Source organism: Ruegeria sp. HKCCD8929, assembly GCF_013031405.1.
Lineage (GTDB): Bacteria > Pseudomonadota > Alphaproteobacteria > Rhodobacterales > Rhodobacteraceae > Ruegeria.
Genome location: NZ_WPZY01000003.1, coordinates 109,728 through 224,366 on the forward strand (window position 1 = coordinate 109,728; position 114,639 = coordinate 224,366).

The 114,639-nt window shown below is 63.6% G+C and carries 103 protein-coding genes (2 of these 103 running past the window's edge); 54 read left to right on the top strand and 49 right to left on the bottom strand.

What is annotated here, in order from left to right; all coding sequences use genetic code 11:
- The 7 genes from GOX53_RS05545 to GOX53_RS05575 all read right to left on the bottom strand — a co-directional run.
- A protein-coding gene (locus tag GOX53_RS05545) for an amidase (protein WP_171174243.1) crosses the window boundary here: on the bottom strand, positions 1–400 show its start. The gene continues 998 nt to the left of window position 1, outside the view; the window shows 400 of its 1,398 coding nt (coding positions 1–400); the start codon lies at positions 398–400; its stop codon lies off the left edge, out of view.
- A gap of 121 nt (positions 401–521) precedes the next feature.
- The gene (locus GOX53_RS05550) at positions 522–1,208 is read right to left on the bottom strand and encodes a M50 family metallopeptidase (RefSeq protein ID WP_171174244.1); all 687 of its coding nucleotides are present in this window, start codon (positions 1,206–1,208) and stop codon (positions 522–524) included.
- Between the two features lie 120 nt (positions 1,209–1,328).
- Positions 1,329–2,030: a HEAT repeat domain-containing protein gene (locus GOX53_RS05555; RefSeq protein ID WP_171174245.1), complete on the bottom strand. Its 702-nt coding sequence runs from the start codon at positions 2,028–2,030 to the stop codon at positions 1,329–1,331.
- Between the two features lie 141 nt (positions 2,031–2,171).
- Positions 2,172–3,299: a peptide chain release factor 2 gene (prfB, locus tag GOX53_RS05560; protein ID WP_171174246.1), complete on the bottom strand. Its 1,128-nt coding sequence runs from the start codon at positions 3,297–3,299 to the stop codon at positions 2,172–2,174.
- Between the two features lie 68 nt (positions 3,300–3,367).
- On the bottom strand, positions 3,368–5,857 hold the full coding sequence (locus tag GOX53_RS05565; protein WP_171174247.1) for a PBP1A family penicillin-binding protein: 2,490 nt from the start codon (positions 5,855–5,857) through the stop codon (positions 3,368–3,370).
- Between the two features lie 190 nt (positions 5,858–6,047).
- Positions 6,048–7,268, bottom strand: coding sequence for an N-acetylmuramoyl-L-alanine amidase (locus tag GOX53_RS05570; RefSeq protein WP_171174248.1), 1,221 nt, complete (start codon positions 7,266–7,268; stop codon positions 6,048–6,050).
- Positions 7,269–7,340: 72 nt separating this feature from the next.
- A complete protein-coding gene (locus GOX53_RS05575; RefSeq protein ID WP_171174249.1) occupies positions 7,341–8,486 on the bottom strand; it encodes a pyridoxal phosphate-dependent aminotransferase in 1,146 nt (381 codons plus the stop codon).
- On the opposite strand from GOX53_RS05575, the gene GOX53_RS05580 reads away from it, so the two are divergent.
- The 3 genes from GOX53_RS05580 to GOX53_RS05590 all read left to right on the top strand — a co-directional run bounded on the left by GOX53_RS05580 (position 8,485) and on the right by GOX53_RS05590 (position 11,925).
- Complete coding sequence (locus GOX53_RS05580) at positions 8,485–9,861, top strand: M48 family metalloprotease (protein WP_171174250.1); 1,377 nt, start codon at positions 8,485–8,487, stop codon at positions 9,859–9,861. The genes GOX53_RS05575 and GOX53_RS05580 overlap by 2 nt on opposite strands.
- Positions 9,858–10,616: a DsbA family protein gene (locus tag GOX53_RS05585; protein WP_171174251.1), complete on the top strand. Its 759-nt coding sequence runs from the start codon at positions 9,858–9,860 to the stop codon at positions 10,614–10,616. The genes GOX53_RS05580 and GOX53_RS05585 overlap by 4 nt, the downstream gene beginning before the upstream one ends.
- A gap of 301 nt (positions 10,617–10,917) precedes the next feature.
- On the top strand, positions 10,918–11,925 hold the full coding sequence (locus tag GOX53_RS05590; RefSeq protein WP_171174253.1) for a D-cysteine desulfhydrase family protein: 1,008 nt from the start codon (positions 10,918–10,920) through the stop codon (positions 11,923–11,925).
- A gap of 21 nt (positions 11,926–11,946) precedes the next feature.
- Here the strand turns inward: GOX53_RS05590 and GOX53_RS05595 are convergent, their stop codons facing one another.
- Both GOX53_RS05595 and GOX53_RS05600 read right to left on the bottom strand, forming a co-directional pair.
- Entirely contained in the window at positions 11,947–13,269 is a 1,323-nt protein-coding gene (locus GOX53_RS05595; RefSeq protein ID WP_171174255.1) for an aspartate aminotransferase family protein, read from the bottom strand.
- Positions 13,266–14,120 carry a 3-keto-5-aminohexanoate cleavage protein gene (locus GOX53_RS05600; RefSeq protein WP_371810255.1) on the bottom strand — a complete coding sequence of 285 codons (855 nt, stop codon included), beginning with the start codon at positions 14,118–14,120 and terminating at the stop codon, positions 13,266–13,268. The genes GOX53_RS05595 and GOX53_RS05600 overlap by 4 nt, the downstream gene beginning before the upstream one ends.
- Before the next feature lie 16 nt (positions 14,121–14,136).
- Here GOX53_RS05600 and GOX53_RS05605 point away from each other — a divergent pair, with 16 nt between their 5' ends.
- Positions 14,137–15,039, top strand: a complete 903-nt coding sequence (locus GOX53_RS05605) for a MurR/RpiR family transcriptional regulator (RefSeq protein ID WP_171174256.1) — start codon at positions 14,137–14,139, stop codon at positions 15,037–15,039.
- A 49-nt stretch (positions 15,040–15,088) separates the two neighbouring features.
- Here the strand turns inward: GOX53_RS05605 and GOX53_RS05610 are convergent, their stop codons facing one another.
- The 10 genes from GOX53_RS05610 to GOX53_RS05655 form a co-directional block, all read right to left on the bottom strand.
- Entirely contained in the window at positions 15,089–15,880 is a 792-nt protein-coding gene (locus GOX53_RS05610) for a xanthine dehydrogenase family protein subunit M (RefSeq protein WP_171174257.1), read from the bottom strand.
- A 109-nt stretch (positions 15,881–15,989) separates the two neighbouring features.
- Positions 15,990–18,353 carry a xanthine dehydrogenase family protein molybdopterin-binding subunit gene (locus tag GOX53_RS05615; protein ID WP_171174258.1) on the bottom strand — a complete coding sequence of 788 codons (2,364 nt, stop codon included), beginning with the start codon at positions 18,351–18,353 and terminating at the stop codon, positions 15,990–15,992.
- 87 nt (positions 18,354–18,440) lie between these two features.
- A complete protein-coding gene (locus tag GOX53_RS05620; RefSeq protein ID WP_171174259.1) occupies positions 18,441–18,926 on the bottom strand; it encodes a (2Fe-2S)-binding protein in 486 nt (161 codons plus the stop codon).
- A gap of 153 nt (positions 18,927–19,079) precedes the next feature.
- Positions 19,080–20,081 (bottom strand): molybdopterin-binding protein, encoded by a 1,002-nt coding sequence (locus GOX53_RS05625; RefSeq protein ID WP_171174260.1) that lies wholly within the window; start codon positions 20,079–20,081, stop codon positions 19,080–19,082.
- A complete protein-coding gene (locus GOX53_RS05630) occupies positions 20,078–21,046 on the bottom strand; it encodes an XdhC family protein (protein ID WP_171174261.1) in 969 nt (322 codons plus the stop codon). Before GOX53_RS05630 ends, GOX53_RS05625 begins: the two co-directional genes overlap by 4 nt.
- Positions 21,047–21,184: 138 nt before the next feature.
- Positions 21,185–21,775: a DUF6691 family protein gene (locus tag GOX53_RS05635; RefSeq protein ID WP_171174263.1), complete on the bottom strand. Its 591-nt coding sequence runs from the start codon at positions 21,773–21,775 to the stop codon at positions 21,185–21,187.
- Between the two features lie 3 nt (positions 21,776–21,778).
- Positions 21,779–22,330 carry a YeeE/YedE thiosulfate transporter family protein gene (locus tag GOX53_RS05640; RefSeq protein WP_171174265.1) on the bottom strand — a complete coding sequence of 184 codons (552 nt, stop codon included), beginning with the start codon at positions 22,328–22,330 and terminating at the stop codon, positions 21,779–21,781.
- 124 nt (positions 22,331–22,454) lie between these two features.
- A complete protein-coding gene (locus tag GOX53_RS05645) occupies positions 22,455–22,739 on the bottom strand; it encodes a hypothetical protein (RefSeq protein ID WP_171174267.1) in 285 nt (94 codons plus the stop codon).
- Positions 22,740–22,868: 129 nt separating this feature from the next.
- Positions 22,869–24,125, bottom strand: coding sequence for a VWA domain-containing protein (locus GOX53_RS05650; protein WP_171174269.1), 1,257 nt, complete (start codon positions 24,123–24,125; stop codon positions 22,869–22,871).
- 57 nt (positions 24,126–24,182) lie between these two features.
- Positions 24,183–25,091: a MoxR family ATPase gene (locus GOX53_RS05655; protein ID WP_171174271.1), complete on the bottom strand. Its 909-nt coding sequence runs from the start codon at positions 25,089–25,091 to the stop codon at positions 24,183–24,185.
- A gap of 337 nt (positions 25,092–25,428) precedes the next feature.
- Here GOX53_RS05655 and GOX53_RS05660 point away from each other — a divergent pair, with 337 nt between their 5' ends.
- The 4 genes from GOX53_RS05660 (at position 25,429) to GOX53_RS05675 (ending at position 29,949) form a co-directional block, all read left to right on the top strand.
- Positions 25,429–26,403 (top strand): phosphoadenosine phosphosulfate reductase, encoded by a 975-nt coding sequence (locus tag GOX53_RS05660; protein ID WP_171174273.1) that lies wholly within the window; start codon positions 25,429–25,431, stop codon positions 26,401–26,403.
- Positions 26,404–26,471: 68 nt separating this feature from the next.
- Positions 26,472–27,509: a dihydroorotase gene (gene pyrC / locus GOX53_RS05665; RefSeq protein WP_171174275.1), complete on the top strand. Its 1,038-nt coding sequence runs from the start codon at positions 26,472–26,474 to the stop codon at positions 27,507–27,509.
- Positions 27,510–27,579: 70 nt separating this feature from the next.
- On the top strand, positions 27,580–28,257 hold the full coding sequence (locus GOX53_RS05670; RefSeq protein ID WP_171174276.1) for an orotate phosphoribosyltransferase: 678 nt from the start codon (positions 27,580–27,582) through the stop codon (positions 28,255–28,257).
- A 201-nt stretch (positions 28,258–28,458) separates the two neighbouring features.
- Positions 28,459–29,949 carry a replicative DNA helicase gene (locus GOX53_RS05675; protein WP_171174278.1) on the top strand — a complete coding sequence of 497 codons (1,491 nt, stop codon included), beginning with the start codon at positions 28,459–28,461 and terminating at the stop codon, positions 29,947–29,949.
- A 17-nt stretch (positions 29,950–29,966) separates the two neighbouring features.
- Here the strand turns inward: GOX53_RS05675 and ppk2 are convergent, their stop codons facing one another.
- On the bottom strand, positions 29,967–30,758 hold the full coding sequence (ppk2, locus tag GOX53_RS05680) for a polyphosphate kinase 2 (protein ID WP_171174280.1): 792 nt from the start codon (positions 30,756–30,758) through the stop codon (positions 29,967–29,969).
- Positions 30,759–31,141: 383 nt separating this feature from the next.
- Here ppk2 and GOX53_RS05685 point away from each other — a divergent pair, with 383 nt between their 5' ends.
- From GOX53_RS05685 to GOX53_RS05740, 12 genes are all read left to right on the top strand, one after another.
- Positions 31,142–32,080, top strand: a complete 939-nt coding sequence (locus GOX53_RS05685; protein ID WP_171174283.1) for an isopenicillin N synthase family oxygenase — start codon at positions 31,142–31,144, stop codon at positions 32,078–32,080.
- A 47-nt stretch (positions 32,081–32,127) separates the two neighbouring features.
- Entirely contained in the window at positions 32,128–33,162 is a 1,035-nt protein-coding gene (gene alr / locus GOX53_RS05690) for an alanine racemase (RefSeq protein ID WP_171174285.1), read from the top strand.
- Positions 33,159–33,941 (top strand): ABC transporter permease, encoded by a 783-nt coding sequence (locus GOX53_RS05695; RefSeq protein ID WP_171174287.1) that lies wholly within the window; start codon positions 33,159–33,161, stop codon positions 33,939–33,941. The genes alr and GOX53_RS05695 overlap by 4 nt, the downstream gene beginning before the upstream one ends.
- Positions 33,938–34,684: an ABC transporter ATP-binding protein gene (locus GOX53_RS05700; protein WP_171174289.1), complete on the top strand. Its 747-nt coding sequence runs from the start codon at positions 33,938–33,940 to the stop codon at positions 34,682–34,684. The genes GOX53_RS05695 and GOX53_RS05700 overlap by 4 nt, the downstream gene beginning before the upstream one ends.
- A complete protein-coding gene (locus GOX53_RS05705; protein ID WP_171174290.1) occupies positions 34,681–35,043 on the top strand; it encodes a hypothetical protein in 363 nt (120 codons plus the stop codon). The genes GOX53_RS05700 and GOX53_RS05705 overlap by 4 nt, the downstream gene beginning before the upstream one ends.
- Positions 35,044–35,185: 142 nt before the next feature.
- Positions 35,186–35,635, top strand: a complete 450-nt coding sequence (locus GOX53_RS05710; protein ID WP_171174291.1) for a paraquat-inducible protein A — start codon at positions 35,186–35,188, stop codon at positions 35,633–35,635.
- A 142-nt stretch (positions 35,636–35,777) separates the two neighbouring features.
- Positions 35,778–36,560, top strand: a complete 783-nt coding sequence (locus tag GOX53_RS05715) for a DNA repair protein (RefSeq protein WP_171174292.1) — start codon at positions 35,778–35,780, stop codon at positions 36,558–36,560.
- Between the two features lie 131 nt (positions 36,561–36,691).
- On the top strand, positions 36,692–38,056 hold the full coding sequence (radA, locus tag GOX53_RS05720) for a DNA repair protein RadA (RefSeq protein ID WP_171174834.1): 1,365 nt from the start codon (positions 36,692–36,694) through the stop codon (positions 38,054–38,056).
- A gap of 42 nt (positions 38,057–38,098) precedes the next feature.
- Positions 38,099–38,653 carry a CvpA family protein gene (locus GOX53_RS05725; RefSeq protein WP_171174294.1) on the top strand — a complete coding sequence of 185 codons (555 nt, stop codon included), beginning with the start codon at positions 38,099–38,101 and terminating at the stop codon, positions 38,651–38,653.
- 198 nt (positions 38,654–38,851) lie between these two features.
- Complete coding sequence (gene purF / locus GOX53_RS05730; protein ID WP_371810264.1) at positions 38,852–40,312, top strand: amidophosphoribosyltransferase; 1,461 nt, start codon at positions 38,852–38,854, stop codon at positions 40,310–40,312.
- A 182-nt stretch (positions 40,313–40,494) separates the two neighbouring features.
- The gene (locus GOX53_RS05735; protein ID WP_171174298.1) at positions 40,495–40,743 is read left to right on the top strand and encodes a hypothetical protein; all 249 of its coding nucleotides are present in this window, start codon (positions 40,495–40,497) and stop codon (positions 40,741–40,743) included.
- Positions 40,744–40,785: 42 nt separating this feature from the next.
- A complete protein-coding gene (locus tag GOX53_RS05740; RefSeq protein ID WP_171174299.1) occupies positions 40,786–41,430 on the top strand; it encodes an SDR family oxidoreductase in 645 nt (214 codons plus the stop codon).
- Between the two features lie 83 nt (positions 41,431–41,513).
- Here GOX53_RS05740 and GOX53_RS05745 read toward each other — a convergent pair whose 3' ends face one another.
- The 4 genes from GOX53_RS05745 to GOX53_RS05760 form a co-directional block, all read right to left on the bottom strand.
- Positions 41,514–42,356: an ATP-binding protein gene (locus GOX53_RS05745; RefSeq protein ID WP_171174301.1), complete on the bottom strand. Its 843-nt coding sequence runs from the start codon at positions 42,354–42,356 to the stop codon at positions 41,514–41,516.
- Positions 42,357–42,474: 118 nt separating this feature from the next.
- The gene (locus GOX53_RS05750; RefSeq protein ID WP_171174303.1) at positions 42,475–43,401 is read right to left on the bottom strand and encodes a twin-arginine translocase subunit TatC; all 927 of its coding nucleotides are present in this window, start codon (positions 43,399–43,401) and stop codon (positions 42,475–42,477) included.
- Positions 43,398–43,856 (bottom strand): Sec-independent protein translocase protein TatB, encoded by a 459-nt coding sequence (gene tatB / locus GOX53_RS05755; RefSeq protein ID WP_171174305.1) that lies wholly within the window; start codon positions 43,854–43,856, stop codon positions 43,398–43,400. The genes GOX53_RS05750 and tatB overlap by 4 nt, the downstream gene beginning before the upstream one ends.
- Before the next feature lie 6 nt (positions 43,857–43,862).
- Complete coding sequence (locus tag GOX53_RS05760) at positions 43,863–44,078, bottom strand: twin-arginine translocase TatA/TatE family subunit (RefSeq protein WP_171174307.1); 216 nt, start codon at positions 44,076–44,078, stop codon at positions 43,863–43,865.
- Between the two features lie 228 nt (positions 44,079–44,306).
- Here GOX53_RS05760 and GOX53_RS05765 point away from each other — a divergent pair, with 228 nt between their 5' ends.
- Positions 44,307–44,612, top strand: a complete 306-nt coding sequence (locus GOX53_RS05765) for a hypothetical protein (protein ID WP_171174309.1) — start codon at positions 44,307–44,309, stop codon at positions 44,610–44,612.
- A 43-nt stretch (positions 44,613–44,655) separates the two neighbouring features.
- Positions 44,656–45,321, top strand: a complete 666-nt coding sequence (locus GOX53_RS05770) for a YafY family protein (RefSeq protein ID WP_171174311.1) — start codon at positions 44,656–44,658, stop codon at positions 45,319–45,321.
- 68 nt (positions 45,322–45,389) lie between these two features.
- Here GOX53_RS05770 and GOX53_RS05775 read toward each other — a convergent pair whose 3' ends face one another.
- The 7 genes from GOX53_RS05775 to GOX53_RS05805 form a co-directional block, all read right to left on the bottom strand.
- Positions 45,390–46,550 carry a LysM peptidoglycan-binding domain-containing protein gene (locus GOX53_RS05775; RefSeq protein WP_171174313.1) on the bottom strand — a complete coding sequence of 387 codons (1,161 nt, stop codon included), beginning with the start codon at positions 46,548–46,550 and terminating at the stop codon, positions 45,390–45,392.
- A gap of 62 nt (positions 46,551–46,612) precedes the next feature.
- Positions 46,613–47,263 carry a protein-L-isoaspartate(D-aspartate) O-methyltransferase gene (locus GOX53_RS05780; protein WP_171174315.1) on the bottom strand — a complete coding sequence of 217 codons (651 nt, stop codon included), beginning with the start codon at positions 47,261–47,263 and terminating at the stop codon, positions 46,613–46,615.
- Positions 47,260–48,042: a 5'/3'-nucleotidase SurE gene (gene surE / locus GOX53_RS05785; protein ID WP_171174317.1), complete on the bottom strand. Its 783-nt coding sequence runs from the start codon at positions 48,040–48,042 to the stop codon at positions 47,260–47,262. Before surE ends, GOX53_RS05780 begins: the two co-directional genes overlap by 4 nt.
- Before the next feature lie 163 nt (positions 48,043–48,205).
- Positions 48,206–49,249, bottom strand: coding sequence for an ABC transporter ATP-binding protein (locus GOX53_RS05790; RefSeq protein ID WP_254446487.1), 1,044 nt, complete (start codon positions 49,247–49,249; stop codon positions 48,206–48,208).
- A 149-nt stretch (positions 49,250–49,398) separates the two neighbouring features.
- Positions 49,399–50,511, bottom strand: coding sequence for a hypothetical protein (locus tag GOX53_RS05795; protein WP_171174321.1), 1,113 nt, complete (start codon positions 50,509–50,511; stop codon positions 49,399–49,401).
- A 2-nt stretch (positions 50,512–50,513) separates the two neighbouring features.
- Positions 50,514–51,293 (bottom strand): SDR family oxidoreductase, encoded by a 780-nt coding sequence (locus GOX53_RS05800; protein WP_171174322.1) that lies wholly within the window; start codon positions 51,291–51,293, stop codon positions 50,514–50,516.
- A gap of 95 nt (positions 51,294–51,388) precedes the next feature.
- On the bottom strand, positions 51,389–51,751 hold the full coding sequence (locus tag GOX53_RS05805; protein WP_171174324.1) for a nuclear transport factor 2 family protein: 363 nt from the start codon (positions 51,749–51,751) through the stop codon (positions 51,389–51,391).
- Positions 51,752–51,859: 108 nt separating this feature from the next.
- On the opposite strand from GOX53_RS05805, the gene GOX53_RS05810 reads away from it, so the two are divergent.
- The 5 genes from GOX53_RS05810 to GOX53_RS05830 all read left to right on the top strand — a co-directional run bounded on the left by GOX53_RS05810 (position 51,860) and on the right by GOX53_RS05830 (position 57,607).
- Complete coding sequence (locus tag GOX53_RS05810; RefSeq protein ID WP_171174327.1) at positions 51,860–53,467, top strand: peptide chain release factor 3; 1,608 nt, start codon at positions 51,860–51,862, stop codon at positions 53,465–53,467.
- Positions 53,468–53,516: 49 nt separating this feature from the next.
- The gene (locus GOX53_RS05815) at positions 53,517–54,272 is read left to right on the top strand and encodes a hypothetical protein (RefSeq protein WP_171174329.1); all 756 of its coding nucleotides are present in this window, start codon (positions 53,517–53,519) and stop codon (positions 54,270–54,272) included.
- A gap of 109 nt (positions 54,273–54,381) precedes the next feature.
- Positions 54,382–55,140, top strand: coding sequence for a hypothetical protein (locus GOX53_RS05820; protein WP_171174331.1), 759 nt, complete (start codon positions 54,382–54,384; stop codon positions 55,138–55,140).
- The gene (locus tag GOX53_RS05825; protein ID WP_171174333.1) at positions 55,133–56,083 is read left to right on the top strand and encodes a glycosyltransferase family 2 protein; all 951 of its coding nucleotides are present in this window, start codon (positions 55,133–55,135) and stop codon (positions 56,081–56,083) included. The genes GOX53_RS05820 and GOX53_RS05825 overlap by 8 nt, the downstream gene beginning before the upstream one ends.
- A gap of 171 nt (positions 56,084–56,254) precedes the next feature.
- Positions 56,255–57,607 carry a DEAD/DEAH box helicase gene (locus tag GOX53_RS05830; protein ID WP_171174335.1) on the top strand — a complete coding sequence of 451 codons (1,353 nt, stop codon included), beginning with the start codon at positions 56,255–56,257 and terminating at the stop codon, positions 57,605–57,607.
- 112 nt (positions 57,608–57,719) lie between these two features.
- Here GOX53_RS05830 and GOX53_RS05835 read toward each other — a convergent pair whose 3' ends face one another.
- The 3 genes from GOX53_RS05835 to GOX53_RS05845 are packed head-to-tail and all read right to left on the bottom strand — an operon-like array spanning position 57,720 to position 59,745.
- The gene (locus GOX53_RS05835; protein ID WP_171174337.1) at positions 57,720–58,622 is read right to left on the bottom strand and encodes an EamA family transporter; all 903 of its coding nucleotides are present in this window, start codon (positions 58,620–58,622) and stop codon (positions 57,720–57,722) included.
- 21 nt (positions 58,623–58,643) lie between these two features.
- Entirely contained in the window at positions 58,644–59,549 is a 906-nt protein-coding gene (locus GOX53_RS05840; protein WP_171174338.1) for a fatty acid desaturase, read from the bottom strand.
- Positions 59,542–59,745: a DUF2061 domain-containing protein gene (locus tag GOX53_RS05845; RefSeq protein ID WP_171174340.1), complete on the bottom strand. Its 204-nt coding sequence runs from the start codon at positions 59,743–59,745 to the stop codon at positions 59,542–59,544. Before GOX53_RS05845 ends, GOX53_RS05840 begins: the two co-directional genes overlap by 8 nt.
- 109 nt (positions 59,746–59,854) lie before the next feature.
- On the opposite strand from GOX53_RS05845, the gene GOX53_RS05850 reads away from it, so the two are divergent.
- Both GOX53_RS05850 and GOX53_RS05855 read left to right on the top strand, forming a co-directional pair.
- Positions 59,855–60,748: a helix-turn-helix domain-containing protein gene (locus GOX53_RS05850; protein WP_171174342.1), complete on the top strand. Its 894-nt coding sequence runs from the start codon at positions 59,855–59,857 to the stop codon at positions 60,746–60,748.
- 110 nt (positions 60,749–60,858) lie between these two features.
- Complete coding sequence (locus tag GOX53_RS05855; RefSeq protein ID WP_171174344.1) at positions 60,859–61,041, top strand: hypothetical protein; 183 nt, start codon at positions 60,859–60,861, stop codon at positions 61,039–61,041.
- Positions 61,042–61,120: 79 nt separating this feature from the next.
- Here GOX53_RS05855 and GOX53_RS05860 read toward each other — a convergent pair whose 3' ends face one another.
- The 3 genes from GOX53_RS05860 to GOX53_RS05870 form a co-directional block, all read right to left on the bottom strand.
- On the bottom strand, positions 61,121–61,879 hold the full coding sequence (locus GOX53_RS05860; protein WP_171174346.1) for an SDR family oxidoreductase: 759 nt from the start codon (positions 61,877–61,879) through the stop codon (positions 61,121–61,123).
- The gene (locus GOX53_RS05865) at positions 61,876–63,342 is read right to left on the bottom strand and encodes a carnitine 3-dehydrogenase (protein WP_171174836.1); all 1,467 of its coding nucleotides are present in this window, start codon (positions 63,340–63,342) and stop codon (positions 61,876–61,878) included. The genes GOX53_RS05860 and GOX53_RS05865 overlap by 4 nt, the downstream gene beginning before the upstream one ends.
- Before the next feature lie 87 nt (positions 63,343–63,429).
- The gene (locus tag GOX53_RS05870) at positions 63,430–64,347 is read right to left on the bottom strand and encodes a 3-keto-5-aminohexanoate cleavage protein (RefSeq protein ID WP_171174348.1); all 918 of its coding nucleotides are present in this window, start codon (positions 64,345–64,347) and stop codon (positions 63,430–63,432) included.
- Positions 64,348–64,480: 133 nt separating this feature from the next.
- On the opposite strand from GOX53_RS05870, the gene GOX53_RS05875 reads away from it, so the two are divergent.
- Positions 64,481–65,458 (top strand): GlxA family transcriptional regulator, encoded by a 978-nt coding sequence (locus GOX53_RS05875; RefSeq protein ID WP_171174350.1) that lies wholly within the window; start codon positions 64,481–64,483, stop codon positions 65,456–65,458.
- A 74-nt stretch (positions 65,459–65,532) separates the two neighbouring features.
- Here GOX53_RS05875 and GOX53_RS05880 read toward each other — a convergent pair whose 3' ends face one another.
- Entirely contained in the window at positions 65,533–66,579 is a 1,047-nt protein-coding gene (locus GOX53_RS05880; RefSeq protein WP_171174352.1) for an aldo/keto reductase, read from the bottom strand.
- Positions 66,580–66,699: 120 nt separating this feature from the next.
- Here GOX53_RS05880 and GOX53_RS05885 point away from each other — a divergent pair, with 120 nt between their 5' ends.
- The gene (locus GOX53_RS05885) at positions 66,700–67,098 is read left to right on the top strand and encodes a rhodanese-like domain-containing protein (protein WP_171174354.1); all 399 of its coding nucleotides are present in this window, start codon (positions 66,700–66,702) and stop codon (positions 67,096–67,098) included.
- Between the two features lie 76 nt (positions 67,099–67,174).
- Here GOX53_RS05885 and GOX53_RS30270 read toward each other — a convergent pair whose 3' ends face one another.
- Positions 67,175–68,065, bottom strand: coding sequence for an adenylate/guanylate cyclase domain-containing protein (locus tag GOX53_RS30270; protein ID WP_171174356.1), 891 nt, complete (start codon positions 68,063–68,065; stop codon positions 67,175–67,177).
- A 236-nt stretch (positions 68,066–68,301) separates the two neighbouring features.
- On the opposite strand from GOX53_RS30270, the gene GOX53_RS05895 reads away from it, so the two are divergent.
- The 4 genes from GOX53_RS05895 to GOX53_RS05910 all read left to right on the top strand — a co-directional run bounded on the left by GOX53_RS05895 (position 68,302) and on the right by GOX53_RS05910 (position 72,140).
- A complete protein-coding gene (locus tag GOX53_RS05895; RefSeq protein WP_171174358.1) occupies positions 68,302–68,922 on the top strand; it encodes an ImuA family protein in 621 nt (206 codons plus the stop codon).
- A 70-nt stretch (positions 68,923–68,992) separates the two neighbouring features.
- The gene (locus GOX53_RS05900) at positions 68,993–70,207 is read left to right on the top strand and encodes a CynX/NimT family MFS transporter (protein ID WP_171174360.1); all 1,215 of its coding nucleotides are present in this window, start codon (positions 68,993–68,995) and stop codon (positions 70,205–70,207) included.
- Positions 70,204–70,830 carry a YceI family protein gene (locus tag GOX53_RS05905; RefSeq protein WP_171174362.1) on the top strand — a complete coding sequence of 209 codons (627 nt, stop codon included), beginning with the start codon at positions 70,204–70,206 and terminating at the stop codon, positions 70,828–70,830. Before GOX53_RS05900 ends, GOX53_RS05905 begins: the two co-directional genes overlap by 4 nt.
- An 86-nt stretch (positions 70,831–70,916) precedes the next feature.
- Positions 70,917–72,140 (top strand): MFS transporter, encoded by a 1,224-nt coding sequence (locus GOX53_RS05910; RefSeq protein ID WP_171174364.1) that lies wholly within the window; start codon positions 70,917–70,919, stop codon positions 72,138–72,140.
- A gap of 135 nt (positions 72,141–72,275) precedes the next feature.
- Here GOX53_RS05910 and GOX53_RS05915 read toward each other — a convergent pair whose 3' ends face one another.
- Positions 72,276–73,946 (bottom strand): flotillin family protein, encoded by a 1,671-nt coding sequence (locus GOX53_RS05915; protein WP_171174366.1) that lies wholly within the window; start codon positions 73,944–73,946, stop codon positions 72,276–72,278.
- A gap of 30 nt (positions 73,947–73,976) precedes the next feature.
- Positions 73,977–74,699, bottom strand: coding sequence for an OB-fold-containig protein (locus GOX53_RS05920; protein ID WP_171174368.1), 723 nt, complete (start codon positions 74,697–74,699; stop codon positions 73,977–73,979).
- A gap of 256 nt (positions 74,700–74,955) precedes the next feature.
- On the opposite strand from GOX53_RS05920, the gene metG reads away from it, so the two are divergent.
- The 3 genes from metG to GOX53_RS05935 all read left to right on the top strand — a co-directional run bounded on the left by metG (position 74,956) and on the right by GOX53_RS05935 (position 81,319).
- Complete coding sequence (metG, locus tag GOX53_RS05925; RefSeq protein ID WP_171174370.1) at positions 74,956–76,674, top strand: methionine--tRNA ligase; 1,719 nt, start codon at positions 74,956–74,958, stop codon at positions 76,672–76,674.
- Positions 76,675–76,993: 319 nt separating this feature from the next.
- The gene (locus GOX53_RS05930) at positions 76,994–78,163 is read left to right on the top strand and encodes an efflux RND transporter periplasmic adaptor subunit (protein WP_171174372.1); all 1,170 of its coding nucleotides are present in this window, start codon (positions 76,994–76,996) and stop codon (positions 78,161–78,163) included.
- 3 nt (positions 78,164–78,166) lie between these two features.
- Complete coding sequence (locus GOX53_RS05935) at positions 78,167–81,319, top strand: efflux RND transporter permease subunit (protein ID WP_171174374.1); 3,153 nt, start codon at positions 78,167–78,169, stop codon at positions 81,317–81,319.
- A gap of 60 nt (positions 81,320–81,379) precedes the next feature.
- Here the strand turns inward: GOX53_RS05935 and GOX53_RS05940 are convergent, their stop codons facing one another.
- The 3 genes from GOX53_RS05940 to glpD are packed head-to-tail and all read right to left on the bottom strand — an operon-like array spanning position 81,380 to position 85,666.
- Positions 81,380–82,528, bottom strand: a complete 1,149-nt coding sequence (locus tag GOX53_RS05940) for an iron-containing alcohol dehydrogenase (protein ID WP_171174375.1) — start codon at positions 82,526–82,528, stop codon at positions 81,380–81,382.
- Positions 82,528–84,015, bottom strand: coding sequence for a glycerol kinase GlpK (gene glpK / locus GOX53_RS05945; RefSeq protein WP_171174377.1), 1,488 nt, complete (start codon positions 84,013–84,015; stop codon positions 82,528–82,530). Before glpK ends, GOX53_RS05940 begins: the two co-directional genes overlap by 1 nt.
- Positions 84,016–84,031: 16 nt before the next feature.
- Positions 84,032–85,666: a glycerol-3-phosphate dehydrogenase gene (gene glpD, locus GOX53_RS05950; RefSeq protein ID WP_171174379.1), complete on the bottom strand. Its 1,635-nt coding sequence runs from the start codon at positions 85,664–85,666 to the stop codon at positions 84,032–84,034.
- Positions 85,667–85,946: 280 nt separating this feature from the next.
- On the opposite strand from glpD, the gene GOX53_RS05955 reads away from it, so the two are divergent.
- On the top strand, positions 85,947–86,705 hold the full coding sequence (locus GOX53_RS05955) for a DeoR/GlpR family DNA-binding transcription regulator (RefSeq protein WP_171174381.1): 759 nt from the start codon (positions 85,947–85,949) through the stop codon (positions 86,703–86,705).
- Between the two features lie 23 nt (positions 86,706–86,728).
- On the opposite strand, the gene GOX53_RS05960 is transcribed toward GOX53_RS05955, so the two are convergent.
- On the bottom strand, positions 86,729–87,157 hold the full coding sequence (locus tag GOX53_RS05960; RefSeq protein ID WP_171174383.1) for an Lrp/AsnC family transcriptional regulator: 429 nt from the start codon (positions 87,155–87,157) through the stop codon (positions 86,729–86,731).
- 86 nt (positions 87,158–87,243) lie between these two features.
- Between GOX53_RS05960 and rocF the strand changes: the two genes are divergently transcribed.
- Genes rocF through GOX53_RS05975 form a run of 3 tightly spaced genes read left to right on the top strand, consistent with a single transcriptional unit; the run spans position 87,244 to position 90,134 of the window.
- On the top strand, positions 87,244–88,164 hold the full coding sequence (gene rocF / locus GOX53_RS05965) for an arginase (protein WP_171174838.1): 921 nt from the start codon (positions 87,244–87,246) through the stop codon (positions 88,162–88,164).
- Positions 88,164–89,084, top strand: a complete 921-nt coding sequence (gene ctlX, locus GOX53_RS05970; protein WP_171174385.1) for a citrulline utilization hydrolase CtlX — start codon at positions 88,164–88,166, stop codon at positions 89,082–89,084. The genes rocF and ctlX overlap by 1 nt, the downstream gene beginning before the upstream one ends.
- Positions 89,085–89,090: 6 nt before the next feature.
- Entirely contained in the window at positions 89,091–90,134 is a 1,044-nt protein-coding gene (locus tag GOX53_RS05975; RefSeq protein ID WP_171174386.1) for an ornithine cyclodeaminase, read from the top strand.
- 187 nt (positions 90,135–90,321) lie between these two features.
- Here the strand turns inward: GOX53_RS05975 and GOX53_RS05980 are convergent, their stop codons facing one another.
- Complete coding sequence (locus tag GOX53_RS05980) at positions 90,322–91,560, bottom strand: S9 family peptidase (protein WP_171174388.1); 1,239 nt, start codon at positions 91,558–91,560, stop codon at positions 90,322–90,324.
- A 277-nt stretch (positions 91,561–91,837) separates the two neighbouring features.
- Here GOX53_RS05980 and GOX53_RS05985 point away from each other — a divergent pair, with 277 nt between their 5' ends.
- Genes GOX53_RS05985 through GOX53_RS06000 form a run of 4 tightly spaced genes read left to right on the top strand, consistent with a single transcriptional unit; the run spans position 91,838 to position 101,841 of the window.
- Positions 91,838–93,469 carry a S8 family serine peptidase gene (locus tag GOX53_RS05985; protein WP_171174390.1) on the top strand — a complete coding sequence of 544 codons (1,632 nt, stop codon included), beginning with the start codon at positions 91,838–91,840 and terminating at the stop codon, positions 93,467–93,469.
- A 4-nt stretch (positions 93,470–93,473) separates the two neighbouring features.
- Complete coding sequence (locus tag GOX53_RS05990) at positions 93,474–95,324, top strand: trypsin-like peptidase domain-containing protein (protein ID WP_171174392.1); 1,851 nt, start codon at positions 93,474–93,476, stop codon at positions 95,322–95,324.
- Positions 95,314–99,840 (top strand): ATP-binding protein, encoded by a 4,527-nt coding sequence (locus tag GOX53_RS05995; protein ID WP_171174394.1) that lies wholly within the window; start codon positions 95,314–95,316, stop codon positions 99,838–99,840. The genes GOX53_RS05990 and GOX53_RS05995 overlap by 11 nt, the downstream gene beginning before the upstream one ends.
- Before the next feature lie 30 nt (positions 99,841–99,870).
- Positions 99,871–101,841 (top strand): DNA/RNA non-specific endonuclease, encoded by a 1,971-nt coding sequence (locus tag GOX53_RS06000; RefSeq protein ID WP_171174396.1) that lies wholly within the window; start codon positions 99,871–99,873, stop codon positions 101,839–101,841.
- 27 nt (positions 101,842–101,868) lie between these two features.
- On the opposite strand, the gene GOX53_RS06005 is transcribed toward GOX53_RS06000, so the two are convergent.
- From GOX53_RS06005 to GOX53_RS06015, 3 genes are all read right to left on the bottom strand, one after another.
- Positions 101,869–103,272, bottom strand: coding sequence for a TRAP transporter large permease (locus GOX53_RS06005; RefSeq protein WP_171174398.1), 1,404 nt, complete (start codon positions 103,270–103,272; stop codon positions 101,869–101,871).
- Between the two features lie 3 nt (positions 103,273–103,275).
- Positions 103,276–103,905 (bottom strand): TRAP transporter small permease subunit, encoded by a 630-nt coding sequence (locus GOX53_RS06010; protein ID WP_171174400.1) that lies wholly within the window; start codon positions 103,903–103,905, stop codon positions 103,276–103,278.
- A gap of 71 nt (positions 103,906–103,976) precedes the next feature.
- Positions 103,977–104,993 (bottom strand): C4-dicarboxylate TRAP transporter substrate-binding protein, encoded by a 1,017-nt coding sequence (locus GOX53_RS06015; RefSeq protein WP_171174402.1) that lies wholly within the window; start codon positions 104,991–104,993, stop codon positions 103,977–103,979.
- A gap of 473 nt (positions 104,994–105,466) precedes the next feature.
- Here GOX53_RS06015 and acs point away from each other — a divergent pair, with 473 nt between their 5' ends.
- The 8 genes from acs to GOX53_RS06055 all read left to right on the top strand — a co-directional run.
- Positions 105,467–107,431 (top strand): acetate--CoA ligase, encoded by a 1,965-nt coding sequence (acs, locus tag GOX53_RS06020; RefSeq protein ID WP_171174404.1) that lies wholly within the window; start codon positions 105,467–105,469, stop codon positions 107,429–107,431.
- A gap of 7 nt (positions 107,432–107,438) precedes the next feature.
- Positions 107,439–108,122 carry an adenylate kinase gene (locus GOX53_RS06025; protein ID WP_171174406.1) on the top strand — a complete coding sequence of 228 codons (684 nt, stop codon included), beginning with the start codon at positions 107,439–107,441 and terminating at the stop codon, positions 108,120–108,122.
- Positions 108,123–108,299: 177 nt separating this feature from the next.
- Positions 108,300–108,584 carry a DUF4212 domain-containing protein gene (locus GOX53_RS06030; protein WP_171174840.1) on the top strand — a complete coding sequence of 95 codons (285 nt, stop codon included), beginning with the start codon at positions 108,300–108,302 and terminating at the stop codon, positions 108,582–108,584.
- A gap of 6 nt (positions 108,585–108,590) precedes the next feature.
- Positions 108,591–110,366 carry a sodium:solute symporter family protein gene (locus GOX53_RS06035; protein WP_171174408.1) on the top strand — a complete coding sequence of 592 codons (1,776 nt, stop codon included), beginning with the start codon at positions 108,591–108,593 and terminating at the stop codon, positions 110,364–110,366.
- A gap of 114 nt (positions 110,367–110,480) precedes the next feature.
- Positions 110,481–112,304, top strand: a complete 1,824-nt coding sequence (locus tag GOX53_RS06040) for a DUF294 nucleotidyltransferase-like domain-containing protein (protein ID WP_171174410.1) — start codon at positions 110,481–110,483, stop codon at positions 112,302–112,304.
- 95 nt (positions 112,305–112,399) lie between these two features.
- Positions 112,400–112,921, top strand: a complete 522-nt coding sequence (locus GOX53_RS06045; RefSeq protein WP_171174411.1) for a hypothetical protein — start codon at positions 112,400–112,402, stop codon at positions 112,919–112,921.
- A complete protein-coding gene (locus GOX53_RS06050; RefSeq protein WP_171174413.1) occupies positions 112,921–114,333 on the top strand; it encodes an exonuclease domain-containing protein in 1,413 nt (470 codons plus the stop codon). Before GOX53_RS06045 ends, GOX53_RS06050 begins: the two co-directional genes overlap by 1 nt.
- A 155-nt stretch (positions 114,334–114,488) precedes the next feature.
- On the top strand, positions 114,489–114,639 hold the 5' portion of the coding sequence (locus GOX53_RS06055; RefSeq protein WP_171174415.1) for a flavin reductase family protein. It continues 350 nt past the right edge of the window; the window shows 151 of its 501 coding nt (coding positions 1–151); its start codon is at positions 114,489–114,491; the stop codon falls past the right edge of the window.

Genomic DNA, 114,639 nt, shown 5'->3' on the forward strand with positions numbered 1-114,639 from the left:
CAGGGTTGAACGTGTGCGACCCCAGACCGAATTCCGGCACACTGGTCTTGCCGATCAGAATGGCCCCCGCCGCCCGCATCCGCGCGGCGATCAGGTCGTCGGATTTCGGCACGGTGTGCTGGAAGATAGGCGAGCCTTGGGTCGAGGCAATCCCGGCCACATTAACGAGATCCTTGACCGCGATGGGCAGCCCGTGCAACGGCCCGCGCCGGGGCCCGGCATCCACCGTCTCGGCTTCGGCCATCAGCTCATCCGCATCGCGCAGCGCCACGATGGCGTTGACCGTCCCGTTGACCTCATCAATCCGGTCCAGCGTCGCCCGCATCAGGTCAGCCGCACTCAAACGCCCCGAGGACAGGGCGGAGAGCAGGTCAATCGCAGAAGATCGGATCGGGTCCATCAGGCGCTACCTTGGGTTGCTCGAGGTCAGCGTAACGGCGGGTCTGCTCCATTTAAACCCACTGTTTCAATGTATCTTTTCCGCGGGCAGCCGAGTGCCGAACCGCCCTGCTCGCCAAATCCTACCGTCGTGCAGCGGCACCGAAATGCAGCTTGCTTTCCGGCCCGATCCAGTATCTCAGGCAAACCGCGATGACGCCGAAACTTAGTACCAGCCACAAACCGCCCCAGAGAGCGGGCGAACCGCCGAATTGCTCGGACAATTGATAGGCATCTGACCGCACGCCGGTGCGCCGGATCGTATCGTCGAAGATGTCATAGGGGACGTAGATCGCGCTTGTCAGCCCGATAACCCGAAGCACCATGTCGCTGACACGGTGGTCGCAAAACCAGGCCGTCGCCAGCATTCCTGTGCCGGCCACAATACAAAACCCAAACCGAAACAGCTCTCGGATATACAGCACGGCCACCAGGAGACACAAGAACCCGAACAGGCCGAGCACCAGCCGGTCTGCATTCGTACGCAGCGCGATCAGCAGCAGCGTCACTCCGATCAGCAGCGACCCGACATAGCCAGCGGACGCAATGACGAACCCGTTCCCACCCCGCGTGACCGCGTAACCGCCCTGCTGGGTAGAAAGCGAAATCCTCTCAACCGAGCCACCCGTCATCAGCGCCGCAAAAGCGTGCGCCAGCTCGTGCAGAAACACCACGAGTATCTTCAGCGGCAGGACCAAAGGGGTGTTCCAGAGGAGGAACACCAAGGCAGTGATCAGGATAAGTTGCCAGTGACCTTGGAGTGTCTTCATACTCGGCATCACGCCGCGATGGGCAGAGAATGTCAAACAGGCAGTTTCGGTATTGACGGCCGCCCGCTGAAGAGCAATCCAATAAAGAAGTGCGTGTCAGGTCCGCGGTCAGTTCTATCCTCACAGCTTCATAGCTTCGGCATAAGGAAGGCAGGGGCGTTCTCTGGACCATTTCAGCACGTTGCGGCACTCCTTGTCGTCAACTTGAGCTGCCAAGGCAATGAAGCTTTCGTCGACAACTAATCTAGGACGCGTGGCCAGTCCCACCCCAAATCTATTAGCTACCGGACTCTCATCAGACAAAAGTTCTCTGAGTATCTCGACAGACACTGGTCTGGCGCGGCGCAGACGAAATATGGTTTTGCCAAGGTAGTTCGGAAGTTCTTCGAAGATGGTTCCCGGATACATCTCCGCAGTTTTGAGAACGCCAACATCCAGCATAGCACGCTCGCAAGACTGGACAAAAAACATCGCAATTCGTTGAACAAACGGGTCAGGATCATCCAGTAGTTTGATAACTTTGCCCAGAGCAAAAGCATCGAACTTTGTTGCACACTCTTTCAACACGATGATTGCGGTACCACGTATTTGCGGGTCTGAATTGCCCAAGTGTGGAACAATGTCATCGATAAGGCACCGTGCCTTCGGGCCGAGTTCGTAAATGATATACGAGCCGAGACTTAAAATGGCCGGATCGTCAGATACCAGCAAAGGCCTTAGGTTTTCTATCGGAAAGCTGTTTCGGAAGGCAGACACCAACTCCTGACTGAAATCAGTCTCCTTGCCAGACATGACAAGCTCAATCATTTTTTCGGGGGACATCTTAGTTCGGCTCTGAACAGGCCGCGTCTATTAATCACTGTGGCACGATATCAACCGTTTGCGGAATAGACAACTGCGGTGAGCTTCCTAGGTTATGAAGCGCATAACCAACACTCACAAAACCAAGCCCAAGAATACCAATCAATCCTCAGCCTGCGCCTCGGAGCGGCTCTTGCCCGCTACGTTCAGCGCCAGCGTCGCGGCCATGAACCCGTCCAGATCACCGTCCAGCACACCCTTGGTGTCTGAGGTCTCGTGGTTGGTGCGCAGGTCCTTGACCATCTGGTAGGGCTGCAACACGTAGGACCGGATCTGGTTGCCCCAGCCCGCGTCGCCCTTGCTCTCATGCGCTTCGTTGATGGCCGCGTTGCGGCGGTCCAGCTCCAGCTGGTAGAGCCGCGATTTCAGCGCCTTCATGGCGATGTCGCGGTTCTGGTGTTGCGATTTCTCGGAACTGGTCACCACGATCCCCGTCGGGTGGTGGGTGATCCGCACGGCCGAGTCGGTGGTGTTGACGTGTTGACCGCCGGCACCCGAGGACCGGTAGGTGTCGATGCGGATGTCGGCCGGGTTCACCTCGATCTCGATATTGTCGTCCACTACCGGATAGACCCAGACCGAACTGAAAGATGTGTGCCGCTTGGCGGCGCTGTCATAGGGCGAGATGCGCACCAGCCGGTGCACGCCGCTTTCCGATTTCAGCCAGCCATAGGCGTTGTGGCCGGAAATCTTGTAGGCTGCCGACTTGATCCCGGCTTCGTCGCCCGCGCTTTCCGACTGCAGCTCGACCGTATAGCCCTTTTTCTCGGCCCAGCGAACATACATCCGTGCCAGCATCGAGGCCCAGTCGCAGCTCTCGGTGCCGCCCGCGCCCGCGTTGATTTCAAGAAAGGTGTCGTTGGTATCGGCCTCACCATCCAGCAGCGCCTCAAGCTCTTTCTCGGCAGCCTTCTCTTGCAGCGCCTTCAGCGCCTCTTCGGCATCGGTGACAACCTCTTCATCCTCTTCCATCTCGCCCAGTTCGATGAGCTCGATATTGTCGCTGAGATCGGTTTTGATCCCCTCATAGGTCTCGATGGCATCCACCAGCGCCTGACGCTCGCGCATCAGTTTCTGTGCGCCCTCGGGATTGTCCCAAAGGTTCGGGTCCTCAACCCGCGCGTTGAACTCCTCCAGCCGGTGCGGCGCGGTCTCGTAGTCAAGCCGCTGGGCCAGCAGCTCCAGCGATTTCTCGATATCCGACACGATGTTCTGGGTCTCGGCGCGCATGGTAGGTCCTGCAATTTCGGATCGTCTGAGGCGTTCTGATAGACCAGCGCCCCGGGCGGGGCAAGCGGTCAGTAAAGCCCGCCGGAACTGACCGTGCCGAAGTTGGCCTTGGGGCCCACGGTGGTGGTTTGTCCAGTCGACGTGCGAACTTGCTGGCCCGATTGCTGCACTTCTTCGAACAGCGGCAGGTTTGATCCCATGGCAAAGCCACCATCGTAGGCCAGACCAAAGATCGGCTCAGCGCCATCACGGAAATACTCGGCCACCACGTACTCGCCCGAGGCGTTGTCCGGCAGTCGCGCACCGGTGAACCGGTCAATCTTGATGAAATGCCCGCCCGGCGGCACGTCGAAGGGGCCACCACCGTATTTCGCCACGGCCTTCTCCATGAAGCTCTGGAACACTGGCCCGCACATGGACCCGCCATAGGCGCCCCGCCCCATCGGGCGCGGACGGTCATAGCCGATATAGCAGCCTGCCACGATGTTCGAAGTAAAGCCGATGAACCAAACATCCTTGGCATCGTTAGTGGTACCGGTCTTGCCCGCCGTCGGCACCTGCAGCTTGACCACGCCGCTCGCTGTGCCGCGTTCGACCACGCCGCGCATCATCGAGGTCAGCTGATAGGCGGTGATCGCGTCCATCACCTGTTCGCGGTCGGTGACGATCTTGGGCGCGGCGTTCGGGGCAATCTGATCCGAGTTGCAATCCACGCACTCGCGGTCGTCATGGCGGTAGATCGTCTTGCCGAACCGGTCCTGAATCCGATCCACCAGCGTCGGCTCCACCCTCTCGCCGCCATTGGCGAACATCGCATAAGCCGCGACCATCTTGTAAAGCGTCGTCTCTTCTGACCCCAAGGCGTTGGCCAGATACGGTCCCATGTGGTCATAGACCCCAAACCGCTCGGCATAGCCCGCGACCACGGGCATCGAGACCTCCTGCGCCAGACGGATTGTCATCAGGTTCCGCGAGCGTTCGATGCCTGTGCGCAACGGCGTCGGTCCGTAAAACTTGTTCGACGCGTTCTTGGGCCGCCACAAGCCCTGCGGTGTGTTCACCTCGATGGGCGCGTCCACGACGATGGTCGCCGGGCTGTAGCCACTGTCGAGCGCTGCGGCATAGACGAAGGGCTTGAAGCTCGATCCTGGCTGACGTTGCGCCTGGGTGGCACGGTTGAAGACGGAACCCTGGTACGAGAACCCGCCCTGCATCGCCAGAACCCGTCCCGAGTTCACATCCATGGCGACGAAGCCACCCTGCACCTCGGGGACCTGCCGCACCGACCACTGGCCTTCCTCGCCTTCGCGCACCAGCACGATATCGCCGCGCTTGAAGTTGGCCGCGAAATCGCCCTGCATCCACTTGATGTCCGAGCGCGGCACCACGCCGTCCGCCGGGCCGTCCTCGATACCTACCGTCAGTTGCTGATCGGCGACCTCCATCACGACTGCCGGATACCACCGGGTCGGAAGGATCACGTCGCGTGGCACTTCGACCAGCGCCAGCGCCTGCCGCCAAGCATCCTCCTCCGCCAGCTTCTCCTCGGCAATCACCTCACCGGTTCCGCGCCATTTCCCGCGCGAGCGGTCGTATTTCTCCAGCGCCTCGCGCAATGTGCGGGCCGCCTCGACCTGCATTTCCTCGTCGATTGAGGCGCGCACGCTGAAGCCGCCGGTAAAAAACTCGCCCTCGCCGAAATCCTCGCTCAACTGCCGGCGAATCTCGTCGGTGAAATAATCGCGCGGTGGCAGCGCGGTGCGGAAGCTTTCGAAATCGCCATTCTGGACCGAGCGTAAGGGCTCATTGACCTCGGCATCATAGGTGGCCTGATCGATATAGCCGTTCTCGCGCATCTCGCGCAGCACATAGTTGCGCCGGGCCAGCAACCGCTCTTTCTGGCGCACCGGGTGATAGTCCGACGGTGCCTTGGGCATCGAGGCCAGCATTGCCGCCTCGTGCGGCGCCAGTTCAGACAGGGTCTTGTTGAAGTATGTCTGCGCGGCGGCGGTCACGCCATAGGAGTTCTGGCCGAGGAAAATCTCGTTCATGTAGAGCTCAAGGATCTGCTCCTTGTCGAGCGTGTCTTCGAGCCGGGCGGCCAGAATGATCTCCTTGATCTTGCGCTCAGCCCGGCGGTCGCCGGACAGCAGGAAGTTCTTCATCACCTGCTGCGTGATGGTCGACGCGCCGCGCACCGTCTCGCCGCGCGATTTGATCGCCTCGAACCCGGCCGCAGCAATACCGCGAATGTCATAGCCCTGATGCGAATAAAAGTTCTTGTCCTCGGCGGAAATGAAGGCCTGCTTGACCAGAGCCGGGATCTCTTCCGAGGGCGTGAACAGACGCCGCTCCTGCGCGAACTCGTCGATCAGGTTGCCTTCGCCGGAATAGATCCGGCTGATGGTCGGCGGCTTGTATTGGGCCAGAGATTCATGGCTGGGCAGATCGCGCCCATACATCCAGAACACCCCGCCGATGGTCAGGGCAACCATGAAAATACCAAGCGTCACGAGGCTGAAGATCGCCCCGAAGAAGGAAAGAATGAACCGGATCACGTTACTGCCTTTTTTCCGCGGTGCCGCCTATATAGTCACGCCCCCTGGCGGGGTCAAAACCGACGGCACGATTTGGCCGCCCCATTATACACATTGCCGCCACATCCGGCGTTCAAATCTTCTTCTGTTCAGAAATATCCCGGGGGAGTCGCCAAAGGCGACGGGGGCAGCGCCCCCTCTGCCCTCTCCTTCAATTGCGCACCAGCGGTTGTTTTGCCCGATCCGCATCGCGCCAATTCTGCAAGCCATTTCGAATTCCTTGCGCCATCGCCGCGCGCCACTCCGGGGTGCGGATGTTCTTCAGGTCGCGCGGGCTGGACAGGAACCCCAACTCAATCAGAACCGAGGGGATGTCGGCGGCCTTGAGTACCGAAAACGACGCCTCCCGCACGGGACGCCGGTTCATTGGCCCCCCCTGCTGCGCCATGCCCTGCGCCAGCGCACCCGCCAGCGCCCGGGTGCGAGGCCGGGTTTCTTGCCGGGCCAGATCCAGCAGGACGTCGGCCACCTGATCGTCCGTAGCACTCAGATCGACCCCCGCCAGCAGATCGCCCCGGTCATGCCGTTCGGCCAGCTTGGCGCTGGCGATGTCCGAGGCGTCCTTGGACAGCACATAAACCGCCGCTCCGTGCGCCAGCCCCTCGGACAGCGAATCGGCGTGCAGCGAGATGAACACATCCGCCCCCGCCCGGTGCGCCAGCGTGATGCGGCGTTCCAGCGAGACGAAATGGTCGCCATCGCGGGTCAGTTCCACCTCGAACCCGCCTGAGCGCAAGAGCAGCTCGCGCAATTCGCGGGCAAAGGTCAGCATCAGGGTCTTTTCGTCAGAAACGCCGGTCTCGGCTCCCGGATCAATGCCGCCATGACCGGGATCGAGCACTACCCGCAGCAGAGCGTCGGGACCACGCGGCGCGGGTGCCACAACCTGCGCAGGCTCCGGTAAATCCCACCGCGGGTCCTTCGGTGCACCTGCGGCGGCTGCGAATTCCTCTGCGCCAACGGGCTGCATCTGCAGCCGGAGGACGGCGGCGCCCGTTACCGGATCGACCCGCAGCTCTGCCTGTTCGACACCGAGAGGTTGCCCCAGATCCAGCACCATCCGGGACCAGCCGGGCACATAGGTGCCGAACTGCGCTTGTGCGATCCGGTCGGTTTGCAAAAGGTCACGGGCGCTCAACCCGGTCCAGTCCACCTCCTGAAAATCCAGCACCAGCCGAGGCGGGTTGTCGAGCGTGAACAGCCGGTACGGCACCCCTTGGCTGAGCGTCAACTCCACCCGCACACCGTCGCGCCCTGCGGCCATGATGCGGCTGGCCTCGGCGTCGATGCGCGCCAGCCCGCTGAACTCCTGCGCCAGCGCACTGCCCGCCAGCCCCAAGACCAGCGCAAAAATGCTGAAAAATCTGCTCATTGCCTCAGCTTTCCGAGATCGTTTGCGCGGACCTTACTGCATGTCCGGTGCTTTGTGAACGAAAAGCCGCCCTCAGCCCCGGGCCTGCATGAACGCCTTGAGCCGTGCCAACCCCTCTTCGATGTCGGCGGTCGCGCGGGCATAGGAGAACCGCAGCGTCCGGTGTCCCCGAACCGGATCGAAATCCAGTCCCGGCGTCACCGCCACCCCGGCCTTGTCGAGGATCTCCGCCGCAAGGGCGCGGCTGTCTTCGGTCAGGTCCGACACATCGGCATAGACATAGAACGCCCCATCCGGCGGCGCGATATCGGTGAACCCGGCCCCGGGCAGCCCTTTCAGCATCAGCGCGCGGTTGGCGCGGTAAACATCCAGATTGGCCTGCAACTCTTCCTCGCACTCCATCGCGGCAAGGGCCGCCACCTGACTGGCATGGGGGGCGCAGATGAACATGTTCTGGGCGATGCGCTCGATGACGCGGACATGATCCTCGGGCACCACCATCCAGCCGACGCGCCAGCCGGTCATCGAGAAATACTTGGAGAACGAGTTGATGACATAGCATTCATCGGTCAGCTCCAGCGCGGTCACCGCCTTGGCCTCGTATTCCAGCCCGTGATAGATCTCGTCGCTGATGAAGGACGCCCCCTGCCCCTGCGCCGCCTCGATCAGAGACCCCATGGCGGCATGATCCAGCATGGTTCCCGTAGGGTTGGCCGGAGATGCCACCATCAACCCGGCCAAATCGAGCCCCGCGAAATCGTTGGGCACCGGTTGCAGGCGATTCTCGGGCGCAGTCGGCAGGTCCACCGGCACCAGCCCGAGCGCGCGCAGGATCTGTCGATAAGACGGATAGCCGGGCGCACCGATCCCAACCCGATCGCCAGTGTCAAAAAGCGCCGTGAAGGCCAGCAGAAACCCGCCCGACGAGCCGGGCGTAACCACCACCCGTTCGGGGTTCAGATCGACCCCGTACCACTCACCGTAAAGCCGTGCGATTCGCTGCCGCAATTCGGGCAGGCCAAGCGCCACGGTATAGCCCAGAGAACCCGTTTTCATTGCCCCTTCCAGCGCCGCCAGAGCCCCCTTGGGCGCGCCGGTTCCGGGCTGGCCCACCTCCATGTGGATGATGCGCCGTCCGGCTTCTTCGGCCCGCCGCGCGGCCTCCATCACGTCCATCACAATGAAGGGATCGACTCCTGACCGGGTTGAGTTTCTCATGGCCTTCTCCCATGTTGCGGCCATGGCTTTTGATCGCGTATCCCGGCTGGCGTCAATCCCGGCCCTTGTACTGACGTCGGTGATGTATCTGATATCCGCGATCCCCGCCGCCGCGGTTGGGCTGCTACGCGATCCCGATGTCGAACACGGGCTGCGCGAACTGGCCTTTCCCATCCTTCGTGCCGCCGGACTGAACACCAACCGGGTGCGGGTGCTGCTGGTCAATGACGACCGCTTCAACGCCTTCGTGATCGACCACAACACGATCTTTCTGAATTACGGCCTGATCCTGAAGGTCGAGCGCCCAGATATCCTGCAGGCGGTGATCGCGCACGAGGCCGCCCATATCGCCAACGGCCACATCTCGCGCCGCGTCGCCAATCTGCAAAGCGCGCAGCGGCTGGCAGGTCTGGGCACTGCGCTGGCCATCGCTGCCGCCGCCGCTGGCGCCGGCGAGGCTGCACCCGGTCTTGCCGTCGGCATCCAAAGCTCGGCCCTGCGCAGTTTTCTCGGCCACACCCGTGCCGAAGAAGCCTCGGCCGACCGCTCCGCCGCCAGCTATTTGCGATGGGCCGATATCTCACCCCGCGGGCTGGTCGATCTGCACCGCACTTTCTCCGGGCAGGAACTTCTAGGCCCAAACCAGCAGGACCCCTATATGCGCTCGCACCCGCTGACCCGCGACCGGGTCCGCGCCGCCGAGGCTTATCTCGCTACCCATGACGACCGGGCACCGCCCAATCCGAATGCCGACTACTGGTTCGCGCGCGTCAAGGGCAAAGTCTCGGCCTTTACCCGCGCGCCATCGTGGACGCTGCGCCGGGCGCCTGAGGAACAAGCCCGCGATATCCGCCTGATGCGCGAGGCCGTGGCACACCACCGCAACAACAACCTGCCCAAGGCCCGCGCTGCCATCGACGGCGCGCTGGCGATCCGGCCTGACGATCCGTTCTACTATGAACTCAAGGGCCAGATCCTGATGGAAAACCGCAAACTTCAGGGCGCGCTCATCGCCTACAAGACTGCGGTGGAAATGGCGCCCCGCGACGCGCTGATACTCGCCGGATACGGCCGCGCGCTGCTAGCAGCGGATCAGCCAAAACAGGCGCTGGAGATACTGGAACAAGCCCGCGCCCGCGACTATCGCAACGCCCGCATGATGCGGGATCTGGCGATGGCGTATGCCAAGACCGGCAAGAACGGCATGGCCTCGATGGTCACCGCCGAACGCTTCGCCCTGCAAGGCCGCATCAAGGATGCGGGAATTCACGCCAAACGCGCCATTGGCCAGTTGCCCGAGGGTTCTCCGGGTTGGCAACGGGCCCAGGATGTGCTGATTGCATCCGAACGCGCGCAGAAAAGGAAAAGAAGATGATGCTCAGATTTGCCGCCCCGGCCCTTACGGCCCTGACCCTGATCTCGGCCCCCGCGCAGGCGCTGGACCTGAGCGCAATGAGCGCCGAGGAGCGCGAGGCCTTTGGCGCGCAGGTGCGGGAATATCTGCTGGAGAACCCCGAGGTGATCCTGGAGGCGATCAACATCCTTGAAGAACGCAACGCCGCCGCCGAGGCGCAGGCGGATCTGGAGCTGGTAGCGGCCAACACCGACGCGCTGTTCAATGACGGCTATAGCTGGGTCGGTGGCAACCCGGACGGCGACATCACGCTGGTCGAGTTCATGGATTACCGCTGCGGCTATTGCCGCCGGGCCGTACCCGAGGTCGCCAAGCTGCTGAAAGAAGACGGCAATATACGGCTGGTGATCAAAGAGTTCCCGATTCTGGGTGAGGCCTCTGTAATCTCTTCTCGTTTCGCAGTGGCGACCAAACAGGTCGCGGGCGGTGAGGCCTATAAACAGGTCCATGACGCGCTGTTGGAATTCAGCGGCGAGGTGGGTGAGGTCACCCTGCGCCGCATCTCGGACGGTCTGGGATTGGACACCGAAGCCATCGTCGCGGCGATGAACAGCGACGAGGTGACCCGCGAGATCACCGAAACCCGCGCGCTGGCGCAACGGTTGCAGATCTCGGGCACGCCGACCTTCGTTCTGGAAACCGAGATGCTGCGCGGCTACCTGACCGCCGACCAGATGCTTGAGATCGCCGAAGGCATTCGCGCCAACAAGAGCTGATGATCGGAGGGGCGGGTTTACCGCCCCTTTGTTGATCTGTTGCCCTCCCGAACCTCGACGTGGAAGCATGCCCATCTCGTAGATGCGCTGCTTTGCCCCTTGTCACCACTACACTTCTGTTCGTCGCTTCAAAACCGTGATCGGCTTTAGCTATCTTGGCATTTCCACTCCGAGTTCGATCCCATGCAGGCTTTACAGCCGCGTAATTCGCCGTTTCTTTGATCTCAACTCGGCAACTTGTCCGAGCGAGGCGGGTGTTTAACCTGCAATGGCCGGCGACTGGCGCGACAGGAATCAAAACATGACAAAAGACCTTGGCACAGAGCAATTCCCTAAGGCCCGGCTGCTCGCCAATCGGACACCGCTTGAGCGGCTGGACCGGTTGTCGGAACATTTCGGCCTCGACCTCTGGATCAAGCGCGACGATCTGACGGGGCTGGGCGGCGGCGGCAACAAGATCCGGCAGTTGGACTACTATATGGGCGCAGCGCTGGCAGACGGCGCCGATACGATCCTGATTACGGGCGCGGTACAGTCGAACTATGTGCGCTCGGCGGCAGCGGCGGCAGCCAGACTGGGGATGCAGGCCATCCTGCAGCTTGAGGACCGGGTGCCTGGGATGGACGACACGTATCGCACCTCGGGCAATGTGCTTCTCTGCCAGATTCTGGGGGCCGAGCACATGTTCTATCCTGAGGGCGAGGATGAGGCCGGGGCGGATCGCGCGCTCTATGCCCGTGCCGAGGCCCTGCGCACCGAGGGGCGCAGGCCGTATGTCATTCCGCTGGGGCTGGATGCGAAGCCGCTGGGCGCTCTGGGATATGTGGACGCGGCGCGGGAAATCCTCGATCAGGGGCCGGAGTTTGACGCCATCGTGGTGGCATCGGGAAGCGGCGCGACGCATGGGGGACTGCTTTACGGGCTCAGGCGCCTCGGGTCGCAAGTGCCGGTGCACGGTATCTGTGTGCGACGGGCGGCGGCGGCGCAGTCGGAGCGGCTGAACGTCGTGACCACAAAAATCGCGGCGCTGCTGGGGCAGGACAATCCGGTCACGCCGTCGGACATATTGACCTGGGACGGGGCGCTGGCGCCGGGATACGGGCGGATGGGCGCACAGGCGCGCGAGGCGATGACGCTGATGGCCCGGATGGAGGGTCTGTTTCTGGATCCGGTCTATACCGCCAAGACCTTTGCCGGGGTGCCGGGGCTGCTGGCGGAGGGGCAGTTGCGCCCCGGCAGCCGTGTGCTATTCGTGCATACCGGGGGTATCCCCGCCCTCTTCGCCTATCAGAACGACATAGCCGTCTGAACCCGCCCCCAGCAGGTCTGCCTAACCCGGAAGCGAGACGTCAATCGCGCGCGTGAGCTTATCGACCAGTTCGCCGATCTGCGCCTCTTCGATGATGAAGGGCGGTGCCAGCAGGATGTGATCGCCATGCTTGCCGTCGCGGGTGCCCGACATCGGATAGCAGATCAGCCCCTCGACCAGAGCCGCCTTCTTGACCTTGCCCGCAACGCCATGGGCAGGGTCGAATGGCGTCTTGCCCTCGCGATCCGCCACCAGTTCGATGCCGCGGAACAGCCCCCGGCCCCGCAGTTCGCCTACATGCGGGTGCTGACCAAGTGCGGCTTGGAGTGCGTCATGCAGCGTGTCCCCCATCACCCCGGCGCGCGCGGGCAGATCACGGCCCGTCAGTTCCCGCACCACCGCCAGCGCGGCGGCGGTGGCCACCGGGTGGCCGATATAGGTGTGGCCGTGCTGGAAGAACCCCGAGCCGTCCCGGATGGCGTCATAGATCGCGCCGGTGCAGAGCATGGCTCCGATCGGTTGATAACCGGCACCCAACCCCTTGGCGATGCACAGGATATCCGGCGTCACGCCGTCATGGTCGCAGGCAAACAGATGCCCAGTCCGGCCCATGCCGCACATCACCTCATCGAGGATCAGCAGCACGCCATACTGGTCGCAGATCTCGCGGATGCGCTTGAAATACCCCTCGACCGCCGGCACCGCGCCCAGCGTCGCGCCCACCACCGGCTCGGCCATGAAGGCCATGACGGTCTCGGGGCCGAGGCGCAGAATCTCGGTCTCAAGCTCATTGGCAACGCGCTGGCCGTAGTCGTGGCTGCTCTCGCTCTCGGCCCTTTCGGCATATTCGTAGCAGGCCGCGATATGGCTCATCTCGATCAGCAGCGGCGCGAACTGCGTGCGCCGCCATTCGTTGCCGCCCGCCGACAGAGCGCCCAGCGTGTTGCCGTGATAGCTCTGCTTGCGGGCGATCACGCGGCGGCGTTCGGGCTGGCCGATCTCAAGGTAATACTGCCGGGCCAGCTTCATCGCGGCCTCGGTCGCCTCGGACCCGCCCGAGACGAAATAGACCCGGTCCAGATCGCCGGGCGCATGTTCGATCAGCAGATCGGCCAGCGCCTCGGCCGGCTCCGAGGTCATGAAACCGGTATGGGCAAAGGCGATCTGTTCCACCTGCTCCTGCACCGCCCTGATCACTGCCGGGTTGGAATGGCCCAGGCAGGACACCGCCGCATCACCGCAATCGAGATACCGTTTGCCTTCGGCGTCGATCAGATAGCAGCCATCGCCACCGGTTGCCGTAGGCAGGGCGGATTTGGTGTGGCGGGGGAAGACGTGGCTCATGTCCGGCTCCTTTCGAGCGCATGTATCAGGGCCGCGACCGAGGCGGCATTGTCGGCCCAGGGGATGCCGTCAGCATCGGTCAGACCGTTCTCGAAGCCAACCCTCAGATCGCCGCCACGTGCGGCAGCGTCCAGCAGGCAGGCATGTTCCTGCGCACCAAAGGCGCAGACCATCCAGGGGGTTCGGGGCGGAGTGTCGTTCAAGAATGCGTCCACATCACCTGGCCGGGCCGCGTGCCCCTCGCCTTGACCCGTCGCGTAGCGGCCCAGCACGAACAGCCGGTCGATCTGACCGGACCGCACAGTGCCATCAACTTGCCAGCGGCTCAGCAGCTCGGCATCGGTGGGGTCGTAAAGGATATGCTGCACTCGCGTGCCGTGGTCCGCGCAGGTGCCATAGACCCGGTCAGCCAGTTCCGGCGCGCGGGCGATCTCTCGAACCGAGATCGAGGCCCAGCCGGGCCGCAGCTGACGCAGGCAGTCAAGCTGCGCGGGCACGTCGTAAATTCCCGCCGCCTCGGTGGTGATCTGGATCTCCATCCCGGGCGCGGTGCGGGCCAGTTCCTGCAACGCCTCGCGATAGCGCCCGGCATCGAGCGTATGCCGCCCGTCGACATCGCGCACATGCAGGTGCAGGCCGTTGGCTCCGGCGGCAAAACATGCGCGGGCGGTCTCGGTGATGGTGCCAGTGTCGACCGGCAGCGCCGGATGATCCCCCGGCCCGCGCCGCGCGCCATTGGCGGCAACCAGAATGTAAGGCTGCGGCATCGCCCGTCCCTTTCGTTGGCGGCCCTCGTCGCCGCTCAGATGGCGCAGGCCACGCACGTTTTCAATTTGCTTATTTAAAAACATATGTTTTTATCTCGCCATGCCGACCCAGACCAAATCCCAGCTCATCGTCCGGCTCAAGGCCGAGATCGACTCTCTACCGCCGCGCCTCAAGGCGGTGGCGAAGTATATCATCGACCATCCCGGCGATTTCGGGATCGATCCGGTTCGCGTCACCGCGGCCAGGATCGGCGTCAGTACCAATGCGCTGGTGCGGCTGGCCCGGCATATGGGGTTCGACGGGTTCGATCCGTTCCGAGCGCCCTTCCGTGCTGCACTGGTGACCGAGCGTGAGGACAGCCTCGGCGCGGACTGGCTGGAGCGGATGGCCCGCGACGGCGCCCAAGGGCGGATGCAGGCCGATCTGGCGCGCAACGGGATGAACATCGTGGCCCGCTCCCTGCGGCTGATGACACCGGAAAAGACGCGGACGGCGGTCGAATTCATGACCGGTGCGCGCACTTGCTATGTTACTGCTTCGCGGGCGAGCTATGCGCTGGCCTATTACTTCCACTATGTCGGGCGCATGGCGCTGCCGGGGTTGCAACTGGTGCCGCGGCACATGGGCTCGGCAGTGGACGAACTGATGGATACCGGCGCACAGGATTGCCTAGTGGCCGTCACCTTCGCGCCCTATTCCGCCGAAACCATCCAGTCGCTGCGCTTTGCCCGCCAGCGCGGGGCGCGGATCATCCTGATCTCGGACAGCGAGGTGATCGCGCCGCGCGTCGAGCCGGATCTGGTGTTGCCGGTTGCCACCCAGTCGCAACATCATTTCGAATGCTATACCGGCGCGATGGCGGTGCTGGAATGCCTGCTGGGCCACCTGATCGCCGCCGGGGGCGCCGCCGCCCACCAGCGCATCGCCGATTACGAGGCCATGCGCGAGGATACCGGCGCCTATTGGAAAGCCCCGCGCCTGCCCCGCATCCGCGAGACTTGACAAAAAGGCTCCCGCCGGGTGGCAGGAGCCCTCAAACGCGTCATCGCGGTCAGCCGGCCGCTGCCACGGCGCGACGGGTCATGACGCCGACCAGATGCGCGCGATATTCCTTGGTCCCGTGCAGATCGCCGATCATGCCGCCCGGATCGACCGAAAGCCCTGAAACCGCATCGGCGCTGAAACTGCCGGACAAGGCCTGCTCGGCCTCCGACCAGCGGAACACGCCATCCTCGGAGGCACCAGTGACCGCCACGCGGACACCGTCCGCAAACCGCGCCACGAACACGCCGACCAGCGCAAAGCGCGAGGCGGGCTGCAGGAACTTCTGGTAGTTCGCCGCCTGCGGTACCGGGAAACGAACCGAGGTGATGATCTCGCCCTCATCCAGCGCAGTGGTGAACATGCCCTGGAAATAGTCATCCGCCGCAATCTCGCGTGCATTGGTCCGGATCGTCGCACCCGAACCCAGCGCCGCCGCCGGATAACAGGCCGACGGATCGTTATTGGCCAGCGACCCACCGATGGTGCCACGATTGCGCACCGCCGGATCGCCGATATGGCTCGCCAGATTAGCCAGCGCCGGAAACGTGCCTGCCGCCTCGCTTGCCACTGTGGCGTGGGTGGTCCCGCCACCGATGGCCAACGAGCCGTCATCCTCAACACAGACGCCCTTCATCTCGGCAATCCCGCTCAGCGACACCAGCTTGGCCGGCGACGCCAACCGCTGCTTCATCGTCGGGATCAGGGTCTGCCCGCCACCCAGCGCCTGCGCGTCCTCACTGCCCAGCGCCGCCACCGCATCGGCGATGGTCGAGGGCTTCTCAAACTCGAAATTATACATTCCGTCTTTCCTTTCCGAAGAAGTCCCGGGCGCACCGCCCCTGCTTCTTCTGTTCAGAAATATCCTCGGGGGTCCGGGGGCAGACAGCCCCCGGTCCTGCCCTCTCCACTCAGCCGTTCATTGCCGCCCAGACACGCGACGGCGACACGGGCATGTCGATATGGGTGACATTCTTGCCGCCCGATTGCAGCGCGTCGATCACAGCGTTCACCACCGCAGGTGGCGAGCCGATGGCCCCGGCCTCGCCACAGCCCTTCACCCCAAGCGGGTTATGGGTGCAGGGCGTCTGACAGGAATGATCCACCTCATAGAACGGCACATCATCAGCACGCGGCATGGCGTAGTCCATGTAAGAGGCGTTCAGCAACTGCCCGCTCTCGTCATAGATCGCGTGCTCCAGCAGCGCCTGACCGATACCCTGCGCCAGACCGCCATGGACCTGACCGTCAACGATCATCGGGTTGATGATATTGCCGAAATCATCCGCCGCCGAGAACCGTTCGATGCTGACCTTTCCGGTCTCGGGGTCGACCTCGACCTCACAGGCGTAGGCCCCCGCCGGATAGGTGAAGTTGGCCGGGTCGTAGAACGCGGTCTCTTCAAGCCCCGGTTCAATATCCTCGAGCGGGTAGTTATGCGGCACGTATGCCGCCAGACAGACATCGCCCCAGGCCACCGACTTGTCGGTGCCGGCCACGCTGAACTGACCGTCCTTGAGTTCGATATCCGCTTCCGAGGCCTCCATCAGATGGGCCGCGATCTTCTTGGCCTTGTTGATGATCTTCTCGGTCGCGCGCACCATGGCCGAACCGCAGACCGCCAGCGAGCGTGAGCCGTAGGTGCCCATGCCATGCGGAATCTTCGCTGTGTCGCCATGCACGATGTTGACCATGCTCTCATCGATACCGAGCATATCGGCCACCACCTGCGGAAAAGCGGTCTCGTGCCCCTGCCCGTGGCTGTGCGCGCCGGTCATGACACTGATCGAGCCGGTGGCGTTCACCCGCACGGTGGCCACGTCATAGAGCCCGGCCCGGGCGCCAAGCTGGCCCACCAGGTTCGACGGCGCGATGCCGCAGGCCTCGATATAGCAGTTCACGCCGAGACCACGCAGCATGCCCTTGGCCTCGCTTGCGGCGCGGCGGGCGGCAAAGCCCGAGAGATCCGCAACCTCTTCCAGTTTGTCCATCGTGGCCACATAGTTGCCGGTGTCGTACTCCACCGCGACCGGCGTGGCATATGGGAACTCGGTGATGAAATTCTGCCGCCGGAGCGCAATCGGATCGACGCCCAACTCGCGCGCCGCTTTGTCGATCACGCGCTCCAGCTGGAACGTAGCCTCGGGCCGTCCGGCGCCGCGATAAGCATCGACGGGCACGGTGTTGGTGAACACCGCCTTCACGTTCACATAGATCAGCGGCGTCTTGTAGTTTCCCGCCATCAACGTGCCGTGCAGCCAAGTCGGAACCGAGCTGGCGAAGGTGCTGAGATACGCACCCATGTTCGCATGGGTTTCGGTGCGGATCGCGGTGAAGTTGTTGTCCGCGTCCAGCGCCAGTTCGATCCTGGTCACATGATCGCGACCCTGCGCGTCCGAGATGAAGGCCTCGGAGCGGGACGAGGTCCACTTCACCGGACGGTTGATGGCACGCGCGGCGAAGGTGCAGAACGCCTCTTCGGCATAATGGAAGATCTTGGTACCGAAACCGCCACCCACATCCGGGGCCACCACGCGCAGCTTGTGCTCGGGGATGCCCAGCACGAAGGCGCCCATCAGCAGGCGGATCACATGCGGGTTCTGGCTGGTGGTGTAGAGCGTCGATTCGTCGTTAGCGCGATTGTAATCGGCCACAGCCACACGCGGCTCCATCGGGTTGGCGACCAGACGGTTGTTGACCAGTTCCAGCGTTGTGACATGGGCCGCGTTGGCGATGGCCTCGTCCACGGCGGCCTTGTTCTCTTCCACAAAGCCCCAGTCATAGCAGAGGTTGCTGGTCAGATCGTCATGCACCTTGGTGGCGCCATCGGCGAGGGCCGCCTTCATGTCGATAACGGCAGGCAGATCCTCGATGTCCACCTCGATGGCCTCGGCGGCATCGCGCGCCTGTTCGGCGCTGTCGGCTACCACGGCGGCGATGGGATCGCCCACATGGCGGACCTTGCCCTGCGCCAAAACCGGGTGCGGTGGTTCCTGCATCGGCTCACCGTGCTTGTCGGTCACCTGCCAGCCGCAGGGCAGACCGCCCACGCCTTCGAAATCGGCGCCGGTAAAGATACGCACCACGCCGGGCATGGCGGCAGCCGCGTCGGTATTGATGCCGTTGATCCGGCCATGCGCCACATCCGAGCGCAGGAAATGCACATAGGCCTGGCCATGTACGTTGATGTCGTCGGTGTAATTGCCGGTGCCGGTCAGAAAGCGCACGTCCTCGCGGCGCTTGGAACTGGCTCCGATGCCACTGTCTTTGGGCATTGCTTGTTCTCCTCCCATAAGCGGTGCGTGCCGGGCACGTACCCTACAACTCTCCCCGGGCGCGTCCTCCACACGCCCGCGGTTGCGTCACTCGGCGGCGATGGCGCCCACGTCCTGACCGGACGCAGCCATGATCGCCTTGACGATGTTGTGGTAACCGGTGCAGCGGCAGATGTTGCCCTCAAGATAGGCGCGGATCTCGGCCTCGGTCGGTTGCGGGTTGTCCTTGAGCAGCGCCGCCGCCGACATCACCATGCCCGGCGTGCAGAAGCCGCATTGCAGGCCATGGTGGTCCTGAAACGCCTGCTGGATCGTGTTGAGCGTGCCGTCCTCTGCCGCCTGCCCCTCAATGGTGTCGACCTGCGCGCCGTCGGCCTCGAGCGCCAGCATGTTGCAGGATTTCACCGCGTCGCCGTCCACATGCACCATGCAGGCGCCACATTGGCCGGTGTCGCAGCCCACATGGGTGCCGGTCAGCGACAGGTGATCGCGCAGGAAGCTGGACAACAGCGTCCGCACCTCCACATCCCCGCTCACGGCCTTCCCGTTCACGGTCATCGAGACCTGTGTCATGAGATCCTCCCTTTCGATTATTCTTTCCTTGGGGTGAGTTAAACACGGCAAAAATCGTTTGAGAACAAAAATATTTCTCAATATCCCCCAAGCGGTTGCGGGTAATGGCTACGACTTAAGTCGGCAGTGGCGGACGTCCAAAGTGCCGTTACGTCACGCCTTTTTCCCGGCGCGCGGCTGTGGCCGGGTCGGGATTTCCTTGAGCAACCCGCCCACCCCCATGGCGGCGATATCGGCGCCGGTGGTGGCGATGCCGCAGGCCACGCGCGAGAGCACCCAGTCGGCGCCGTTGAGCGCCGGCGAGCGCGCGCAGCCCGGCAGGCCGATCACCGGGCGCGGGCCGAGCTGGCCCAGAAACAGCAGGTTGCCGGGATCGACGGGCATGCCGAACCGGTCCACCTCGCCCCCCGCCGCGCGCACGGCGCTGGGGGCCACGTCATGCGGGTCGGAGGTGGCCGAGCCGGTAAGGATCATCACCATGTCGCCCGCCACCGCATCGACCGCCTGCGCCAGTTCCGGCGTCCGGTGCGGAACGGTGCGAATATCGCTCAGCTCCATCCCCAGCGCTTCGACGCGGCCCTTGATGGCGGCGATGCCCTTTTCGTTGGGCGGGCCGCCAGGGATTTCGGTGATCACCAGCGCCGCCGTGTCGTGTACGGGAGTGACCAGCCGGATTGCGTCTTGGGCGGCGGCCACGGCTCGCTCTACATCCGCACGCGGCACCGCGTAGGAAATCACCTTGATCGTCGCCACCATGCCGCCCGGCCCCATCTGCTGATACTGCGGCACGGTCGCCACGGTGATCATCGGGTGGACCTGGTTAAAGCCCTCGATGGCGGCGATGTCGAGTTCGACCACGCCCGGCGCATCGGCCAGAAAGTTGACCCGGCCCGTGAAGGGCTCGGTCACACGCAGATTTGCCACCGCCGGATCGGGGGCGAGAGCGGCTGCCAGCATCTGCGCGGCCTCATTTTCATGGCAATCGTCAGGCTCCATCCGTGCCACGATGACCTCGGCGATGCCTGCCTCGGTGAGCGCGGCGAGGTGGGCGGGCTCCAGCGTCAGCCCCTTGCGCAGTTTCCGGGCGTCGGTCTGCACCGAATGGGCGAGGATGGCGCCCCCGGCCTGCGCCACCGGGACTGGGCCGAATTTCATGCCTTGCCCCGCAGCACCGCCGTCATCTGCGCTAGGATCGCCACCGCGATCTCGGACGGGCCCGCCGCCCCGATATCGAGGCCGATGGGGCCGTGAATGCGGCCGATCTGTTCCGGCGTGAACCCGGCCTGAGTCATCCGCTCCACACGCTTGGCATGGGTCCGGGTCGAACCCAGCGCGCCGATATAGAACACATCCGCCTTGAGCGCGGCAGCCAACGCGGGGTCGTCCAGCTTGGGATCATGGGTCAGCAGCACCAGCGCCGTGCGCGGATCGAGACCCAACTGCGCCACCGCCTCATCCGGCCAGTCGGTAAGGATCTTTTCGCCGGGAAAGCGCGCCTGTGAGGCGAAGGCCTCGCGCGGGTCGATAATCACCGGGTCGTAGCCCGCGATCCGCGCCATCGGCACCAGCGCCTGCGCGATATGCACGGCGCCGACCACGATCAGCCGCAGGGGCGGGTTGTGGACGGCCACGAAAGTCTGGGCGTCCTCTTCGAAGCCCGAGCGGTCCATCCGCATCCGGTCGGGGTACGCGCCGCGTTTCAGGGCCCGGTGGCCGGTCTCCATGTTGACCTCATAGGCCAGCGCCTCCCGGGTTTTGCGGGCGGATACCAGATCGGCCAGCATCGCCTCGGGCAGGACCGGGCCGACCGGCTCCACCAGAACCCGGATCGTGCCACCGCAGGCGAGCCCGACGGCAAAGGCGTCCTCGTCACTGACGCCGAATTCCAGCAGGCGCGCGTCGCCTTCCTCGATGGCCTCCAGCGCCTCGACGATCACCGCGCCCTCGACGCAGCCGCCCGAAACCGAGCCTTCGATCCGCCCGTCGCCGCCGATGACCAGCTGCGCCCCCACCCGGCGCGGGGCGCTGCCCCAGGTTTCGACCACCGTGGCCAGCGCCGCACCAATGCCCTTGCGGTGCCAGGCGAGCGCGGTTTCAGGGCTGTTGTCGAATCTCTGCATGGGCTCCTCCCAGGTGCTGGGGTTCAACATAAGGAGGATTTGGGTAAAGAAAAGCGGTCCGGCGGGAACACGGGGTCGCCGGACCGCAGGCGCGTGGCCGGTATGATAGCGAATGTGGCCACGCGTGTCGGGTGAGGCCTATTCCGCCGGTTGGGTCTGCGCGGGCTGGCCCATCAGCCGCTTGGGCAAGGCAAAGGCCAGCGCGACAAAGCCCAGCCCCAGCACGATGCCCAGAATGTCGCCGGGCAGCGCGGTCAGCCCCTCATACTTGGCGCTCGGAACGGTCCCCAGCGTTACCTTGCCGCCTGCGATCTTGTCGAGCAGGCCCGAGGCTTTCCACGCCGGATAGCTGACCATGTAGGCGGCAGCACCCAGCAACCCGCCCGCGATGAAGAACAGCGCATCCTTGCGCCCCGAGGCGGCGGCAACCACACCGGTGCCGGGGCAGTAGCCCGACAGCGCCCAGCCCGCGCCCAGCAGCAGCCCGCCGAGGAACACGCCCAGATAGGCAGTCTTGACCGACATGTGGCCGACGTCGACCAGTCCCAGCATCTGGCCGCCGAACATCAGCACCGAGCCGGTGCCGATGGCCAGCAGGATCGTCTTGGCGAGGTTGAGGTTGGTCAGGTTCAGCATCGTGTTGATGTAGGAAGGGTTCGAAGCCCCCACCCGGTCCAGCACCGCGCCGAACGCGGCACCGATGACGATGGCAAGCAGGATCGTGGTCATGGCTCAGACCTCCTTCCGGAACAGCATAAGGGAAACGGGGATAGCGGCGGCAAAGGCCCCTGCGGCGAAGATGTAGCCTGAGAGCGCGGTCTGCATCATGCCCGACATCATGTGGCCCGAGGTGCAGCCGCCCGCCAGCCGGGCGCCGTAGAGGACGATGAAGCCGCCCAAGAAGGCCGCCACCGAGCGTTTGACGCGGCAATCGCCGAAATTGACGCGCCAGAGGGCCGGGACCCAGCGGTCATCGACGGGGATGCCGCCCCGCGCGAGCGCGGACAGAAGCCCGCCCGCCATCATGGCGATCACGAAGACAAAGGAATAGTTCAGCGGGTTGGCGACCGACTTGGCGTATTTGCCGCCGGATTCGGCCAGATAAGTGTTGGTCGAGCTATAGCCCTCGTCGGTTTTGGTCACCAGATCAGGATTGACTGCGTCCGCGACGATCCCGTCGAGGATGACGAATTGGGTTGAGACCCCGATGGGCTTGACCAGCAGGACGGCGGCAAAGAACACCAGTCCCAGCAGCAGCCCCCCGGTTTTCCAGTTCAGAGGCATGGTGTTTCCTTTCGCGAATCTTACATTCGCGAAACAGAATATATCTCACATTCTGAAATTGGAATGATTTAAATCAAACCGGGTGGCACGGACCAGACTGGCTGCACCTCAGATGTGACAGCGCTCAGCCGCGCATCTTCTTCATCACCATTCCAACAACGACCTGCACAACCATACCCGCGACGCCGCCGCCAACCAGATTGCCAAGCATGGCACCGATATCCATGCCGCCGGCAGCGTCGCCCCCAGCCGCACCCAGCAGGTCGCCCAGCAACTGACCGCCACCAACACCGCCTATCGCACCGGCGATCAGGTTCCCCATGTTCCCCATCGAATTTCCGGGTGACACCTTGCCGCCTGCGGTCCCGCCAAGAGCACCGCCAACAATCTGAGCAATAAGGTTTTCCATTTCTGTCCCTCGTTACCGTGCAACATCACACAATTCGAATGCTGAGATATGTCGGCTCGGCCTGTCAATCTTGGGCCAGTGGGAAAAAAGCAACTCAATTCACCGTAAATCAAGAGAAAGTTCTTAAGGTCAGGCCGAGAGACGCGCCAGCAGCCGGGCTTTTTCGCCGACATCGTCCGGGCGTGAGATGACCCCGGCAAGCTCTTCCAGCGACGCAATGGAATGGCCCGCCCGAAAGCTGTCCACATGCGGCAGCATCGCTGCAATTCCCCGCGCCTTGGGCGCGAAGCCTTCCCACCGAAGCAGCGGGTTCAGCCAGATCAGACGCCGTGCCGACAGGTGCAGACGCTCCATCTCGCGGGCGAGTTGATCGGGATCATCCCGGTCTAGCCCGTCGGTGATCAGCAACACCACGGCCCCCTGCCCCATCACCCGGCGCGACCAGTCGCGGTTGAAGGCGTGCAGACACTGGCCGATGCGGGTGCCACCCTCCCAGTCCTGCGCCTCGGCGCCAGCGGCGGCAAGGGCGGCGTCCACGTCGCGGGTGGCCAGGTGGCGGGTGATGTTGGTGAGCCGGGTGCCGAAGGTAAAGGCATGCACCCGCGCCCAGCCCGCGCCGCGCGCGTTCGAGACGGCGTGCAGGAAATGCAGGATGATGCGGCTGTACTGGCTCATCGAGCCCGAGATGTCACAGACTACGACCAGATTCGGCCAGCGCGGGCGTGGCACACTGCGAGCGATGTCGCGCAGTTCGCCCCCCTGCCGCATGGCAGCGCGCAAGGTGCGGGCGCGGTCGATGCGGTGACCCAGATGGCTGGTCTGTGCCCGGCGCGAAGGGATCGGCTGCACCGGCAGTTTCAGACGGGCGAGCATCCGTTTGGCCTGCGCGATCTCGTCGGAGCTCATCTGTTCGAAATCCAGCGTGCGCAGCCGTTCCTCGGAAGACATGGTGAGCGAGGCGTCAACCTCGATCTCGGTGCCGCCTTCCTGTTCTTCGAATTCCGGCAGATCGCGCTGCACGCCATCGAGCAGCGCCTCGGCGGCGCGTTTCTCGGCGGCTTGTGCATTGCGTTCTTCCTGTACGCCGCGGATGGCGGGCAGCATCATCGACATCATGTGTTCCAGATAGCGTGGATCGCGCCAATAGAGGCGGAAGATCTGGGCAAAGACGGCGCGGTGCTCGGGCCGGTTCACGAAACAGGCATGCAGGGTCCAGTAGAAATCGCGTCTCTCGGTAAACCCCGCCGCCTCGACCGCGCGGATGGCGTCGATCACCCGGCCCGTCCCAATGGGTAGCCCCGCCTTGCGCAGAGCGCGGGCGAAATGGGTGATGTTGTGGGCCAGCTTCGGATCGTCGGGGATATCGAGCGGGAGGTGTTCAGGCATCGCCCTCATGGGGGCTCTGCCCCCATACCCCCGGAGTATTTCCGAAAAGATTAAGCATCAGGCCAGTTCCAACTCGGCTTTGGCCTGATCCAGAATGCGTTTGGCCTCGGAACCCTGCAGTTTCTGGATATCGTCCTGATATTTCAGGATCGCGCCCAGCGTGTCGCCGATCACCTCGGGGCTGAGGTTGATCACATCCAGCGCCAGCAGGCATTTGGCCCAATCGATGGTCTCGGCCACGCCCGGTTTCTTGAACAGATCCTCGGTGCGCAGTTTCTGGACAAAGGCCACCACCTCGCGGCTGAGGGTTTCGGCGGCTTCGGGCGCGCGGGCATGCAGGATTTCGACCTCGCGGTCGAAATCGGGATAGTCGACCCAGTGATAAAGGCAGCGGCGCTTGAGCGCGTCGTGTACTTCGCGCGTGCGGTTCGAGGTCACCACGACGATGGGTGGTTCGGGCGCGGTGACGGTGCCAAGTTCGGGGATGGTGACCTGGAAATCGGAGAGCGCTTCGAGCAGGAAAGCCTCGAAGGGCTCATCGGTGCGGTCGAGTTCGTCGATCAGCAGCACCGGCGCGCCGTTCTCGTCCGGGCGCATGGCCTGCAACAGTGGGCGTTCCACCAGGAATTCGTCGGAGAAAAGCTCGGTCTGCAGCGCAGCACGGTCGGCTGAACCGGCGGCTTCGGCCGTGCGGATCGCGACCATCTGCGCCGGGAAGTTCCATTCATAAACGGCCGAGGCGGCATCGAGGCCCTCGTAACATTGCAGCCGGATCAGGCGCCGGTTCAACCCGGCGGCCAGCGCCTTGGCGATCTCGGTCTTGCCGACACCAGCCTCGCCCTCAAGAAACAGAGGTCGTCCCAGTTTGAGCGCCAGAAACACCACCGTGGCCAGCGCCCGACCGCAGACATAGCCTTGGGCGCCCAGCAGTTCCTGCACGGCGTCGATCGATTGCGACTGGCTCATGGTCTCTCCTTGTTGTTGCGCCCAAGAGGTCACGGCCTGCACGACAGGTCAAGGGCGGGTGTCTGCAAGTGACATGCGGCATTGCAGTGTTTTGACAAGGCAATCCGAAACCCGAAGCGAATTGGGACCTAATGATCATTGGCGCAACTCCAAGAAGATCCGAAAAGGGCATCACATGAGATGTGGTATATCCATAGGTGCCAAGAAATCTCGTCAAATCCCGGATAACAAATGACAAATCCGCCAGAAAGCACCGTAGGATTTGCCCAATTTGGCCACATTCCCGCGCTTAGAGTAAAACTCCGGCGCCTATGCGGCCCGGAGATAAGAGTTGAATATGCGTGACGAGTTAAGTGATGTTGACGGCCCCTTTGAAGGGCCGGGCCTTGATGGCTGGATGGAAGAACCGTCGGATGTGTATCTGCCCGAGGGAGAGGTACACTCACTGGGCGACAAGCACTCCTGTATGTTCTCCAGACGCGGCGACACCCTGTTGGTTTCGTTCGAAATCGCGCAAGACTTGACCCCAGCATCAGAGATGCCTCAGCCCAATATCCGCGCGTTTGCCGAGGCGAAGGATTGGTCGCACCTGGCGGTGGTGTCTCTCGGCAACACCTGGTTCCGCGATCAGAGCGTCTTTGCCCTCTTCGACCATCTGACTGACGCCGGATTGTTCGACGACTTCGAACAGATCCTGTTTTATGGCAGCGGTTCCTGCGGATATGCCGCCGCAGTCTTTTCCGTAGCGGCCCCCGGTGCGACGGTGCTGGCCATTCAACCACAGGCCACGCTAGATCCGCGCCTGTGCGGATGGGACACCAGATTTCGCGCTGCGCGCCGGATATCGTTCACCGACAGGTACGGGTTTGCCCCGGACATGCTGGATGCCGCGGCCCAGGCATTTGTCCTGTACGACCCGTCTGAGAGACCGGACGCAATACATGCCGCGATGATGGCGCGGCAGAATGTGACCCTGTTACGGATGCCCAATATGGGCGGGACGTTGGAACAGAACCTGCAACAGATGAACATTCTCGAGCCCCTGCTGGAACTGGCGGCAACCGGAGAGTTGACAGCGAATGCATTTTATCGCCTTTACCGGGCCCGTCGGGACAATATCGACTATTTACTGCGGCTTTTGGCCCGGCTGAATCGCGAGAACCGGCACTATCTCAAATATCTGCTCTGTCGTGACACCATTGCGCGGATGCCGCGCCGCCGCCGGGTGAAACGGTTCCGCCGTCAAATGGCCAGGCTTAAAACCGCGATGGAAAACCGGGAAATTCTGCTTCCCTATTCCGCGACCCGCTAGCGGCGCAAATTGCCTCGCCCCTTGGTGCAGGTCTTTCCCGGCCTTAAGAGCTGTGTTAGCCGGGCGTCATGACCCAGAGCCTCACGATCCGCCGCCCCGACGACTGGCACCTGCACCTGCGCGATGGCGCGATGCTGCAGGCCGTCCTGCCCGAAACCGCGCGCCGCTTTGCCCGTGCGATCATCATGCCCAACCTGATCCCGCCCGTGGTGACCGGCGCGCAGGCCGCCGCCTATCGCGACCGTATTCTGGCCGCCCTGCCCGAGGGCATGTCGTTCGAACCGCTAATGACGCTCTACCTGACCGAGGACACCGACGCGCGGGATGTCGCCGCCGCCCATGCCAGCGGGCTGGTCAAGGCGGTCAAGCTTTATCCTGCGGGCGCGACTACCAACTCGGCCTCGGGCGTGCAGGATTTCAACAAGGTGCGTGGCGTGCTCGAGAAGATGGCTGAGATCGGCCTGCCGCTCTGCGTGCATGGCGAGGTCACCGACGCCGACATTGACATCTTCGACCGCGAGGCGGTGTTCATCGACCGGGTTCTGGACCCCATCCGCAAGGCAACACCGGGCCTGCGGGTGGTAATGGAGCACATCACCACCGCCAACGGTGCGGATTACGTCAAGGCGCATGAGGCCGATCTGGGCGCCACGATCACCGCCCATCACCTGATCATCAACCGCAACCACATCCTGGTGGGCGGGATCAAACCGCATTACTACTGCCTACCCGTGGCCAAGCGCGAGGACCACCGCCTCGCGCTGCTGGCCGCCGCCACGTCCGGCGACGCGCGATTCTTCCTCGGCACCGACAGCGCGCCGCATACCGATCCGAACAAGGAAAGCGCCTGTGGCTGTGCCGGATGCTTCACCGCCACCAACTGCATGTCGCTGCTGGCCGAGATGTTCGAACGGGAAAACGCGTTGGACAAGCTCGAAGATTTCGCCTCACTCAACGGCCCGGCCTTCTACCGCCTGCCGGTGAACGAGGACACGATCACCCTAACCAAAGGCGCGCCGGTGACTTATCCGGAAAAGATCGACACCGGCGATGGCCCGGTGACCGTGTTCGACCCTGGCTTCCCGCTGCACTGGCGCGTGACCTGACTTCATCTTTTTGACAAATACTCCCGCCGGAGGCTCCCGCACCCTCCGCCCCAGAACCGAGGATGTGAGCATGATCCCTTCCAGCTACCCCGACGCCACCGAAATCGCCCGCCTGACCGCGCGGATGCTTTTGGAAATCAAGGCGGTGCATTTCAACGCGCGCGAACCATTTACGCTGGCATCCGGACTGCCCAGCCCGACCTATATCGACTGCCGCAAGCTGATCTCCTACCCGCGTATCCGATCGACACTGATGGATTTCCTGACCGTCACCGTGATGCGGAACGCGGGTTTCGAGGAGTTCGACAACGTCGCGGGCGGCGAGACCGCAGGCATTCCCTTTGCCGCTTTTGTGGCCGAGCGCATGGCTTTGTCGATGACGTATGTGCGGAAAAAGCCGAAGGGTTATGGCCGCAATGCTCGGATCGAAGGCGCGATGAGCGAAGGCGAACGCGTGCTTCTGGTTGAGGATCTGACCACCGATGGCGGCTCGAAACTCAGTTTTGTCGATGCCATCCGCGATACCGGCGCCACCTGCGGGCATACGGCGGTGATCTTCTATTACGGCATCTTCCCCGAGACCGAGAAGACGCTGGGCGATCACGGCGTGCAACTGCATCACCTGTGCACCTGGTGGGACGTGCTGGCCGAGGCCAAGGCGCAGGGTGCATTCGATCAGGAAACTCTGGATGGTGTCGAGGTCTTCCTGAATGACCCACGCGCCTGGCAGGAAGCACGCAAAGGTTGACCCAACGAAAGCCGTAAACTGGACTGAGACGCTTGTCGTTCGCCAAGCGTCACGCCCACAACATGTTGACGTGGCGCACCCTCATCCTTCAATATGATAGGGCGGCGAGATATGCACAGCATATCCCCAGAAAACATACAATTTGCGCCGACTCAGGGCGCTCCGCTATGGACTTTGTCCCAAGGGACGGTGAGAGCAGCAATGAACGAGATCAGCAATATCGAGCAGGCTCCGGCCCAGATCCAGAATGCCGACACGATGCCCCACTCGGTGGAGGCGGAGCAGCAGCTTCTGGGGGCCATACTGACAAACAACGATCTATACGATCGGGTGGCCCAGATCATCGGGCCGGAGCATTTCTACGACCCGGTGCATTCCCGCATCTGGGAGGTGGCCGCAGCGCGCATCGCCAAGAACGCGCTGGCCTCACCCGTCACGCTCAAATCCTTCATGGCCGAGGATGAGGGGCTGAAAGAACTGGGCGGGGCGGCCTATCTGGTCAACCTCGCCGGGGCCTCGATTTCCGCTTTTGCCATCCGCGACTATGCGCAGATGATCTATGATCTGGCCATCCGGCGCGAGTTGATCCGGCTGGGCCGCGACATCTCGGATAAGGCGGCACGGGTCGATGTGGCCTCGGAACCCAAGGAGCAGATCGTCGAGGCCGAGCAGCAGCTCTATCAGCTCTCTGAGCAGGGACAAACCGAACAGGGCTTCCAATCCTTCCTGAAGGCGGTCACCGAGGCGGTCAACGTCACCAACGAAGCCTACCAGCGCGGCGGCGGCATGGCGGGAATTTCCACCGGGCTGGCCGATCTCGACAAGCAGCTGGGCGGCCTGCATCCGTCGGACCTGATCATTCTGGCCGGGCGCCCGTCGATGGGAAAAACCTCGCTGGCGACCAACATCGCCTTCAACGTGGCCAAATCCTACAAGCGCGGGCAGAAACCGGACGGCTCCGAAGGCGCGGTCGATGGCGGCGTCGTGGGGTTCTTCTCTCTGGAGATGAGCGCCGAGCAACTGGCAGGCCGGGTGCTGGCCGAAGCCTCGGAGATTTCCTCCCACAAGATCCGACAGGGCGACATGACGGAATCCGAATTCCGCCGTTTCGTCAACGCCGCCAAGGAGTTGGAGGCCTGCCCCCTCTTCATCGACGACACCCCCGCCCTGCCGATCTCTCAGCTCGCCGCCCGTGCGCGGCGGCTGAAACGGACCCATGGATTGGACCTGCTGGTGATCGACTACCTGCAGCTTTGCCGGGGCATGGCGGACAACCGGGTGAACGAGATCGCCGAGATTTCCATGGGGATGAAAGCGATCGCCAAAGAGCTGAACATCCCTGTCGTCGCGCTCTCGCAGCTCAGCCGTCAGGTAGAAAACCGGGACGACAAGCGGCCGCAACTCAGCGACCTCAGGGAATCAGGCTCGATCGAGCAGGATGCCGACGTGGTGATGTTCGTGTTCCGCGAGGAATACTACAAGGAACGCGAAAAGCCCGGCGATCATGAGTTGGAAAAGATGGAAGATTGGAAGACTGCGATGGAGCAGTTGCACGGCAAGGCCGAGGTCATCGTGGGCAAGCAACGCCACGGCCCCATCGGCACGGTCGAGCTCTCCTTCGAGGCGCAGTTCACCCGCTTTGGCAATCTTGTCAAACCCTGGCAACAGGGCGGCGAGATTGAAGGGTACTAGGGCACTGGCCGGGACCACTACACAAGCTTCGAGTGAACCTCAGGCACAAAGGTCTGATCATCAATTGGCGGCCTGACATACCCCCGCTGCGGCGGGCGTTCTTCCAGCACCACTTTTGAACGTTCGATTTCCTCATAAGGTATCAGTGACAGAAGATGGCTGATGCAATTCAGCCGGGCGTGTTTCTTCACATCGGAATTCACCACATACCAAGGTGCCTGCTTGATGTCGGTGTGTGAGAACATGTCGTCTTTGGCCTTGGAATAATCCACCCAGCGCTTCCTGCTTTCCAGATCCATCGGGCTGAGTTTCCACTGTTTGGTGGGATCGGTGAGCCGCTTCTGAAACCGGCGTTCCTGCTCTTCGTCGCTGACTGAGAACCAGTATTTGATCAGTTGAATGCCCGCGCGGACCAGCATCCGCTCGAATTCCGGGCAACTGCGCATGAACTCCTTGTATTCTTCATCGGTGCAAAACCCCATCACGCGCTCGACGCCGGCTCGGTTGTACCATGAGCGGTCGAAAATGATGATCTCGCCAGCGGCTGGCAGATGCGCGACATATCTCTGAAAGTACCATTGCGACTTTTCCCGCTCGGTCGGTGCCGGAAGCGCGACGACCTGGCAGATTCGAGGGTTCATGGCCTCGGTGATGCGCTTGATGGTGCCGCCCTTGCCCGCCGCATCCCGCCCCTCAAAGACGATGGCAACCCGGTGGCCCGTGTTCTTGACCCATTCCTGGAGCTTTACCAATTCGATCTGAAGCCGGGCGAGTTCTGCCTCATATGCCTTGTTCGAGATTTTCTTCATTTGGGCCTCCCGCGGGGTTTGAAAATCGCATCGTGGGTCACCGGGCCATCGACAGACGACGAAACGGTAGTTCTGCGCGGCTGCCCGGATCGAATTCAGTGCAGCTGCCGATTTGTGACTCTTTAGCACGTTGAGTCCCAAGGGGTTAAGCGCCCAAACCTGACCTGCGACCAATTCAACCAGGCAAAGCTCTGCAGCCCGCGCGCAACACCCTTGACGCGCCGCGCGTCTCGCGCCACTGATCGGGCATGACACGGAACCTCTCCCCTTTGCCGCGCCGCATGATCCTGGCGCGTCATTACGGCCACCGCCGGAAACGTTTTGCGGGTTAGCGCGGGGCGCCTTTCTTGCCCCTGACCTTCCCGTAAACGAACGAGAGTCCCATGACCGAATTCACAGAAATCCCCGTCATCCGGCTGGGTGACCGCCCCGATGCCGAGATCGCAACCGAGTTTCGTGCCGCATACGGCACCACCGGCTTTGGCTATATCGAAGACCACGGCGTCGATCCGGCACTGGTCGAGGGCGTGTTCGATGCCTCGCGCCGGTTCCACGCGCTGCCACTGGCCGAGAAGATGGCCATCGCCGTCGACCGCACCCATCGCGGTTATATCCCGATCAACACTTCCACGGATGTAAACTCGACCCTCGCCGATGTGACCAAGCCCAACCAGTCCGCCAGCTTCATGATGATGCGCGAGGACGTGGCGGCGGATCCGGATGTTTACCTTTCGGGCCCCAATCGCTGGCCCGACCTGCCGGGCTTTCGCGAGACGCTTGAGGCCTATACCGCGGCCATGTCCGAGTTGGGACTGAGACTGATGAAGATCGCCATGCAAGCGGTTGAGATCACTGATTTCTCTGCACTCGAAGCGTTCGGAATACCGACCACGTGGCTGCGTCTGCTACATTACCCTCCGCAACCGCAGGCCAGTCCGGATGACCTCTATGGCTCGGCCCCGCACACGGATTTCGGCTGTCTTACCCTGCTGGCGCAGGACGATGTGGGCGGGCTGCAGGTAAAGACCCCAGGGGGAGCGTGGGTGGATGTACCGAAGCGCCCCGGCAGTTTCGTGGTCAATGTGGGCGACATGCTGCACCGGATGAGCAACGGAAGGCTCCTGTCCACCCCGCACCGCGTCATCAACCGCTCAGGCCGTGAGCGGTATAGTTGCCCGTTTTTCTACGATCCGCATGTGAACACCGTGATTGAGCCGCTCCCGGGAACAGGAAGCCCACAGTTCCCACCGCTGCTTTTCGCCGATTTCCTACGCGGCGAGCTTGAAGCGGCCTATGACGCCCATAAACCCACGCAGGGTTAGGGCAATTCCCCCTTGACCTGCCGCGCGCCGATGTCATGAACGGGGCCATGAGTAGTGCACGACTGACCATCGATCTGACCGCGCTCGCCGACAACTGGCGGGCGCTTGACGCAAAAACGGGTGTCGAGACCGCCGCCGTGGTCAAGGCGGATGCCTATGGCTTGGGCGTGGAGCCCGCTGCCAAGGCCTTGGCCGGGGCGGGCGCCCGTACCTTCTTTGTTGCGGTGGCAGAAGAAGGCGCAGCCGTGCGCCGCGCCGTGGGGCCCGGTCCGATGATCGGCGTGTTCTCGGGCCATATGCAGGGCGACACCGAATTGCTGCGCGATCACGATCTGGTGCCGATGCTGAACTCGGGCGAGCAGTTGCTGCGCCACTTCGAGGCACTCCCGGATCATCGCTTTGGCATCCAGCTCGACAGCGGCATGAACCGTCTGGGCATTGAGCCTGTCGACTGGATTGCGCTGCGTGACATCGCGCTTGGCAAGAAACCGGTTCTGATCATGTCGCATCTGGCCTGCGCCGATGAGCCTGATCACCGGATGAACCAGCGTCAGCTGCGCAATTTCAAGGAAATCACCGACGGCATTCAGGTCCCCCGCTCGCTGGCCGCCACCGGGGGCCTGCTGCTCGGGCCGGAGTATCACTTCGACCTCTGCCGCCCTGGCGTCGGCCTTTATGGCGGTCTGCCTTTTGCCGAGGCACGCCCCGTTATCACCGTCGATCTGCCGGTCATTCAGGTACGCGACGTCGCCGCGGGTGAAACCGTGGGCTATGGCAACACCTGGACCGCGCGCCGGGCCTCACGCATCGCCACCGTGTCAGCCGGATATGCCGACGGGCTGCAGCGCGCTATCGGCGGTGGCATCGACGCGTTCGCCAATGGTCAGCCATGCCCGATGGTGGGCCGGGTCTCGATGGACCTGATCACCGTGGACGTCACGGACGTGCAAGATATCCCCGACAGTCTGCGCATCCTCAACGGGCATCAGACCGTGGACGATCTGGCCGAGGCCGCAGGCACCATCGGATACGAGATCCTCACCTCGCTCGGCTCGCGCTATACCCGGGACTACGTGGCATGACCCCTGCCCGCCTTCTGGCCCGGATCGGCCGTGTAGTTCTGACCGTGCTGGCCGCCTTTGGCCGCGTGGCCCTGTTCGGCCTCGATGCGTTGTCGCATATCTTTCGCCCGCCCTATTACCCGCGCGAGTTCTTCTGGGCGCTGCTGAACATCGGCTGGCTGTCACTGCCGGTCGTCGGCCTGACCGCCATCTTCACCGGCGGCGCGCTGGCGCTGCAGATCTATGCCGGCGGCGCCCGCTTCAATGCCGAGGCCGTGGTGCCGCAGATCGTTGCCATCGGCATGGTGCGCGAGCTGGGCCCGGTGCTGGTGGGTCTGATGATCGCAGCGCGCGTGACTTCATCCATTGCTGCCGAGATCGCCACCATGAAAGTGACCGAGCAGATCGACGCGCTGGTCACGCTCTCGACCCATCCGATGAAATACCTGACCGCGCCCCGTGTGCTGGCCGCGCTGGTCACGGTGCCGGTGCTGGTGGGCGTGGGCGACATCATCGGCATCGCCGGAGGCTATACGGTTGCCACGCAGAATCTGGGTTTCAACTCAGCGGCTTACCTGAAGAACACCGTGGATTTCCTGGAGCTCCGTGACATCGTCTCGTCCCTGGTCAAGGGCGCCGCCTTCGGCGTCATCGCCGCCATCATGGGCTGCTATTACGGCATGAATTCGGGCCGCGGCGCGCAGGGCGTGGGCCGCGCCACCAAAGGCTCGGTCGAGGCCGCAGCCGTGCTGATCCTGGCCGCCAACTTCGTTCTGACAGGGGTGTTTTTCTCGCTATGATCCGGATGGAGAACGTGCACAAGACCTTTGGCGACAACCACGTGCTGCAGGGCCTGAACCTCGAGATCCCCAAGGGCTCGTCCATGGTCATCATCGGCGGGTCGGGCACCGGCAAATCGGTGGCGCTGAAATGCATCCTCGGGCTGATCGCGCCCGATAGCGGCAAGATCTATGTGGACGGCAAGGACGCCTCAACCGGCGACCGGGATGCGTTTCTGGCCAGGTTCGGGATGCTGTTTCAGGGCGGCGCGCTGTTCGACTCGCTGCCCGTCTGGCAGAACGTGGCCTTCCGCCTGCTGCGCGGCTCGCTGAAACGCCCTGCAGACGAGGCGCGCGAGATCGCCATCGAGAAACTCCGCCGCGTGGGCCTGCGCGCCAAGGTGGCCGACCTCTACCCCTCGGAACTGTCGGGTGGCATGCAAAAACGCGTGGGTCTGGCCCGCGCCATCGCCGCCGAGCCCGAGATCATCTTTTTCGACGAACCCACCACCGGTCTGGACCCAATCATGTCCGGCGTCATCAACGACCTGATCCGCGAGATCGTGGTCGAGATGGGGGCAACCGCGATGACCATCACTCACGACATGAGCTCGGTCCGCGCGATTGCCGACAACGTGGCGATGCTGCATGACGGCGTGATCCAGTGGACCGGACCGGTAAGCCAGATGGACGCCTCGGGCGATCCCTATCTGGAGCAGTTCATCACCGGCAGCGCCGAGGGGCCGATTGAGGCGGTGCGGTGAACGCCACGATGCTAGCTCTTATGCTGGCCAGCCCTTTCGGGGCTGCCGTTTCGACAATGGCGACCGGTTGGAAGTTGCGGCGGGTTACACCCCTTCGACTCACCGGAACCTCTCTTATCGCGTTGCCGTTTTTTGTTTGCGCCTGGATTCTCTTTTCTTTCTTTCTGCCCGGCGCTTCGCCGGCCTGGCTCACACAAAGTTGGATACCTGTCCTGCCGATAATCCTGAGTTGGTCCGCCATCATAGGGCTTCTCATCCGCGCTTTGGTCAAGGGTACCGCACCGGTTTTGGCAGCCATCTCCATAGTTTTGACGCTGGTCACAGCATATGTGGTTTTCGGCGTGCTGTACTTGGGATAATCCGTGCGGCCTTCCGCCGCCCCGCCTGGCATCAACGCGATACCTCAGTAAAAGCATCCACAGCATAGTCGTCGAACTTTGTGTAACCTATCGCGCGCCCAAATCGTTGCGCACAGCCCCCAAACCCCCTACCTCTTGGCCCATGTCCCTCCGCCTCGCCACCCTCTCCCTGCTAATCCTCTACCCCATCGCGTGGTTCGCCCCCCTGATGCGCGCGGGTCTCCTGCCGATCTTCGGCCTCAGCGAAATCAGCGTCATCACCGGCCTGCAGTCGCTCTGGCGCTCGGACGTGTTCCTCGCCCTCGTGGTCACCGCCTTTGCCCTCTTCGCGCCCTATCTCAAAACCATCGGTCTGGCGCTGGTGCAGTGGCAACTTCTCGACCCGCGTGTGCAACCCGTCCTGCACATCCTTGGCAAGCTCGCCATGGCCGATATCTTCCTCATTGCACTCTACATCACGCTGGCCAAAGGCATTTCCTATGCCACGATCGAGACCGCCTGGGGCCTTTATCTCTTCACCGGCTGCATTCTGGTCTCATTCCTGCTGGGGCACCTGACTGAAACAAAGATGAAACAACATATGATTGATTAAAAACGATAATTTATGCTATCATCGGGACATTCGAGCAGCAAAGTTTATTTCGAGTTTGGATCCGTTGCGGATCGTCCTGATTGGTTCATGGCTCTCCCACCCGGGTCCGGCACACGTCCGGTTTCGAAAGGAGAGGGTTTTTATGACCGCCCTTCACACAGTTACTTATCACTTACACACTTGGTTTTTCCGCCTGACCTTTGCTCTCATCTGCGTTGCCGCCCTACTGTCTGTGACCGCCACTTTACTGGCCGCTGTTGACGTCTGGCCGTGGCTCTCGGTTCAGGCCGGGCTTGGCGACACGCTGCATCCACAGGCGGGCATGATCGCGCAGATCGCACTCACGGCCCTGATCCTGATGCTGGCCTTCTACCTGCCCGCAAATGCCCGCATCATGGCGCTTGAGCACACGCATCGCAGCTTTGCGCTCGGGATGCAGGACGTGGTGCAAGCCTACGAGATCGCCCATCGCGCAGACCGTGGTGAGCAATTTCAACTTGCCTCCGAGTTCGACGCGGTCAAGGAACGGCTAGCCTTTCTCAGCCAGCATCCCGACCTGGGCGATCTAGAACCCGGCGTGCTGGAACTGGCCGCGCAGATGAGTCAGGTCAGCCATGAAATCGCCGAGGTCTATTCCGAGACCAAGGTCGAGCGCGCTCGAACCTTTCTGCGGCAGCGGCAGGAGGAGATGGCGCTGTTCACAGAACGGTTAGAAGAGGCCAAGATCATCATGCACGAGCTGCGGCAATGGACCCGCGATGTCGAGATCGAAGAGGCCATCGCCAAATCCCATCTCGCCCGGTTGCGCGATGAGCTTTTCGAACTGCTGCCCGAGCTTTCGGCCCAGCTCCGCTCGCCGCCCGACGGCAGCGATCCCTCGGCCGCCAGCGTCATCGCCATGCAACCGCCCCGCGCCGCGGAGTAGGCGCCAAGGCCCGTCAGGGCCGCCCGGCCGCGACGAGGGCCCGCCGGGCCTGAGGAGAGGCCGAGCCACCGGTGGCGATGAATGCCCGCAAGGGCTTGAAGAGCCGCCCCGCCTCGGGCACCAAGGGCGCCATGACAAAGACGAAATCCTTCTCCTGCTCCGCCTGCGGGGCCGCCCATGCCCGCTGGACCGGACGCTGCGACGGCTGCGGCGCATGGAACACCATCGTGCAAGAGGCGCCGCTCTCGGCAGGCCCCGCCTCGAAATCGCTGGGCACCCGGCGCGGGCAGGCCATCGCACTGTCCGATCTGGCCACCGAAGAAGCGCCGCCGCCCCGCACGCTCTGTGGCGTGGCCGAACTGGACCGGGTGCTGGGCGGTGGGCTGGTACCCGCCTCGGCGATCCTCGTGGGCGGTGATCCGGGGATCGGCAAATCCACCCTGCTGTTGCAAGCCGCCGCTCGCTTCGCCCGCGCCGGGCTCAAGACGATCTACGTTTCCGGCGAAGAGGCCAGCGCGCAGGTGCGCATGCGCGCCCGGCGGCTGGGGCTGGCAGATGCACCGGTGCAACTGGCCGCCGAGACCAATCTGCGCGACATCCTCACCACGCTCGAGGCCGAAAAACCCGGCCTGGCCATCATCGATTCGATTCAAACCATGTGGGCCGACAATGTGGACAGCGCTCCGGGTTCGGTCAGCCAGGTCCGCGCCGCCGCGCATGAGTTGACGTCCTTTGCCAAGCGCCAGGGTGTCTCGATCATCATGGTGGGCCATGTCACCAAGGAGGGCCAGATCGCAGGCCCTCGTGTGGTCGAGCACATGGTCGACACCGTACTCTATTTCGAAGGCGAGCGCGGTCATCAGTTCCGCATCCTGCGCGCCGTCAAGAACCGCTTTGGCCCGGCGGACGAGATCGGCGTGTTCGAGATGACCGGCGCAGGGCTGGCCGAGGTCACCAATCCTTCTGCCCTGTTCCTCTCCGAACGCGGCGCGCCCAGCCCGGGCTCGGCGGTCTTTGCCGGGATCGAGGGGACAAGGCCGGTGCTTGTCGAGTTGCAGGCGCTGGTCGCCCCGTCGCCCCATTCACAGCCCCGCCGCACCGTGGTGGGTTGGGATGGCGGACGGTTGGCGATGATCCTTGCGGTACTCGAGGCGCGATGCGGCATCCCCTTTGCCGGGCTCGATGTCTATCTGAACGTGGCCGGCGGCCTGAAAATCTCGGAACCCGCCGCCGATCTGGCCGTTGCAGCCGCACTGCTGAGTGCGCGCGAAGACGCCGCCCTGCCCGCCGATTGTGTGGTTTTTGGCGAGATTTCCCTCTCAGGCGCGCTCAGACCCGCCTCACAGACCGAAAACAGGTTGAAAGAGGCGCAAAAACTTGGTTTCACAGCCGCGATTGCTCCGGCGGGTGGCAAAACCGGCACTGTTGCAGGACTGACACTGACCCGGCCCGGTGATTTGACCGGCTTTGTTGGCGAAACGTTCGGGGCAGGTTAGGATCGCGCCCAAAAAGGGCAGAGGAAAGAACAGGCGAGGGCCATGGAAGGTTTCACCATTATTGACGGGGTCGTTGCCCTGATCATCGTTTTATCGGCGCTTCTGGCGTATTCGCGGGGCATCGTGCGCGAGACCATGGCGATCCTCGGCTGGGTCGGCGCCGCCATCCTTGCCTTCATCTTCGCCCCGCAGGCGATGCCGCTGATCCGCGAGGTTCCGGTTGTTGGCGAATTCCTCAGAGACAGTTGCGAGTTGTCGGTGATCACCTCATTTGCCGCCGTCTTTGCGCTGGCGCTGATCGTGGTCAGCGTCTTTACCCCGCTGTTTTCCTCGCTGGTGCAGCGTTCGGCCCTTGGTGGTCTGGATCAGGCGCTTGGGTTCTTCTTCGGCGTGGCGCGCGGCATCCTGCTGGTGGCGATCGCCTTCTTTGTCTACGACACCGTGATGACCGGCCAGAACTTTACCATCGTGGACGAAAGCCGCTCGGCGCTGGTTTTTGCCCAGATGAGCGACAAGATCGAGGAACAGAACCCCGAACAGGCGCTGGGTTGGGTCACGCAGCAATACGAGGATCTGGTGGGCACCTGCGCCCAGTGATCCCGGATACACCTCGAACAAGCACATGCCCGGCCTCTGGTCCGGGCATTTTCTTTGACCGGACGCGTGACCGGAAAACCGCAGCCCGCCTGCGGCAAAACGCGATTGTGATCCTTTGATGACAGCAGCGGTCTGAGGCATTATGTGGGGGCCAGACCTGCAATGGAATCGGAGCTGCCTGCCTTGCAAAGCCCGCAGATGCCCCTCGCCCACCCTTTTGACGACGACAAACTCCGCGAGGAATGCGGGATATTCGGTGTCAACGGCGTCAAAGATGCCGCAACTTTCGTCGCACTCGGGCTGCACGCCCTGCAACATCGGGGACAGGAGGCCGGCGGCATCGTCAGCCATGACCCCGAGCAAGGGTTCAACAACGCCCGCCGCTTCGGTTATGTGCGCGACAACTTCACCTCGGCCAATATCATGAAGACCCTGCCGGGGCCGCTGGCCATCGGCCATGTGCGCTATTCCACGGCAGGCTCCAAGGGCCAGACGGCGATCCGCGACGTGCAGCCGTTTTTTGGCGAATTCTCAATGGGCGGCGCGGCGATTGCCCACAATGGCAACATCACCAATGCCAACTCACTGCGGCGCGAACTGATCGAGCGCGGCTCGATCTTTCAAAGCTCATCGGACAGCGAATGCATCATCCATCTGATGGCCCGCTCCCTGCAGCGCAACATCCCCGAGCGGATGGAGGACGCGCTGCGCCGGGTCGAGGGCGCGTTTTCGGTCGTGGCCATGACCCGTACCAAGCTCATCGGCGTGCGCGATCCGCTGGGCGTGCGCCCACTGGTGCTGGGCAGGATCGGCGAAGGCTGGTGCCTGTCCTCTGAAACCTGCGCGCTCGATATCATCGGCGCCGAGTTCATCCGCGAGATCGAGCCGGGCGAGATGGTGGTCATCACCAAGGACGGGAATGTCGAGAGCCATTTCCCCTTCCGCCCCCAACCGTCGAAGTTCTGCATCTTCGAGCACGTGTATTTCTCACGCCCCGACTCGATCCTGGGCGGGCGCTCGGTCTATGAGACACGCGAGGCCATCGGGCGTGAGCTGGCCAAGGAAAGCCCGGTCGAGGCCGATCTGGTTTGCCCTGTGCCAGACAGCGGCACGCCTGCGGCCATCGGCTATTCCCTGGAGTCGGGCATTCCCTACGCCATGGGGATCATCCGCAACCAGTATATGGGCCGGACCTTCATCGAGCCGACCGAGCAGATCCGCAACATGGGCGTGCGGCTGAAACTGAATGTGAACCGGGCGCTGATTCAGGGAAAACGGGTCATTCTGGTGGACGACTCGGTGGTGCGCGGAACCACCAGCCGCAAGATCAAGGAGATGATCCTGGATGCAGGCGCCAAGGAGGTGCATTTCCGCATCGCATCGCCCCCCACCGCATGGCCCTGCTTCTATGGCGTCGACACGCCGAAACGTGAAAAGCTGCTGGCTGCGACCATGACCGAGCAGGAGATGACCGAACACTTGGCGGTCGACAGCCTGAAATTCATATCGCTCGACGGGCTCTACCGTGCCGTGGGCGAATCGCAGGGACGCGACAAAGGCTGCCCGCAATATTGCGATGCGTGCTTCTCGGGCGAGTACCCGGTGACGCCGGCCGATATGGTCGAACAAGGCTTCAAAATGCAACCTGCGGCGGAATAACCAAGCAGGAACAATGCGATCCAGGCAAAGGGGCCGTTCGGCCCTTTTTTCATAGCGCAAAACGACGTGGCGGCATGGTTTCGCCTTTGTGATCCACCGCCCCTTTTCCATCCTCGGGGCGTTTGATACCAGCGCGGCAACCACTCATCAAAGGGGTTCGGGTTTTGCCCGGACCGCACATCATGTCGAATTCGAAAGTCAAGGGCGCGGCCACGCAGAAGGGCGCGCTGAGCAGGAATGCCGTGTCGGTTCTGGGCGTGTTCGGCCCGGCCAGCGATCTGCGCGCGCTGATGCGCCTGTCGAGCGGGCGGGTGAAAGAGGTCAAGCCGGGCAGCCGGGTGGCCTCGGGTACCGTCGTGGCCATCGACAAGACCGGAGTTTTGCTGCGACAAAGCGGCCAGACCCGCCGGATCGACATCCCCGGAAGCTGATCGCGGCTTGACGGGCCGGGCGCGCGGGTTCAAACCGCGCCCATGACCGATCAGACTAAACTCGCCCTCATCACCGGTGCTTCGCGCGGCCTGGGCGCTGCGCTGGCCGAGGCTCTGGCCCCAACCCACCACATCGTCGCTGTCGCCCGCACCACCGGCGCACTGGAAGAGCTGGATGACCGTATCCGGGCCAAAGGCGGGGCCGCCACGCTGGCGCCCATGGACATCACCGAGCCCGCAGCCATGGCAACACTGTGCCGGGGCATCCATGATCGCTGGGGCAAGTTGGACCTTTGGCTGCACACCGCGATCCACACCGCGCCGCTGACCCCTGCCCCTTCGGTCGATCCCAAGGACTGGACCAAGTCGGTGGCGGTGAATGCCACCGCAACCTCAGTACTGATCCCTTACGTGGCACCACTGCTGGGCACAGAGGGTCAGGCCGTGTTCTTTGACGATCCCAAGGCGGGTGAGAAGTTCTATGGCGCCTATGGCGCCAGCAAGGCGGCGCAGATGGCGCTGGCGCGCAGCTGGGCCGCCGAGACGGTCAAGACCGGGCCGCGCGTGACTATCGTGGAACCCGTACCGATGCCCACCGCCCTGCGCGCGCGTTTCCATCCGGGCGAGGATCGGGCGGTGCTGACATCGCCAACGGATGAGGCGGCGCGCATTGTGGCGATGCTGTAAATATGGCCCGTTCCGGGCCATGCCTCCGGCGGGAGTATTTTTGAAAAGATGAAGATATGGCGGCGCCCTGCGAGGCGCCGTTTTCATTGGATGTGGACCCCGTTGCGGCCTGCGAGGTCGACGAAGAACTGCCAAGCCACCCGGCCCGAGCGGGCGCCACGTGTCGCCTGCCATTCGATGGCCTCGGCGCGCAGGGTTTCGGCCTCGACGCTAACCCCATAGGCCGCGCAATAGCGGTCGATCATCGCCAGGTATTCATCCTGATCGCAAGGGTGGAAGCCCAGCCAGAGGCCGAACCGGTCGCTGAGCGAGACCTTTTCTTCGACCGCCTCGGACGGATTGATGGCGCTGGAGCGTTCGTTCTCGATCATGTCGCGCGGCATCAGGTGGCGGCGGTTCGAAGTTGCATAGAAGACGACGTTTTCCGGGCGGCCCTCGATGCCGCCATCCAGCACCGCCTTGAGCGATTTGTAATGCTGGTCGTCATGGCTGAACGACAGGTCGTCGCAGAACAGGATGAACCGGTGCGGCGCGGCGCGCAGGTGATTGAGCAGGCGCGCAACCGAGCCCATATCCTCGCGTTGCAGCTCCACCAGTTTCAGGTCCAGGTGTTCGGGTTGCAGGGTGCCGTGCACCGCCTTGACGAGGCTCGATTTGCCCATCCCGCGCGCGCCCCACAAAAGTGCGTTGTTGGCCTTGAACCCATTCGCAAACCGGCGCGTGTTATCCAGCAGCGTGTCGCGGGAACGGTTGATGCCTACCAGCAGGTCCAGATCGACGCGGTTGACCTGATGCACCGGTTCCAGCCGGTCGGGCTCCACACGCCAGACAAAGGCCGGGGCAGCGGCGAAATCGGGGGCGGCCAGCGGCGCGGGCGCCATCCGCTCCAGCGCCTCGGCGATGCGGGTCAGGGCTTGGGTCTCCATGCGCTCCTCCAATGCTCTGGCGGTTCAAACCATGTTCGCGGCGCCGCAACAAGACTTGCAACGCAAAAAGGCGCGCCACGGATCGGGCGCGCCTTTGATGTTCAAGCGTCCTGCGGGGTTACTTGTTTTCGCCCTCTTCGAATTCGGCCATCATGGCGTCGTCCTCATCTTCCTCATCATCGTAGTAGCCTTCGGCGCGCAATTGCGCCTCGCGCTTCTGCTCGACCCGCGCGACTAGGAAGATCGAGACCTCGTAGAGGCCGTAGACCACGGTGAAGAGGATGATCTGCGTGATCACGTCCGGCGGTGTGACCAGCGCGGCCAGCACCAGAATGCCGACCATCGCATATTTGCGCACTCCGCCCAGCCCCTCGGCACTGACCAGACCGGCCTTGCCCATCAGGGTCAGCAGCACCGGCAGTTGGAAACAAAGGCCGAAGGCGATGATGAATTTTAGCGTGATGTCGAGCGACTCGTTGACCTTCCCGAAGAAGGTGATTTTCACCCCGTCCGCCGACTCGGGCACAACGGCGACCTCTGCCGGTACATCACCTGCGGCAGTGGTCAGAAGGTTGGCAAAGATCGAACTGACATCGGCAAAGCCCAGAAAGAACTGCATGGCCAGCGGCGTGACCACGAATTGCGCAAATGTCGCGCCCAGCAGGAACATGAAGGGCGAGGCGATGAGGAACGGCAGAAACGCCCCCTTTTCGGAGCGGTAGAGCCCCGGCGCCACGAACCGCCACATCTGGTAGGAGATCACCGGAAAGGCCAGCGCAAAGCCGAAGACCATCGAGATCCGGAACAGCGTGAACAGGTATTCCTGCGGCGACGTGTACTGCATCGTCGGGGACGGGTCGCCGAGTTCGCGCAGGGTCTCCTCGATCGGATGCAGCAGGAACTGCAGGATCGGCTCGGCCACGGTGAACGCCACGACGATACCGATCACAAAGGCGATCACCGACCGGATCAGCCTTGTACGCAGCTCGGCCAGATGTTCGATCAGCGGAGCTGAGGAATCGTCGATCTCGTCGGTCTTGCTCATGATTTGGTCTCGGTGTTGAGCGCGGCCTCGGCCTCTTCGGCCTTTGCCAGTGCTTCAGCGGCTTCCTTGGCCTTGCGTTCGGCTGCAGCGCGGGCGGTCGAGGCCTGGATCTTCTTGGCCTGCTCGGCCCGCTCGGCGGCCAGCTTGCCGGTCTCGCTGTCGGGGTCGAACTTGGTCGGATCGATATCCTTGGCTATGTCCTGCGCGGCCTGCTTGACCCCGTCCATCGCGGTGCTCATCGGATTGGTGGCGGCCTTGATACTCTTCTGGATCTCGCTCACCCCGGCTTCGTCGGCGGCCTCGTTCATCGCCCGGCTGAACTCGCGCGCCATGCCACGTGCCTTGCCGACCCAGCGCCCGATATTGCGAAAGAGCACCGGCAGGTCCTTGGGGCCCACCACGATCAGCGCGACGATGCCGATGACCAGAAGCTCGGTCCAGCCCAGATCAAACATGCGCGTTTACGCCTTGTCTTTCTCGGACTCGGGTGTCACGTCCTTGGCGGTCTCGGCAACGTCCTGCTCGAGCTCTTCGGTGCCGTCCTTGACGCCCTTCTTGAAGGCGGTGATGCCCTTGCCCACTTCGCCCATCAGCGAGCTGATCTTGCCGCGTCCGAAAAGGACCAACACGACGACGGCGATCAGCAGAAGGCCGGGAAGCCCGATATTGTTCAGCATGTGAATGTCTCCTTCACGTCTTTGGGCGCTTTGCGCGCGCCCCGAGGATGTTTCTGCGCCTGATGTAGCGCAGGAGCGCGCCGGGGGAAAAGCGGATGCGCCCCGGATCGCCCGGGAATCCGATCAAATCTGAACGGAATCTACCCAAGCCGTGTCCAACTGACAGGTTTATGTCAGTTGCTTCTTGCTAGGTCCAGCTCATCGACATCAAAAACAGGAGTATCCGAAATGACCCATGTCGCCGAAATCGTCACCTTCTCGCTGGCCGATGGCATCAGCCCCGAAAGGTTCGTCACGCTCAACCAGACTTCCGAGGCGTTTGTCCGCGCCGCGCCGGGTTTCGTCCACCGCCAACTCAGCCAGGGTGCGGACGGACGCTGGACCGACTACGTGATCTGGCGGGATATGGAAACGGCGCAGAAGGCGGCAGCAGCGTTTCCGCAGCAGGAGTTCGCCCCGGCGCTGATGGCCGCCATTGCCGCCGATAGTGTTCAGATCCGGCACGAAGCGGTGCGCTGGGACATGGCCGCCTGACGGCGCTTGACGGAAGGTAGCTCGGCAGGCCAAGGGTAGTCCCATGCGCCGCACCGACCGCCTGTTCGACATCATCCAGATCCTGCGCGACGGCAAGCTGCACCGCGCGCAGGACATCGCCGACCGGCTCGAGGTTTCGGTCCGCACCATCTACCGCGACATGGATACGCTGGTGGCCTCGGGCGTGCCGGTCGAGGGTGAGCGCGGCGTGGGCTACATGGTGCGCGAGCAGATCACGCTGCCGCCTCTGAACCTGACCAGCGCCGAGCTCGAGGCGCTCAACCTGGGCATGGCCATCGTGGCCGAGGCCGCAGATCCCGAGCTCAAGGCCGCCGCCGAGTCGCTGGCAAACAAGATCGACGCGGTACTGCCAACCCAGACCGTGGCCGAGGCCGATGCTTGGAAATTCGCAGTCTACCCCTTTGCCGACGCCGCGCGCGGGTTCAGCCACATGGCGCCGCTGCGCGCCGCGATCAAGTCCCGGCAGAAACTGCACCTTGCCTATCGCCGCATCGATGGCGCACTAACGGAACGCACCATCCGCCCGCTGCACATGGAATACTGGGGCCGCGTCTGGACCCTGACCGCATGGTGCGAGTTGCGTCAAGCGTTCCGTGTCTTTCGCGTGGATTTGATCGAAGACGTCACACCCCTGCCCGAGCTTTTCACCGACGAACCTGGTAAATGCCTCAGCGACTACCAGCCCTGAGCGCCCCAGCTTCTTCTTGCCAAAAATACGCGTGCCGAAGGCAATGGCCCGGAACGGGCCATATAGGATCACTTCAGATACGGTGCCGGATCGACGGAATCGAAGCCCTTACGAACTTCGAAATGCACATAGGCATTGTCGCCACCACGCAGTTGGGCCAGCTTCTGACCGCGCTTGACGCGATCCCCCTTACCCACGGTGATGCCTTCGACATTGGCATAAACCGTCAGCAGGTTATCCTTGTGGCGCACCACGATGATCGGCACCTGATCGGCATCCGAAGTGATCGCGGCTACGGTCCCCGCCTCGGCGGCCTGCACCGCCGTCCCCGGAGCGGCGGCGATGTCGATGCCCTCGTTCTTGCCCTTCCTGTAAGGCCGGATGATCTTACCGGACACCGGCAGGGCCAGTGCCGAAGTGCTGGCGTTGCTCGGCGCCTCGGCCTTCACATCCGGTTCCTCCGGCGCCTTGGCGGCCACCTTTTCATCCGGCAAGGGCTGCGTCGCACTGGGCGGTGTCGGCGTCGGAGAGCCCTGCCCCGGCTGCGTCACATCCGTGACCGGCGCTACCGCCGCAGTCCGCTTAGGCGCGGGCTGGTCCTTGACCGGGATCAGCAGATACTGCCCTTCACGCACCCCGAAATCGGAACCTAGCCCGTTCCACTCGGCCAGCGCCTCGACCGGCACCTGATATAGCCGCGAGATCGTATAGGCCGTCTCGCCCCGTTTCACCTTGTGGCGAACAGGCTCGGGGCCTGCGGGGACCGGCGCCGCCGGTTTGGCCGGCGCCAAAGTCGTGGTCTGAACCGGGCTGGTATCCGGCGCGGTCTCGATGGCGCTGCCAGCCACGGCAGCGATGTCGACGCCACCGGTGCCGGCGGCCGCGCGCGGCAAGGCGATCACTTCGCCTTCGCGCAGCGCCACGTCGGTGTCCAGCCCATTGTAGCGCGCAAGCTCGGCTGCCGGCAGCCCGACACGGGTCGCCACGTCGGCCAACCGGTCACCGCGACGAGCCACCGCCACCTGATAATTCGGGTAGGTGATTACACCGCGCGCATCCGGGTTGGGCCGGGGTGCCGTACTGGCCGATTGGGCCGCAGGCGTGGTCGAGAAGCCACCGACCTTTCCGCGCAGGTCATAATCCAGCGGCCCTTCGCAGCCCGCCAGCACCACCAACGCCGCAACTGCCGCCATCTGGCGGCCCCAAACAGTTCGGAAAACTGCATTCATCTCGCTATCCTCAATGCCGCCCCCTGTTGACCGGGGTTTTGGCGTTCCACGCTGTTAGTCCGCTACGCCCCGTCCCTGCCAAGCCCTTCCAACAAGGGCACGAAACGGACGGGCCGCAACTCGTCATATTCCAAGCCATCCTCGGTCCGCCGCACCCTGATCAGGGTTTGCACAGCGTCCGACTGGCCCACTGGTACCACCATGATACCGCCGATTTTGAGCTGCGCCAAGAGCGGGCCCGGAGGGTCCTCGGCGGCGGCGGTCACGATGATACGATCAAAGGGCGCCTGTTCCGGCAATCCAAAGGATCCATCCGACAGCAGCGCGGTGATATTGGTCAGCTGCAGATCACGGAACAGCTGTGCTGTCTCGCGCACCAACCGGGCATGCCGCTCGACCGTGTAGACCCGCCGCGCGAGCTTCGCCAGCACCGCCGCCTGATAACCCGAGCCGGTGCCCACCTCCAACACGGTGTCACGAGACCGAACGTTCAGCGCCTGCGTCATCAGCCCCACAACAGAGGGCTGGCTGATGGTTTGCCCGCAGGCAATCGGCAGCGGCGTGTCCTCATAAGCGCGCCCGGCAAACAGGCCCTTGACGAACAGGCCGCGATCGACCGCCTCCATCGCCGCCAGAACGCGCGCATCCGTGACCCCCTTGGACCTCAGCGCAAAGAGGAATTGCATCTTGGTTTCCGGATCCGGTCCGCTCATTCGATTGCCTTCAGTGCCGCCAGCGCATCATGCGCGGTCAGATCGGCCCGCATCGGCGTGACCGAGATATAGCCTTCCAAATTCACCGCCGCATCGGTTCCGGGCGCGGTCGGGTTGTGCTGATAGCCGCCCTTGATCCATAGAAACCGGCGCCCCGAGGGCGAGCTGTGCGGCTCGACCCCGAAATGCGTATCGCGGCGGTATCCCTGCGGCACCACCCTTGTGCCCAACACCTCATCCGCCGGAACGGGCGGGAAGTTGACATTGTAGAACAGGCGATAGTCCTTGTCCTCGGCAGGTGTGGTATCGAGTATCCGGCGCACCACCTCGGCCCCGTGCCGCTGGGACGTCTCGAACGTGTTTTCCAGCCCCAGATTGCGCGGCCCGAAATATTGCGACAGGGCGATGGCCGGTAGTCCCTGCAACGCGGCCTCCATCGCGCCGCCCAATGTCCCGGAATACAACGCATTTTCCGCCGAGTTATTGCCCCGGTTGACGCCGGACAACACCAGATCCGGCGGGTTGTCCTTCATCACGTCATGCAGCCCGGCCAGCACGCAATCGGCCGGTGAGCCTTCGGCCGCGAACCGCCGCTCGCCCATCTTGGCGATCATCATCGGGTGGGTGTAGCTGATGCAATGACCCACGCCCGACTGCTCGAAGGCGGGCGCGACGATCCAGACCTCGCCATCCGGCCCGGCCAGCTCGGCGGCGATTCCCTCCAGCACGGTCAGCCCCGGCGCGCTGATGCCGTCATCATTGGTCAGAAGAATTCGCATACCGCCCGCTCCGTCCCCGGTTTCGCCCTTGATAGACCCGGCCCCGCATCGCGGCAAGCAATCGCGCGGCCCAACCTGCGGCATTCGCGCACCAATCGTGGGGAAAATGCGCCCGCCGCTTCTTCTTGCTGAAAATACGCCTGCTCGACGATGCCGCCCGCGCCTAGGCGGGAAAGACGAAACACCGGTCCCGCCGCACGGTCAGCCACATCACCCGTCCTTGCTGCGGCATGAACACGTTGGGCACCGTCGCCTTGAGGGTTGAGCCATCATGGTCCATGCGGAACTCGACAAGGCTTTCATTGCCCAGAAACCGCGCGCGCTGCACGACGCCACGCGCCGCCACTCCGTCGCTGGGGGTGGGCATCGGCCCCTTGCCGCCGCGGTCGAAGTCGAGTTTCACGTGCTGGGGACGGAACACGATCTCGACATCCGTGCCATCGGGAATACCCGGCGCCAGGAACTGGCCGAATGGTGTCTGCGCCAAGGCCCCATTAACTTGCGCCTTCAGCACATTGATATCGCTAAAAAATGCCACTGCTGCTTTGTCTGCGGGCCGGGTATAGACGTTATAGGGCGCGCCCTGCTGCACGATCCTGCCGCGCCGCATCAGCGCGATCTCGTCTGCCATGCGCATCGCCTCTTCCGGTTCATGCGTGACCAGCAGCACGGCGGCGTCCTCGTCCTTGAGGATGCTCAGCGTCTCGTCCCGGATGCCATCCCGCAGTCGGTTGTCGAGGCCCGAGAACGGCTCGTCCATCAGCATGATGCGGGGCCGTGGCGCCAGCGCCCGCGCCAGTGCCACCCGCTGCTGCTCGCCGCCCGAAAGCTGATGCGGATAGCCGTCGATGAAGCGCAGCAGGTCGACCTTGGCCAGAAGCTCCTCTACCCGGGTTCGCTTTTCCTCTTTCGAGCCTTTCAGGCCAAAGGCCACGTTATCGGCGACGCTGAGGTGTGGAAACAAGGCAAAGTCCTGAAACATCAGCCCGATCTCGCGCCGTTCGGGCGGTACGCGAAAGACCGTGTCGCAAATCAGCTTGCCATCGACATAGATCTCGCCGCAGTCCTGCATCTCGACCCCGGCGATCATCCGCAGCGTCGTGGACTTGCCGCAGCCCGACGGGCCCAGAAGGCAGGTCACCTGCCCTGCCTGAATACTCAGCGAAACGTCATCCACCACGGTACGCCCGCCAAACGCGCGCATCATATTGCGGATTTCCAGACGCGGAGGATCTGCCTTGACCGTCACCGATGGACCCCATTGCCTTTCCCGATCAAATCCATCGGGCTTGGGCGGGGATAACAACCCCGCCCCTCGGGCGCAAGGCGTCAGCGGCCCCCTGTGGCCCGGTAAGGTCATGCTTTCAGGTCAAACTCCACCCCGGCGCGGACGCGGCCGTTCACCTGTATTTCCAACCGGTGCGGTCCCGGTATCAGCTTGAAGGTGGTGGCGTTGCCTTTCAGCTTGTGGCGCTTGCTGAGTTTCAGCGCCCCACCGTCGATCACCGCCTGTTTCAGCTTGTGTACCTTGGGTGAGACTTTGCCCCCAGGCCGCTGAAAGTGAATGATATAATCCACCAGCACGGGTTGCCGCTCTGGTGCAGTCAGGTGCAGGTCGAATTCCAGCGCCTCGCCAATCCGGGCCTCGCCGTTGAGGGCTATGGCAACCTCAAGCGCAGCGTCGGGGTCGAAGCCCAGCATCGCCATCGCGCCGGGATGCCCCCCCTTGACCAGGCCGCGCAAGGCGTGACTTGTCATCCAGGCCAGTTCCTCTGGCTTTTGCCGCCCCTCCTCACGCCACGCCGCCAACTGCTTCAGGACAAGCTCGGGCTCTTTCTTGGCGATATCGTTGAGGTGATTGGCCACCGAGCGAGTCACGTAGCGGGTAGGGTCGCCATGCAGGCGATCGAGCAGTGGCAGCGGGGCTGTCAGTTCCAGTTCTACCGCCATGCCCCATGGCAGGCGAGGCCTTGTCCCTTCGCTCACCAACCGCCGCACATGGTAATGCGAATGATCGCACCACGCCTGCATGCGGTCCAGCACCTCACCCGGCCAGCGGTTCAAGAATAACCGGATCGCCCATTCCATGGAGAAGCGCTGCGTCAGCGCCTCAATAACATCGAGCGCAAGCTCCGGGTGGTCGAGCCCGACCGCCCCCGCCCATTCGCCCAGAGGCGCGAAGATAAAATCGCCGAAATCGTCATCGCTCAGCGACGGATCGAGCGGCGGCGGCAGTGCCCGCAAGATCACCGGCGCCACCTCGGGCAGATCGCCCGGCAGCGCCTCAGCCAGACAGGTTGCGATCCAGTTGATCCGCTCCTTGAGCTCCAGTTCCGGCAGCCGCGCCATCACCTGCGCCTCGAACGCGCTGGCATCGAACCCGGGCTCGGCGGCGGCAAAAAGCTCCGCCAGATAGCGGGTCTTTTCGGCGTTAAAAAGCTGATCTTTCAGCGAAAACCCCTGCGCCATGATCACATCGTCAGGTTGGTGCCGCCGCCATCCAGCAGGATGTTCTGGCCGACGATGAACCCGGCATGTTGCGAGCACAGGAACGCGCAGGCGGCACCGAACTCCCGAGGGGTGCCGTAACGCCGTGCCGGGATTGTGGCAGCGCGCTCGGCCCGGGCCTCGTCCAGCGAGATGCCCTTTTGGCCGGCCACCCCACCATCCAGCGCATCGGCGCGGTCTGTGGCGTGGATGCCCGGCAGCAGGTTGTTGATGGTCACGCCTTTGGGCGCCACCTGCCGCGCGGTGCCCGCGACATAGCCGGTCAGCCCGGTGCGAGCCGCGTTCGAGAGACCGAGCACGGCAATCGGCGCACGCACGGATTGCGAGGTGATGTTGACCACCCGGCCCCAGCCTTTCTCCATCATCCCCGGCAGCAGCGCCTTCATGAAGGCAATGGGCGTCAGCATATTGGCATCGAGCGCTTTGATGAAATCCTCACGCTCCCAATCCGACCACATGCCCGGCGGCGGGCCGCCCGCATTTGTCACCAGAATGTCAACGCCCTGCGCCGCCTCGATCACCTGCGCCTGCCCCTCGGTCGTGGTCACATCGCAAGCCACGGTCTGCACCTGCACGCCATGTTCAGCGCGAATCCGGTCGGCGGCCTGTTCCAGCGCGTCGGCCCCGCGCGCGTTCATCACCAGATCGACACCCACCCCAGCCAGCGCCTGAGCACAACCCAGCCCCAGCCCCTTGCTGCTGGCGCAGACCAGCGCGCGTTTACCCGCAATTCCCAGATCCATCCTTGCTCTCCCATCAAAGGTATTCGCACACACCTAACACTGGCCCGGATCAGCAGGCCAGTGCATCCATTGTGAAAAATCCAGGTATCAGCGGATCAGTAGAAAAACTCCTCGCGCACGATCTTGCCGTCAGCGACGTGATAAACCGCCACCTCGCGCATATCGAAGCTTTCGCCGCTTTCCTTCATCGTCCCCTGCACTTCGAAGACCACGGCGAACCGGTCATCACCGTGCAAGAACGGGTCACTGACCGAGCCACCGGTGACCTCATTTGCACTTTCCCACCATTCATGTTTGCCGTGGATCGCCTCAAGCCCCTGCGCTTCGCGCCCCATGCCCTGCATGTCCGCAGCTTCCACCGAAACCGCATCGGCGGCATAGAGCTTGTCCAGATTGGCCTTGGCCCGGTTCTCGCGGCATCCGGCCACCAGTTCATCTGCGATTTCCTTCAAATTCATCAATCCACTCCATCATTTGTTCACTATACGTTCTATTTGCCATATCCACACGATTCGCGACACCCCTATGGCTTGCCTCAGTCGGAATCCTTACCTATACGCGCGTTCATGCTTGATACCGCCTCGAACCAACCCGTATTGCCGCCCGAGATCGCCCGGCGCCGGACATTCGCCATCATCTCGCACCCGGATGCGGGCAAGACGACCCTGACCGAGAAGTTCCTGCTGTACGGGGGCGCCATTCAGATGGCTGGTCAGGTGCGTGCCAAGGGTGAGGCGCGGCGGACGCGGTCTGACTTCATGCAGATGGAAAAGGATCGCGGGATTTCGGTTTCCGCCTCGGCGATGTCGTTCGACTATGCCAACTTCCGGTTCAATCTGGTGGACACGCCCGGTCACAGCGATTTCTCCGAGGATACCTATCGCACACTGACCGCCGTGGATGCAGCGGTGATGGTGATCGACGGCGCTAAGGGGGTGGAAAGCCAGACGCAGAAACTGTTCGAGGTTTGCCGCCTGCGCGATCTGCCGATCCTGACCTTCTGTAACAAGATGGACCGCGAAAGCCGGGATACGTTCGAGATCATCGACGAAATTCAGGAAATGCTGGCCATCGACGTGACCCCGGCCTCGTGGCCCATCGGTGTCGGCCGCGACTTCATTGGCTGCTATGACATGTTGCGCGACCGGCTGGAGCTGATGGACCGCGCCGACCGCAATAAGGTGGCGGAAAGCATCAAGATCAACGGGCTGGACGACCTGAAACTGGCCGAGCATGTCCCTGCCGACCTGCTGGACAAACTGCTGGAAGAAGTCGAGATGGCGCGCGAACTGCTGCCTGCGTTGGACCCACAAGCGGTGCTTGAGGGGCATATGACGCCGATCTGGTTCGGCTCGGCGATCAACTCGTACGGCGTGAAGGAACTGATGGAGGGGATCGGCTCTTATGGCCCCCAGCCGCAGGTTCAGTCGGCTGAACCCCGACAGATCTCGCCAGAGGAAAAGAAGGTCGCCGGTTTTGTCTTCAAGGTGCAGGCCAATATGGACCCCAAGCACCGCGACCGGGTGGCGTTCGTGCGCATGGCCTCGGGCCATTTCAAACGCGGCATGAAGCTGACCCATGTGCGCACCAAAAAGCCGATGGCGGTGTCGAACCCGGTGCTGTTCCTGGCCTCCGACCGCGAACTGGCCGAAGAGGCCTGGGCCGGTGACATCATCGGCATCCCCAACCATGGTCAACTGCGCATCGGTGACACCCTGACCGAAGGTGAGGCGATCCGCGTCACCGGTATCCCCTCCTTCGCTCCGGAACTGTTGCAGGGCGTCCGCGCGGGCGATCCACTAAAGGCCAAGCATCTGGAAAAGGCGCTGATGCAGTTTGCCGAGGAAGGCGCGGCCAAAGTGTTCAAGCCGTCCATCGGCTCGGGCTTTATCGTCGGCGTCGTGGGTGCCTTGCAGTTCGAGGTTCTGGCCAGCCGGATCGAGCTGGAATACGGCTTGCCCGTCCGCTTCGAGGCCTCTCAATTCACCTCGGCCCGCTGGGTGTCGGGGGAGAAGGCCGAGATCGACAAGTTTCTGGCTGCCAACAAGCAGCACATCGCCCATGATCACGACGGCGACATCGTGTACCTGACCCGCCTGCAATGGGATATCGACCGGGTGGTGCGGGATTATCCTGCGTTGAACCTCACGGCGACCAAGGAAATGATGCTGTGACGGCGCCGCCGGATTGTACGGGCAACTCTGGCCCTGTAAATCTGGCCGCATGAACGACGACGACTTCACCTATTCCGGCGGGCTGGCCGCTATGCTGGACCGCTATGATGGGCGGCGTGATCCGTTCGATTTCGGCCCGGAAACACTGCCGTCTCTGGATGTGGATCTGGAGGCGCTGGTAACACAGATCGTGCCCGAATGCGCCACCCGGATCGCGACCGGGGCGACCAATACATCCTGGTCGCGCAAACGCATCCAGATCGCCGAGGAGTTCGTGGGCAATTCGGAACTGGCCTTTCTCAACGCTCAGCTGATCTCGAATCTGCGAAAACGGTCCAGCCCGCAACAGGTGCCGGCTCTTTTCCGTCGCCTCTGGGCGGAACAATCCGATCATCTGCTTGCCGCACTGGACCTGCGCTGGCTGGTCTCATCGGTGCAGACCTTCGCCGATCATGGAAACACGCCCGTGCAACGAGAGGTGGGCCAGGCGCTGCGTATGCTCTTCGGGATGATGAAGCTTTATGAATTCGAGCGTCTCTTTTCGGGCCGAACGCCGGGCACCCAATTTCTTTTCCGCAGAAAGGTGGACGCGAGCTTGCCGCTGGAAATGAACTCATATTCCCTTGAAACAGGCGGCCTCGACATAAATCTGATCGCTCCAATTTGGACCAGAGCCCTGATGGACAACACTATCGCCCCTCTGACCGATCACCTTTTGACAGAACTTAACCGGGACCCCGGTGGGATCTTCCGCCGCCTCAAGATCATGCGGGACCGACGCATGGCCAAGCGGCCGCGCACGTGATTGGATGAGACATCGACTTTGCAAGTCGGGCAACGGTTGCATTCGGAGAGGCAAAAAGGCAGCGAACCCGGACTTGTAGGTTCGGCATCGGTGAGTATGGTTTCGACGCATGATCGATAAGGAAAACTACCCCGGCGGGTTCTATTCGCTGATGCGTCATCTGGAGCGCAAGGAGGTCCCTTATCTCGGCCCCGAGAAGGTTCTGCCGTCCGCCGATGTGGATCTGAACATGCTGGCCCGATCGGTTGTCGACGCGCCGGATCCGGATGCCCGCTTTGGCAATCCCCAGGACGCCCGCCGAAAATACCACGCGCTGCAGCAGGAATTCGCAGGCCAGCCGCAGCTACACCTGATCCACGCCATGTGCATCGCGCTGCTCCGCCGCCATCCGGCACCGCCCGAGGCGCGGGCGCTGTTTTTGCGGATGTCGCACGAAAAAGGCGCCGATCTGGCGCGAGAGTTGCCGGTGCGCTGGCTGATCTCGACCGCGACCACCTTTGCCGATCATGGTGAGACCATGGATCAACGTCTGGGCGGCCAAGGCCTGTATATGCTCTTTGACCTGATCAAGCTGCATGATTGCGAGCGCCGCGTCTCGCTGCGGCCCAATGATCAGGCGTTCGAGATGGTGGGCATGAAGCATCTGAAAGTGCCCTTGGCCTTCGACATGCCGGAATACTCCCTGCGGGTGGGCGATCTAGACCGCAACCTGCTGGCCCGGCTGTGGCGCTATGCCGAAGATGACCCGGTGCTACGCCCGCTTGGGTTCCGAATGCTGAAACTGGTGATGAGCGACCCGCGCAGCGTCTTTGGCCGTATCCAGCACTACAAGAACCGGCAGAGCATGTGGGACGATCCGGATGGCTGACGGCTGCACCTGGGGCATCGTTGCGACAATCAAGGCCCCGGCGGCCGAGATTCTGCGCTTTGCCGCCCATCACCTCGATCTCGGCGCGCACCGGCTGTTTCTGTATCTGGACGAACCCAACCCGCAGGCCTTTGCCCCGCTCAAAGCCCATCCCAAAGTGCGTGTGCTGACCTGCGACGACACCTATTGGCGCCGGCGCAAGCCGCAGCGACCCAGGCGCCACCAGATACGTCAGACCGCAAACGCCACCCATGCCTATTCCCGGGCCGATGTGGACTGGCTGGCGCATATCGACGTGGACGAGTTTCTGTGGCCGACCGAACCTCTGGCCCCCCTGCTGGCTGCGCTGCCACCGGACATACCCTACGCCCGGGTGCGCCCGATCGAGGCGCTGTCCGACCCGGGCAATCTCTACAAGGCCTTCATCCCGCACGGCCCAGATCGGCATGACATCGTGTGCGGCCTCTATCCCCGCTACGGTGCCTTTGTGAAGGGCGGCTTTCTGAGTCACGTGGGCGGCAAGATTTTTGCTCGCACCGGTATTGACGGGATTGGGTTCCGCATCCATGGCCTGTTTCGCAATCGCCAGAGACTGGACTGCGAGGTGGAACTGCCGCAGGTCGATCTGTGCCACAACCATGCCCTTGGGTGGGGGGACTGGATCGCGCGCTACCCCTACCGGCTGGAAAAGGGTGTGTATCGCCCGGGCCTCTCCCCCAACGTACCGCGTGAGGACGGCGGTCTGAGCATGCATGAGCTGCTCTCCGGCATCGAACAGGAAGAAGGCGAAACCGGGCTGCGCGCCTTTTTCGATGAGATCAGCGCCGCCGATCCCGAAGTGCGCGAGCGGCTTCGCAAAGCAGGGATGATCCTGCAGCGGGATCTGGATCTCGACACCAAGCTTGCGAAACATTTTCCCGGGTTTGCTGCGACTGTCGCCTGAATGCCGCGCCGCAGTGGGCACATATTCCGCCCCAACGTCGCGATTTGACGCTGCCGGGGGTTTTTGCTATGTCCGCGCTCAAGCCGAAACGCGCATGGGGCGCATGGCCACCCGGGCCCGGCTACATTCATACGCGCGGGCCAGGTCAGTGTCCGCATTAACCGGACATACATGACAAAATTCACCGATCTGAACCTGAACCCGAAGGTCCTCAAGGCTATTGAGGAAGCCGGGTACGAAACCCCGACCCCGATCCAAGAGGGTGCCATCCCACCCGCTCTGGAAGGCCGCGATGTTCTGGGTATTGCCCAGACAGGCACCGGCAAAACCGCGAGCTTCACGCTGCCGATGATCACCATGCTGGCACGGGGGCGCGCGCGGGCGCGGATGCCCCGCAGCCTGGTGCTGTGCCCGACCCGCGAGTTGGCGGCACAGGTGGCGGAAAACTTCGACACCTATGCCAAGCACGTGAAGCTGACCAAGGCGCTGCTGATCGGCGGCGTCAGCTTCAAGGAACAGGATGCGCTGATCGACCGGGGCGTCGATGTTCTGATCGCCACGCCGGGCCGCCTGCTGGATCATTTCGAGCGCGGCAAACTGCTGCTGACCGGCGTGCAGGTGATGGTGGTGGACGAAGCCGACCGGATGCTCGACATGGGCTTCATCCCGGATATCGAGCGCATCTTCTCGCTGACCCCCTTCACCCGCCAGACCCTGTTCTTCTCGGCCACGATGGCCCCCGAGATCGAGCGGATCACCGACACCTTCCTGTCGGCCCCGGCCCGCATCGAAGTGGCGCGGCAGGCCACAGCCTCGGAAACCATCGAACAGGGCGTGGTCAAGTTCAAAGCCTCGCGCCGCGACCGTGAAGGCAGCGAAAAGCGCAAGGTGCTGCGCAAGCTGATCGATGCCGAAGGCGACAATTGCACCAACGCGATCATCTTCTGCAACCGCAAGACCGATGTGGACATCTGCGCGAAGTCGCTCAAGAAATACGGCTATGACGCCGCTGCCATCCACGGCGATCTGGACCAGTCGCAGCGGACCAAGACTCTGGACGGGTTCCGCGATGGCTCATTGCGCTTGCTGGTAGCTTCGGATGTGGCGGCACGCGGCCTGGATGTGCCGAATGTCAGCCACGTGTTCAATTTCGACGTACCCGGCCACCCTGAAGACTATGTACACCGCATCGGCCGCACCGGGCGCGCGGGGCGTGAGGGCAAGGCCATCACAATCTGCATCCCGCGCGATGAAAAGGCGCTGGATGCGATCGAAAAGCTGATCCAGAAAGAGATCCCGCGCCTGGACAATCCGGTAAAGCGCGAGGCCAAGCCGGAGCCGGAAACCGAAGCTGAAACAAAAGCGCCAAAGCCCGAGAAAAAGCGCTCACGCGGCAAGAAGCCCGGCGAGGTCAAGTCGCGCGGGCGCGACCGGCGCGACGATGGTGGCAAGGCCGTGGTCGGAATGGGCGACCATCTGCCCAGCTTCATCGCGCTCAGCTTCGAGGAACGGCGCGCGGGCTGACCCTCACACCACGGCTGTACCGGGACCAAGGCGTTTGCAAACGCCTTGAGGCGGTTTCGAAACCGCTTATGCCGCTTGCAAGCGGCTTGGCGCACCCTTGCGCCCCGTCGTCTCAGATCGCCAAAACCAGCGCCAGGATGGAAAGACCCAGAAGGGCGATCCCGGCCACTTCGCGCCGGGTTATGCTCTCGCGGAAAAACAGGGTCGAGGCCATCAGGCTGAACATCAGTTCCACCTGCCCCAGCGCTTTCACATAGGCCGCGTTCTGCAGAGTGAACGCGAGAAACCAGCAAAACGACCCGCCTAGGCTGGTCAGCCCGACGAACACGCCCGTCTGCCGCGTCTCCCACACCGCGCGCAGCTCGGCCCGGTCGCGCCACGCCAGCCACGCCCCCATGCTGAACAACTGAAACGAGGTGACGGCGGCCAGAGTGACCAGCGCCCGGAACCAAGGGTCGAGATCCCCAAGCTCCAACGCGGCACCGCGATAACTGACGGCGGAAAAGGCAAACAGCACACCCGAGCCCAACCCAAGCTGCGAGGCGCGGTTGGTCAGGTGGCGCCACCAGACCCCGTCGCCTCCGGGCGTCTTCGACAAGAGCAGCACCGCCGCCAGCCCCAGCAGGATGGCACCGAGCGCACCCAGCGAAACGCCCTCGCCCAACAGGATCAGCCCGACAATCGCGGTCTGGATCACCTCGGTCTTCTTGAAGGTGATCCCTACCGCAAAGTTCCGCTGCTTGAACAGCGCCACGACACAGATGGTTGCCAGAATCTGCGCGGTCCCCCCGATGACCACGAACATCCAGAACTTCCAAGGCAGAACAGGCAGGTCCCGCCCGCTTACCGCGAGATAGATCACAAGCCCCAGCACCGCCAGCGGCGCCGAATAGGCGAAGCGGGCAAAGGTCGCCCCCGCCGCCGACAGCTTCACGGTGCTGAGCGTTTTCTGCAGCATGAACCGCACCGTCTGAAACAGCGCGGCGGCCAGGGTCACGGGAATCCACAAACTCATGGAGCCCCTTGTGGCTTGGATTCAACGCTGAGGCCAGAGCGGATGCGGAACCGGGTCCTTGGCGTGCCAGAAATAGCGCCGGAATATCTCGCCGTAGGAGCGATAAACGTAGCTGTCATTGCAGGCGAGATACAGCTCCTTGCCCTCACGGTAGAGCCCCGGCAGCCGGTACCATGGCGCGGTCGGATGCATGTGATGAACGACGTGTAGGTTATTGTTCAGAAACAGAAAGGCCAGCGGACCCCGATCCTCGATCACCACGGTACGGCCACGCACCTTATCATGGGCGCGATGTTCCAGAAACGTGCGGATTTTGAGCAGACCAAGTCCGATATAGGCCGACAGCACAAAGGCCCAGACCGGCATCGGCGACAGCGCCGCGATCCACAGCACCACCGCGGCCCCAGGCAAGTGCAGCGCCCAGGCCAGCCAGATCGCTCGGTCGCCGCGCATGGCACCCTGCCATTCGTCGCGAAAGAACACGATCTGCCCGATGGCGGGGCCCAGTACCATCCGCCCCAGCAGCGTGTTGTTCACGCCGTAAATCCACCGTTTCCACCCCGGCAGTGCGTTCCACACCACCGGGTCCAGATAGTTCGATTCCGGGTCGTCATAGGGATCGGTCAGGTTCGAATCCAGATGATGCGCCAGATGCAGGTCGCGGAAGCGGTTATAGGGAATGCACAGCGTCAGCGGCAGTGCCATCAGCGCCTCGTTGATCCACCTGGTGCGGAACGGATGGCCGTGCAGCGCCTCATGCGTGAGCGAGGAGTGCAGCGCGGCGACAAGCCCCATCACCGGGATGGCCAGCCACAGGCCCCACTCCGCCAACCAGAAGATGGTGACCAGCCAGGCAGCATGGCAGGCGAGGATTAGGAAAAAAGTGCCCCATTCGGGCCCGGTGCCTTGGGTCGTGCGCTCAGACATTGCGCCCCCAGCGGACGCCGGCCCAGACACGTTCATAGAGGATATACATGCTCAGCCCGATGGCGGTGTTGACGATGGCCAGCGTGCCACCCACAGCCGCCGACCCGGTGGCGATAAGCCCCACCAGTGTCATCGTGGCCAACCCCATGATGTTCCAGATCACAGCCTTCACGACCGATCTTCGGCGCGTCTCCATTCCGTTACCCACTTTTTGTTTTCTTTCTCCGAAGTGTTACCCATCGGCGCGGCGCAGAGAATTCTGAATATGATTAACAAAATTCATCGAATGTGATATTTATCACCATATGTATGAAAAAATGGACAAACGCGACCGAGCTTCCCAGTTCCGCCAGCGTCTGGCGCGCGCAATGGAAGAGGCGAAGGTCAGCCAGAGCGGCCTTGCCCGTCGAATCGGGGTGGACAGATCGACCATCTCGCAACTGCTGACCGATGAGGGCGCGCGGCTGCCCAATGCCCATGTGGTCGGCGCCTGCGCCACCGCGCTTGGCGTGTCGGCGGATTGGCTGCTCAGCCTGTCGGACCGCCCCGAGAGCGCCGCCGAGTTGCTGGCCGGGTCCCTGTCCATGACCGAAGCACCCCGGGCGCTGGTCGATGAGCGCATCTTTGAGTGGCACCAGCAGGCTGCGGGCTACAAGATCCGCTATGTCCCGGCCACCCTGCCCGACATGCTCAAGACCCGCGCGGTGCTGGAATGGGAATATGCGCCGCATCTGGGGCGAACGGCGGATCAGGCCATCGGAGCCTCCGAGGATCGGCTTTCATGGATGCGCAGTGCGCAGTCGGATTATGAAATCGCCATGCCGCTGTATGAAATCCACAGTTTTGCCCACGCGACCGGCTATTACCACGGTCTGCCGCTTGACGTCCGGCTTGAGCAGATCGACCACCTGCTGGCGATTTGCGAACAGCTCTATCCGCGCCTGCGCATCTATCTGTTCGATGCGAAACGGCTCTATTCCGCGCCGATCACCATTTTCGGTCCCCTGCTCTGCGTCTTCTACGCGGGCAGCCATTACATGGCGTTCCGTGGCCGCGACCGGATCGAGATCTTCACCCGCCATTTCGACACGCTGGTGCGCGAGGCCGACCTGACCGCCCGCCACCTGCCCACCCATCTGCGCCAGTTGCGAACAGCGATCACAGAAGTCCGGCCCCAAGGGCAGGCCAGCGGCGAATAAACGCGCTTTTGCAATCACAGGGTGCAGTGCGGCCTGCCGTGCCCTATAATGGGGTCACCTGAACGAACGGGCAATCCAACCGCTCACGAGCCAAAGGAAGGATTCGACGTATGGATGCAATTAGGACTGCCGAATATGCCCGTGCGCTCTATTCCGCGCATGGAGACAAGGCCGAGGCCGAAGCCGCGCAGAAGATGCGCGAATATGATGCCGCCGGAAACAAGGAAGAGGCCCAGAATTGGGAGGCCGTCCGCCGGGCCATCCGGCAGATTCGCGGACCAAATCAGGCCTGAACCAGGATATTGAACGGATTGAACGGGAAGTCCGGCCCCAAGACTGCGGGCCGGATTTTTCGCGCGGGATCGTGAACACTCAGATCTTGGGGTCCGGGTTCACCGTATGCCCGTCCACCGCAATCACCTGCCCCGACACCAGCCGCGCCGAGTCCGAGGCCAGAAACACCGCCATGTTGGCAATGTCACGCCCCTCGACAAAGCGCCCCATCGAGGTCCCCGCAGCATAGCCGTCATAGACCTGATCGCGGGTCATGCCCTTGGCCGCCGCCTCGCGTTCCAGCACGCCCTCCATGCGGGGTCCTTCGACCGCGCCCGGGCAGATGGCGTTCGCACGAATGCCATGAGGACCCAGTTCCATGGCCAGCGTCTTCATCAACCCGATTACTGCCCATTTGGCCGCCGCATAGGGTGCACGGTTGGGATATCCGTACTGTCCGGCAGTTGAAGACGTCAGGATGATGCTGCCCGCTTGTACGGATTTCATCAGCGGTGCCGCGTGTTTCGCCGCCAGAAAGGCGCCATCCAGATTGATCGAAACGCATCTGCGCCAATCCGCCAGCTCAATGTCTTCGACGGCTTCGGTCGGCCCCGCGATCCCGGCATTTGCACAGAGCACATCCAGCCCGCCCTCAGCCTGGACAGCCTGAAGAATGGCACTCATGTCATTTTCGCTCGCGACATCAGCCCAATGCCCGGTCCAATGCTCCGGCAGGGATCTGAGCGCTGCTTCGTCGATATCCGTCACCCAGACGTCGTAACCAACGGCATCGAAGGCCTTGGCCATGGCTCTGCCGATCCCTGAAGCGCCGGCAGTGATTAGAACCCTCCGGCTCATGCAGGTTTCCGGATCGCGCTACCCGCCCCCTCAGGGTAAGGCAGACCGGCCTGCCCTTGCGCAATCCGCGCCATCGCGGCCTCGATCTGCGCCGACGGCGCACAGGGCCGCCGGGTTTCGAGGCTGACATGCAAAAGAAAGCTTTCGCCGGTGGCCAACAGCTTGTCGCCCTCATACATGGAGTGGAACAGGTGCAGCTTTTTCCCCTGCCCCAGCAACAGCTGCGTCTGCACCTCGATCTTCGAACCGGCATGGGTTTCATCCAAATGGCGGATATGGGTTTCGGCGGTGAAATAGCTTCCTCCGCTCGCGATGTAGTCCGCATCACAGCCGATGATCTCCATGAACCGGTCGGTGGAACTGGCGAAGGCATCGAGATACCGCGACTCGGTCATGTGGCCGTTATAATCGGTCCAGTCCAGCGGCACCGCGCGCGACAAGGTCAGGATTGGCTGGCACAGGTCGGCCCCATCCAGCGTCGGAAGCGCCCCGGGCTTCAGCCGCGCATCATGCCGATTCAGCACCGCGCCCGCGCCATAGTCCTGCGCCTTGAGCGCCCGCATCATGCCGACAAGGTTGTTGTCGCGGATGCGCTCCAACTCGCGGATCGAGTGCATCCCCGATTGCGCATCGGACTGATCGGCGATCATGGCCACCAGTTCGTCGGTGAATTCCGGCACGTCCATCAGCTTGGTCCACGGCCATTGCAACGCCGGACCAAATTGCGCCATGAAGTGCTGCATCCCCGCCTCGCCGCCTGCCACGCGATAGGTCTCGAACAGGCCCATCTGCGCCCAGCGAATGCCGAAGCCCATGCGGATCGCTTCGTCAATCTCCTCGGTGGTGGCGATGCCGTCCTTGACCAGCCACAGCGCCTCACGCCAGACAGCTTCGAGGAAACGGTCGGCGATATGGGCGTCGATCTCCTTCCTGACATGCAGCGGGAAGAACCCGACTGAGCTCAGCATCTCCTTGGCCCGTTCGACCAGTTCCGGCGGGTTGGCCTCGGTCGGCACCAGCTCGATCAGAGGCAGCAGGTAGACCGGGTTGAACGGATGCGTCACCACGATCTGTTCCGGGCACAGCGCACCGTCCTGCAACTCCGATGGTTTGAACCCGCTGGTCGAAGAGCCAATGATAGCCTGCGGATCGCACGCCGCCTGCAAGCCTTTGTAAACCTTCAGCTTCAGGTCCAGACGCTCAGGCACGCTTTCCTGAATCCAGATAGCCCCCTGCACGGCATCCGCCATGTCGTCATGAAACGTCAGCGCGCCCTCGGGCGGCAGCGGCACATCGCTCAACCCCGGCAGCGAGCGGCGGGCATTATCCAGAACCTCACCGATCTTGCGCTGTGCCTCAGGGTCGGGGTCGAACACCCGCACATCCCAGCCATTGAGCAGAAACCGCGCGGCCCAGCCGCCGCCGATCACACCGCCACCGATGATTGCTGCTGTTTTCATCAGAATTCCTTCGAGAACCGACCGGTTCTTCCTCTTGCCTCAAATATCCCGGGGGTTTGAGGGCTGGCCCCCAATCCGCTCGGGATTTGCCTACTTCGCCACCGGCGCCCGCTTGGTCAGCCCCAACTTTTCCCGCACCTCCTGCGGCCCGATCACCCGCGCGCCCATGTTCTCGATGATCGAGCCTGCGCGTTCCACCAACTGCCAGTTCTCGGCCAGCACGCCCTTTTCCAGCCACAGGTTGTCCTCAAGCCCCACGCGCACATTGCCGCCCGCCAGAACCGACGCCGCCACATAGGCCATCTCATTGCGCCCCAGCGAGAACGCCGAAAAAGTCCAGTCGTCCGGCACATTGTTCACCATCGCCATGAAGGTGTTCAGGTCATCCGGTGCGCCCCACGGCACGCCCATGCAGAGCTGAACGAGAGCATTCGACTCCAGAAGCCCTTCTTTCACCAACTGCTTGGCAAACCACAGATGGCCGGTGTCAAACGCCTCGATCTCGGGCTTCACGCCGAGATCGGTCATCATCTGCCCCATCGCCCGCAAGGCGCCAGGCGTGTTGGTCATCACGTAATCGGCCTCGGCAAAGTTCATGGTGCCGCAATCGAGCGTGCAGATCTCGGGCAGGCATTCAGCCACATGCGCCACCCGCTCGGTGGCACCCACCAGATCGGTCCCCGCCTCGGCCAGCGGCAGCGGGTTCTCGACACCGCCAAACACCATGTCGCCACCCATCCCCGCCGTCAGGTTCAGCACCGCGTCCACTTCCGCATCGCGGATACGGTCGGTCACCTCGCGATAGAGGGCCAGATCGCGGGCGGGCGCACCGGTTTCCGGGTCGCGCACATGGCAATGCACCACCGCCGCGCCTGCCTTGGCCGCAGCAATCGCGCTCTCGGCAATCTGCTTGGGCGAGCGCGGCACATGCGGGCTGCGATCCTGAGTACCGCCCGAGCCGGTAACGGCGCAGGTGATGAAGACTTCGCGGTTCATTTCCAGAGGCATGGTGTTTTCCCCAAGTTTTACCGGCTTCCGCCCGGGGTTATCCCCAGGCTTGTCCCCGGATTCCGATTTGCGTCTGGACCCGAGTCTGGCGCAGCCTTGGCGAAACAACTTGTCAATATGCGAATCGAACTTGATGAAATCCGCAAAAAACATCCTGCAGCCCGAACACCGCGCCCTGAAAACGGGCGTTCTGGTGCTGGACGAGTGCAACACGCTCAGCTTTGCCGCAGCTGTCGATCCTATGCGGGCGGCCAATCGGCTGGCCGACCGGCCCGCCTTCGACTGGGACTACGTGACCGCCACCGGCACGCCCGCCCATCTGACCAGCGGGCTGGCGGTGCCGGGCATCCCGCTGGCCCGGTTCGAAGACTGCGATTTGCTGATCGTGGTGGCCGGGTTCCAATTGGCCCGCCACGCCACGCCCAGCCTACTGGCCGGGCTACGCCGCATCGCCGCCACCGGCGCCGCGCTGGCCGGTATTGATGGTGGCCCGTGGCTGCTGGCCGAGGCGGATCTGCTGGATCAACATAGCGCCACAACACACTGGGAAGATTTGGATAACTTCTCAAATCGCTTCCCGGATGTAACGGTTCTGCGCGACCGATTTGCGATTTCTGGCAACCGCCTGACCTCGGGCGGCGCCATGCCCGCGATTGAAATGATGCTGCACATCATCTCGGCCCGCCACGGCGCCGGGTTTGCCGCGCGGGTCTCGGGCCTCTTCCTCTATGACGGCGCGCCTGCCCCCACCAAACCGCAAAGCCGCACCGGCGCCCCGCACCGCCACAACGCGCTGACCGCCAAGGCCAACGCGCTGATGGAGGCCGCGCTGGACGAGCCCCTGCCGCTGACCCAGATTGCCGACACGCTCGGCACCAGTCCCCGCACCCTGCAGCAGCAGTTCCGCCTGCGCCTGAACACGACACCACAGGACCACTACCTGCAACTGCGCCTGGCCGAGGCCCGCCGTCTGGTCGCAGATACCGACATGTCCCTGATGGACGTGGCGCTGGCCACCGGCTTCACCTCGCAATCCAGCTTCGCCCGCGCCTTCCGTACCGCCCACGGCCTTTCGGCCCGCGACCTTCGGCAGGAACAGACACTGCACTAACCCCTTCTTCTGTTTAAAAATATCCCGGGGGAGTCGCCGTCAGGCGACGGGGGCAGAGCCCCCTTTTCCCGGCATCAGTAAGGCATCGGATGCGCCCGGTGCACCGCGTCGATCTCGGCCACAACATCGCTCGTCAGTTCCACATCCACCGCGCCGGGCAAATGCTCCAGCTGCGCCAGCGTCGTGGCGCCGAAAATCGCCGACATCATGAAGGGCCGCGTCCGGCACCACGCGAGCGCCATGTGCACCGGGTCCAACCCATGGCGCGAGGCGATCTCCAGATAGGCCGCCACCGCATCCGAAATGCGCGGCGACTTGCGTCCGCCCATCTGAGGCACCAGCGACATGCGCGAGCCTTCGGGCACCGCGCCGCCCTGATACTTGCCGGTCAGGTACCCCGCCGCCAGTGGCGAAAAGGCCATCAGACCCACGTCTTCGTTCACGCTCAGCTCCGACATGTCCGTATCGTACAACCGGCAAAGCAGGGAGTATTCGTTTTGTACAGATGCCGCGCGGGGCCAACCGCGCTCTTCGGCCAGCCGCAGCCATTGCGCCGTGCCCCATGCGCTTTCGTTCGACAGGCCAAAGGCGCGGATGTTGCCCTTGTCCACCTGTTGCTGCATCGCCTCCAGACACTCCTCCATGTTGGCCAGCGTCGCGGCACGGTTCTGGCCGGACGGATCATAGGACCAGTTCTGCCGGAACATGTAGCTGCCCCGGTTCGGCCAGTGGAACTGATAGAGGTCGATATGATCGGTCCTGAGCCGCCGCAGTGAACCTTCGACCGCTTCCGGAATGGTCTGCGCCGAAATCGGCGCGCCGTTTCGGGCATACATGAAACCCGCGCCGGAATGCTTGGTGGCCAGGATATACTCCCCCCGCCGCCCCGGATTGGCGGCGTTCCAATTGCCGAGGATCTCTTCGGTGCGGCCCACGGTGTCCTGACTGATCGGGTTCACCGGGTACATCTCGGCGCCGTCGACAAAGTTCACTCCGGCCGCCAGCGCCATGTCCATCTGTGCATGGGCCTCTGCCTCGGATGTCTGGGTGCCGAAGGTCATCGTGCCGAGGCACAGTTCCGACACCATCATGCCGGTGCGGCCCAGCGGGTTCATTTTCATGCTGAAATTCCTCTTGCTCCGAATAGCGCAAACCTAGCGGGCCGTCCCCGGGGGACAAGCCCCTCTTGAGCCGCAGCCGCATTTCGGCAAGCCTTGGACGTGACAAGAAGGAGCAGACAGATGCCGCAAACCATCACCAAAGGGATCAAGGCCCTGCTGGCCGAGGCCAATTCGGTGGTCAAAACCCTGCCCGTGGCCGAGGCCAAGGCGCTGTATGATGACCCCGGCCATGTCTTCGTCGACCTGCGCGACATCCGCGAGTTGCAGCGGTCCGGCATGATCCCCGGCGCCTTTTCCTGCCCGCGCGGCATGCTGGAGTTCTGGATCGATCCGGACAGTCCCTATCACAAGGAGGTGTTCAATCAGGACAAGACCTATGTGTTCTACTGCGCCAGCGCCTGGCGGTCGGCCCTGAGCGCAAAGGCCGCGCAAGAGATGGGCCTGAACCCGGTCGTGCATCTGGAAGGTGGATTTGGCGAATGGGTCAAACAGGACGGACCGGTGGCCAAAAAGGACTGATCGGAACCCCGCCGCCCAGTTCCGGATTACGCATCTATATTCGGTGCTGACCGCAGTCAGCGCAGGTCACGCAGTGTCAGCGACGCAGGATCTCGAACTCCAGCAATTGCGCATCGTCATGCTGGATCGGCAAGGCCGGTGAGATCAGGCCTCCGTCCGCGAGCATGACGGCCTCGCGCTTGAGCTGGATTTCCCGGCCCGCGTCGAACTGCACATAGGTTCCCGACGTGCTTCGGTCCGCGAGCATCAGCTTGCCATCCTTCAGACTCAGGACAGCGTGAAGCCGCGACACCCATGCCTGCGGCAGAACCACATCGCATTGCGATGACCTGCCGATCTTCAGCTCTCCACCCTCGCGGCACCGCCAGGAACGGCCACCATGATTGAGGACGAGCGTCAGGGCTTCGCTCGGATATCCCTGCTCGTCACCGCTACCGAATTGCAGCGGCAGGCGTGTCTGCGTGCTCAGATCGGAGGCGGAGCGGACCAATGAGAAAACCTCGAGCGGATCGCTGATCCCCTTCAGGCGCAGCGCGCCGATGGGTTTGAGCAATTGCCTGAGGCCGGGTTTCACCATGGCGGCCACGGCTTCGCTGACGCAGGCCTCACCGGGATTGGCCACCGCGGCCAATCGGGCGGTCAGGTTCACGGCCTCGCCAAAGATGCCCTTTTCCGCGACGACGATGGCGCCGCGATGCACGCCCACATGAACCGAAAGCATGGTGCCCGGCGGCTGTTCGATCATTTTCAGAGCCGCCTGAATGGCCGCGTCGTGATCGTCGAAATAGCTGAGAACGTCATCGCCTTTCTGGCCCACGGGCGTGCCGCCATGATCAAGCATCACCTCCCTGAGCCGGTCGATCTCAAGCTGGATCAACCGCTGCGCCTGGTCATCGCCCATGGCCTGGTAGAGCGGGGTGCTTTCCGAAATATCCGCGATAATCGTTGTGGCGAGTTGGGTGTCCACTGTGTTTCCCGAATTTTTTGAATGAAGTGTATCTATTTTAAACTGTCTGTACACACACTTAACGATTTCTGTCGGGGCCTGAAGGCCCGGTTTCTACCAATGATAATGTTGATCAAGGTTAACTATCGTCGTGCGCTATGCAACCGCCAATATGCTGAAACGGTCTGCGGGGTCTCAATGGTCCATAGGGCAATCCATCGATTGAGAACAAAAGTGGAACATGTTAGGCTGCCTACATGTCGACTCACCTTCTTGGCCGCAAACCTGCGCGCGATGTGCCCGCGCTTTGCCCGCACCCGGCCGTCGCCCTGCCGCTGGCCCGCGTGCATGAGGCCTGCGGCCCGGCGCGGCGCAGCTTTGCGCTGTGGCTGGCGGGCCGGACCGAGGGGCCGGTCCTGTGGATTTCGCCCGCATGGGAGGCCGATCAGCTGAACCCGGACGGGATGATGTCCTTTGCCGATCCGGCGCGGTTTCTCTTCATCCGTCCCACGCGGGCCGAGGATCTGCTGTGGTGCATGGAAGAGGCGTTGCGCAGCGGTGCGGTGCCACTGATCGTCGCCGATCTGCCCGGTGCGCCGGGACTGACGCCGGTGCGGCGGATGCATCTGGCCGCCGAACAGGGCGGTGCCTTGGGACAGGCGCCGCTGGGGCTGCTGCTGACCCCCGGCGAGGGTGGCGCGCAGGGGATCGAGACGCGCTGGCACATGGCGCCAACGCATCAGGGCGATCTGCGCCGCTGGAGCCTGACCCGCCGCCGCGCCCGCGCCCTGCCCCCGGTAACGTGGCAGGCCACCCAGACCCGCCCGCGCGCCGGGCTGGAGCTGGAGCGGGTGGCGGAAAGCGCCGATGCGGGATGACATGCCCGGTCAAAAGCGCCTCAGAAACTTGTGACTGGTCAAAGCACAAGCGGCTCACTAGCGTGCCCCCATGACCCACCCGATCCATGACAGCCGCTATTCCTGGCTCAGGTTGCTGATCACGCTGGCCATCGCCACCGTGGCCAATGTGGGCATGTGGGCGGTGATCGTGGTGATGCCTGCCATCGAAACGCAGTTCGGCGCCAGCCGGGCCGAGGCGTCGATGCCTTATACGCTGACGATGATCGGCTTTGCCCTGGGCAACATGTGGCTGGGGCAACTGGTTGACCGGCTGGGTGTGACCCGGGCGCTGATCGGTGCCGCCGCCCTGACCGCGGTAGGTTACGTTCTGGCCACCCTCGCCCCGTCGATGCTGACCCTGTCGGTGACCCATCTGATGCTGGGTCTTGGTACGGCGGTGGGGTTTGGGCCGCTGATCGCGGATATCTCGCACTGGTTCATGCGCAGGCGGGGTATCGCCGTGGCTCTGGTGGCCAGCGGGAATTATCTGTCGGGCGCGATCTGGCCCATCCTGCTGTCGGGGATACTCGCCCGCGAAGGCTGGCAGCAGGTTTATCTGACGCTTGCCGTCATCACTTTGGTCGTCATCATCCCGCTTTCACTGCTGTTGCGCCGGCAAATCCCGGCCGAGGCGCATGGAACCGCCGAGGTCGCAGCGCAGCTGAACGCCCAGAGTTCCGGCTTCTCGCCGCGCGCCCTGCAATATCTTCTGGGTCTTGCCGGGATCGGCTGCTGCGTGGCCATGTCCATGCCGCAGGTTCACATCGTCGCCTATTGCGTCGGGCTGGGATATGGCCCGGCCGTTGGGGCCGAGATGTTGTCGCTGATGCTGCTGGGGGGCGTGGTCAGCCGGGTGATCTCGGGGCTGGTCGCCGACCGGTTCGGCGGAGTGCGAACCCTGCTGGCCGGATCGGCCCTGCAATGCGCCGCCCTGTTCCTGTTCCTGCCTTATGACGGCATGGTCTCGCTCTATTTCATCAGCGCCTTGTTCGGCTTGGCACAGGGCGGGATCGTGCCCAGCTACGCTTTGGTCGTGCGGGAATACATGCCCCCGCGCGAGGCCGGTGCGCGGGTGGGGTTCGTGCTGATGATGACCATTCTGGGCATGGCGCTTGGCGGGTGGATGTCGGGCTGGATCTACGATGTGACCGGCAATTACCAGTTGGCATTCGTCAACGGGATCGTCTGGAACGGCCTGAACATCGCGATCATGCTGATACTGTTGAAACGGTCGCGCCCACGGCGGAGCGAGGTCACGGTATGAGCGCTCGGGAGATCGATAGTGGAGTCGGGTGCCCGCGGATCGGACGCCGCACGCTGCTATTGTCCCTTGCCGCCCTGCCCTTGGCCGCTCCGCTGTCAGCCGCCCCTGCCCGGTACCGGCTAGACCAAAGCGCGTCGTCGGTCGGGTTCTTCTTTACGCTTTCCGGTTCAGCCCAGAAGGGCACGATGCCGATCCGGTCCGCCGATATCGTGATCGACACGACCAACCTGACGCGCAGCCGGGCGGATGTGACGCTCGACGTCGCCCGCGCGCGCACCAATCTGGTCTTTGCGCGCACCGCGATGCTGGGCCCCGACGTGCTGGACGCGAGGCGCTTTCCGACCATCCGCTTTACCTCGACCCGCGTTCAGCTCGGCCCCGGTGGACGGCTGTCGGACGGTGCGCGGATCACCGGCGATCTGACCGTGCGCGATATCACCAGACCGGTGGTGCTTGAGGCCAGCCTGTTCCGCCGCCGGGGCAGCGCCGCCGATGACCTGAGCGAGCTCAGCTTCCGCCTGCGCGGTGCCATCAGCCGCCGCGCCTTTGGAGCCTCGGGTTATCGCGATCTGGTCCGGGATGCGGTGACGCTGGATATCCGGGCCGTCATCCGACAGACGTAATAATTCCGTCACATGCACCAAAACCGACCTGGAGAGGTCGATAAACCTCGTGCATCCGGAAACCGGGCGGTCATGGTAGGCGCATTATGCGTACGATCATCTCATTTGCCGCCCTGTTTCTTTCGGTTGTTCTGTTGCAGCTCTCGACCGGGGGTGTTGGCCCGCTCGATGCGATCTCGGGGCTGACGCTGGGGTTCTCCACCGGCCAGATCGGTCTGCTCGGCTCCTCTCATTTCCTGGGCTTTTTCATCGGCTGCTGGTGGGCGCCGCGGCTGATGGGCAATGTCGGCCATTCCCGCGCCTTTGCGGTCTGCACGGCGATGGGCGCGATGGGGCTGATCGGCCATACCCTGACCGAGAGCCCCTATGTCTGGGCGCTGTTGCGGGTTGCCTCTGGCACTTGCGTGGCGGGTTGCTATACGGTGATCGAAGCCTGGATGAACGCGAAGGTCACCAACGAGAACCGGGGCCGCGCGACCGGAATCTACCGGATCGTGGACATGAGCGCCTCGCTCAGTGCGCAGTTGATCATCGCGGTGCTGCCGCCGGCATCCTACGTCTCGTACAACCTGCTGGCCATCCTGTGCTGCGCCGCGCTGCTGCCGCTGACGCTGACCCGGGCCAGCCAGCCCGAGACCCCCGACACACCACGCCTGCGCCCCAGGTTGGCCTGGCACTGTTCACCGCTGGCGGTCGCGGGTGTGATCGTGGCGGCGCTGAGCTCCGCTTCGTTCCGAATGGTCGGCCCGGTTTACGGGCAGGAGGTCGGTCTGGGCATCGACCAGATCGCCTTTTTCCTGGCCTCCTTCGTGCTGGGCGGCGCGCTGGCGCAGTATCCGATGGGATGGCTTGCGGACAAATACGACCGGCGCTGGGTGCTGATCTGGCTGTCGGCGGTGGCGGTGTTGAGCTGCGGCATCACCATGGCCGCCAGCGGCACCGGCACCATCGGTGTGATGCTGGCGGCGGGGTTCTTCGGTTTCACCACCTTCCCGATCTTTTCGGTCTCTGCCGCGCACGCCAATGATTTCGCCACCACCGAACAACGGGTGGAGCTGTCGGCGGCCTTGATGTTCTGGTACGCGCTGGGGGCGATTGCCTCACCCTATGTTTCGTCGTCTCTGATCGAGCTCTACGGCCCGGGCGCGCTGTTTGCTTTTGTGGCGCTGGGGCATGTGTTCCTGATCGTGTTTGGCCTGACCCGCATGCGCGCACGCCCGGCCCCCGAGGACCGGACGCATTACGTCTATTCACCTCGGACCTCGTTCACCATTGGCCGGTTGCTGAAACGCTCACGCGAGGGGCAGTAGGCAGGGGCGCTTTGCTCTCCACTGGGCCAAGGCGTTTGCAAACGCCTTGAAGCGGTTTGAAAACCGCTTAAGCCGCTTGCAAGCGGCTTCCCCCGCCCGAAACAAAAGGGCCGGGAAATCCCGGCCCTTGCGGTCTTAGTGCTCGACGCGCGGCTCGTCTTCCGCTTCGTCCACCACTTCGGCGGCGGGTTCCGGCGCGCCCAGCGCCCCGTTGGCGAGGCCGCCGACGCCCTGCTCCATCGACAGGCCCAGTTCTTCGCCCAGCTTCTTGAGCGCGGGCATCTGCACCGCCATGCCCATGATTGAATCGAGCGCCTGGTTCACCACCGGCTTGTCGCTATTGGCCGCACCACCGCCGGCGGGCGCGCCGATGCCGCTGACCTGATGGATCTTGATCGAGTCGATCTTTTCTGCAGGTTTCACCATTTCGGTGATGATCGCGGGCATCGTCTCGATCCGGGCCAGGTCGACCTTCATGCGGATCTGCTCGGGCGAGAGCGCATTGTCGGCCTCGACGATGGCACGCTTACCTTCGGCCTCGGCCAGCATGTCGTTCTTCTTGGCCTCGGCCCGGATGTTGAGCGCGTCCGCCTCGGCCTGCGCTTCCTCGCGGCGCGCTTCGGCACGGTCGGCGGCGGCCTCTTTCTCGGCCTGCGCGGCCAGACGCAGGGCGGTGGCCTGACGCTCGGCCTCGCGGGTGGCTTCGATCAGCGCGATCTCCTTGAGGCGTTCGGCCTCGGCCACCTCGCGCGCGGTCACCACCGCCTCGGTCGCCTTGGTCGCCTCGGCGCGGGCCAGATCGGCGGAGGCACGGGCGCGGCTTTCCTCTTCGGATTTCTGCGCGATGATGATCTGACGCTCCTGTTCGGCCACTTCCAGTTCACGCTCTTTCGAGATTTCGGCATCGCGGATCTTGCGCTCGCGTTCAATCTCGGCGGCGCGGATCGCTTCCTCGCGCGCGATACGGGCGCGTTCGGTTTCACGCATCGAGTCCTCGGTGCGGGCGGCGATCTCTGCCTCCTGCGCGGCCTTCATGGTCTCGACCTCCTGCGCCTGCTGGATGCGGGCCTTGGCCTCGTCCTGTTCGATCAGCAGCTTCTGGCGTTCCGCCTCCATTGCGGCACGGCGCACCTCGACCTCGGCATCGGCATCGATCTGCGCGCGCTCTTTCTTCGAGGTCGCGATCACCTCGGCCAGCTTGCGCATACCAACGGCGTTGAAGGCGTTGTTCTCATCCAGCGCCTCGAACGGCGTCTGGTCCAGAGCGGTCAGCGAGACCGATTCCAGCGACAGACCGTTCTTGAGCAGGTCTTCGGAGACCGCATTCTGCACCTCCTGCACAAAGTCGGCGCGGTTTTCGTGCAGCCCGTCCATGGTCATTTGCGCGGCCACGGCGCGCAGGCCATCGACCAGCTTACCCTCAATCATCTCGCGCAGTTGCTCGACATCGAACGTGCGATCACCCAGCGTCTGCGCGGCGCGCGCGATACCCTCCTCGGTCGCCATCACCGAGACATAGAACTCGACCCCCACATCGACCCGCATCCGGTCCTGCGTGATCAGTGCGGCATCGCCGTTGCGCTGCACCTCAAGGCGCAGGGTTTTCATGTTGACCGGGCTGACCTCATGCAGCAGCGGCACGATGATGGTGCCGCCGTCCATGATCACCCGTTTGCCGCCCGCCCCGGTCTTGACCAGGGATATCTCGCGCGTGGCGCGCCGGTAGAGACGGCCCAGTATCAGGCCGATCAGCAGCAAAACCGCCAGGAAAGACACAACGGAAACAGCCAGGAATTGAACTTCCATACAAAATCCTCCTTGAGAGTTGGTATTTGATTATTCGGACATGCCGATCAGAACGAAGGTGCCGCTCTTGCGGTTGCGCAGCACCAGCACCTCTGTGCCCTGGGCAAGGCTTTCACCGTCCCGCATGGGCTCGGCCCGCAGGTAGTGGGCGTTGCCGAAACGGTCGGTCACCCGCACCTCGGCGGGGCGTCCGCGCGCGGCGGTGCCTTGCGTGATCACGCCGCGGCGGCGGGCCAGCATACGTTCGGACATCGCCTCGGTCTCGGTCTGCGGCAGCAGCCGGGCAAAGACACCGCCAAAGCCGCGCGCAAACCACAGGCCAAACGCCGCCGCCGGGATCGCGGCCAGCCATGCGGGCGCATTCACACCGATGAGGTCGTGCAGCGCCAGTTGCAGGCCCATGCCGCTCAGGCCAAAGCCCATCAGCAGCACCGCCAGCCAGATCATGACCGGCATCCGCCCCAGGCCCAGCCAGGCGGTCGGGCCGGAGGCCCCCGCCTGAGGCGTCTCGGCATCTGCCTCGACCTCGGCCAGTTCGAACTCGCCCAGATCCACATCCGCATCGACATCCAGATCGAGGCTGCCGATGTCGATATCGGGCGCATCCCCGAGTTCGACATCAATCTCACCCTCGCCCGCCATCAGGCTGCCGCCCAGACAAAGGGCGACCAGTTCCAGCCCGAGAAGGCCGAACAACAAGGCGAGCGCCATCGTAAAGGGCGCAAAAGCGCCCTGCAGCAGAAAGTCGAACATCAGCAGGTAGTCCCCGGTTTGGTATACAGAGGTATACAATCAATATGGTGCGTCATGGTGGATTTTCAAGAGGTTGTGAGCCCGGTTTTCAACCTATGGTGTTGACCGGACTGCCAAAAAGCACAACCCGCACAGTGCCGGGGCGGTCGTTTCACCACATTTCAATGCGAAAACCGCGCTTCGGTCGAAAGCTGGCCTTTTGCTGACCCGTCACATGAGATAGACGGGCGCGCAGACAGATACGCGGATACGAAATATGGCCCGGATTCTCATCACCTCGGCGATCCCCTATATCAACGGGATCAAGCACCTCGGCAACCTGATCGGCTCGCAGCTGCCCGCCGATCTCTATGCGCGTTACCAGCGTGGCCGGGGCAACGAGGTCATGTTCCTGTGCGCCACGGACGAGCACGGCACCCCAGCGGAGCTGGCTGCCGCCAAGGCGGGCCAGCCGGTGGCGGAGTATTGCGCCGAGATGCACGGGGTGCAGTCCGACATCGCCCAGCGTTTTGGCCTGAGTTTCGACCATTTCGGGCGCTCTTCCAGCGTGCAGAACCATCGCCTGACCCAGCATTTCGCCGGGCGTCTGGCCGAGGCCGGGCTTATCCGTGAAGTGGTCGAGAAACAGGTCTATTCCAACGCCGATGGCCGGTTCCTGCCCGACCGCTATATCGAGGGCACCTGCCCCAATTGCGGCTACGAGCGCGCACGCGGCGATCAGTGCGAGAACTGCACCAAGCAGCTGGACCCCACCGACCTGATCGAGCCGCGCTCGGCTGTGTCGGGATCCACCGATCTGGAGGTGCGCGAGACCAAGCATCTGTACCTGTGCCAGTCGGCCATGAAAGATCAACTGGATGCCTGGATCGACAGCAAGACCGACTGGCCGGTGCTGACCACCTCGATTGCCAAGAAATGGCTGCATGACGGCGACGGGCTGCAGGACCGGGGCATCACCCGTGATCTGGACTGGGGCATTCCGGTCAAGAAGGGCGACGAGGATTGGCCGGGGATGGAGGACAAGGTCTTTTACGTCTGGTTCGATGCCCCCATCGAATATATCGCCTGCGCCAGAGAATGGGCCGATGCGAATGGCAAGTCGGATGCGGATTGGGAACGCTGGTGGCGCACCGACAAGGGCGCCGACGATGTGCGTTACGTGCAATTCATGGGCAAGGATAACGTGCCCTTCCACACCCTGTCCTTCCCGGCGACCATTCTGGGCTCCGGCGAGCCGTGGAAGCTGGTCGATCACCTGAAGTCGTTCAACTACCTGAACTATGACGGCGGCCAGTTCTCGACCAGCCAGGGCCGTGGCGTCTTCATGGATCAGGCGCTGGAGATCCTGCCCGCCGATTACTGGCGCTGGTGGCTGTTGAGCCATGCGCCCGAGAGCAGCGACAGCGAGTTCACCTGGGAGAAGTTCCAGCAATCGGTGAACAAGGACCTGGCCGATGTTCTGGGCAATTTCGTCTCTCGCATCACCAAGTTCTGCCGCTCGAAATTCGGCGAGGCGGTGCCCGAGGGCGGCGACTACGGCCCGCAGGAGCAGGCGCTGATCGAGGAGCTGACCCGCCGCGTGCGTGCTTATGAGGGCCACATGGAGGCGATGGAGGTCCGCAAATCCGCGCAGGAGTTGCGGGCGATCTGGGTGGCGGGGAACGAATACCTGCAGGCCGCCGCGCCGTGGTCGACCTTCAAGGAAGACCCCGAAAAGGCCGCGGCGCAGGTGCGCCTGGGTCTGAACCTGATCCGGCTCTATGCGGTGCTGAGCGCACCGTTCATCCCGCATAGCGCCGCCAGGATGCTTGAGGCGATGAACACCACCGACGACGGCTGGCCCGAAGATGTGGCTGCGGCGCTGAGCGCCCTGCCTGCCGGGCAAGGGTTCACGGTGCCGGATGTGCTCTTTGCCAAGATCACCGACGATCAACGCGAAGACTGGCAGGCGCGGTTTGCGGGCACCCGCGACTGACCGCGCACCGTCGAGGCATGACCGGCACCTGTGGTCGCCGGGCATAAGGCGTTTGCAAACGCCTTGGACCAAGCGGTTTGCAAACCGCTTGAAGCCGCTTGCAAGCGGCTTGCCCCGCCAACCCGCATCGGCGCGCGAGCCGGGGCCACTCGTCTACGGTGGATCGGATTTTTCGTTCTGGATCATGCACACAAGCCCCTGCCGCATCGCTTGAGCTATTTCCGGAAAACCGTCATCTTGTGCTCAACACTTATCGACTCGGCCTTTCTTGCCGGGTCGTTTTCAAAACGCATTCCGCATCAAGAATGAGGCCCCCGCCATGCCCTTTGCTCTGCTCCCCTCGACATCCGGCCCCGGCGGCCTGATCGCGCGCCATATCCGGCATGGTTTGGCCGTGTTGTGCCTGGCGGCAGCCTCCCCTGTACTGGCGCAGGAAGGGGCGGCCCCCAAGGTGTCGATCGCGGCTGCCTATACGCAGGAGATCACCGACGAGGCGATCTTTATCGGGCGCGGCGAAGCCATCGACAAGGTCGACATCGTGGCCCGGGTCAACGGCTTTCTCGAAGAGCAACTGATCGGGAACGGCGCCTCGGTGCGCGAGGGCGATCTGCTGTTCCGGATCGAGCCCGATCTCTACGAGGCCACGCTTGAGGCCCGCAAGGCCGATCTGGACCGGGCCGAGGCCAATCTGGAGCTGGCCAAGGTGGAACTGGCCCGGAAAGAGGAGCTGCTGACCCGCGACGCGGTGCCGGTGTCCGAACGTGACATCGCCCAGGCCAACGAGCTTGTCGCTGCGGCCCAGGTCAAATCCGCACATGCCGCCATCCAGCAGGCGGAACTGGATCTGAGCTATACCCAGATCACCGCGCCCTTCCCCGGGCGTTTGGGCCGGGTGACGACCAGCGAAGGCGATGTGGTCGGCCCCTCGAACCCGCCGCTGGTCACGCTGGTGCGCGAAGCACCGATCTATGTCAGCTTTTCGCTGAACGAAAAACAGTTCATCTCGATATTGGAGCAACTGGACCAGACCGCGGCGTCGCTGACGGAAAGCGACCAGAGCCCCACGGTCCGGCTGGAACTGCCCAACGGCACCGCGCTGGATGAGACCGGTGAGATCGTTTTCGTCGACAACCGCATCGACCCGCTGACCGGCGCCATCGCGATCCGGGCGCAGTTCGAGAATGCCAGCCGCCTGATCGTGGACGGCGCCTTTGTCCATGTGCGCATTCAGGCGCTGGAGCCGACGCAGCGGGTACTGGTGCCGCAGGCCGCGTTGCAGCGCGATCAACGCGGCGATTTCGTGCTGGTGGTCAATGACAAGCAGATGGTCGAGCAGCGCTACATCACCACCGGAGACAGTATCGAAAGCGCCATCATCGTGCTGGACGGGCTGCGCGAGGGCGAAAGCGTGATCGTCGAGGGGCTGCAGCGCGTGCGCCCCGGCGTTGCCGTGGATGCGGTCGTGGCGTCCGAGCAGCCGGGGGAATAACGGATGTTCTCAGCCCTTTTCATCAGCCGGCCCAAGCTGGCGCTCGTGATCTCGCTGGTGCTGACCATCATGGGCGGCATCGGTTACATGGTGCTGCCGGTGGCGCAGTTCCCGGATATCACCCCGCCGGTGGTCAGCGTCTCGGCCAACTACACCGGCGCCAATGCCGAAACGGTGGAAAATACGGTCGCCGCGCCCATCGAGGCGCAGGTGAACGGCGTGGACGACATGTTATACATGACGTCTACATCGGCCGATAACGGATCGTATTCGCTGAACATCACCTTCGAGGTTGGCACCGACCCCGATATCGCCTCGGTCAACGTGCAGAACCGGGTGGCGCAGGCCATGGCCTCGCTGCCGACCGAAGTGACTTCGTCCGGCGTGGTGACCCAGAAATCCTCGACCAACATGCTGTTGGTGGTCACCCTGACCTCGCCCAACGACACCTATGACAGCGTGTTCTTGTCGAACTATGCCTCGATCAATCTCAAGGACGCGCTGTCGCGGGTGCAGGGTGTGGGCAGGGCCGACGTGCTGACCGACCTGCAATACGCCATGCGGGTGTGGATGGACCCGGACAAGATGGCGGCGCTGTCGATTGCGCCGGGGGACGTGATCAACGCCGTGCGCGAACAGAATATCGAGGTTTCCGCAGGTTCCATCGGCGCACCGCCCGCGCCCGAGGGGCAGACCTTTCAATACACGATCAAGACCAAGGGCCGCCTGACCACCGTCGATGAGTTCGAAGATATCGTGATCCGCACCGGGGATGCGGGCTCGATCGTGCGGATCAAGGATATCGCGCGGGTCGAACTGGGGGCGCAGTTCTATTCGGCCTCGGGCTTCTTCCAGGGCGATCCGGCGACGGTTCTGGGCATCTATCAGGCCCCAGGCGCCAACGCATTGGCGGTGGCCGAGCGGGTGCGGGCCGAGCTTGATCGCTTGTCGCGGGCCTTCCCGGCGGATGTCGAATACCAGGTCCCCTTCGACACCACCGATTTCGTCGAACAGTCGCTGAACGACGTGGTCACGACATTGATGCTGACCTTCACGCTGGTGATCTCGGTCGTGTTCATCTTTCTGGGCAGTTGGCGGGCGACGATCATCCCGGCGGTGGCCATCCCGGTCTCGCTGATCGGCACCTTCGCCTTTTTGCTGGCCTTCGGCATGTCGCTCAACACCATCTCGCTGTTTGCGTTGGTGCTGGCCATCGGCATCGTGGTGGATGACGCCATCGTGGTGGTGGAGAACGTCGAACGCATCATCGCCGAAGAGGGTCTGAGCCCGCCCGAGGCCACCCGCAAAGCAATGGGTCAGATCACTGGCCCGGTGATCGCCACCACGCTGGTGCTGCTGGCGGTGTTCGTGCCGGTGACCTTCATGCCGGGCATTACCGGGCGGCTCTATTCGCAGTTCGCGGTCACCATTTCGACCGCCGTTGTGATTTCATCGATCAACGCGCTGACGCTGTCGCCTGCCCTGTGCGGGCTGGTGCTGCGGCCCCGGTCCGGGCCACCCAAGGGGCTGCTGGCCTTGTTCGAAAACCTGATCGGCACCGTGCGCGGCGGGTATCTGAGCGTCGTGCGGCGGCTGCTGCGCATTCCGGTGATCTCGCTGGCGATCATCGCCGGTCTCGCCTTGGGGGCCGGAACGATCATGTCCAAAACCTCCAAAGGTTTTATCCCGCTGGAGGACAACGGGTATCTTTTCGTCGATGTGCAACTGCCCGATGCGGCCACGCTGAACCGCACCGAGACGGTCACCGCGCGGGTCAACGAAAAGCTGTCGCAGATCCCGGGCGTGGCCAACACGGTTCTGGTCAACGGGTTCTCGCTGCTGAACGGGCTGAGTTCGAACGGGGCGATGATCATCGTCAACCTCGACAACTGGGACGACCGGCAAGAGGACGATCTGAGCGCCGATGCCATCCTGCAGAAGGTTCTGGGCGTGGCGTATGGTGAATCCGCTGCCTCGATCGTCGCCTTCAACCCGCCGCCCATTCAGGGCCTCGGCATGTCGGCCGGCGTCGAGATGGAGGTGCAGCAGACCGGTGGCGGTTCGGCGCAGGATCTGGCCGCGGCGGTTGGCTCATTCGTCTATGCGGCAAACCAGCGGCCCGAGATCGCGCAATCCTACACCACCTTCCGCGCGAACGTGCCGCAGCTGTTCGTCGATCTGGACCGGGAAAAGGCCAAGACGCTGCAGGTGTCGGTGGCCGAGATATTCCAGACCATGCAGGCGCATCTGGGGTCCTACTACGTCAACGACTTCAACCTGTTCGGGCGGGTCTATCGGGTGATGATCCAGGCCGAGGGGTCCTACCGCGACAAGGTCGACGATATCTCGAACCTCTATGTGCGCTCGACGCAAGGAGAGATGGTGCCGCTGGGCACGCTGGTCGATGTCGAGAACGTGCTGGGCCCGGTGCTGCTCAAACGGCACAACCTGTTCCGGTCGGCAACGGTGACGGCGGTGCCGGCGCCGGGGCTGTCTACAGGGGATGCGATTACGGTGATGACAGAGGAATCGGCCACCGCCCTGCCCCCCGGTTACGCCTTCGAATGGACCGGTACGGCGCAGCAACAGCTCTCATCGGGCGGGCTGGTGCAGGTGATCCTGGGGCTGGCGGTTCTGTTCGGTTATCTGTTCCTGGTGGGGCAGTATGAAAGCTGGACCATGCCGGTTTCGATCCTGCTGTCGGTCATCGTGGCGCTGTTTGGCGCGGTGGCGGCGGTGGCCGTGGTGGGCAGCGACATCAACCTTTACACGCAAATCGGGATGATCATGCTGGTGGGGCTCGCCTCGAAGAACGGCATTCTGATCGTCGAGTTCGCGATGGAGCAGCGGGCCAAGGGCCTCTCGATCCGCGAGGCGGCAGCCGAAGCGGCGCATCAGCGGTTCCGCGCGGTGATGATGACGGCGCTGTCCTTCCTGCTGGGCGTGGTGCCACTGCTGGCGGCGAGCGGCGCGGGTGCGTCGAGCCAGAAGGCCATCGGCATCGCGGTCTTTGGCGGCATGCTGGCCGCGACCGTGGTGGGCGTGATCCTTGTTCCGGTGCTCTACGCGGTGATGCAGGGGCTGCGGGAATGGGTCAAGGGTATTGGGCGCAAGACGTCTGCGCCACCTGAGGACACCACAACTCCGGCAGAGTGATCGGACCTGACTAACGAAACGTCCCATGCCGGTCATGGGGCGTTTTTCTTTGGCTGGGTTTCAGGCGGCGGCCAAGATGTCCTGCAACACCTGCTCGGACAGAGGAACCGGGTTGGCCTTCATCGAGGAAGAGGTCTGCGCGGCCTTGGCGATTGCCGCGTGATCGCCGGAGCGGACACCCATGGCAGCCAGGGCCGGCAGGCCGTTCCGGCGTGTCCAATCGGGAAAGGCACCGATGTGATCAAGGTTCAGATGCCGGGTGATCCACCCTTGCACCTGCGCGATCCGGCGGGCGGTATCCGAGCCTGCTGGAACCGCTGCTGCATTTGCCGCCAGCGCATGGGGCAGCAACGCCCCGCAGATCGCCCCGTGCGGCGCACCGGGGGCCATGCCACCAATCACCCCGGCCAACCCATGCACGGCTCCCAGTCCGGCGTTGGCCAACGCCAGACCGCCGTAGAGCGAAGTCAGCGCCATGTCGTCCCGGGCGGTTTCGTCTTCGCCCCGCATCAGCCGGTTCAGGGCCCCCAGCCCGCGCAGGATCGCGTCGCGGCAGAGCACATCGGTGAGCGGGTTGGTCCGGTTACAAAGATAAGGCTCGATCACCTGCGTGACCGCATCCAGCCCCGAGGCGAGCGTGAGCGCGCGCGGGGCGTTGTCGGTCAGCGCGGGATCGACCAGCGCCACATCGGGCATCATTCGCGCATCGCGCAGGCTGACCTTGCGCCGGTGTTCCGGCACACCGATCACCGCGTTGCGGGTGACCTCGGCCCCGGTTCCAGCGGTGGTCGGGACCGCGATGAAGGGGAGCGGGTCGGCAGTGAGAGGTAGGCCCTGCCCCACGACCTCAAGATGGTCCAGCACGTCACCGGTTGCAGGCAGCAGGGCCGCCAGCGCCTTGCCCAGGTCGATCACCGAGCCACCGCCCAGGGACAATACGCAATCGGGCCGAGCCGGGCGCGCCTCGGCCAGTGCCGCGGTCAGCATGTCCAGATCGGGTTCGCACGGGCAGGCGATGCGGGTGACTTCCACGTCATGATCCGCGCAATCCCGCAAGGTCCGATCAACGCCCCGGCCCGAGGCGCCATGCACCAGCAGCACCCGCTTGCCAAAGCCCGAGGCGATCTCGACCATCTTATCGGACACGCCCCGGCCAAACTGGATCTGCCTGGCAGTGGCAAAGGTAAAAGGCGTCGCCGGGTCGGGCATCAGACCTGTGTTGTCGCGGAGACCGCGCGTTTCCAGCGGGCGTATTTCTCGGCGCGCAGGCTGTCCTCCATCCCCGGATCAAAGCGCCGCTCCAGCGCCCACTCGCGGGCGAAGCCGTCCATGTCGGGATAGATACCGGCCTTCATGCCCGCCAGCCACGCCGCCCCCAGCGCCGTGGTCTCCAGCACCTTGGGCCGGTCCACCGGTGCGCCCAGAATGTCCGACAGGAACTGCATCGCCCAATCGGACGCGCTCATGCCGCCATCGACGCGCAGCACCTGCTGTGCCTCGCCCGCGCCCCAGTCGGCCTGCATCGCCTCAAGCAGATCGCGGGTTTGGTAGCCCACGCTTTCCAGTGCGGCACGGGCGAATTCCTCAGGTCCCGAATTGCGGGTCAGCCCATAGACCGCGCCCCGGCATTCGGCGTTCCAATAGGGCGCGCCAAGCCCGACAAAGGCGGGCACCAGCACCAGGTTCTGTGTCTCGTCGGCAGCTTGCGCCATGGGTTGCGTCTCGCGCGCCTCGCGGATGATCTTGAGCCCGTCGCGCAGCCATTGCACCACGGCGCCGGCGATGAAGATCGAGCCCTCGAGCGCATACGTGGGTTTGCCGTCCAACTGATAGGCGATGGTGGTCAGCAGCTTGTTCTGCGACCGTACCGGCGTGTCGCCAGTGTTGAGCAGCGCGAAGCACCCCGTTCCATAGGTCGATTTGAGCATGCCGGGCGCGAAACAGGCCTGCCCTACCGTGGCGGCCTGCTGGTCGCCCGCCACCCCGAGGATCGGGATCTCGCGCCCGAACAGGTCAGGTCGCGTGGAGCCAAAATCGGATGCGCAATCGCGTACCTCGGGCAGCATCGATACAGGGATGTTCAGCAGGCCGCAGATGGTGGTGCTCCACCGTCCCTTGCGGATGTCATAGAGCAGCGTGCGGGCGGCGTTGGTGGCGTCGGTCGCGTGCACCTTGCCGCCGGTCAGCTTCCAGATCAGGAAGCTGTCGACGGTGCCAAAGAGCAGCTCACCCGCCTCGGCGCGTTCGCGGGCGCCATCCACATTGTCCAACAGCCAGGCAAGCTTGGTGCCCGAGAAATAGGGATCGAGCAGCAGGCCCGTCCGGTCGGTGACCATGCCCTCATGCCCCGCCTCGCGCAGGCTGCGGCACATCTCGGCGGTGCGGCGGTCCTGCCAGACGATGGCGTTGTGGATCGGTTTGCCGGTGGCACGGTCCCAGACCAGCGTCGTTTCGCGCTGGTTGGTGATGCCGATGGCGGCGATGTCCCCAGTCGCAAGCCCGGCCCGCTCGATCGCTTCTCGGCAGGTCCCGGCGGTGGTCGACCACAGGTCGGCAGGGTCATGCTCGACCCAGCCCGAGGCGGGGAAATGCTGGGTGAATTCCTCTTGCGCGACCGCAACAACCGACATCTTCGCATCGAAGATGATCGCGCGGGACGAGGTGGTTCCCTGATCGATGGCAAGAATATGGGTCATCTTCGTCTTTCCCTCTCTACTCTGCCGCAGCAGATGTGCCGTTCTTGCGCCGCGCCGCCATCCAGGCGTCCAGCGCGGCGATCTGTTCCGGGTTCAGCCGCAGCCCCAGCTTGTTGCGCCGCCAGACCACATCCTCGGCTGTGCGGGCGTATTCGCGATCCATCAGCCACGCGATCTCGGGCGCAGTCAGAGTGGCGCCGAAATCCTCGCCCAGATCGCTTGCGGCCTTGGCGTCGCCCAGAACCTGCGCCGCTTCGCTGCCATAGGCGCGCACCAGCCGCCGGGCCCAGAACTCGGTGAGATAGGGGTGATCGGCCCGCAGGCGCGCGATCAGGTCTTCGACTCCATCCACCGGAAAGTCTCCACCGGGCAGCGGCACACCTGCGGTCCAGCGTCCGGACAGGCCGGGGAAATATTCGGCGATCTTGTCCATCGCGCTTTCGGCCAGCCTCCGATAGGTGGTGATCTTGCCGCCGAAGACGTTGAGCACCGGCGCCCCGCCGCCATTATCCACCTTGAGCGTATAGTCCCGCGTCGCCGCCGTAGCGCTGCTGGCGCCATCGTCATAGAGCGGGCGCACGCCGGAATAGGTCCAGACGATATCATCGCGCGTGACCGGCTGGCGGAAATACTTCGACGCGAAGGCGCAGAGATAGTCCTGCTCGGCCTCGGTGCAGGCCGGCGGCTGCGACGGGTCGGGATGGTCCTGATCGGTGGTGCCGATCAGGGTGAAATCGGTCTCGTAGGGAATGGCAAAGATGATGCGGCCATCCTCGCCCTGGAAGAAATAGCATTTGTCGTGATCGAACAGCTTGCGCGTCACGATATGGCTGCCGCGGACCAGCCGCACCCCTTCGCGCGAGTTGATGCGGATGCGGCTTTGGATGATGTCGCCGACCCATGGCCCCCCGGCATTCACCAGCATCCGCGCGCGCACGGTGCGGGTTTCATCGCGGTCGATGTCGCGGATCGTGACCTCCCACAGATCGCCTGCACGCTCGGCCGAGATCACCTCGGTCCGGACCAGGATTTCCGCCCCGCGCGCCTCGGCGTCGCGCGCATTCAGCACGACCAGCCGCGAATCCTCGATCCAGCAGTCGGAATACTCATAGGCGCGGCGGAATCTCTCGTGCAGCGGCCGGCCCTCCGGCTCGGTTTGCAGATCCAGCGAGCGGGTGCCCGGCAGGATCTTTCGCCCGCCCAGATTGTCATAGAGGAACAGGCCGAGGCGGATCAGCCAGGCCGGACGGCGCCCGCGCATCCACGGCATCACCCGGCTCAGGAGCCGCGAGGTGGGCGTTTCGGCGTCGAACCGCATGTCGCGGTGGTAGGGCAGCACGAAACGCATCGGCCAACTGATATGCGGCATGGCGCGCAGCAGGGTTTCACGCTCGATCAGCGCCTCGCGCACCAGACGGACCTCGAAATATTCCAGATAGCGCAGCCCGCCGTGAAACAGCTTGGTCGAGGCCGAGGACGTGGCCGAGGCCAGGTCGTTCATCTCGGCCAGCGTGACCGACAGACCCCGCCCCGTCGCATCGCGCGCGATGCCGCAGCCGTTGATCCCCCCGCCAATGATGAAGAGGTCGCAGACCTCCGTTTCCCGGCTATGCGCCACCACCCGACTCTCCTGTTGTGAAGATGGGCACATTAATGCGATTTACCTTCGGTAGGTCAACTTTCTTTTTCGATTATGTTCGTTTTCTTGCCAGATTGCTACGTATAGCGCTAAAACGCAAATTCCGCCCCGCATGGCGAACCCGCCCCCTGAGGCATGTGGGTCACGCCGCGAAACCTGCATCACGTCTTTCCCGCATAGTCGGTTTTTCCTCGGTCGTGCTTCATTTTTCTCGCTTGCGCGATCCGCGAAAGATTTTGCATGAGACCTGAAAAACATCGAAAGTGAGCGAACCAGAAACTTGGGGGCATGTATGTCACTCTCATTCCGCCAGTCGGACATCCTCGAAATCGCCCGGGTCGAGGGCCGGGTGACGGTCGAGGATCTGGCCGAGCGCTTTGGCGTCACGGTCCAGACCATCCGCCGCGACCTGACCGAACTGTCCGAGGCGGGCAGGCTCGACCGGGTGCATGGCGGGGCGGTGCTGCATTCGGGCGTGTCAAATATCGGCTACGAGGACCGGCGCGGCCTGAACGAAGAGGCCAAAGTCAGGATCGCCCGCAAATGCGCCGCCGACATCCCGGACGGTGCCTCGCTTTTCCTCAATATCGGCACCTCGACCGAGGCGGTGGCGCGTGAGCTGTTGTCTCACAAGAACCTGATGGTGGTGACCAACAACATGAACGTGGCGAATATTCTGGTCTCGAACCCCGAGTGCCAGATCGTGGTGGCGGGTGGCGTACTGCGCCGTTCGGATGGCGGGCTGATCGGCAATCTGACCGTGTCGATGATCGAGCGGTTCAAGTTCGATTACGCCATCATCGGCTGCTCGGCGCTGGATCTGGACGGCGATCTTCTGGATTTCGACTTTCAGGAGGTCAATGTCAGCCAGACGATCATCGGCCGGGCCCGGCAGACCTTTCTGGTAGCCGATCACTCCAAATTCCAGCGCACGGCACCGGCGCGGATCGCGTCGCTGTCCAGTGTCGATGCGTTCTATACCGACCTGCCGCTGCCCGCCGATCTGGCGCAGCGCTGTGCGGACTGGGGCACGCGGGTCGAGTTGGGCTGAGCACGGATCTTGGCGCCCGGCGGTCAGACCCGCCCCTTGCGGGTCGACAGCAGCAGGTTGGTTTCCGACCGCGTCACCCCGTCCATGCGGCGTATGTCGAACAGCACCCCGTCCAGCTCCTCCAGCGTTTCGGTGCCGATCTCGGCGATCAGGTCCCAGGTCCCATTGGTCGAGTGAACTGCCCGCACCTGCGGCATGGCCGAGATGCGAGACCTGATCCGCTCGGTCCCGCGCCCCTCGATCCCCAGCATCATCAGGCCGCGCACCGGGCTCTGCGCCACGTCGCGGCGGGTCACGACGGTAAAGCCCACGATCTCGCCCTCGCGCTTGAGGCGCTGCAAGCGCGTGCGCACGGTTGTACGCGTCACCCCCAGGTGCTCGGCCAGTTCCGACAGCGAGGCCCGCGCGTCGCGATGCAGCGCCGCCAGAAGGCGGGCATCCAGATCGTCCATTTTGTCATTCCGTTTCGGTCATCCAAGTTCCTTTTTGAGCAATTTGATCTCTTCCCGCAAGAGGGATGGACACGCAAAATAGCGGCATGGAAAAGCGTGATATTCTTCTTGTCGGAGCCCCGATGGACGCGGGCAAGCGGCGTCAGGGCTGCCGGATGGGGCCCGATGCCTACCGTGTGGCGGGGATCGAGCAGGCTCTGGCGGATCTGGGCCACCCGATCCGCGATCTGGGCGATGTCAGCCCCGATCCGGTCGATATACCGGACCATGACCACCTGTTTGCCCTGCCCGAATGCGTGGGCTGGACACAAGCCCTGATGCGCAGCGCGCAGGAGGCCGCGACGCAGAGCGTGCCGATCTTCATGGGCGGCGATCACGCCCTGTCGATGGGCACCGTCGCGGGAATGGCCGCCCATGCGCAGGATGTGGGCCGCCCGCTCTTTGTCCTGTGGCTCGACGCGCATAGCGATTTTCACACCCCCGACAGCACCGGCAGCGGCAATCTGCACGGCACGCCGGTGGCGTATTTCACCGGTCAGGCCGGATTCGAGGCCTTCCCTGCCCTGCCCGCGCCGGTGCCGACCCAGCAGGTGGGCATGATCGGGCTACGCTCGGTCGATCCGCATGAGCGCGCCGCACTTGAGAAGGACAACGCCATGCTTGCGGATATGCGCAGCATCGACGAGCATGGCATCAAGGCGCCGCTGATGGCGTTTCTTGACCGCGTGCGCGCCGCGGGCGGCATGTTGCACGTGTCGCTGGATGTGGATTTCCTGGAACCCGCCATCGCGCCCGCCGTGGGCACCACCGTTCCGGGCGGTGCCACCGAGCGCGAGGCGCATCTGGTCATGGAACTGCTGCACGAAAGCGGGCTGGTCTGTTCGCTGGATCTGGTGGAGCTGAACCCGTTCCTCGACGAGCGTGGACGTACCGCGAAACTGATGGTCGATCTGGCCGCCTCGCTGATGGGGCGCCGTATCTTCGACCGCCCGACACGGAGCTTCTGATGCTGTCCCTGCAAGCCCCTTCCGCAGTGGTGATGATCCGACCGCACGCCTTTGCCTCGAACCCCGAGACCCGCGATGACAACGCGTTTCAGACGCTGGCCAACCGCTCTGCCGAAGCAACCTCGGCCGCCGCGCGGGATGAGCATGACCGTGCCGTGGAGCAACTGTGCGAGGCTGGCGTGACCGTGCATGTCTTTGACGATCATGGCGAGCGCGACACCCCCGACAGCGTGTTTCCCAACAACTGGTTCTCGACCCATCCGGGCGGGCATGTGGCGATCTATCCGATGTTTGTCCCGTCGCGGCGGCGCGAGCGGCGCGCGGACGTGATCGAGATGCTGAAACAGGACTACCGCGTTCAGGACGTGATCGACTATTCCGGGTTGGAGCAGGACGATCTGGCGCTGGAGGGCACCGGGGCCATGGTGCTCGATCACGTGGGTCGCATCGCCTATACGGTCAAATCCCACCGCGCCGATCCGGTGCTGCTGGAACGCTTCTGCACCCATTTCAACTATGAACCCATCGCGTTCGAGGCGCGTGACGCGCAGGGTCGCGACGTCTATCACACCAACGTTTTGATGGGGATCGGCACGCAGTATGCGATGATCTGTCTGGACATGATCACCGAGCCCGAGCGGCGCGACACGGTCCGCACCCGGCTGGAAGAGACCGGACGTACCGTCATCGACCTGAGCTATGACCAGATCGCGGAATTTGCCGGAAATGCCATCGAACTGACCGGGCGCGACGGGCTGGTTCTGGCGCTTTCATCCCGCGCGCTGGCCGCGCTGACGCCCGAGCAGATCGCCATCATCGAGGCCAGTGCCACGCCGCTGCCACTCTCGGTTCCCACCATCGAAACTGCCGGCGGATCGGTCCGCTGCATGATCGCCGGCATCCACCTTGCCCGCCGATAGGAGTACGTGATGCAACCTTCTGACAAGGCCCTCGTGCCCTTCGTATCCGTCGACAACATGATGCGCCTGATCCACCACGTGGGGGTCGAGCGGATGATGACCGAGATCTCCGACCAGATCGAGGCCGATTTCAAGCGCTGGGAGAGTTTCGACAAGACGCCCCGCGTGCCCGCCCATTCGCCGCATGGGGTGATCGAGCTGATGCCCACCTCGGATGGCGAGGCTTACGGGTTTAAGTATGTGAACGGCCACCCCAAGAACACCTCCGAGGGATTGCAGACCGTGACCGCCTTCGGCCTGCTGGCCGATGTCTATACCGGCTATCCGACCCTGCTGACCGAGATGACGATGCTGACGGCGCTGCGCACGGCAGCGACCTCGGCCCTGGTCGGCAAGTATCTGGCGCCCAAGGGCTCGACCACCATGGCGATGATCGGCAATGGCGCGCAGTCCGAGTTCCAGTGTCTTGCCTTCAAGGCACTTTGCGGCATCGACACGGTGCGGCTTTATGACACCGACCCGGCGGCGACCGCGAAATGCGCGGCCAATCTGGCGGGCAAGGGGCTGACTGTGGTGCCCTGCAAGACGGCGGAAGACGCCATCGAGGGCGCGCAGATCATCACCACCTGCACCGCCGACAAGAAATACGCCACCATCCTGACCGACAACATGGTCGGCCCCGGCGTGCACATCAACGCCATTGGCGGCGACTGCCCCGGCAAGACCGAACTGCACCGGGACATCCTGCTGCGGTCCGAGATCTTCGTGGAATATCCCGAACAAACCCGGGTCGAGGGCGAGATCCAGGCGCTGGACCCCGATCATGCAGTCACCGAGATGTGGCAGGTGATGACCGGCCAGGCCGAGGGCCGCCGCGATGAGAGGCAGATCACCCTCTTTGACAGCGTAGGCTTCGCGATCGAGGATTTCTCGGCCCTGCGCTATGTGAAATCAGCCATCGAGGGTACCGAATTCTTCGAGCCGCTCGACATGCTGGCAGACCCGGACGACCCGCGCGATCTGTTTGGCATGCTGATGCGGGCGGGTTAGAGCGCCACTCATTCAAGCGAAGACGCCGGGCAAGGTGATCTTGCCCGGCGTCTCTTTTCTTTTGGCATGCCCGCGTTTCGCTTTGGTCCTATTGGAGCCCTCATTGGCGCTTGAACAGGGCATTCATCTTTTTGGGGGCATACGTTCTTGCAGTTTTGGCGTCGCGCGATGTTGCAAGCGAAAAAAGTCAGTCGAGGTTTCCAAGAAACTCGATGACAACCTCCTCCCAAAGACTGGGCACATACATCGCCCAGTGCCCGTCGAGATAACCCGGAAGCTTGACCACATGGAGTTGGCTATCAGCACCAAGGGCTTCCATTTCGGCGAGGTTCGATTTGGAGTGTTCGACGCTATAGTACGTGTCTCCCTCGCCATAGATCGAAAGAACGGGGCCGCCAAAAGCTCCAATCCTTCTGAACAGGGCCGGATTGATCTCGGGATCGCCCCTTCTTTCGCTCACCCAACCTCCGACAAAGTTGATCACGCCGACGAAATTCTGCGGGTCATGTCCAGCCTGCATGATCGCGACGACACCCCCACGTGAGATTCCGCCAAGCAAGGTTTTACCGCCGTCAACATCTGGACGCTGTCTCAGCGCCGATAACGCGGCATTGGCATCCGCCAGTGCCCTGTCGGCTCCCGGGAGAGCAAGCTCGGCCTTTGGTGAATACCCTTGTGATCGGTCTTCAGCGAAACCTTCGTCGTAAAGGCCATCTGACCGGCCACGGCCGCGCCGTTGCGGAGAGGCAACGAGCCAACCGTTCGCGTTCAATACGTCGGCAAGCCAGTCATAGGTCCAAATCCACTTGAATTCCCTTGGATATTTGCCTGATCCAGTTGATCCGTGATGGATGATCGCGAGCGGAAACGGGCCCTCTCCCTTAGGGCGATAGACGACAACGGCAAGCCGTATGCCGCGACCGTCTTCAACCAAATCCGTTTCCAGGAACTCAAGGTCGCCTACTGAAAACCAGCTTTCGTCAGGAGAAGCCAACAGCGCCGAAAGCTCTTGGCGCTCCAGGATCGCGAAGTGCTTGTTGTTGGGATAGAAACCTCGCATGCGACCAGTAGCCGAGATCAAATAGCGCGCGGGAAAGTGGTCATCTGCCAGAACCAGCGAGTCGTCTTCGATCCTCGCCTTGCTCCTGAACCATCGACCCCGACCATTTTCGTCCGTGCCGACCGCATAGACGACATCCGCGACCCCCTCATCGTCAACGCGTTCAACAACAAGAATATGGTTCCGTCGGTTATCCCACTGCCCGGCCCAGACCCCCGAAAACGCCCATTCCTCCGGAGCCGACATTACCGCATCTGCGGGCAATGGAACATCGCCTACGAGAACCGAGTCCTGCGCACTGGACGTGCCGGCGAGCACGATCAAGACCGCTGGGATTCGAACCAAGTGGGCAACTATTTTCAGCATGGAGTTTTGTCCCACGTTGTCGCGTCAGTATCGGTTATCCAAGTAAGTAGAACGTCACTTCGGCATCGGATTTAGGTTCATGGTACTAAAATCCGTAAAGCGCGGGAATGGTGGCGATGTCCGGAGAGTAGATCGACCCGACTTGCAGACATTTCCTTCTCCTTTGCGCTCAGGTTGGATGTGCGGACTATCCCTCACTGCCGCAATGGTGATTTCCGGTGCAATCTATGTTAGCCTAGCGCCTATTGTTTGTTCACTTTTGTAACTGGACTCATCCATGCAGGACCTTCTTGAAACGCTGCGCTCAGCCTCGCGTGACGGTGCCGATCCATTTGTTGTCGAGCTTGTCTTTCCCGAAAACACCTCTCCTGCCGATATCTCTGACCGGATCGAACAGGCGCTGCCCGGCGCGGCGGCCCAGGTCGAGAGCGCTTTTGGCGAGGAGCAGGATCAGTTCTTTTTCGCGGAATTCAGCGGCACCAATGTCGCCGGGCTAGAGGCCACGGCTTTTGAATTTGCCCGCCGTCTGCGCGCCGCTCTGGATGCGATTGAGGCCAACCCGGTATTGCCCGAAAGCCTCTATGGCGCGGTTGCGGTGGGCGCCGTCACCACCGAGGCCGGTCTTTTCAACTGCTCCACCCCGCGCACCAATATCCGGCCCTTCGGCTGGGTGCATAAGGTGATCCGCACTCCGCAGGCGTGGCAGCGCAGCCGGGGCGCGGGCTCGACCGTGGCGGTGATCGACACCGGTTACTCCTCGCATGGCGAGTTGCAGGGGGCGCTGGATCTGACCCATCAGCTCAACCTGGTCGAGGGGGGCACCGATGCCTCGGACCGGTTCAGCGACGGGCCGCTGCGCAATCCCGGCCATGGCACGCTGGTCACCTCGGTCATCGCCTCGCGCGGCAGTGCCGACATGAACGGAAATACTGGTCAGCCCGGAGCGGTGACCGGTTCGGCGCCCGAGGCCAAGGTGATGCCGATCCGCGCGATCAAGTCGGTGATCAATCTGGACCAACGCACCCTGCCCCATGCGATCGCCCATGCCATCAACAATGGCGCCGATGTGATCACGATGGCGCAAGGCGGACCCGGACGCGTCGCCTCGACAGAGCGGGCCTTGCGTCAGGCCGTGCAGCGCGGGCTGGTCGTGGTGTGTGCGGCGGGAAACTGCTGGCCCAATGTGGTGTTCCCGGCGGCTTATGCGGCCAACGGGTTGTGCACGGCTTTGGCCGCCGTGACCAAGAGCCTGCGGCCCTGGGCGCGGTCCGGGCGGGGCCCTGAGGTGACGCTGTCGGCGCCCGGAGAGAACGTCTGGGGTGCTGCCAAGCGCAAGCCAGATGATCATGATTGGGGGATCAAGGCGTCGCAGGGCACCACGCTGGCAACCTCGCTCACTGCCGGGGTTGCCGCGCTGTGGGTGGCACGTCACGGCGGGCGGACGGCTCTGCGGCACAAGGCTGCCGCTGCGGGTACCACGGTGCAGGCAATGTGGATCGCCAGCGTGACCCATGGGCTGAGCAAGCCGCCCGTCTGGGGAGGTGCCAATGATCTGGGCGCGGGCGTGCTGGATGCCAAATCCACTCTGGACGCGCCTTTGCCGCAATCGCTGACCGGGCATGAGGCCGTGGCCGAATCCGATCTCGGCCCTGCAGGGATCGAAAGCAGCGCCAATATCCTACTCACTCATCTGGCCAACCACGCCCCGGCAGCGGCAGCGGAGTTTTCCTCGGATCTGGCCGATTACGCATCCGAGCTGCTGTGGCTCAGCCACCGCACGGGCGCCCGCGCGCGTGCTGCCGAGACCTTGGGTGTCGAGGCTGCATTGGTCCCGGACGCCACCAGCCACGGGCTGGGTGCCATCCTGGCCGACAAGCCCGCGCTCAGGGCTGCTGTCGGCGCGGACTAGGCCGGTGGCGGGCGACGAAAAACTGACGGCAAACGACCTGCAGCCGCTCTTGCAGGATCGCCCGGAGTTGGTGAACGACACCATCGAAGAGGTGTTTCAGTCCGCCGGTCACGGAGGCGATATCGACAGTTTCCGCAGCGTGGCGCAGTTGTTTCCCGAAGGAAATGCGCTGGCCGGGCTGATGGTGGAGCGGCTGCTGGACAAAGGGCTGATGGCACGCTTTATCGCCGCCTTGCGGATGCGCGGGGTCGAGCCGCTGCCCCCTGACCCGGATCAGTTGACCGATCAGGTGGCGCTGGTTCCGCTCAACGGTGCGGCGGACCATGACGATCTGGATATCGACCAGATTGGCGAATTTGCCAGCGGCGCCAAGGCGTTCCGTTGCCGGGTGATGGTCGATGAGCAGGTGATGGGCAGCGGCGCAATGGTGTCGCCGCGGCTGATCCTGACCTCGGCGCACGTGGTGGACGCCTATGCCCCGGATGCGACCACCGGCGTTGATCCATCCACGGTGCAGGATGTGAGCGTGCAGCTTTCGGATGGCAGCCGACATCAGGCCCGTGCGGTCTGGGTCGCCCCCTGTTTCGAGGGCGAAAAGACCGGGCAGATGCCGGAAGGCCCCGATGCCTCTGCCCTGTGCGATGCCGCTCTGTTGCGCATCCGCGCGCCGCTGGGCCGCACGCTGGGGCATCTGTCGCTGCCCGCCGAGCCGCCCGACTGGGTGGGGACCGAAGCCTTCGTGCTGATCCACTTCCCCGAAGGTGCCGAAAAGGGCATCGCCGTCGGCCACCTGCGGCGCGAGCAGTTGGACGAGGCGCGTCATGTGCACTCCATTTCGACGCATGGAGGATCGTCCGGCGGCGCGGGGTTCGACCGTTCCTTTGCTTTTGTCGGGCTTCATCAGGGCCGGTGGCGCAACGTGCGGCGGCTGGTGCCTTATCACCATTTCGCCGCCAATGACGATTTCCGCACCCAGATCGACCGCGATTGCCCGCCCCGCAGGCTGTGGTCGCTGAGCGACGATCTGGATGGCCATTTCGTGATTGGACGCAACGGGTTCTTCGACGCGCTGACGGCGATGCTCGAGACCGAGGAGACCAGCCTGCGCGGCATCTGGATCAAGCGGACCGAGATCGACGGGCGGCAGGGGATGAATTTCAGCTTCAATCTGCTCGACCGGTTCCTCGACGTAAATGAGGGCAACCACCGGGTGGTGCGTCTGGAGACCGGGTTCAATCGCCGCGATCTGGTCGATGCGGTCCGCCAGCGTGCCCTGCTGGGGGCCGGTCCCGTGGTCGCCCGCGCAGGTGTGGCTGCAGATGAGACCACCGATGCCGCACATGAGGATGACCGCATCAAGGCGCTGATTGAGGAATTGCGCGCCCAGTGCCAGGCACGGGACGAAAAGCTGTGGCTCTATTTCGAGAACCCTGAAAGCGGTCAGATCGATCATACCCGGTTCCAGCTGGAACACCTGATCGAAGAGGTGCTGGAGGCGCCCGAGATGCGGCTGGTTCTCAGCGGGTGCGAAACCTATGACCTGCGTGCGCGCACCGTGACCAGCATCGACGAGGCCGCGACCGATACTCGCCCCGCCGTATTTGTCGACTATATCCGGCCCTTCCTGCGCCGTGACGTGCTCGACTGCGTCCAGCTGATGACGGAAGCGCTGGAGCTGGATTGGGACGAAGGGGTCTGCAATCACATGGTGGACCGGGCGCTGGACGGCATCCCGCCGGTGGTGGCCAACCGGTTTGCGACGACGAAACTGCCGCTGGTGGCCGACCGGCTGCGCAGCGAGGCGCGGCACGATCTGGGAGAAGACCTCAACGCCGGAGGTGCCCATGAAGGTTGATCCGCAGAACCGCGACCTTCTGGACAAGCTGCGTTGGGTGGCCGCCGTCTCGGGCGGGTTCAACCCCGTCTCGGCGCTGATGGAAATCGGCGGCGCGGAGCTGGCCAAAACGCCGACCCGGATGCTGGATATCGTGAGCCTGCTGCGGCCTGACTGCACGGTCGAGCGGGATGACAAGCAGGACCTCTGGCTGATGCGCAACAGCGTGCGGCGCAAGGTGCTGTCGCATCCCTCGCCCTTCGAGGGTGAGGGCACGTATTCCGAGCGCCCCACCGAGGTCGAACAGGCCCTGGCCGGAACCGGCCCCTACGCGCCGGACAGCATCGATGGTCACGTCGAGGCCACGCAGGAGGCCGAGCCGCTGCTCGACCTGATTCAGGTGCTGGACCGCGCCGGGCCGGGCGCGCCGGCCTATTCCCGCGTCGCGGCGCTGCGGGGTGCCGTGAACCGGCTGCAGCAGGCCCAGGCCAATGAGCGTGCGCTTGCAACCGGCTTTTTCGGCCGCGACACCGAGCTTGATACCATCAAAGAATGGCTGTCTTCGCCGTCGGACTGGACTGAGACCGGCACTCCTCCGCGGCTGCGCACGCTGCATGTCTCGGGCCTGCCGGGCATCGGCAAGTCCTTTTTGCTGGAACGCATCATCCAGATCGCGCGGCAGCGCGACATGGTCATCCTGCGGCTGGATTTCGACCGCTCGTCGCTGACCGTGCAGGACGACCATGCGCTGTTTGACGAGCTGTCGCGCCAGATCGGCAACGGCCTGCCCCGCACCGCCGAGGCGCTGCGTCAGGCCCGGCTGCGCCGCGCCGAGACGCTCGCCGATCTCGAAGGTCTCACCCGGCGCGGCCAGTCGCGCGAGATCATGGGCGCGATCCGCGATGCGCTGAGCGGGTTCGATGGGCGCTTCCTGATCCTGCTGGATACGCTCGAAGTGGTGCGCCAGCGCGCCGATGTGCAGGTGCGGCTGCTGTTCGAGCGGCTGGACCGGCTGGCCGAGTTCGCCGGTTGCCCTGTCTGCCTGATCTCTGCCGGTCGCCGCGATTCCATCCTGCCTGCCGAAAAGCGCGTTGCCCATCACATCGACCTGACCGGGCTTGAGGACCCGGTGGCCGAAACCTTGCTGGAAAAACGCGGTGTGAACGTCGAAAACCGGCCTCCCATCCTGCGCATTGCCAATGGCATCCCGCTGCGGCTGGTGCTGGCCAGCAAATCGGTGGAACTGGGCGCCCGGCCCGACGAGGACCTGCCCGAGGGTGCGCGGGGCAATCAGATCGAGGGCTATCTCTACCGCGCCATCCTCAGTCGGGTGCCGCGTCACCTGCGCGACGTGGCGCTCAAGGGCCTGGTGCTGCACCGGATCAACGCCGATGCGCTGTGTCAGGTGGTGGCGCCGGTTCTGGGCATGACGCTGGATGGTACGCAGGCCCGGCGCATTCTGGACGATCTGGCACATCACCATTGGCTGGTGCGCCGCGATGGACCCTGGCTCATGCACCGCAGCGATATCCGCAGCGCCATCCTGAACCTCATCTATGAGGACCACTTTGACGAGGCGCATCAGATCGACCGGATTGCCGCCGACTGGTTTGTCGGCGTTCAGGATGTGACCGCGCTTTATCATCAATTGCAGCTATGCCGCGACCCCGGCGAACCTGTGCCGGACATCGGTTCGGAACTGGCCCTGGAGTTCACCGACGACATGCTGGGCGACCTGCCGCCACGGGCCAGCGATGCGATCCGTCAGGCGCGGGGGGAGCGATCGGATTTCGGGCGCCGCGCCGAAAGCAAACCCGCGTCGGATTTCGTCGGGCGCGAGGCCGAGCTGAGGGTGATGCGCAACTGGCTGTCCTCCCCCACGGAATGGGTGGGCAAGGGCAAACCGGCGCAGCTGCGTACCTTGCATGTGTCCGGCCTGCCTGGCATCGGCAAATCGCATCTTCTGGACCAGATTGGCCGGGTTGCGCGGGAGCGCGAGATGGTGGTTCTGCGGCTGAACTTCGACAGACCGTCGCTTGCGGCGGGCGACGACATTGCCGTGATGGACGAGCTGTCGCGCCAGATCGGCAACAGCCTGTCCGGCTCTGCCGAACGCCTGCGGCAGGCCCGTCTGCGCACCGTCGAGGCGACCGCCGGGCTCAAGAACCTGCCCGGGCGGGTCCAGCCGCGCGAAATCAACGACGCGATCCGGGACGCGGTGCGTGGATCGGGCAGCACCCTTGTCATACTGCTGGATGCGCTGGAGGTCGTGCGCAGCCGCTCCGAAGTTCGCGTGCAACTGCTGTTCGAGCGTCTGGATCGTCTGGCCGAGCTTGTCGGACGCCCGATCTGCCTGATTTCCGCCGGGCGCCGCGAGTCCATCCTTCCCGCCGAAAAGCGGGTGGCGCATCATGTCGGGCTGATAGGCCTTGAAAACTCGGCGGTTGAAACGCTGCTCGAGCGTCATGGCGTGGACAAGGAGGATCGGCCATCCATCGTCCGCATCGCCAACGGCAATCCGCTCCGCCTGATGCTAGCGATCAAGTCGCTGGAGAACGGCGTCAAACTGGACGAGAAGCTGATCGACGACATCAATGAAGATCAGGTTGAAGCGTATCTTTATCGCCGCATTCTCGACCACGTACCCAATCCCGTGCGTGACATCGCAATCAAAGGTCTGGTGCTGCTGCGGATCAATTCCGATGTGTTGCGCAACGTGCTCGCGCCGGTTCTGGAACTGGAGTTGGACGAAACGGACGCAGAACGGACGGTCGAGGACATCAAGCGCGAACTGGTTTGGCTCGTGTACGAAGACGGGCCGTGGCTTGTGTACCGCAGCGACGTCCGCAGAGCGTTTCTGAGCCTGGTCTACGGCGAGTTTCCAGAGGTGGCACAGCATATCAACCGAAAGGCCGCCGAGTGGTTTACCGGCGTGCATGACGCCACGGCTCTCTATCATCGGCTTCAGCTCTGCCGCGACCCGAATGAGCAATTGCCGGACATCGCCCCGGGCCTCGCCCATGAGTTCACCGATGACATGCTGGATGACCTTCCCCAGCCCGCCAGTGACGCCGTGCGGCAGGCCCGCAGCCAAAGGTCGGAGTTCGTGCACCTGCCCAAAGACGGCATGCCGGGCGACGCGTTCTCTGTCCTGCTGAAACAGCCCTTCGCGGTAGATGCGCCCCAGCCGCCTGCGCCGAGCCCGCCCCCGCCGCGCGAAACCAAGCCGCAACTGGCCTTCGATCATCGCCTTCAGCGCGTCATTTATGTGAAACCGGAAGATGCCGGTATGCCACAGCCGGTCGACGAACGCGCCATTCGGGATGTCGAGATCATGATGGAAAAAGGCGAGCTGCGCGAAGTTCCCGGCATCATGGCAAGTGGCTTTCCGACCCCGTTTGAGCTGATCAGCGATGCCGGGCTGGTCGCGATGGCGCATGCCTGGCGCACCGGGCAGTGGACGCTGGTACTGCAGATCTTCGACCACCTGCCCCAGGATTTTTTCGAAGAGGCCCTGAACACCTCCAAGCCCGATCTGGTCAGGGCTTTGCTTGAGATCTGGGCCGAGTTCCGGTTTTCCGGCTGTCTTGAGCGGTTGGCGAAGGGAGATTTGGACGACGTTCTGGCAAAGGCGACGGATGTCTACTCCAGCAGCATTATGGCAGGCTGCGCCCTTGATGCCATGATGCTGCAAGTGCCTTTCGGACGGGAATATTCAACGCTGAACGAAGACGCCAAGGCGCAGCTTTTCCCGTTCCTGCCCGGAGGCGATGAGAAAATGGCCTGGAATGAGCGCGACCGCGCCGACCGGCTGCGGGCCAATCTGGGTATCCAGCAGCGGTTCGACGGGGGCGCGATGGATTTCGCGCCGCAAACCTATGGTCGCATCATCGCGCCACTCAACCCCTATGCCACGCCACTGGTGGAATATGTGCGGCTGGACCAGATGACACGTCAGGATGGCGGCCGCTTTGGCAGGGATCTGGCACGACTGCGCGAGCTTTTCGCTGAAATCCGGTTGCTGATTGCACCCGATCTGCGCGGGTTGGAACAGGTGGCGCACGGGTTGTCATCCTATGCCTCGGACGCAGCAGAGGCGCTGGCCAATGCAGGGATCGCAGCAGAGGTGTTGGGGGCCTACGCCTTTTTCCGCCCCGCCCGCGACCTGCCCGCGCTGGCCGATGCCGCCGAACGCTGGCGGCGCACGGTGAACGGGCTCTGGTCCTATGGGTCCTCACCGCCCGAGGGCTGGATGTCCGACGTGCGGGTGGATCATCAGGCCATGGCGGTGGCCGAGCGTCTGGACACACCCGAACTGGCGCTGTCGCTGCTGTGGCTCTTTGCCCCTGCCGAGCGGTATCGGGCGCAGGCCCAGCGTCGTCTGATACGACCCTATCAGGAGGCCTCGGGCAGATGTGGCGGTGATCTGCACGTCGCGCTGCGGCTGCTGCAACAGAGGGGGCTGCCGCTCGCGCAGAGCGCCTCGCTGGCGGCGCTCGCTGCCCACAGGGTGTCGGCAGAAGAGATTTTTTCGTGATATGATAGATATTTGCAAAGGAGATTTGATATGACCGACCGCGCATTTACCGAAAGCCTGAACCGGCTCGAAGGGCTGCGGGCAAACTGGGATTTCGACAAGCTGAAGCAGGTGATCGACGATGGCCCGCCGATCCTGAAGGAGCTGGGGCTTGCCGATGCCGCAGCAACCAAGCAGATGCTCGACAGTGAGCCCGGGCAGCTTGAGGCGGCGGGCCACTCACCCGTCCAGCTCGAGGCGATCGTGCGCGCCGTTGGCCGGCCGCCGCTGCTGGTGCGCAACGGGCAGGTCGAGGGCAAGACCCAGCTCGGCGCCGATTTCGCGCAAGGCACCGACATCAAGATCACTAATATCGAACCGCTCATCCCCTCGGTGGGGCGTATCGAGTTCCGCAATCACGACATGACCTGGGGCGGCACCGGCTGGGTGATCGACGAGGAAGACGATGGCAGCCTGCTGGTGATCACCAACCGCCATGTGGCCAAGCTGGTGGCGCGGCGCACCTTTCTGGGCGACGGCGTGTTTATGTTCGGCCCCGGCAACATCCAGTACGGCGCCGCCATCGACTTTCTGGAAGAGGTCGAGACCTCCGAGGATGACAGCCGCACCGTTCGCATCCAGAAATTCACCTATATCGCCGACGATATCTCGGCAGATGTGGCGCTGGCGCGGATCGACAAGCCGGGCGACGGGCTGGCCGTCACGCCCCTGCCCCGCGCCGAGGCGGATGCCGAGAACGGAGAGATGATCGCTGTCATCGGCTATCCGGCCTCGGACGGCTCGCGCAATGACCGGACGCAGATGGAGCGGTATTTTCAGGGCCTTTATGACGTCAAACGCTTTGCCCCGGGGTTTGTGCAGGTTGCTGACGATGCGTCGCGACTGGGTCACGATGCGACCACGCTGGGCGGCAATTCCGGCAGCCCGGTGATCAGCCTCGACAGCGGCAATGTGGTGGGGCTGCATTTCGCCGGACGCTTTGGGATCGGCAACAGCGCCGTACGGGTCTCCACCCTGACCGGATTGCTGGATGACGGTGCGGCGGGGGATGTGCATCCGTCCGCAGGTGGTCCGACCGAAGCGCCCGAGGGACATGAAGCCGACCATTTTGCCGGGCGCGAGGGCTATGATGCCGAGTTCCTGCAGGTGGTGCCAGTGCCCCTGCCCAAACTGTCGGACCGGATCCCGCTCACCGCGCCCAGCGATGCCACGCCCGAGCGCCCGTTCGAGCTGCGGTATCAGCATTTCAGCGTGCTCTACGGCGGTGCGGTGAAGGGACCGCTGTTGACCGCGCTCAACGTTGACGGGGAGCAGACCAAACGGGTCAAGCGCGGATCGACCCGCTGGCGCAAGGACCTGCGCATTCCCGCAGAACAGCAGTTGGACAAAGCGGCCTACGGCCACGCCGATATCGACCGGGGTCATCTGGTGCGCCGCGCGATCACCAACTGGGGCGAAACCCACGAGACCGCCAAGCGCGCCAACAAGGACACGTTCCACTACACGGTGGCCAGCCCGCAGCATCAGGGATTCAACCAGAACCACCAGACCTGGCTGGGGCTGGAGGATTACATCATGGACAATGTGCGCACCCACGGGTTCCGCGCCAATGTGTTCACCGGCCCGATCTTTACCGGCCACGAGCCGCCGCTGGGCGACACCGGCGCGCCGGTGCCGCTGGAGTATTTCAAGCTGGTCACCATGCTGGCCGAAGCGCCGGAAGAGGACGGCATCCTGCGCCTGCACGCCACGGCCTATGTGTTGTCGCAGGGGCAGCTGATCCACGGCATGCTGTCGGATCGGGGTCATGTCGAGGCGGTCGAGGGATTTGCCTTTGGCGAGTACAAGACCTTTCAGGTGCGGATCAGCGACCTTGAAGCCGCGACCGGGCATGACTTCGGACAGCTTCGCGATTTCGATCCGCTGGCACGTGCGGATGGGACCGAGGCCGGCGAGGCGCTCGCCGTCACCATCTGGGATCTGGAGAATATCCGTCTGTGATCCCCGGCGGGCGGTGCGGGCCGCCCGTTACCCCGCCAGCGATGGCAGGTAGAGCACGATGGCCGGGAACGCCACAAGCAGCGCGATGGTGATGGCGTCGGCCACGAAGAACGGCGCCACGCCGCGAAACACGTCCTGCACGCTTAGATCGGGGCGGACGCCCGCCACCACGAAACAGTTCAGGCCGATGGGCGGGGTAATCAGGCAGAACTCGGCCATCTTCACCACCAGAATGCCGAACCAGATCGCGCACATCGGGCCGGACATGCCGAATGTGCTGTCGGCGGCGCTCACCGCCTCGCCTCCGTTCAGCGCCATCACCGCCGGGTAGACCACCGGCAGGGTCAGCAGCAGCATGCCGATGGCATCCATGAACATGCCCAGCACCGCATAGGCCAGCAGGATGCAGATCAGGATCAGCATCGGCGACATGGCCAGCGAGGTGATCCAGTCCGAGAACGCCCCCGGCAGGTCGGCAAAGCCCAGAAAGCGCACATAGATCAGCACGCCCCAGATGATCGAAAAGATCATCGCGGTCAGCTTGGCGGTTTCCAGCAGCGCCGATTTCAACTGCTCCCACCGCATGCCGTGAAACAGCGCAAAGCAGAGCACGATGAAGGCGCCGATGGCTCCGCCTTCGGTGGGGGTGCCCCAGGCCTGATCTCCGAACGGATTGTAGACAAAGCAGATGATGATCAGGATCACCGCTACGATGGGCAGCGCGCCGGGTAGCGCGGCGAAACGCTGGCGCCAGGTGAACCCGGTGACCGGCGGGCCGACGGTCTTGAACGCCACCGCGATGCCGACGATCAGCAAACCATAGATCACCGCCGAAAACGCGCCGGGGATGAAGCCCGCCAGCAGCAGCTTGCCCACGTCTTGCTCGACGATGATGGCGTAGATCACCAGAATGGCCGAGGGCGGGATCAGCGAGGCCAGAGTGCCGCCCGCCGCCACGACCCCGGCGGCGAAGCGTTTGTTGTAGCCGACATCCAGCATCTCGGGGATGGCGATGCGAGCGAAAACGGCGGAGGTGGCGACCGAGGCGCCCGATACGGCGGCAAAGCCTGCGGTGGCGAAGACGGTCGATACCGCCAGCCCGCCGGGCACCCAGGCGATCCAGCGCTTTGCGGCCTCGAACAGCGCCCGCGTGAGCCCGGCGTAATAGGCCAGATAGCCGATCAGGATGAAGGTGGGGATCAGGCTGAGCGTGTGCGAGGCGACCTTCGAATGCGGCACCTGCCCCGCGGTCTTGACCGCAACGGTGATTGCCTTGCCGAAGCGTTCGGGGGCGTAGCCGAAGCGGGCCCAGAAGATCCACACGAGGCCGATGAGCCCCGCCAGCCCGGCGGCAAAGGCCACGCGCATGCCCGCGACCACCATGACCAGCAGCCCGCCGGTGACCCAGAGGCCGATCTCGATCGTGTCCATGCCCTACTCCTGCCCCTCGAGCTGCTCGGCCTCTGCCGCGGCCTGCGCCGCCGTGTCCTGTATCAGCGGCACCGCCACCGGCGCCTCAAGCCCCAGCAGGAAGGCGCGGCCATAGCCCCAGACCTGCAACACCAGCCGCAGGCACAGGACCGAGAACGCCACCGGCGCCAGCAGTTTTGCGGGCCAGATCGGGATGCCGATGTCGATGGAGCTGTCGCGGCTCCAAAGTGGCACGCCGAAATCGAAGGAACGGTCGAAATGCGCCCAGCTGCCCCAGACCAGCGCGATCATCAGGATCAGGATCAGCAGGACCGAGATCAGCTCGAACAGCCACAGCGCCCGGCCCCTCAGGCGTCCGATCATGATATCCATGCGGATGTGCCCGCCGTCGCGCTGCACGAAGGCAATGCCGAGAAAGGCAATCAGCGGCATCGCCTGTTCGATCCAGTCCACATAGCCGGGTAGCGGCGCGTTCATCGCGTTGCGCCCGCCGACCGAGACCACCGCCAGCACCATCAGCGAGAACACCGCCAGCCCGCTGACCAGCGCCATCAACCGCTCAAGCCGCAAAAGCTGCCGGTCAAGACGGCTGAGCAGGCTGCCATCCTCCAGCACCGTGGCATGTCCTGCCATCGCAGAACTCCTTTGTTGAGGGGGAAATCCGGGCGGTCAGGCCGGGCACCAATGGGCGCCCGGCCAATCGCTTAGTTACCGCCGCGTTGCTGCAGCAGAGTGGCTTGAACCAGATCGTAGAGGTCCTGCGCAGGCAGGCCCTGACCGGACATATCGGCGATCCACTTCTCGCGGATCGGATCGGCGGCCTTGGCGCGGAACTCCTCGATCACCTCGTCAGAGATGTTCACTTTCTCGACGCCCTTCTCTTCCAGCACGCCGTCCCATTTCTTGAGCAGCTCGCCATAGTTGGCGAGGTAATGGGCGATGGCCTCGTCAATCGAGCTGTCCAGCGCCTCGCGATGCTCAGCGCTGAGCGCCTCATAGGCCTCGATATTGACCACAACGGGGCAATTCACGGTGCCCGGGTTCAGGTTCGCGGTCCACCAGTCGGCCTTGTTGATGGTGCCGAAGGACAGGTGCGCGTGCTGGGCAAAGGCCACGGTGTCGACCACGCCGGATTCCATCGCGTTGTAGGCCTCGGTCGCGGGCACCGAAGTGGGCACGCCGCCCACCGCCTCGAACGCCTGGCCCAGACCGCCGGTGGCGCGCACGCGCATACCGTCGAACTCGGCCAGCTGATCGCGCGGATCGCCGGTGCCGACCAGATTGTATTGCGGCATGGGCGAGGTCATGAGGATGCGCGCGTTCCACTGCGCCATTTCATCCTGCACCGCCGGGTGGCCATAGACGGCGTGGCTGACGGCGACCTCTTCCTCAAGCGTGTTCACGCCCAAAAACGGCAGCTCCAGCACGGTGATCGCCCGGTTCTTGTCGCGGTGATACCCGGCGCAGAACTGCGCCATCTCGAAGGCACCGATCGAGATGCCGTCCAGATTCTCCTTGGGCTTGGATAGGCCGCCATAGCTGACATTCATGGTGAACTCGCCACCGGTTTTCTCGCTCACCAGCTCGGCCAGTTTTTCGACATGTTCGGTAAAGGCGCGGCGTTTACCCCAGACCGACACATTCCATTCGGTGGCGGCCGCTTCGGCGACAAAGGCAAAGCTCAGGGCGGCTACGGCCGCACCGGTCAACATCTTGGTCATAATGGACTCTCTCCCTTGATTGCGGCCCTCTGGCAGGCCGCTTGCCGCTCAAGCTAGCGCCAACACCCCACCCTGCCAACCCCCGGGGAGGCGGCGCCCCGGGTCATCCCCGCGGGCTCGCGGCGGCAACTGCCGTCCGCCGGGGCGGCGCGCAACAAAATGTCGCGGCGGTTGTGCCGCGCTTTACGATCCTCTCGCAGGGCTTGCGCAGCCGCCCGCCCATCGCGAGGCGAAATTCGTTGACTCGTTAGGCATTGAAAATGAACATGTTTGCGGAAACGTCTTGCACTCGAATTTACAGAACCGGACGCAAGAGAGAAAAATATTTACACATAAACCGTTAGATTACGGTAATTTATTTCCTTATTTTCAGATCCGGGTATTATTTGCGCAGGGTAGGAACCGGATCGACAAAACCCGCGCCACGGGCGAAAACGGTCGCACAAATCTCAGTCAGAGGGAGGAGCCTCAGAATGACAGCCGCCGCTCAGGCAGATGCCAAAGTATTTCCGCCATCCGCCGACACCGTTGCCCGCGCACATGTCGATGCTGCCAAGTATGATGAGTTGTATGCCGCCTCGATAGCCGACCCTGTTGCGTTCTGGGACGAGCACGGCAAGCGGGTCGACTGGATCAAGCCCTACACGCAGGTCAAGGACGTCAACTACAGTTTCGGCGAGGTCGGCATCAACTGGTATGCCGACGGCACGCTGAACGTCTCGGCCAACTGCCTGGATCGTCACCTCAAGACCCGTGGCGATCAGACCGCGATCATCTGGGAACCGGATGAGCCCACCGACGAAGCGCAGCACATCACCTATGCCGAGTTGCACCGCCGCACCTGCCGGATGGCCAATATTCTCGAGTCCCTGGGCGTGCGCAAAGGCGACCGGGTGGTGATCTATCTGCCGATGATCCCCGAGGCCGCCTATGCCATGCTGGCCTGTGCCCGTATCGGCGCGATCCATTCCATCGTCTTTGCCGGTTTCTCCCCCGACGCGCTGGCGGCCCGGGTCAATGGCTGTGACGCCAAGGTGATCATCACCGCCGACGAGGCCCCGCGCGGGGGCCGCAAAACGCCGCTCAAGTCGAACGCCGACGCCGCCCTGCTGCACTGCAAGGACAGTGTGAAATGCCTGGTGGTCAAGCGCACCGGCGGGCAGACCACGTGGATCGACGGGCGCGACTACGACTACAACGAAATGGCGCTGGAGGCCGATGACTATTGCGCCCCCGCCGAGATGAACGCCGAGGACCCGCTGTTCATCCTTTACACCTCCGGCTCGACCGGCCAGCCCAAGGGCGTGGTGCACACCACCGGCGGCTATCTGGTCTATGCCTCGATGACGCATGAAATCACCTTCGATTACCATGACGGCGACATCTACTGGTGCACGGCCGATGTGGGCTGGGTCACCGGTCACAGCTATATCGTCTATGGCCCACTGGCCAATGGGGCGACCACGCTGATGTTCGAGGGCGTGCCGACCTATCCGGATGCCAGCCGCTTCTGGCAGGTCTGCGAAAAGCATAAAGTCAATCAGTTCTACACCGCCCCCACCGCCCTGCGCGCCCTGATGGGTCAGGGCAACGAGTGGGTCGAGAAATGCGATCTGAGCGATCTCAAGGTGCTGGGCACGGTGGGTGAGCCGATCAACCCCGAGGCATGGAACTGGTACAATGAAGTTGTCGGCGGCGGGCGCTGCCCCATCGTCGATACCTGGTGGCAGACCGAAACCGGCGGTCACCTGATGACGCCGCTTCCAGGCGCACACGCAATGAAGCCTGGCTCCGCCATGAAACCCTTCTTCGGCATTCAGCCGGTGGTTCTGGACCCGCAATCGGGTGTCGAGATCAGTGGCAACGGGGTCGAGGGCGTGCTGTGCATCAAGGATAGCTGGCCCGGTCAGATGCGCACCGTCTGGGGCGATCATGAGCGGTTCCAGAAGACCTATTTCGCCGACTACAAGGGCTATTACTTCACCGGTGACGGCTGCCGTCGCGATGAGGATGGCGATTACTGGATCACTGGCCGTGTTGATGACGTGATCAACGTCTCGGGCCACCGCATGGGCACCGCCGAGGTCGAAAGCGCGCTGGTGGCGCATGCCGCCGTGGCCGAGGCAGCCGTGGTGGGCTATCCCCATGAAATCAAGGGACAAGGCATCTATTGCTATGTCACCCTGATGAATGACCGCGAGCCCAGCGACGATCTGCTGAAAGAGTTGCGCACCTGGGTCCGGACCGAGATTGGCCCGATCGCCAGCCCAGACGTGATCCAGTGGGCCCCGGGCCTGCCCAAGACGCGCTCGGGCAAGATCATGCGCCGCATTTTGCGCAAGATCGCTGAGAACGATTTCGGCTCGCTGGGGGATACCTCGACACTCGCCGATCCGTCGGTGGTCGAGGATCTGATCGAAAACCGGGCCAACAAGTGAGGGTGTGATGGACGCTGCCGTAAAAACCACTCCCACCGTCCTGATCCTTCTCGGGCCTCCGGGCGCCGGGAAGGGCACGCAGGCCCGGATGCTGGAAGAGCAGTTCGGGCTGGTGCAGCTTTCCACCGGCGATCTGCTGCGCGAAGCCGTTGCCGCCGGGACCGAGGCAGGCAAGGCCGCCAAGGCGGTCATGGATGCGGGCGATCTGGTCAGCGATGGCATCGTCATCGCCATCCTGCGCGACCGCATGGCCGACCCGGACTGCGCCAAGGGCGTGATCCTCGACGGTTTCCCGCGCACCACGGTACAGGCCGAGACGCTGGACGGGCTGCTGGCCGAGACCGGGCAGCAGATCAACGCCGCCATCAGCCTTGAGGTCGAGGATGCCGAAATGGTCACCCGCATCTCGGGCCGCTACACCTGTGCGGGCTGCGGTGAAGGGTTCCACGACACATTCAAGCAGCCGGCGGTCGAAGGCAAATGCGACAAGTGCGGCAACACCGAGTTCAAGCGCCGCGCCGATGACAACGCGGAAACCGTGAAGTCGCGCCTGGCCGCGTATCACGCCCAGACCGCGCCGCTGATCGAATACTACGCCGGCCACGGTGTGCTGAAAAAGATCGACGCCATGGGACAGATCGACGAGATCGCCCAGGGCCTCGCCGGAATCGTCAAGGGGGCGATGAACTAGGCGGGAAAGACCCCGGGGGACGGACCACTACCTTCCCCCAACCCCTGAGGAATACCCGGATCAACCGCCCTGGCGGACCGGAGAAGGCATGCCTGCGGCCAGACGTTTGCGCAGGCGCATGGAGAGGGTTTGTCCGGCACCCGGACACCCCTGGAGAAAGCAAGGAGGAACCGCGTCATGGCGGATCAATCGACAAACTCCACGCAGGCGGCCGAAGCCGAACAAGGGTATTGGCAAGCCAACCTGCGGATCATCATCGTCAGCCTGATCATCTGGGCTGTCGCTTCGTTTGGGTTCGGCATCCTGCTGCGCCCGCTGCTCGCCGGCATTTCTGTCGGCGGCACCGATCTGGGCTTCTGGTTCGCGCAGCAGGGATCGATCCTGGTCTTTCTGGCCCTGATCTTTTTCTACGCCTGGCGGATGAACAAGCTCGACCGTGAATTCGGCGTGGACGAGGAGTAAGACGCCATGGAACAGTATACCCTGAACCTGCTGTTTGTGGGCGCGACCTTCGCGCTCTATATCGGCATCGCGATTTGGGCCCGGGCGGGCTCCACATCCGAATTCTACGCCGCGTCGCGTGGCGTGCACCCGGTCACCAATGGGATGGCCACGGCGGCCGACTGGATGTCGGCGGCCTCGTTCATCTCGATGGCCGGCCTCATCGCCTTCGGCGGCTACGGCGCCTCGTCCTTCCTGATGGGCTGGACCGGCGGCTATGTGCTGCTGGCACTGCTGCTGGCGCCTTATCTGCGCAAGTTCGGCAAGTTCACCGTGCCCGAGTTCATCGGCGACCGGTTCTACAGCCCGACCGCGCGCATGGTGGCCGTTGTCTGCCTGATCGTGGCCTCGGTCACCTACGTGATCGGCCAGATGACCGGTGTCGGCGTGGCGTTTTCGCGCTTTCTTGAGGTGTCGAACACCGTTGGCCTGCTGATCGGCGCCGGCGTCGTGTTCATGTACGCGGTTCTGGGCGGCATGAAAGGCATCACCTATACCCAGGTGGCCCAGTATTGCGTGCTGATCACCGCCTACACTATCCCGGCGATCTTCATTTCGCTGCAGCTGACCGGCAACCCGATCCCGGGTCTGGGTCTCTTCGGCGACCATGTGTCGGGCGAGCCGCTGCTGGCACGGCTGGATCAGGTGGTGACCGATCTGGGCTTTGCCGCCTATACCACCCAGGACGGCACACCCTCGTCGGTGATCAACATGACGCTGTTCACCTTCTCGCTGATGATCGGCACCGCGGGTCTGCCGCATGTGATCATCCGCTTCTTCACCGTGCCGAAAGTGTCGGATGCCCGCTGGTCGGCCGGCTGGGCGCTGGTCTTCATCGCGCTTCTGTACCTGACGGCCCCGGCCGTGGGCGCCATGGCGCGGCTGAATCTGGTCGACACGATCTATCCGAACGGCACCAACGAGCAGCCGATCGAGTACGAGGCGCGCCCCGACTGGATCAAGAACTGGGAGGTCACCGGCCTGCTCAAGTTCGAGGACAAGAACGGCGACGGCAAAATCCAGTGGTATAACGACAAATCCGACACCTTTGCCGCCACTGCCGAGGAACGCGGCTGGAGCGGTTCGGAACTCACCGTGAACCGCGATATCCTGGTGCTGGCCAATCCGGAAATCGCCAATCTGCCGGGCTGGGTGATCGCGCTGGTCGCGGCCGGCGGTCTGGCGGCGGCGCTGTCCACCGCGGCCGGTTTGCTGCTGGCGATTTCGGGCGCAGTGAGCCATGACCTGATCAAGGGGCAGATCAACCCGCAGATCAGCGAAAAGGGCGAGCTGCTGGCGGCCCGGATCTCGATGGCGGTGGCGATCGTAGTGGCGACCTATCTGGGTCTCAACCCGCCGGGCTTCGCCGCCCAAACCGTGGCTCTGGCCTTCGGTCTCGCCGCAGCCTCGATCTTCCCGGCGCTGATGATGGGCATCTTCTCGAAGCGCATCAACAACAAGGGCGCGGTTGCGGGGATGCTGGCAGGTCTGCTCTTCACGCTAATCTACATCTTCCTGCACAAGGGCTGGCTCTTCATCCCCGGCACCAACAGCTTCCCGGACACCATTTCCGGCTCGCTGCTGGGTATCCAGTCGACCGCGATCGGCTCGATCGGCGCCGTCATCAACTTCGCCGTGGCCTATTTCGTGTCGAACGCCACCGAAGACACGCCGCAGGAGATCAAGGATCTAGTCGAAAGCGTGCGCATTCCCCGTGGCGCAGGCGCAGCTCAGGATCACTGAGATGCGGGGCGGCCAGACTTCCCTCCCGAATAGGGGCCGCCCACTGTGACCCGACTGATCCCGCCCGGCTTGTCCGGGCGGGACTTTTTACTTCAAGAGTTGACGGTAGACCCGATGCCCCTGTCGCCTGAGCAGATCACCCGCTTTCTGAAATCCGTCCATCCCTATGACGCGTTGCCCGTCGACGTTCTGGAGACCATCGCATCGCAGGTCGAGGCCTGGGAGGTCGAGCGGGATTTCGCGGTCTATGATCTGGGCGAGACGCTGCCGGGCCTGTTCATCATCCACGAAGGCCAGATCGAGATCACCGACGAGAACGGTGTCGTCGTCTCGCATCTGGGCCTGCGCAATTCCTTTGGCGAGCGCGGCCTTTTGCGCGACGGCAAGGCCGCGACCAGCGCCCGGGCGGATGCCCATTCGGTGCTGCTGGTACTGCCCCCTGCCCTGTTTCGCGAGCTGATCGCCGAACATGACGTGGTGGCCAAGTTCTTCAACCGCGCCCGTGGCCCCCGCCCGCAGCAGGAGACGTTGGCCACCAGCCCGGTCGATACGCTGATGGCCCGCGACCCGGCCACCTGCTCGCCGGACACCTCGGTGCAGGAGGCGGCACAGCAGATGCGCGCGCGGGGGATTTCCTCGCTCTGCATCACCGAGGGCGAGACGCTGCGCGGCATCGTCACCGTGCGCGATCTGTCGGGCAAGGTGGTGGCCGAGGCGCTGCCCGCCGCCACACCGATCTCGCAGGTGATGACGCGCTCGCCGCTGACATTGTCGCCCGGCGCCATCGGCTCGGACGTGCTGCATGCGATGATGGAGCATCGCATCGGCCATATCCCGATTGCCGAGGGCGGGCGTCTGGTGGGCATCGTGACCCAGACCGACCTGACCCGGTATCAGGCGGTGAGTTCCGCCGAGCTGGTCAGCCGCATCGCCCGCGCCGACAGCGCCGAAGAGATGGCCAAGGTCACCGCCGAGATCCCCCGCCTGCTGGTGCAGCTGGTCGCGGGCGGCAACCGGCACGAGGTGGTCACCCGCCTGATCACCGACATCGCCGACACCACCACACGCCGCCTGCTGGCGCTGGCCGAGGCCAAGCTGGGCCCGCCACCCGTACCCTATCTGTGGCTGGCCTGCGGTTCGCAGGGCCGGCAGGAACAGACCGGGGTGAGCGATCAGGACAATTGCCTGATGCTGGATGACAGCGTGCGCGAAGGCGACATGCCCTATTTCGCGGCACTGGCGAAGTTCGTGAGCGACGGGCTGGATACCTGCGGCTATTTCTATTGCCCGGGCGACATGATGGCGACCAATCCGCGCTGGTGTCAGCCGGTCAGCATCTGGCGCGATTATTTCGCGGGCTGGATCGCCAAACCAAACCCCGAGGCGCAGATGCTGGCCTCGGTCATGTTCGACCTGCGGCCCATCGGCGGTGCGTTGGACCTGTTTGCCGATCTGCAGGCCGAGACTCTGAAAGCCGCCAGTGCCAATTCGATCTTTGTGGCCCACATGATCTCGAACTCGCTGAAACATACGCCGCCGTTGGGCCTGTTGCGAGGCTTTGCCACCATCCGCTCGGGCGAGCACCGCAACACGCTGGATCTGAAGCACAATGGGGTGGTGCCGGTGGTCGATCTGGGCCGTATCTATGCGTTGCAGGGGCAATTGCCCGAAGCCGGAACCCGCGCCCGGCTCAAGGCGGCAGAGGCGGCGGGCGTGCTCAGCCCCTCGGGCGCGCGCGATCTGCTGGATGCCTACGACCTGATCGCCGAGACCCGGCTGGAGCATCAGGTGGCCATGGTCAAGCGCGGGGAGAAGCCGGACAATTATCTGGCCCCCACCGATCTGTCGGACTTTGAGCGAAGTCATCTGCGCGATGCTTTCGTCGTGGTAAAGACGATGCAGTCTGCCGTGGGGCACGGTAAGGGAATGCTGGGATAAGGCCTCGGCCACGGGTACGATTTTTCGGTGAAAAATCGTGCCTCCGGCGGGAGTATTTGGGAAAAGATGAAGTTTCGGGCGTCTGGAGGAGAGCCATGTTTCTGGAACTGATCGGTACGATCTTTGCAGGTTTTGCCGTAGCGGGCGTGGTCATGCTGGTAAACAAGTTCACCGGCGGGCGGCTGCCGCGCTGGCTGGCGCCGGTGGCCGCCGGTCTGGCGATGATCGCGGTGACGATTGGCAGCGAGTATTCCTGGTACGAGCGCACCCGCTCGGCCTTGCCCGAGGGGCTGGAAGTGGTGCAGGAGGTGGAAAGTCGTGCCCTCTATCGCCCTTGGACCTATGCGGCGCCCTTTGTGGACCGGTTTGCCGCCGTGGACACGGCCTCGGTCCAGACCAATGAGAACGTACCGGACCAGCGGCTGGCCGATCTCTATTTCTTTGGCCGCTGGGCGCCGCTGGCGAAGTTGCCGGTGGCGGTGGATTGTGCCGCGGGACGGCGCGCCAATCTGGCTGACGGGGCGGAATTCGGCGCCGATGGCGCGGTGGAGAATGCCGACTGGGTTGCGGCTGGACCGGATGACCCGGTTGTGCGCGCGGTGTGCGGGGTGTCGTGATGCTGTCGGGCCTCAGCCTGCGCCTGCGCGTCTTTCTGTTCTTTGCCCTGCTGGCGGCGGGCGGGTTGGGCATCGCGGCCGCGGCATTGGTTCTGGGCTATGGCCGCACCGGGATGGCGGGGGCGTTCGACGGGTTTGTTTTTGCTGGCATCCTGATCGGCTTCGGTTATCTGGCCTTGGTGGTGGGCGTCTGGCTTCTGTTCGACGAGAACGTGGCCAAACCCATCGAACGGCTGGCCGCGCAGCTGCGGGTGCATGCTCATGCCGGTGGCAGCAGCGAGGTGGACCTACACGCCACCCGCTATCTGGGCGATCTGGCTCCGGCAGCCGCGGGGCTGGCGGGTCAGTTGGGTGACACGGCGCTGACTACCGCCGAGGCCGTCGCGCAGGAGACCGCCCGGCTGGCCGATGAAAAGGTGCGGCTGACCGCCCTGCTGACCGAGATTCCCGTGGCCATGGTGTTGGTGAATCCAAGCCATCAGATCGTGCTCTATGACGGTCAGGCGGCGGAGGTATTGGCCCAGGTCGCGCCGCCCCGGCTCAATGCGTCGCTGTTCGACTATCTGGATCGGGCGGGTGTGGAAGCTGCTTATGGCAAGCTGGCCCGCAGCGGGATGGAGGTGTCCTGCCAGCTCACCGGCGCGGATGGGGCGCAGAGCTATGGTACGCGCATGAAACCCCTGGGCGACGCACCGGGTTATCTGCTGGTGTTCGATGACGCGTCAGTGCAGATCTCACCGGATGCCGCGCGCCCGCTGGTCTATGATTTCGACCTGCTGGAGACACCCGGAGACGTGGCGTTCGAGCATCGGCGTCTGTCCGACTTGTGTTTCGTGGTGTTCGACACCGAAACCACCGGGCTGCTGCCGCACAAGGACGAGATTGTGCAGATCGGCGCGGTGCGGGTGCTCAAGGGGCGGATCATTGAGGGTGAGGCGCTCGACATGCTGGTCGATCCGGGCATCCCGATCCCGCCCGCCTCGACCAAAGTGCACCGGGTGAGCGATGCCATGGTGCAGGGCGCACCGGATGTTGCCGAGGCGGGGCGGCTGTTTCATGCCTTCGCCTCGGACGCGGTGATCGTGGCCCACAACGCGCCCTTCGACATGGCGTTTTTGTATCGCCATGCCGGGCGGATGGGGGTGAGCTGGGATCACCCCATACTGGATACTGTGCTGCTGTCGGCAGTGCTGTTCGGCGCCAGCGAGACCCATACTCTGGACGCGCTTTGCGAGCGGCTGGGGGTGACCATCCCCGACGCGGTGCGCCATACCGCCCTGGGCGATGCGCAGGCCACGGCCGAGGTGCTGGTGCGGATGCTGCCGATGCTGGCCGCGCGCGGCATGGAGACATTCGGCGATGTGATCGCCGAGACCCGCAAACACGGCCGTCTGCTGGAGGACCTGAACTAGGCGCCAGCATCGTCACTGGGCGGTGGAAGGCGTTTGCAAACGCCTTGACGCGGTTTCAAACCGCGTGAAAGCCGCTTGCAAGCGGCTTTGCTCCCCCATGGACAAACCGCGCACGGCATGGCACGTGAGGCGCGATCAAAGTATCAGGCGCGCGCATGACCGAGAACAGTTTCATCCCCGGCCCCGGACAGACCCTCGCATTTCGCGAGGCGTTGGGGTGCTACGGCACGGGCGTTGCAGTCGTGACCACCATGGCCGAAGGCGTTCCCGTGGCCATCACTGTGAATTCCTTCACCTCGGTTTCGC

Excerpts from the sequence above, each read along its gene's own strand:
- GOX53_RS05550 (WP_171174244.1), bottom strand. The coding sequence starts at position 1,208 with ATGAAGACACTCCAAGGTCACTGGCAACTTATCCTGATCACTGCCTTG.
- GOX53_RS05555 (WP_171174245.1), bottom strand. The coding sequence starts at position 2,030 with ATGTCCCCCGAAAAAATGATTGAGCTTGTCATGTCTGGCAAGGAGACT.
- prfB (WP_171174246.1), bottom strand. The coding sequence starts at position 3,299 with ATGCGCGCCGAGACCCAGAACATCGTGTCGGATATCGAGAAATCGCTG.
- GOX53_RS05570 (WP_171174248.1), bottom strand. The coding sequence starts at position 7,268 with ATGAGCAGATTTTTCAGCATTTTTGCGCTGGTCTTGGGGCTGGCGGGC.
- GOX53_RS05580 (WP_171174250.1), top strand. The coding sequence starts at position 8,485 with ATGGCCTTCTCCCATGTTGCGGCCATGGCTTTTGATCGCGTATCCCGG.
- GOX53_RS05575 (WP_171174249.1), bottom strand. The coding sequence starts at position 8,486 with ATGAGAAACTCAACCCGGTCAGGAGTCGATCCCTTCATTGTGATGGAC.
- GOX53_RS05585 (WP_171174251.1), top strand. The coding sequence starts at position 9,858 with ATGATGCTCAGATTTGCCGCCCCGGCCCTTACGGCCCTGACCCTGATC.
- GOX53_RS05590 (WP_171174253.1), top strand. The coding sequence starts at position 10,918 with ATGACAAAAGACCTTGGCACAGAGCAATTCCCTAAGGCCCGGCTGCTC.
- GOX53_RS05595 (WP_171174255.1), bottom strand. The coding sequence starts at position 13,269 with ATGAGCCACGTCTTCCCCCGCCACACCAAATCCGCCCTGCCTACGGCA.
- GOX53_RS05600 (WP_371810255.1), bottom strand. The coding sequence starts at position 14,120 with ATGTTTTTAAATAAGCAAATTGAAAACGTGCGTGGCCTGCGCCATCTG.
- GOX53_RS05605 (WP_171174256.1), top strand. The coding sequence starts at position 14,137 with ATGCCGACCCAGACCAAATCCCAGCTCATCGTCCGGCTCAAGGCCGAG.
- GOX53_RS05610 (WP_171174257.1), bottom strand. The coding sequence starts at position 15,880 with ATGTATAATTTCGAGTTTGAGAAGCCCTCGACCATCGCCGATGCGGTG.
- GOX53_RS05615 (WP_171174258.1), bottom strand. The coding sequence starts at position 18,353 with ATGCCCAAAGACAGTGGCATCGGAGCCAGTTCCAAGCGCCGCGAGGAC.
- GOX53_RS05620 (WP_171174259.1), bottom strand. The coding sequence starts at position 18,926 with ATGACACAGGTCTCGATGACCGTGAACGGGAAGGCCGTGAGCGGGGAT.
- GOX53_RS05625 (WP_171174260.1), bottom strand. The coding sequence starts at position 20,081 with ATGAAATTCGGCCCAGTCCCGGTGGCGCAGGCCGGGGGCGCCATCCTC.
- GOX53_RS05630 (WP_171174261.1), bottom strand. The coding sequence starts at position 21,046 with ATGCAGAGATTCGACAACAGCCCTGAAACCGCGCTCGCCTGGCACCGC.
- GOX53_RS05635 (WP_171174263.1), bottom strand. The coding sequence starts at position 21,775 with ATGACCACGATCCTGCTTGCCATCGTCATCGGTGCCGCGTTCGGCGCG.
- GOX53_RS05640 (WP_171174265.1), bottom strand. The coding sequence starts at position 22,330 with ATGCCTCTGAACTGGAAAACCGGGGGGCTGCTGCTGGGACTGGTGTTC.
- GOX53_RS05645 (WP_171174267.1), bottom strand. The coding sequence starts at position 22,739 with ATGGAAAACCTTATTGCTCAGATTGTTGGCGGTGCTCTTGGCGGGACC.
- GOX53_RS05650 (WP_171174269.1), bottom strand. The coding sequence starts at position 24,125 with ATGCCTGAACACCTCCCGCTCGATATCCCCGACGATCCGAAGCTGGCC.
- GOX53_RS05655 (WP_171174271.1), bottom strand. The coding sequence starts at position 25,091 with ATGAGCCAGTCGCAATCGATCGACGCCGTGCAGGAACTGCTGGGCGCC.
- GOX53_RS05660 (WP_171174273.1), top strand. The coding sequence starts at position 25,429 with ATGCGTGACGAGTTAAGTGATGTTGACGGCCCCTTTGAAGGGCCGGGC.
- pyrC (WP_171174275.1), top strand. The coding sequence starts at position 26,472 with ATGACCCAGAGCCTCACGATCCGCCGCCCCGACGACTGGCACCTGCAC.
- GOX53_RS05670 (WP_171174276.1), top strand. The coding sequence starts at position 27,580 with ATGATCCCTTCCAGCTACCCCGACGCCACCGAAATCGCCCGCCTGACC.
- GOX53_RS05675 (WP_171174278.1), top strand. The coding sequence starts at position 28,459 with ATGAACGAGATCAGCAATATCGAGCAGGCTCCGGCCCAGATCCAGAAT.
- ppk2 (WP_171174280.1), bottom strand. The coding sequence starts at position 30,758 with ATGAAGAAAATCTCGAACAAGGCATATGAGGCAGAACTCGCCCGGCTT.
- GOX53_RS05685 (WP_171174283.1), top strand. The coding sequence starts at position 31,142 with ATGACCGAATTCACAGAAATCCCCGTCATCCGGCTGGGTGACCGCCCC.
- alr (WP_171174285.1), top strand. The coding sequence starts at position 32,128 with ATGAGTAGTGCACGACTGACCATCGATCTGACCGCGCTCGCCGACAAC.
- GOX53_RS05695 (WP_171174287.1), top strand. The coding sequence starts at position 33,159 with ATGACCCCTGCCCGCCTTCTGGCCCGGATCGGCCGTGTAGTTCTGACC.
- GOX53_RS05700 (WP_171174289.1), top strand. The coding sequence starts at position 33,938 with ATGATCCGGATGGAGAACGTGCACAAGACCTTTGGCGACAACCACGTG.
- GOX53_RS05710 (WP_171174291.1), top strand. The coding sequence starts at position 35,186 with ATGTCCCTCCGCCTCGCCACCCTCTCCCTGCTAATCCTCTACCCCATC.
- GOX53_RS05715 (WP_171174292.1), top strand. The coding sequence starts at position 35,778 with ATGACCGCCCTTCACACAGTTACTTATCACTTACACACTTGGTTTTTC.
- radA (WP_171174834.1), top strand. The coding sequence starts at position 36,692 with ATGACAAAGACGAAATCCTTCTCCTGCTCCGCCTGCGGGGCCGCCCAT.
- GOX53_RS05725 (WP_171174294.1), top strand. The coding sequence starts at position 38,099 with ATGGAAGGTTTCACCATTATTGACGGGGTCGTTGCCCTGATCATCGTT.
- purF (WP_371810264.1), top strand. The coding sequence starts at position 38,852 with ATGCCCCTCGCCCACCCTTTTGACGACGACAAACTCCGCGAGGAATGC.
- GOX53_RS05735 (WP_171174298.1), top strand. The coding sequence starts at position 40,495 with ATGTCGAATTCGAAAGTCAAGGGCGCGGCCACGCAGAAGGGCGCGCTG.
- GOX53_RS05740 (WP_171174299.1), top strand. The coding sequence starts at position 40,786 with ATGACCGATCAGACTAAACTCGCCCTCATCACCGGTGCTTCGCGCGGC.
- GOX53_RS05745 (WP_171174301.1), bottom strand. The coding sequence starts at position 42,356 with ATGGAGACCCAAGCCCTGACCCGCATCGCCGAGGCGCTGGAGCGGATG.
- GOX53_RS05750 (WP_171174303.1), bottom strand. The coding sequence starts at position 43,401 with ATGAGCAAGACCGACGAGATCGACGATTCCTCAGCTCCGCTGATCGAA.
- tatB (WP_171174305.1), bottom strand. The coding sequence starts at position 43,856 with ATGTTTGATCTGGGCTGGACCGAGCTTCTGGTCATCGGCATCGTCGCG.
- GOX53_RS05760 (WP_171174307.1), bottom strand. The coding sequence starts at position 44,078 with ATGCTGAACAATATCGGGCTTCCCGGCCTTCTGCTGATCGCCGTCGTC.
- GOX53_RS05765 (WP_171174309.1), top strand. The coding sequence starts at position 44,307 with ATGACCCATGTCGCCGAAATCGTCACCTTCTCGCTGGCCGATGGCATC.
- GOX53_RS05770 (WP_171174311.1), top strand. The coding sequence starts at position 44,656 with ATGCGCCGCACCGACCGCCTGTTCGACATCATCCAGATCCTGCGCGAC.
- GOX53_RS05775 (WP_171174313.1), bottom strand. The coding sequence starts at position 46,550 with ATGAATGCAGTTTTCCGAACTGTTTGGGGCCGCCAGATGGCGGCAGTT.
- GOX53_RS05780 (WP_171174315.1), bottom strand. The coding sequence starts at position 47,263 with ATGAGCGGACCGGATCCGGAAACCAAGATGCAATTCCTCTTTGCGCTG.
- surE (WP_171174317.1), bottom strand. The coding sequence starts at position 48,042 with ATGCGAATTCTTCTGACCAATGATGACGGCATCAGCGCGCCGGGGCTG.
- GOX53_RS05790 (WP_254446487.1), bottom strand. The coding sequence starts at position 49,249 with ATGATGCGCGCGTTTGGCGGGCGTACCGTGGTGGATGACGTTTCGCTG.
- GOX53_RS05795 (WP_171174321.1), bottom strand. The coding sequence starts at position 50,511 with ATGGCGCAGGGGTTTTCGCTGAAAGATCAGCTTTTTAACGCCGAAAAG.
- GOX53_RS05800 (WP_171174322.1), bottom strand. The coding sequence starts at position 51,293 with ATGGATCTGGGAATTGCGGGTAAACGCGCGCTGGTCTGCGCCAGCAGC.
- GOX53_RS05805 (WP_171174324.1), bottom strand. The coding sequence starts at position 51,751 with ATGAATTTGAAGGAAATCGCAGATGAACTGGTGGCCGGATGCCGCGAG.
- GOX53_RS05810 (WP_171174327.1), top strand. The coding sequence starts at position 51,860 with ATGCTTGATACCGCCTCGAACCAACCCGTATTGCCGCCCGAGATCGCC.
- GOX53_RS05815 (WP_171174329.1), top strand. The coding sequence starts at position 53,517 with ATGAACGACGACGACTTCACCTATTCCGGCGGGCTGGCCGCTATGCTG.
- GOX53_RS05820 (WP_171174331.1), top strand. The coding sequence starts at position 54,382 with ATGATCGATAAGGAAAACTACCCCGGCGGGTTCTATTCGCTGATGCGT.
- GOX53_RS05825 (WP_171174333.1), top strand. The coding sequence starts at position 55,133 with ATGGCTGACGGCTGCACCTGGGGCATCGTTGCGACAATCAAGGCCCCG.
- GOX53_RS05830 (WP_171174335.1), top strand. The coding sequence starts at position 56,255 with ATGACAAAATTCACCGATCTGAACCTGAACCCGAAGGTCCTCAAGGCT.
- GOX53_RS05835 (WP_171174337.1), bottom strand. The coding sequence starts at position 58,622 with ATGAGTTTGTGGATTCCCGTGACCCTGGCCGCCGCGCTGTTTCAGACG.
- GOX53_RS05840 (WP_171174338.1), bottom strand. The coding sequence starts at position 59,549 with ATGTCTGAGCGCACGACCCAAGGCACCGGGCCCGAATGGGGCACTTTT.
- GOX53_RS05845 (WP_171174340.1), bottom strand. The coding sequence starts at position 59,745 with ATGGAGACGCGCCGAAGATCGGTCGTGAAGGCTGTGATCTGGAACATC.
- GOX53_RS05850 (WP_171174342.1), top strand. The coding sequence starts at position 59,855 with ATGTATGAAAAAATGGACAAACGCGACCGAGCTTCCCAGTTCCGCCAG.
- GOX53_RS05855 (WP_171174344.1), top strand. The coding sequence starts at position 60,859 with ATGGATGCAATTAGGACTGCCGAATATGCCCGTGCGCTCTATTCCGCG.
- GOX53_RS05860 (WP_171174346.1), bottom strand. The coding sequence starts at position 61,879 with ATGAGCCGGAGGGTTCTAATCACTGCCGGCGCTTCAGGGATCGGCAGA.
- GOX53_RS05870 (WP_171174348.1), bottom strand. The coding sequence starts at position 64,347 with ATGCCTCTGGAAATGAACCGCGAAGTCTTCATCACCTGCGCCGTTACC.
- GOX53_RS05875 (WP_171174350.1), top strand. The coding sequence starts at position 64,481 with ATGAAATCCGCAAAAAACATCCTGCAGCCCGAACACCGCGCCCTGAAA.
- GOX53_RS05880 (WP_171174352.1), bottom strand. The coding sequence starts at position 66,579 with ATGAAAATGAACCCGCTGGGCCGCACCGGCATGATGGTGTCGGAACTG.
- GOX53_RS05885 (WP_171174354.1), top strand. The coding sequence starts at position 66,700 with ATGCCGCAAACCATCACCAAAGGGATCAAGGCCCTGCTGGCCGAGGCC.
- GOX53_RS05895 (WP_171174358.1), top strand. The coding sequence starts at position 68,302 with ATGTCGACTCACCTTCTTGGCCGCAAACCTGCGCGCGATGTGCCCGCG.
- GOX53_RS05900 (WP_171174360.1), top strand. The coding sequence starts at position 68,993 with ATGACCCACCCGATCCATGACAGCCGCTATTCCTGGCTCAGGTTGCTG.
- GOX53_RS05905 (WP_171174362.1), top strand. The coding sequence starts at position 70,204 with ATGAGCGCTCGGGAGATCGATAGTGGAGTCGGGTGCCCGCGGATCGGA.
- GOX53_RS05910 (WP_171174364.1), top strand. The coding sequence starts at position 70,917 with ATGCGTACGATCATCTCATTTGCCGCCCTGTTTCTTTCGGTTGTTCTG.
- GOX53_RS05915 (WP_171174366.1), bottom strand. The coding sequence starts at position 73,946 with ATGGAAGTTCAATTCCTGGCTGTTTCCGTTGTGTCTTTCCTGGCGGTT.
- GOX53_RS05920 (WP_171174368.1), bottom strand. The coding sequence starts at position 74,699 with ATGTTCGACTTTCTGCTGCAGGGCGCTTTTGCGCCCTTTACGATGGCG.
- metG (WP_171174370.1), top strand. The coding sequence starts at position 74,956 with ATGGCCCGGATTCTCATCACCTCGGCGATCCCCTATATCAACGGGATC.
- GOX53_RS05930 (WP_171174372.1), top strand. The coding sequence starts at position 76,994 with ATGCCCTTTGCTCTGCTCCCCTCGACATCCGGCCCCGGCGGCCTGATC.
- GOX53_RS05935 (WP_171174374.1), top strand. The coding sequence starts at position 78,167 with ATGTTCTCAGCCCTTTTCATCAGCCGGCCCAAGCTGGCGCTCGTGATC.
- GOX53_RS05940 (WP_171174375.1), bottom strand. The coding sequence starts at position 82,528 with ATGCCCGACCCGGCGACGCCTTTTACCTTTGCCACTGCCAGGCAGATC.
- glpK (WP_171174377.1), bottom strand. The coding sequence starts at position 84,015 with ATGACCCATATTCTTGCCATCGATCAGGGAACCACCTCGTCCCGCGCG.
- glpD (WP_171174379.1), bottom strand. The coding sequence starts at position 85,666 with ATGTGCCCATCTTCACAACAGGAGAGTCGGGTGGTGGCGCATAGCCGG.
- GOX53_RS05955 (WP_171174381.1), top strand. The coding sequence starts at position 85,947 with ATGTCACTCTCATTCCGCCAGTCGGACATCCTCGAAATCGCCCGGGTC.
- GOX53_RS05960 (WP_171174383.1), bottom strand. The coding sequence starts at position 87,157 with ATGGACGATCTGGATGCCCGCCTTCTGGCGGCGCTGCATCGCGACGCG.
- rocF (WP_171174838.1), top strand. The coding sequence starts at position 87,244 with ATGGAAAAGCGTGATATTCTTCTTGTCGGAGCCCCGATGGACGCGGGC.
- ctlX (WP_171174385.1), top strand. The coding sequence starts at position 88,164 with ATGCTGTCCCTGCAAGCCCCTTCCGCAGTGGTGATGATCCGACCGCAC.
- GOX53_RS05980 (WP_171174388.1), bottom strand. The coding sequence starts at position 91,560 with ATGCTGAAAATAGTTGCCCACTTGGTTCGAATCCCAGCGGTCTTGATC.
- GOX53_RS05985 (WP_171174390.1), top strand. The coding sequence starts at position 91,838 with ATGCAGGACCTTCTTGAAACGCTGCGCTCAGCCTCGCGTGACGGTGCC.
- GOX53_RS05995 (WP_171174394.1), top strand. The coding sequence starts at position 95,314 with ATGAAGGTTGATCCGCAGAACCGCGACCTTCTGGACAAGCTGCGTTGG.
- GOX53_RS06000 (WP_171174396.1), top strand. The coding sequence starts at position 99,871 with ATGACCGACCGCGCATTTACCGAAAGCCTGAACCGGCTCGAAGGGCTG.
- GOX53_RS06005 (WP_171174398.1), bottom strand. The coding sequence starts at position 103,272 with ATGGACACGATCGAGATCGGCCTCTGGGTCACCGGCGGGCTGCTGGTC.
- GOX53_RS06010 (WP_171174400.1), bottom strand. The coding sequence starts at position 103,905 with ATGGCAGGACATGCCACGGTGCTGGAGGATGGCAGCCTGCTCAGCCGT.
- GOX53_RS06015 (WP_171174402.1), bottom strand. The coding sequence starts at position 104,993 with ATGACCAAGATGTTGACCGGTGCGGCCGTAGCCGCCCTGAGCTTTGCC.
- acs (WP_171174404.1), top strand. The coding sequence starts at position 105,467 with ATGACAGCCGCCGCTCAGGCAGATGCCAAAGTATTTCCGCCATCCGCC.
- GOX53_RS06025 (WP_171174406.1), top strand. The coding sequence starts at position 107,439 with ATGGACGCTGCCGTAAAAACCACTCCCACCGTCCTGATCCTTCTCGGG.
- GOX53_RS06030 (WP_171174840.1), top strand. The coding sequence starts at position 108,300 with ATGGCGGATCAATCGACAAACTCCACGCAGGCGGCCGAAGCCGAACAA.
- GOX53_RS06035 (WP_171174408.1), top strand. The coding sequence starts at position 108,591 with ATGGAACAGTATACCCTGAACCTGCTGTTTGTGGGCGCGACCTTCGCG.
- GOX53_RS06040 (WP_171174410.1), top strand. The coding sequence starts at position 110,481 with ATGCCCCTGTCGCCTGAGCAGATCACCCGCTTTCTGAAATCCGTCCAT.
- GOX53_RS06045 (WP_171174411.1), top strand. The coding sequence starts at position 112,400 with ATGTTTCTGGAACTGATCGGTACGATCTTTGCAGGTTTTGCCGTAGCG.
- GOX53_RS06050 (WP_171174413.1), top strand. The coding sequence starts at position 112,921 with ATGCTGTCGGGCCTCAGCCTGCGCCTGCGCGTCTTTCTGTTCTTTGCC.